Below are 115,343 nucleotides of genomic sequence, written 5' to 3'. Positions count from 1 at the left end.
GAAGAAAGAAACATTGCTACGTGCCCAGAATAAAGAAATCAAACTGAATGAACAGAATTTACGCCTGCAACGGCTGGTTACATGGACAACGATAATTCTGTTTCTGCTTGCTTCTGGGATTAGTGTCGTTTTTTTTCGGCTTTATCGTAAGAATCGACGTATCAGTCGGCAAAATCAGGAACTGGTTAAAGAACAGAATCATCGGGTTAAAAATAATCTGCAAATTGTGTCCAGCCTGCTTAATCTACAGGCTCAGCAACTTCCCGACCCAACCGCCCGCCGAGCCGTTGAAGAGAGCCAGATGCGTGTGCAGGCTATGGCTATTCTGCATCGTCGTTTGTATGATGGCGAACAACTGGCCAGAGTAGATCTCAATGACTTTGTCCGGGAGTTGGTCAGCAGTGTCCTGGAAACGTTTGGGTATGCGAACGTGGCCGTTGAACTGACTATCGAACCTATCTATTTATCAGCTGATAAAGCCATTCCGTTGGGCCTGATTCTAAATGAACTGATTACCAACTCCTGCAAATACGCTTTTCCTGACAATGACTCTCCGACCCTATGTATCAGTTGCCGCCAAAAGGGACGTAACGTTCATCTGGAAGTGGCCGATAATGGTCCGGGTTTAGCCAAAACTCAGGTACCCGTTTTACAGGGAGAGGATTGGAATGTAGGGGCGCAAGGTTCGTTTGGTATGTCGTTGATTCAGGCGCAGGTGGCTCAATTAAACGGAGTTGGCCATTTTGAAGAAGTTGCGGAAAATGCTACGTCAGGCACGGTGTTTGTCATGGACTTTAACGTGTAAACTCAGATATGACTTCCTTAAAGATTCTGATTGTAGAAGATGAAATTATTACGGCGATGGACCTTCGCCTGATACTGGAGAAAGCTGGGCACACTGTAACTGCTATTGCCCGTACGTTTGAAGCGGCTCAGAAATCAGTCAAAGCGAATCCGCCGGATCTGGCTCTTATTGATATCAAACTGGAAGAGAGTTCGACAGGTAACGGTATCGATACTGCGAAAGAACTAGTAGCCTACCATCCGATTCCGATCATTTACCTGACTGCTAATTCGGAACCTGCTACGTTTGAACAGGCTAAAGCTACACAGCCTGCTGCCTATTTACTTAAGCCTTTCAAAGCCAGCGAGATACTCTTCAACGTTGAGTTGGCTTACCACGATTTTCAGAAGAAGCAGCTTGTGCAAAACGGTGCAGCCACGACAGACTATCTGATGCTACCCGTCGGCAAAGGTCTGGAAAAGATTGATTTAGATGACGTTATGTATCTGGAGGCCGATGGCGCTTATGCAAAAGTGGTTATGGTCGACAAAGTAGTTTATACCGTTAGTACGCACCTCGGGCAACTGGAACCGTATTTTCGGGGGGGATATTTTTGCCGGCTCTCTCGTTCTCATGTTGTCAACCTGGATTTTATCCGGCGTTTGAAAGACAATGAAGTGTTATTGACAGATAATCAAACGGTTCTGCCAATTGCGTCGACCTATCGAAAAGATTTACTGAAACGACTAACCGTAGTACGTACCAAACCCAGGAGCGATAATCGGTGAAGTTTGAAACAATGAAAATCAAAAACGACAACGTAGCATTACGTTGTCGTTTTTGATTGGGTTGATACGTTAATTACCTAATCCGAAATCACTAGATACAGTCATCACCATTAGTTAATTCGTTTGACCTAATGAGTAAGACAAACGAATAAAGTCTCTTGAAATGATGAGGATAGAAGCGTGTATCTATCAAAGATGATGACTTCTGCCAGGATGCACAACCCAGGTTTGGCCTGACTGGCGACTTTTCTTATGAACCAGGCCTTTTTTCTTCTTAACAAAAAAAGTCGGCCTTAACCTGAAAAAAATAACCCCTTCATGAGGGGCAGATGTGAAAACGTATTACCGTTGTTTCGGGGCAGATTGCTCCGGCTCGGGCGAAATCCGGCTGGGGCGGTTGAACCCATCGCGATATCGGTTTCGAAGTTGCTGAATGGTATTTATAAGATCGTAATCTTCCGACTTGAGTAGGAAATCATCATCCAGATCACAAAACTCATAAAATCGGTCAATCTCGTCAGCTTTCAAATTCGTCGATTGCTCAACCAGCAGCCGGAACCGTTCCTGCGCAAGTGCATGCCGCCGGTCCTGCTGAATAATGTAATAGGCTTTCCGGTCTGATTTAGGGCGCTTGCCAAACATTTCGTAGAGTAACGTAACACCAGCTCCATCGGCTAATCGGTCGAACGCCTGATCGCCCGTTACTTTTTTCGACGCCACCGGCTCGTCAAGAAGCTGCTGAATTTCCCGCTTTACTTCTTCGTACCGTTTCCCGGTTACAGTCACTTCATCCAGATCAACAACGCGATAGGGCATCGGCGGTAACGAACGCGCTACGATGGTTGGGTTATCCGAACCGTCATAACGGATGCCTGTGCGCGCGTAAAGCTGACTGGTCACAATCAGTGAATCGCCGGGCAAAAGCGTCATAAAAAAGCGGCCAGTAGTGTTCGTACGGGCTCGCTGACGAGTACGTTGGTTAACAATCGTTACTTTGTCAACAGCTTGTTTGGTCGTTTGGTCGATCACAGTACCAACCATATACTTCCCCTGCGCCCACGCGCTGTTCGCTCCCCCCAGCAAACTGGTGAGAAAAAGAACGAAGAGGAGTTTATAGCACGTCGTAAGCAAACGTAGTGTGAGTTTATTTTATAACTACTATTAAATAAACCTGGTTGGGCAACCGTGTTTTACAAAAATACGGTTTATGTGAATCAAAACCTGTTAAAAAACCTTAACCAGTTTTCGAAGTCGTTCGAGTGTCATATCCGTGAAATCGACAGCAACATCATCCACGAACGCCCGCAGTTCATCTGGTGACTGCGTAGTTGCCATACCAACCACCAAAGCGCCAGAAGCTTTTGCCGCCTGAATACCCGTCATAGAATCTTCAAAAATGACGCTCTCAGATGGGTCAACACCGAGCAGAGCCATGGCTTTCTCATAAATTTCAGGGTCAGGCTTGGGGTGACTTACCATGCTTTCGTTCAACAATACGTCGAAATACGAACGTAGTCCCAACGTATCAATCACAAAATCAAGGTTTTCGACAGGGGCCGACGTAGCGACGGCAGTACGTATACCAGCTGCTTTTAATGATTTTAAAAATTCAGGCAAACCCGCTACGGGTGTTACGTGTGGTGCATAAATTTCCCGAAAAAGCTGCTCTTTTTCATGACCAAGACGAGCCACTACGTCGGGGACGAGCGTCTGTCCGGTGAATAAGTGCGCGATGATATCGTTATTGTGTTTGCCCGATACGTATTGTACAAAATCGCTGTCGTCGAGCGTCTTGCCGTTACGTTGGTAATAGTCGCGCCAGGCGGTCCGGTGGTGCGGATTGGTATCAACAATCACCCCGTCCATGTCAAAAATAACTGCTTTCATCTATGTAGTTTACTGTGAATAATGGATTGATCTATAATATAACTGCCTATTTTATAGTGACATTGCTGACGCTAGAGGCTTCGACAGGCTCAGCCTGACAAACCAGCTTGAGTTAGCAATTTTAATTACACTGTCAGGCTGAGCCTGTCGAAGCCTCTAGCGTCAGCAATACTGGTAATTAATCCATTATTCAGGTTAGTTTACTGTGCCAAGTTTCAGGTTGGCTGACGCAGAGTTGCTTTCGCGTCAGCCAACCTGAAACTTGGCACAACATTCGTTATTTCATTTTCACAATCGTAACCCCCGCACCTCCTCGGTCGGCGTGTTCGTCTTCCATACGAGCCACCTGTTTGTAGCCGCGTAAGTGGTTACGTATCAGCATCCTTAAAATACCATCGCCTTTGCCGTGAACGATACGTACTTCGGGATAACCCAGCACCAGAGCATCATCGACAAATCGGTCGACTTCCCCGAGAGCTTCTTCGCCACGCTTACCCCGAATGTCCAGGTTGAAGCTGAAATTCTGCATTTTCTCGTTGATGTCCATCCCCTGACTGCGAGGGCGGTCGTCGCGGACTTCGGTGGCCTCCCGGAACGTTTTCTTGCTGACTTTTTCAAGCCGGTTCAATTTTATGTTCGATTTGAGGTCACCAATTCGGATTTCGGCATCTTTACCACGTAGCGACAGCACTTCGCCGATGGCGTTTTGCCCCTGAATCCGAACGTAGCTACCTACTCCAATGGCCCCTCCATCTTTCTCAAACTCTTCTTCAACGGGTTTGGTCGGCTCAATAGCAAGGGTTTCAGGAACGAGTTCTTTTTGGGTGAAACGCTCCAATTCCTGACGAACCTGTTTGGTGGTATCGCGTTCGGCTTTGTTCTCTTTTATGGCATGAATCGTACTTTCGATACGTTGGTTGGCTTCCTGCACCAGCGTTTTCGCCTTCTGTTTCGCATCGTTGATGAGCTTCTTCTGCTCGTTGTCCAGGCGAGTTTTCAAAGCGGTATATTCGGCGAGCTGCTGGGCCAGCTTACGTTGATTGATGCTTATCTCCAGATTTTTCTCCGAGAAAACACGCTTCTCAATATCAAGTTCTTTCAGAAGTTTCTCGAAATTAACCTGCTGATTACCAAGCTTCTCTTTGGCTCTGTCAATAACGCCTTTGGGTAGCCCGATTTTCTGGGCAATCTCAAACGCAAAAGACGAACCCGGTCGCCCGATTTCTAACTGATAAAGCGGCTCCAGATGCTCACCATCGAAACGCATGGCTCCATTCACAAGCCCCGACGTTTTATCAGCCATGATTTTCAGATTCGTATAGTGCGTATTGACCACGCCATAAGCGCCCGATTTGTTCAGGTCTTCCAGAATCGCTTCGGCAATCGCGCCACCCAGACCGGGCTCCGTTCCCGTTCCGAATTCGTCGATGAGAAAGAGTGTTCGTTTATTGGCACCAATCAGAAACTGCTTCATGGCCGTCAGGTGCGAAGAATACGTACTGAGGTCATTTTCAAGAGATTGTTCGTCTCCAATGTCGATAAACAAATTCTGGAAAACGCCCATTTCAGCATAATCGTCCATCGGGACCAGCAAGCCACATTGTAGCATATATTGCAGCAGGCCAATTGTTTTCAAAGCTACCGATTTACCACCTGCGTTTGGCCCTGAAATAACCAGTATACGGGCTTTCTCATCCAGCCGTACACTGAGCGGTACTACGAGTTTGTTTTGTTTGGCGAACGAAAGAAATAGCAGCGGGTGCCGCGCGTTGGTCCAGTTGACAAACGGCCGGTCATGCAGTTTAGGCATAATGGCCTCCAACTGAACGGCAAAACGCGCTTTTGCCCGTATGAAGTCGATCTGAGCCAGAAAGTTGACGGCCTTTTTCAGATCTTCCAAATGCGGGCGAATCTGGTCGGTGAGAGCCAGCAGGATTCGGTAAATTTCGCGCCGTTCTTCGTATTCCAACTCCCGAATTTCGTTGTTGGCGTCGAATACTTCGGCGGGTTCCAGAAACACCGTTTGCCCTGTCTGCGACTCATCGTGAACAAAGCCTTTTATTTTACGCTTATGTTCGGCCGCAATAGGTATCACCAAACGGCCACCACGTACCGTCAGCGATAAATCGTCGGGAATCCAGCCGTTTTGCCGAGCCTGTCGAAGGATACTATCGAGTCGTTTCCGAAGGTTGGCTTGTTCGCTGATGATCCGTCGGCGAATACTGGCTAGTTCAGGTGAGGCAGAATCTCTAACATTGCCCCGATCATCAATGACACGTTCGAGCGCGTCGGTCAACTTTTTGTCAACAGCCACCGGACCTGCCAATTCACGTAGAAACGGAAATGTTACGTCCTCATCGCCCGAGCGGCCATCTTTTTGGCGCGAGAGGAAACGGAGACATTCCTGAATGGTACGTAACGCCAGTTTCAAGTCGAAAAATTCGGTTTCGGTCAACGCCAATCCCTCCACCCGTATACGAGTCAGGTGCGGGCGAACATCGATGTAATTACTGTTGGGAAAATCGGGCTCGTACTGAACAATCTGTTTAAATTCAGTGGTTTGCCGAAGAAGTTTGTCGATAAGTGTTACGTTGTCCGTGAACCGGATTTTCTCTACGTAGTCCTGACCTAGCGGACTTACGCAGGCTTCCTTGAGTCGCTCTCGGATTGTATCGAAACCTAATTTATTTTCTAAGGTATTTGGGTAAAGCATTCGATTAAATTGCTCCTTTGACTAATTGGCGTTACATCGCCCAAAGGCACTACTAACGTAACAGCGTGCAGGGGCGCAGGGTTCGTTATAGCAACGTAATGAGGCTGTAACGTAGCATTCATTCCTTCGAGAAATCGTATACGTTACCGAAGATGCTCGATACGTTCCAGCATTTCGAGGCAGGCCCGACTGTTATGGTAGGGGCATTTCCACATACTGATTTTATCTTTTCCGAGTATTTTGTGGTCTTCGGTTACGCCGGAGTACCATTCGCCGTTTTTGAGATCGAGGAGGTATTTTTTGATGAACTCCCAACTCTGCATCGACTTGTCCAGGAACTGTTTTTCGTGCGTAAGCTGATACGCATTCATGAATCCGACCATCGCTTCGGCCATTACCCACCACGAACGTTCGCGATTGAGGTGACCATTACGTTCTAATTCATAATTCATTCCATTATCCGACGCATCAATTCCCGTAGTGGCTGCCCGCGCCATTTTTATCGCTACGTCACGTACTGTTTTCTGCAACGACTTATCGCCCGGATTTTTTGCCGCCAGTGCATCGGCTGCTTCGGGCAAAAGCCAGGAAGCCTCGATGTCGTGGCCGTACGAAATGGCGGTTCGGCGGATATTCCAGTCGTTATCCAGAAACATATTCATGCGATACGTTTTGAGATCAACGATGTGCTTCAGGAACATATCGAGCATACCGCGTATCTGTTCGGCCACCGATTTATCTGGCCAGACGCGGTACAGACTCGTGAAAGCTTCCAGAATGTGCAGGTGCGTGTTCATGGTCTTGCTTTCCTGATTATCATACTTGCTGATAATGTAGTCTGTAGCCGGTGACCAATCGCGGGCGAGTGCTTCTACGTATCCCCCTTTTTTAGGATCAAAGGCGTGCTTCACCATGTTCTGGAATTGCTCTTTGGCTAGTGCAAGAGCAGGAGCAGAGTGGGTAGCGAGCGCGTATTCGCTCAAGCCATAGAGCGCAAACGCCTGTCCATAGAGGTGTTTAAGAGGATATTTCGGCTGTCCGGTTGCATCGACTGACCAATAGACACCCCCGTATAGAGGATCAATAAAATATTTACGAATGTATTGAAACACCTGGTCGGCGGTGGGTCGATATTCTTCGTGATGGGTATGTCGGAGAGCAGCCGAAAACGTCCATAAAATACGGGCGTTCAATACGATACCTTTATCGGCTTTATTGTCAGGCTGGTTCTGATAATCGACCCGGCCGTAAAAACCGCCATGTTCTTTATCGGGAGCGTAGCGTTGCCAGTAGGCCAGAATGTCTTTGTGTTCCTGCCGGAGTTCGGCCTGAAATTGGGCGAGATCCATACAAAATGACTAATGGATAATGTACAATAGATAATGAAGCACAAGCGGGCAAAACATTACTCATTATCCATTAGTCATTACATATTTGTTCTATCTACTTCCGTTCCGGCTATTGCTGTGTCCGGAATGTCCATGACCACCGCGCTCATCCTCAAGCTGGTGTTTGGTTTTATCAGAACTCTGGTGATCGTCCTCAGGACCTTGTTTGGTCTTGTTTGCGTTTGTCATGGTACGTTCGCCATTTGGGCGTTGGCCACCTGTATCGTTTGCCTGTTGATTTCGGCTCCGTTCACGGCCGGGTTGCAAATCGTTGGAACCTGGCTGGTTTGTGGTTTTGTGATTAGACATAACGTTGTTTGGTTGTTAAGTATACTAATAACCGACGTAGTAGTTGATTGTTCATAAATGAAAAAGCCAGCTTCAAGTAGTGAAGCTGGCTTTTCGGCTATACTAAAACTCGATTAATACCCAGGATTCTGCTTAAGAACATCCTTACCCTGATAATCAATTTGCGTCTGTGGGATTGGCTGATATTCGTCTTTACCAGCCGTAAACTTACCTCCAGAATACGCTGTTGGGAGCAATTTGCTTTCGTATGCAAGGAAGGCATTCAGTACAGGTTCTGCTACACCCCAACGAACAAGGTCGTAGAAACGGTGACCCTCGCCCGACAATTCCAGTTTGCGTTCAAACCGAATGGCATTCTGAGCGGCTGTTTTGTCAGCAAACGATGCATAGTTGCTAATTACATAATTGGCTGCAGCTTTGCCGCCCTGCTGAACGAAACCAGCTGGATTAGCAGCCCGCGTACGAATCATGTTTACATATTTAAGCGCGTTAGCCAGGGTACCTACTTCGGCTTCAGCTTCAGCCGCCATCAGTAATACATCAGCGAAACGGATAATGTTGTAGTTGATAGCTGAATAACCATCCGTCCAGGAGCTACCATCGGTCAGGACTTTATCCTGTGCCTTATAGAACACAAATTTCTTTGGTGAATAAGGGCCTGCAAAACTCTGGTCACGAATCCAGTCAAGACCTGGGTGTGGCTGCCAATCTAGGTACTGAATACCCCGACGACCGACTGACCAGTCCAGACGAGGATCTACCGGGCCAGTGTCCAGCGTAAAGGCAGCACTTGATGCAATACCCTGGTCATTTTTCAACGCATTAGCAGCAGAGTTATAAGAACCATCCACCAGGGGTAAGCCATTGGCATTTACCCGGAACGAGTTGGCCAGATCAAAACTAGGCGCAAAGAATCCGCAGCAACCTGCTGGTCCATTCGAACCCGTGTTATAAGGGAAGTTCAGAACTAATTCGGGGTTAGCGTTATCTGAACTTCCTGCGTTGGCAGCGGCCTGAATCGCAAAGACAGATTCCGAACCGTTATCTTTAGCTGCATTGAAGTTATCCGAATAGCTAGCCAGCAGCGCATATTTTAGTCCGTTGCTTGTTACACCATTTGGAATGATCTGGTCATATAACGCTTTTGCCTCGGCGAATTTCTTCTCATACATGTACACTTTAGCCAGATACGCTGCGGCAGCCCACTTGTTAGCACGACCAACTGCTCCTTGCGTCTCTGGTAGACTGGTTTGAGCAAACTTGAAGTCGTCTTCGATTTTTGGCCATATATCCGTAGCATTTGTTACCTTTTCAATGCCTGCTCCATAATCGACGGTTTCGTCAATGAATGGAACCATGTTGAAATTGCGCTTTAATTCAAAATAGTAATGACCGCGTAGGAAGCGGGCTTCTGCCTGAAGTTGTGTTTTAGCAGCAGCCGTTACGTCGGCGCCCGCCCCTCCAAGCGCACGTAGCACGGAGTTGCAACGTGCAATGCCTTCATACATGGCATTCCACTTCGCATTCACCTCACCGCTTGATGGCAGCAATTGATACGTTTCGTAAGGCGTCAGCGCGTTAAAGTCACCGGAGTTTGATCCTTTGTTCGCTTCACCACCCGAAACACTACCCCGAACCCAGTTAAAAGAACTTGCCGACTGCGAAAAACCACGAGCGTTTAACTGGGAATAAGCGCCAATCAACAGCCCGTCAAGCCCGGCTTTTGAAGTAAGCTGTGCACTGGATAACTGGCCTGTGGCCGGTACCTCCAGAAATTTATCTTTACAGGCAAACGTAATCATGACCATCATAGCCGTGACCATTGTGCCCTTTATAATCAGTTTTTTCATAGTGCTTTAAGCCTAGAAAATGAATGAATATTAATTTTTATGGACCGGACGCCTTGTTTTATAAACGGGCGTCCGGTTTACAATGATTTTAGAAACCGAAGCTTAAGCCAACGTTATAGCCACGCTGTACGGGATAGTTACCAACATCAATACCGAAGTTGGTATCAGCCGAACCGCCTACGCCTGGATCTAAGCCCGTGTATTTCGTAATTGTGAAAAGATTTGTTCCCGAAACCGATAAACGTAAACGGCTCAAATTGACCTTGTTTAATAAGGTAGCTGGGAGCGTATAGCCTAATGTCAGGTACTGCATACGACCGTATGAACCATTTTCTACGTAGTACGAGTTCGGCTGTGTATTGGTGCTGAAGTTAGACGCACTTTCAAAAATGGGTACAGTTGTGTTCGTATGCGTTGGCAACCAAGAATCTTTCACCCGAGCCCCCATAGCAGCACCCGTGAACGACGGATAGAAATCTGTAAACCAGCGCTGGTTGTTAAAGATACTGTTGCCCAGGGATGCATACAATTGTGCATTCAGGTCAAAACCTTTATACTTCAATGTCAAAGTGATACTACCCGTAACTTTCGGAATTGGGCTTCCCAGGTACTGGCGGTCGCTGTCATTGATTCTGCCATTACCATCGGTATCAGCATAGCGGAAACGTCCTGGAGCAGCTCCGTCCTGCGTTGGAGCAGCAGCTACTTCTTCTTTGCTGTTGAACAGCCCAATTACTTTGTAACCATAGAAAGAGGATAGATCGTGACCTGGCTCGTTCCGTACTACGTTACCGCTCAGACGCGTACCACCGCCATAGAAATAAGGAACGAGTGGGTCAATGGAGATGATTTTATTGTCTAGGAAGCTAGCAATACCAGTTACTTCATAGCTTAAATCGCTATTGATATTTCCGCGATTGGTGACCAAGATGTCGAGTCCTTGGTTACGCATGCTGGCCAGGTTTTTGAACGGAGCGCCCGAACGTACACCTACTACCCCTGGAAGTGCCAACTGATAAAGCAGATCTTTGGTATCTCTTCTCCAGAAATCAAGAACGACTTCTAACTTGTTGTTGAAAAACGCTCCATCAATACCAATGTTGCTCGTTACGTTAGATTCCCATTTAGCTTCAGCGTTACCAATTTGGCTACGGAAAAAGCCTGCAGCAATGGAGTTATTCGTTCCGCTGATATCATACCCTTGTCCGGCACCACCACTATACAGGTTAAACTGGTTGGTTGCGTTCAGGAAGTTGGAGTTACCCATAATACCATAACCGCCCCGAACTTTTAAGTCTGATACCCAAGGCAGATTCTTCATGAAATCTTCCGATGAAAGACGCCAGGCCGCTGAGACAGCTGGAAAAACCCCATACCGTTGGCTAGGAGCGAATTGCGACGAACCGTCCTGACGAATTACGCCCGTCAGAATGTATTTATCATCGAAGGTATAGCGAACCTGGCCAAATAATGAGTAGAACTTATTACCTAATCCATAGCCGCTATTTACCTGACGAGTAGCTCCGGGAGTTGTCGTGCTAATTGTTACGTAGTTCGGATCAGTAGAGAAGGGATTCTGTCCCGAACCATTGATACTACGCCCAAGCCCTGTGTTGAGGGCTTCGATACCTGCCAGCGCAAAGATGTCATGAACACCAAACTTCTGTTTGTAAGTGGCTGTGTTGGTAAACGTCCAGGATAAACCATAGCCAGAACCTTCGCTGTAGGTATACGTCGTATTATTTTCCGAGTTTTCGTATTGTACCCGGCCGTAACTGTTGAAATAGTTACCGAAATAGTTACCCCCAATGCTGCTGCGTAAGGTCAGCGACGGAAGAACGTCATATTCTAAGTAAGCATTACCAAAACCAATAATGGTGAATGCGTTATCGTTTGCACGTGCCTGACGATCAGCAACTGGGTTGCGCGGGTTATTGAAACCTGGTGCTGCTGTGCCTGCATAACCTCCAAATGAATTATAAACAGGAATGATTGGAGGCATACGGAACGCAGACAGAACCTCGTTTTCGTCAGAAGATGACGACGAGTTGTTATTGGTTGAGTTACCTAATATGCTACCTACGCCACCCAGAATACCTTTAGTAGCTACATAAGCTATTTGGAAATTTTCGCCAAACCGAAGCTTCTTAGTAACGTCAAACTCCGTATTTGCCCGAAGTGTGTAACGAGAGAAGTCATTGTTGACAACAATACCAGCCTGTTGTTGCATACCCAGACTAATGTAAAAGCGACTGGATTCAGTACCTCCCGAGAAGCCAATGTTATGCCGCATCAGTGGGGCAACCCGAGTGATTTCTTTATACCAGTCGGTTCCAGCCTTGTTAGCTGGAATTACGTTGTAAATAGCACCGTTAGCTGGGTTAACGTTATAGTTAGCCTGCTCAGCAGTCAGATTAACAGCCGAAGCTGGTAATCCCGATTTGCTGCCTACCAAGATATAATCAGGTAAAACAGGGGTTGCTCCTTCGCCGTATTGACCACCGGCCAGACCTTTGAAATCATTGGTAGGATAGGTGCCTTGATAGATGTCGTTCTTACGAGCCTGCCAGGTCCAGTCAGCCTGTTCCTGTGGAGTCAAAATCGGTAGGCTTTTCCCTGGGTCGGTGGCACCAAACAGACCGTCGTAGCTAACACTTAACTTTTGAGACCGTCGCTGACCTTTTCTTGTCGTGATAACAATCACACCAGAAGCTGCACGAGCCCCGTAAATCGAGGCAGATGATGCGTCTTTAAGTACCGTAGTAGTTTCAATATCATCAGGAGCCAGATATTGAATATTTTGCGTAGGTACACCGTCGACAACATACAGGGGCTGGTTACCACCAAATGACCCAAAACCCCGAACCCGAATCTGGCTACTGGTACCAGGCTGGCCATTTGTGATAACGGTTACACCAGCAACCCGTCCCTGTAACTGCTGTTCAACGTTCGTTGATGGAACCACCTTGAGTTGTGCTGGTTTCACAGTTGAAACAGCACCAGTAACATCCCGACGGTTCTCTGTCGAATACCCCGTTACAACAACTTCACTTAGGGCTGTAGATTCGGAAGCAAGTTTTGCATCAACAACCGAACGATTGCCAACAGCAACTTCCTGTGTTGTAAAACCGATTCCAGAAATAACTAAAACAGGATCATTTCCACGAACATTAAGTGAATAATCACCATTCGCATCAGTGGCGGTACCCGTTTGAGTACCCTTCAGCACGACGTTGATACCTGGTAGAGGACCATCATCGCTGGTAATTTTACCCGTCACTCGACGGTCTTGGGCAGAAGCGCTCAAGCTCCATAGCAGTATGACTGCACCCATTAAAGCGGTCTGCAGATACCTGTAGAACAATGCTCTCATGAAAATTAGGTTGGTTTTGAAAAATGAGTAAACAGGACAATATTAGGTTAGTTAAATTATATTTCAAAGGGAAATTTTGATAAAAAAATATGCCCTACATTAATAAATGATTAATTATTATTGAAAAAATTATATTTTACATAATGAATAACTTATTGATTTTCAAATTGTTACTCATGTGTTATTTGTTATCAACATTGGAAAAATTACGGATTATACTCCCTCCTTAACCCGTAAATACTACTAATTATAATTATAATTTAATAAGTGAGGATTCGTTTATTTGTGCCATTATGCATACTAATTTCTATTTTCTCAGGCAGTTAGCACCAGTGCTCGAAACGCGCCTGAGCCGTAATTATACTCAGTTAATAGAACCCCAGTCAAGTCTTCGATTCATGGCATGTTTTAGCCAGGATCGAGACGAAGTTGTGTTGATTTTTGCGCAGGCAAAGGGCAAAATCAATTATTATAAGCCATTTTACATTAAGGCCACGTTACGTCCTGACTTTTCTGGATTGGCATTTCCTGAAACAGTAAAACGAGCCCGGCACAACAGCATCGATTTGTTCGAATCAGTTATTGGAGATGAGCGGGAAGGCAGAGTCGTCCTTGGCGTTAGGGTGTTTCAAAATGAGCGGTGTCTGGCCATTTTGCTTGAAGACGATTTCACGATTTTGTTCAAATTCTTCGGAAATCGTCCAAACCTGTTAGCCTTCCAGAATAACGTCGTTATTGACCAGTTTAACCGACAACTTATTACCGACCAAAACCTAAAATTAGATGCTTTCAACCGACCTATCGACCAGTCGTATGACGCCTTTGTGCGGGCTGTTTACGACCACCGGAAATTATTTCCAACCTTTGGTCGAATCGTAAACGACTGGCTTGCAAATCATGGAGTTGGAAACAAAGAATACAGCGATGAGAAGCAATGGTTGATTATTCAGGACGTAGTAAACCAACTTGAACATCCAACTTACTTCCTGACGGTTATCGATTATAGACCTACGTTGAGTCTGCTACCTGTTGGTGATATAAGGCAGATATTCACTGATCCGATTGAGGCCGCCAATCATTTTTATAGTGCCTATAATCGCTTAACTACGTTTGATCAAGAAAAGGCACAGTTGATACGTTTACTGGAGAAGCGCCGAAAAAGGGCCGAAGCGCGCATAGAAGCCAATCTGCAACGATTGACGCAACGCGAATTGGAGGTAAGCCATGAAGAAATGGGGCATATTTTGATGGCTAATCTACATGAGGTTCCTACGGTGCCTGGAGCTATGTCTCCTGAACGGTTAACCCTATACGATTTTTATCGAGATCAGCCAATAACGCTTAAGCTTAAGCCTGACCTCAGCCCGCAGAGGAACGCCGAAAATTTTTACCGAAAAGCAAAAAACGAAAAGCTTGAAGAGCAACATCTGATCGAACAAATGACTACCCGTGAGGAGGAACTATTAAAAATTGACACTAAAAAAGCCGATTTAGAAGCCATAACGACCCTAAAAGACCTACGTCGTTACGTTAAGCAGCACCAGTTATTAACCGAAGACGTAACAGGCCGAGCCGATGAATCGACACCACTTTTTAAGGAAGTAGTCATTGATACGTTTCGCATTTTGATTGGCCGAAACGCCAAAAATAATGATCTGCTAACGCAGAAATACGCCTATAAAGAAGACCTCTGGCTACATGCCCGCGACGTAGCAGGATCGCATGTAATCGTGAAATATCAGGCTGGAAAAACGTTCCCGAAAAACGTAATCGAGCGGGCCGCCGAACTGGCTGCCTGGTATTCCAAACGCCGGACCGATAGCTTATGCCCTGTGACTATAACACCCAGAAAATTCGTTCGTAAGCCCAAAGGACTGGCCGAAGGGCAGGTTATAGTCGATAAGGAAGACGTAATACTGGTCGTTCCGAAAGGCGACAATAAGTGAGAAAGTGGTTCGTGTTACGAGGAGGAATTAGCTACTTTTTCAGGCTATGCAAAGCCGCTAACGCACCAGAACTACCCGGCTTTCTAGCCCATCGGGAGTTTCAACTGTAAGTGTATAACGACCTCCCGACAAACCACGAAGATTTAGTATTCGGTGATACGTTCCCGGAGTTAATGTAGCTGGCGTTTCACTTCGAATTTTCTGGCCGAGCAATGACGTAAGCGAAAACGTAACGATACCCGTCGTGTAGGTTTTAAAGTCAATTTCCAGCTCTTCAGTAGTCGGATTTGGATAAACCTGTAAACTAATTGTTACAGGTTCGTTGATGGCTGTGACAATCGTTGAGGATTCAGCGGTCTTTATAATCCAGTTGTTAGGGTCAATTACTACGTTCGTAACTGCTCCCCGGCTGGGTACTGTAAATGTTTGATCGAGCTGGTCGTTGAAAACGGTTACGATTGTGTCGCCTGCTGCCGACTGTATGCGCAATTGAACTGGCATAGTAAACGACGATGGATTGCTGGAAACCGTGTTACGTTGGACTAATCTCACTTTTACCGACGTAGCAGAACTGCCCGGTGAAACCGTGGCACGATACGTTGGGTAGCCTTCGCCATAAATCCACTGCTTAAAGAAATACGTGAGGTCTTTGCCCGAAACCTGCTGTGCCACAGCTTGAAAATCTTCAGTAGTCGCACTTTTGTACGCGACCAACGGCGATGCTACGTAAGCACGTAACGACCGAAAGAAAGTACTGTCGCCTAAAACGCCACGTAACATGTGTACTACTGAACCACCTTTGGCGTACGTACGGTTACCGTTGAAAATATTGGCAAAGTTTGAAATATCCTGTACGTAAACGCTGCCCACGGAATTCTTGGCACGGGTCATGAAATTAGTCATTGTAGTCTTATAACCAGCCTGACCTCCCACTGACTCGGCATACACCGCTTCACCGTACGAAGCAAAACCTTCGTTCAGCCAGATATTTTGCCAGTCACGGCAGGTGATTTTGTCGCCAAACCATTGATGGGCCAGTTCATGCGCAATCACGGTCGGGTTAAAGGCGCCTGCTTCCATCGAACTCACAGTCTGGTGTTCCATACCGCCCGTTCCCTGACCGATCTGAGCATGACCGTACTTTTCACGTAGAAATGGATATGGGCCAAAACGCTCCGAAAAAAGTCGCATCATGATAGGCGTCAAATCGAGGTTGGCGCGTACCTGCGGCAGGATTTCGGGGTAAACGTAGTGCGTAATCGGAAGCGTCTGATTGCCGTAGGTGAAGGGCGTATCATAACGGTTGTAGTTGCTGATAGCCACCGAAATCAGGTATTGCGCAATCGGATAGCTGTTCTTCCATAAATACGTTCGGGTACCATCAGAATTGGTAGTTGTGCTGACCAACGTACCATTCGAAACCGACACAAACTGCGCGGGCGCTGTGATACGTACACTCGAGGAATCGGCTTTGTCGCCGGGGGTATCTTTGCACGGAAACCAGTCGGGCGCGCCATATGGCTCACTCAAACTCCAGATCACCGGGTCGGTCGTGTTCTCGTGACGGCTGAAACGAAAACTACCCAAATCCCGAAAATTGGGAACACCCTGATAAAAAACTGTCAACGTCAGCGCCTGTCCATTGTTGAGGGGTTGCGTTGGAGTAATGGTCAGCTTATTCTGTACGTGCTGGAAAGTTAGTTTCTGCTTGCCAACCTTTACCGAATCAACCTGAAGTCCTAAACCGCTTGTCGCCGTAGTCGAAGTGAGATCAAGAAAAAAACTACGTACTGAATTGGCCGTGCTTTTTAACGTAACAGTTGCTACTGCTCGCAAACTGGCGGGTGTATGCGTCAGGCGGAGGTCGAGACCGTAATAGGTTACGTCGACAGTGGCATCGCCCGGATATGCTTCCCGCGCTTTTGGGTTAGCCGTAAGGCGTCCAAAATAACTAACCTTACCCGCCTGACAGTAATCACAGCCATCCGACAGAAACTGTGCAGATGCGAAATAGGGAAGCAGTAGTAGTACGTATAGGTAACGCATATACGAAGGACGAGCTATGAATAAATATAGACGATGAACACCGTTAAGCGTAACAACAATCATCTATTCTGAACGCTCGAACCAAGGAAAAGTTATTGTCCTGATGGCAATTCCTTTGTTTTACCTGGTTTCCTATCGGCCTGTGCTTTCAAGGCTTCCAACTGACGCTGTTCGGCTTCGGGCAGTTGAAGATGCCAGCCCATCGACCCCGCCAACTGATACATCATGTATTGAATCTGGTTGTTGGCAATTTTGGGTAAATCGCTTTGCATGGCCCGCTCATTCATGACCTGTTTGGCCTCGTCCAGAATCTGCGTATAATCGTCCCCACTGAAGTGATTAAGGATACCTGCCTGAATGTCGTAGAATTTGTAATCGGTATCAATCGACAGGATTTCAGGTTCCGGAAACGATTCGATCACTAGCTTCTTTTCGCCCTCCACAGGCGTCCGAAACCTCACTTTTGCAAAATCGAAACCAACCAACACTTTCGACTTCGCAATGACCATCGCTTTTTTGGGATCGTTCAATACGTATAAAATCTTCTTCTGGTCCTGATAATTATAGATTTCCGAGAAATAGCCTTCGGCCATTACCACTTTGAACACCTTTTCGATACGTTCCAGCAGAAGCGTCGATTCGTATCTCGCGTCCGCTACGTCCCCCGTTCGCTTACGTAGCACATTGGCGAACGCAATGCCTCCACCAGCTCCAACCAGCAATAAAAGGAGTATTACAAAAAAATCCATTGGATCGCGTGTATACTAAGTAAGTTAGACGGACTTCGGGCGGAAAAGTAAGCAGAATTTAGCCATTTTTTACGCAACGAAATCCCGTATGCGAAAGACCCGTATCGGGACTGGATTTCATACGAGCGGAGTTTCGGTAGCTGCTGCAATACGAATCGTTACAGAGGAAAGACCCGCCCCGCTGTACGCGCTTAGGTACGGTTGGCTCTTCGGGGTCGAAGCTTTGGTTGGGCCCTTTCGGATTTCGAGTAGTGCCGTTTTGACTGATTTGCTGGTAATAATCGGCTCGATAGAAATCGCTGCACCATTCCCATACGTTTCCGGCCATGTCATACAGGCCATAACCGTTGGGTGGAAACGATTTCACCGGGGCTGAAGTAGAGTAACCATCCCGTTTTGTATTCAGATTCGGGAAACGTCCCTGCCACGTATTGGCTTTGGTTTTTCCAGCGTCAACGGCTTCGTTTCCCCAGGAATAAATGGCGTTTGACAAGCCACCGCGCGCGGCCCATTCCCACTCTGCCTCGGTAGGTAGGCGCTTCCCTGCCCATTGGGCATAAGCAATGGCATCGTCCCAGGAAACCTGCACTACCGGATAGTTATCTTTTCCTTTAATAGAACTACCTGGTCCTTCTGGATGCTGCCAGTCGGCTCCGGGAACCCAGCGCCACCACTGGCTGTAATCGTCTGTTGAAACCGAATGATCTGGGGCTGTAAAGACCAGGGAACTGGCCACCAATACGTTGTCGGGCGGTTTTGGTGTTCCCGGCGGAAGCTGCTTCTGCATCTCGGCCCAGTCGGGTTTGCGCTCGGCGGTCGTTACGTAGCCAGTAGCTTTTACAAAGGCACGGAACTGAGCGTTGGTCACTTCAGTAGCATCCATCCAGAACGGCTCGACTGTTACGTTATGCTTCGGAAATTCGTCTGGCCGGGCCTGATCATTATCAGCACCCATTTGAAAACTTCCGCCCGGAATACGTAGCATTCCCGTTCGATCATCGCTACCAGCCGCTAACGTAGCAGATGGCCCTTGGTTCACAGCAAAACGGCTGGGCGGTTTGGTATGGCAAAAAGGAGCTTTTGCAGAATCAGTGGCACTGGCGGTTTTTGTGGTATCATCAGATTTAGATTGGGTACAACTTTGCAGCAAACCGATAAATAGTCCCAGACAACCGCCTAATGCTACGTTGTAAATGTACTTTTTACGAAAAGTTATTTGTGCCGCAAAAGCCATCATACCCAACTATAAATTATCCATTGTAGACGTATTGTTCTTATGTTTTCTAGCTGAGGTACGAAGCATCTTAACTTATCCTGGATAACTAGTTAGGACTTTTTAAGATGCTTCGTACCTCAACATGACAAAAACGCTGAACATTTTCTATTTCGCGTAGGCAACTGAACGCATTTCCCGAATAACAGTCACTTTGATCTGGCCGGGGTATTGCATCTCTTTCTCAATTTTCTGGGAAATTTCGTACGACAATCCGCCGGCACGTTCATCTGAAACGTGGTCGGCATCGACCATGATACGTAGTTCACGACCAGCCTGAATAGCGTAGCATTTGGTAACACCGGGGAAACTGCCTGCCAGTTCCTCCAGTTCTTTCAGACGTTTGATGTACGATTCCATCATCTCGCGACGCGCACCCGGCCGTGAACCTGACACGGCGTCGCACACCTGAACGATGGGCGAAATCATACTCGTCATCTCAATTTCGTCGTGGTGGGCGCCGATGGCGTTGATGACTTCAGGATTTTCCTTGTACTTTTTCGCTAATTCCATGCCTAGAATAGCGTGTGGAAGTTCGGCTTCTTCGGGCCAGACTTTGCCAATGTCGTGGAGCAAACCGGCTCGTTTAGCCAGTTTTGCATTTAGACCTAACTCGGCAGCCATCGTTGCGCAGAGTTTAGCGACTTCGCGTGAGTGTTGCAGCAAATTTTGGCCGTAACTTGACCGGAAACGCATCCGTCCAACCATTTTGATAAGTTCAGGATGCAGCCCGTGAATACCGAGGTCGATGACGGTACGTTCGCCAATCTCTACAATCTCGTCTTCAATATTTTTGCGGGTTTTAGCTACGATTTCTTCAATACGCGCCGGGTGAATACGTCCATCCTGCACAAGCCGGTGTAATGACAGCCGGGCGATTTCCCTACGTACCGGATCGAAACCGGAAATGATGATGGCTTCGGGCGTATCGTCGACGATAATTTCGACGCCAGTAGCAGCTTCCAGTGCGCGGATGTTACGTCCCTCACGACCAATAACTTTACCCTTTACGTCGTCGGATTCGATGTTGAACACTGACACGCAGTTCTCAATGGCGTGTTCGGTTGCGGTACGTTGAATGGTTTCAATAACCACCTTTTTGGCTTCTTTGGTGGCCGTCAGTTTGGCTTCTTCAACAATATTTTTGATATAAGAACTGGCGCGGGATTCGGCTTCGGCCTTCAAATTTTCAATTAATTGCTCGCGCGCTTGTTCGGCTGATAAACCGGCGATTTTTTCGAGTTGGGCGAGCTGGTCGGCCAACATACGATCCGCTTCCTGCTGACGGCGGTCAACGTCTTCACGTCGCTTATTAAGGGACTCTATCTGTTGGGAGAGGTTATTTTTTTGCTGACCGATTTCGTTACGTTGTTGATTCAGTTCGTTCTCGCGGTTACGTTGCTGGTCGGCTTGCTGGTTAAGTTGTTGCTCGCGCTGTTTGAGTTTACTTTCGTTTTGTAGGAGTAGCGTACGTTTCTGGTTGGTCGATTCTTCGAATTCAGTTTTTAGCTTTAAGTACTTCTCTTTGGCTTCGAGTATTCTGTCTTTTTTTATCGTTTCGGCCTGTAATTCCGCGTTTTTTAGAATAGTACTTGCTTTTTCTTCGGCTTCTTTTTCCTGTTTGGCGAAGGTTCCTGCCATCATCTGGCGCCCCACCACTATACCTATACCTCCCCCAACGAGGGCGGCAAGAATTGTTAATAAAATGTCCATCGGACTATATCGTTAGAGGTGAACAAATAAACCATCAACCTGTCGCGATATGAGTGCCCTGAACCCCAACTCATACGGGGTACTAATTTACTACGTTGAAATGGCCGGCGTAACGGCCTCATCTAACTGAGTTATTTTGTCAAACACCATTTGTTGTAATCGTTGCATCTGTTTTTCTCCTCTGAGCTTATTGACTAAGCAGTCGAAGGCAATCATTGCCAGGGCTTCCTGTGTTTCCTTGAAGCCCATTTTCCGATATTTATTCAGATCCTCCTGAATCAGCTTGGCGGCTTGACGTACCACAGCCTCTGCTTCCGGTTCTACAAACAGGTTGTAAGACCGGTCGGCTATCTGTACGCGAATTGGCAGTTCTTCCATCGCTGCAGTCGGCCCAAATGGGATTGAACCCCAGGAGCCAATTTGGTTTTATGACAAACTACTCAAGTGAGCTATACACCGTTCCAGTTCCCGGATATATTCGTCGAGTTGTTGTTTTAATCGAGCATTCGTATCAGTATTAGACAAGTTGTCTTTTACAATTATACTACTATCTTTTGACTTTGGTGTATTTTTTTCTGAAACAGCAGGTTTTTTCTGTAATTCCCGAACCAGCTGCTGTTGGGCACGAAGATCCTTATTGAGCGATTTATTTTCGTCTTCAAGCTGCTTAATCTGCCACTTGGCATCTGCATACAAATTCTTGAGCCGCTCGAGCTTGTGCTCAAAACGCTCAACCAGCGCAATAATTTGATGTTCGCTTACCACGGGTGTACTGAGTGAATAGGTGAAAGAGCGAAAGAGCGAATGAGTGAAACCGGGCCGCCGGAGCGGAGCGAAAAAGCTTACGACAGCCTTTCGCTCTTTCACTCTTTCATTCTTTCACTCATTTATTTCCTGATAACAGCGCCTAATTCTTTCTCGAAAGCTGCCATAAGTCGCTGCATTGTTTTATCTATAGTCGTGTCAGTTAAAGTTTGACTTGAATCCTGGAGCATGAAGCTTACTGAATACGATTTTTTTTCAGCTCCCAGATTTTCACCTTCGTAGACGTCAAATACGTTGATGAAACGTAGCAACTTCCGTTCGGTTTGGCGGGCGAGTTTGCTGATTTGCTCAAACGTAACGGTCTTGTCGATCACCAGCGACAAATCGCGACGAACTTCGGGGAAGCGCGAAACTTCCTCGTAACGCGCTTTCTCAGAACGTGTCAGTTTCAGCAATGCCTGCCAATCGAAATCAGCGTAATAAACGGGCTGTTTCAGATCGACCAATTTCGTCAACTTTGGATGAACCAATCCCAGGCTGACGATGGGTTTCTTGTTCACTACGTAGGTGAGGCCGTACTGAAACAACGTAGCATCGGCAGGTTGCGTCTCGACGGACTTGATGCGAAACAGATTCAGTACGCGCTGCACTGCCGTGGCTAGGTCATGATACGCGACGGGCCGGCCTTTCTGAAGCCAGCTTTCTGACTCCTGGTTGCCCATAATGGCCAGGCTAAGGCGCATCTGCTCGACGTATTTTTTGCTGCCGTCCTCGGTTGTTGCCTGATGATAGACTTTGCCGAACTCGAACAGTTTCAAATCTTTCTGCCGGCGGTTCAAGTTGTAGACCAGCGTTTCGAGGGTTGAAAAGAGTAGTGTCTGGCGCATGACCGATAATTCATCACTGAGTGGATTCAGCAACGTAACATCGGTACCCGGTAGCGACGACCGAATAGCGTTGTGATACGTAGGACGAGTCAGCGATAACGTAAGCGTTTCGTAAAAACCATTAGCCGCCATGAGCTGCCCAATCCGGCCCTGCCATTGATCAGGGTCAGTTTTCGGGAACTCCGACAACGTATCAGCCGATAGATTTTTCGAAAGCGGTACGTTATCCAGTCCATAAATCCGCAGAATCTCTTCGATTACGTCAGCTTCCCGCGTTACGTCCACACGATAGGGCGGCACGATGGCGAGAAAACCATCTTCCGTCATCTCGGCTGCTTCAATATCCAGCGCATTTAGAATTCGTAGTATTTCACTACGTTCAATCTGAATACCGATGAGCCGATCGATGTTACGGAAACGTACTGGCACGCGGAATGGCTCGATTGGCGTCGGGTAGAGGTCTGTTACGTCGGAGCTAACCACACCACCTGCTACGTCCTGAATGAGTAAAGCGGCCCGTTTCAGGGCGAAAAGCGGCATATTCGGGTCCGTACCTCGCTCGAACCGGAACGACGAATCCGTTTTCAGGCCGTGATGCTGCGCCGTTTTCCGAACAGAAATAGGGGAGAAGTAAGCTGCTTCCAGAAAAATACGCGTCGTTTGCGCCGATACGCCGGATTGCTGACCGCCGAATACACCGGCAATACACATAGGTTTTTCGGCATCGCAAACCATCAGATCAGTGGCCGTCAGTTTCCGCTCGACCCCATCGAGCGTGACGAACGTAGTACCGGCGGGAAGTGTCTTTACAATAACCTGTTTCCCGGCAATTTTATCGGCATCGTAGGCATGTAACGGCTGACCCAAATCATGACAGACGTAGTTCGTTACGTCCACTACGTTGTTAATGGGGTTCAGGCCAATACTGATCAATCGTTGTTTGAGCCAGTCGGGTGATTCACCTATAGTCAGTCCCGAAATGGTGAGCCCAGTGTAACGTGGGCAGGCTTCCAGGTTGTCGATACGTACCTCTACGGTTAAATTAGTGTTGTCAACCGCAAATGTGTCTATCGACGGCAGGCGTAGCGGACGATTCAAAACGGCTTTTAAGTCGCGGGCAGTACCATAGTGCGAGGCCGCATCGATGCGGTTAGGAGTAAGCCCAATGGCAATTTGATAATCAGCTTCGAGGTTAAAATAGCGGGCGGCTGGCGTACCATTCGGCAGGTCGGTGTCGAGCATCATAATACCGGCGTGCGACGTACCCAGACCGATTTCGTCTTCAGCGCAAATCATACCTTCTGAGGCCGCTCCCCGAATTTTCGCTTTCTTGATTTGAAAAGGTTCGGCCGGTTTTTCGCCAGTTGAACTGGGATGCAACGTAGCGCCTACCAGTGCTACCACTACTTTCTGACCAGCCGCTACGTTAGGAGCGCCACACACGATGGGTAAGGGCTGATCTGCACCCACGTCAACCGTCGTCAGGCTTAATTTATCGGCGTCGGGATGTTTGGTACAGGTGAGCACTTCGCCAATGACGACTCCTTCCAGACCACCTGGTATAGCTTCAACTTTTTCAATTCCTTCAACTTCTAAACCCGTGGAGGTTAGCAATTTGCCTACTTCTTCGGGGGATTCAGACAAGTCAATGTATTCTTGCAACCATTTATAGGAAACTTCCATACGTCAGCAAAACAGAAAATTAAGCAAAGGTAGGGAGGAAAGGGAAGAGGGGACAAAATGGAAGTAGGAAAAATTTAATAATCGGATAATACCGACCTATTCTTTTCGGCTACTCTTTGTAGCGTTCGCCAGCCTTTATGGCTATTGGAAGCGTATTTTCGGCGGGAGGCAGCGGGCAAGAGTACGTATGATTATAGACGCAATAAGGATTATACGCTTTGTTAAAATCCAGAATGGCGTGCGTATCGGTCAGCGTAGCCGGGTCTAGCTCAAGGTAGCGACCACCCCCGTAGGTTTCCTTGTTCGATGTAGCGTCGCGGAAGAGAATCGAATACGTGTTGGCTAATTTAACAATAAGTAATCGGCACGGCTGATCGTTGAGGCTGAAAACGGCATGTGCAAACTTCGTGTATACTTCCTCACTGCCATCGCTCATTTTCACCACTAGCTTTTGGGTTTTATCGGCAAAAGGTTCCAGGCGGGCCGTTACCCGATAAGCTGGATCAGGGCCAAAGTATGTCAAGCCCGTGAATGCCTTTTTGTCAATAATGGGTGACTCGGCATCTGTTCGCAAAAATTTGTCTTTCTCGGCCCGACTAGCCACTACTTGTTGGCGGTACGTTTCCGGGTTTATTGTTTCTTCTGGGCCAACGGCCGATGTCATGTTACCGCTGTCGAAAAAAGTATAATAAATGACCGCTAATGCCACTAAAAAAAGCCCAATCAGAAAAAATTTGTTGCGAATCATATATGCACATTATTTGATGCAAATTAATAACCTTAAAGGCTGGATAGAATGAAATAAGGACACCAAAAATTAAAGTAAAGTTATTAATTCGTCTTATAGAAAGAAGTTTAACCGAAAAACAGAGATTATTCGGATTTTAACGATAATTTTCGTGCCGCTCTGCATAATGGTTTTTAAATCCACCAACTATCTGGATAGTACTAAACTGCTATTGTATAGCTTTTTAACTCCTTTTTAATACCTTTAAGACCTCTTTCTTCTTTAACTAATAATAGGTCCGTTTATGGCCAAACTCTACGAACTAAAAACATTTACGTCCGACAATGGAAATTTGACTGTTTTCGAACGGATGATTCCGGGCACAATTCAACGTGTTTTTTACATTTATAAGGCTGGACATTCGGCTCGGGCCGGTCACCGTCATATCAAAGCCTGGAATGCGCTTATTTGTTTGGGAGGTAGCTGTAGGGTTTATGCGCATGACGGAAATAAAGAAGACGTATTTCATCTGAAAGATCCAAGTCAGTGCCTGGTTTTAGAACCTGAAGACTGGCATGTAATGTATGATTTTTCAGAAGATGCCATTCTGCTTGTTGTTTCGAATGAGCCCTACGATAAAGACGATTATATTCAGGAGCCTTACCCCAATAGCCACTGGGATACTGTTTCGGCACTAGCCGGTTCATGATGATTCCGTTTCTGGATCTGAAACGCATAAACGAACCGCATGAGTCCGCCATACAGGCCGCTACAATGCGGGTCCTGAAATCTGGCTGGTACGTTCTGGGTCGTGAAGTTGATACGTTCGAACAGCAGTTTTTTCACTATTGCCAAACTCGTTTTTGCATTGGCGTTGCCAACGGACTGGAGGCCCTCACGCTGGTGCTGAAGGCCTGGGATTTTCCGGCAGGCAGCGAAGTGCTTGTGGCATCAAATGCCTACATCGCGTCGGTATTAAGCATTACCCAGGCAGGACTTACACCGGTACTAGTGGAACCAGATCCACAAACGTATCTGCTCGACCCAACCCGGCTCGAAGCGACCATATCGGAACGTACCAAAGCCATTCTGCCCGTTCATTTGTACGGTCGTTGCTGTGAAATGGACGCGATCCAGGCGGTGGCGCAGCAATATGGCCTGAAAGTACTTGAAGATGCGGCTCAGGCGCATGGGAGTGTTTATCCGGGCGATGGAACAAATATTCGTTTGGCTGGCAATCTGGGCGATGCTGCTGGCTGGAGTTTCTATCCTACTAAAAACCTGGGTGCGCTAGGCGATGCGGGTGCCATTACGACAAACGACGCTACGTTGGCTGAAAAGCTCAGAGCGTTACGTAATTATGGCTCATCGCAGAAGTATGTGAATGATTATCAAGGATATAATAGTCGTCTGGACGAAATGCAGGCCGCTATTTTGTCGGCGAAGCTGCCGTTGCTGGATGCTGAAAACACGCGACGCCGAACCCTGGCCCGAATGTACTTAACTGGTATTCGCCACCCCGACGTTACGTTGCCCCCTGCTGATCGGATTGATCTGGATGCCTGGCATTTGTTCGTGATACGGCATCCGCAGCGCGATATGTTACGGGCTTACCTACGGGAAAAAGGAATTGGTACGGATGTTCATTACCCGATTCCACCCCATCAGCAGGTGGCTTACACATCGTTGGCGCACCTGTCGATGCCTATTGCCGAACAACTGCACCGCGAGGTTATCAGTCTGCCCCTGAATCCGGTCATAACCGACGATGAAATTTCGTATATTATCGATACTATTAACCAGTTTAATGACTGAAAGAGCGAAAGAATGAAAGCCATCCGGCGGCTCTTTCGCTCTTTCACCCTTTCGCTCTTTCGCCATTATGTATCTCTCCGTCGTCATTCCCGTCTACAACAGTGAACGTACCATCGGTCCGTTGGTGGAGCGGTTGCAGGCGTGTCTGGCAGAAAGGGCGTTTGAGATTGTGCTTGTGAACGATGGGAGCGTGGATGGTTCGGAACGTATCGGCCAGCATTTGGCGAACCAGTATGATAATGTGCAGTTTATTTCACTACGTCGGAATTTTGGCGAATTCAATGCAGTACTGTGTGGACTCAATCATACGCGCGGCCAATACGTAGTGATTATCGATGACGATTTTCAAAATCCACCAGAATCCATTCTGACGCTGGTTTCAACCGCCGAAGCCGGTGGTTACGACGTAGTGTATAGCCGCTACGTTGAGAAACAGCACCATTGGTTTCGCAACCTCGGGAGCTGGCTCGTCAATATGTTGACAACCTATTCGATAGGTAAACCCCGCGATCTGTATCTGTCGAGTTTCAAGCTCATTCATCGGGAAGTTGTCGAGGAAATTATCAAGTATCGAGACCCTTATCCGTATATCGACGGGCTTATTTTTCGCGTAACACGCTACGTTGGTAGTGTCGACGTACCACACGATGCCCGCGCCGAAGGTCGCTCCAGTTATACGTTCCGAAAACTCGTTGGCTTATTCCTGAATGTATTTATTGGATACTCACTCTGGCCAATTCGCGTGTTTACCGTATTGGGTATTACCCTGTTTAGCTTAGGTTTGCTAGTAGGATTGGTATTACTTATTGGCTGGCTCACTCAACAGTTTGTCAATCCGGGTTGGGTTTTGGTGCTCTGGGGTATTGGAACGGGGCTGGGGCTTCAATTTCTTTTTTTAGGTATTCTGGGCGAGTACCTTGGTAAATTATTCATGGCCTACAGCGGTTTGCCGCCGTACGTAGAAAAAGAGCGAAAGAGTGAATGAGTGAAAGAGCGAAAACCTACCGGATGGCTTCGCTCTTTCACTCATTCACTCTTTCGCTCATATTCCTTATGATCGGTCGCTCGGAAGAATACGAGAAAATGTTTAAGCTGGAAGGCCAGCTTTGGTGGTATCGGAATCTGCACGAACGTGTGGTCGAAGCACTGGAAAAGCGCTTTGGCCAACGACGAGATATTGCTATTCTGGATGCTGGTTGTGGGACAGGTGGGATGCTCGATTTTCTGCGCCGGAAGGGATACAAGAACCTGCGCGGTATTGACGGCTCGGCTGACGCGGTGGCGTTCTGTCAGGAGCGAGGTTTTTCGGTGGCGCTTCTCGATATGAATCAACTGCCTTATTTCGAGGTCGATATACAATACGATGCCATCGTTTGCAATGACGTTTTCTGCTACTTCAACGATGCACAGCTTACCAACATTCTGTCGGCAATGGCGCATCTACTACGTACCGACGGCATTTTAATCAGCAATAACAACGCATTCGACCTGTTCTGGGGGGAACATGATCTGGCGGTGAAAAGCACACGCCGATTTACGCTTGCTACGTTCGAACGATTATTGCCTATGGTGGGGCTACGTATCACCTGGTCAACGTACTGGAGTTTCATTTTATCGTTTCTGATCCTACCGATACGTCAATGGCAGCAATTGCAGCTTAAACTCGGCTGGCGCAACGCCGATAATCCCGAATCTGACGTTTATCTCCCTAATTTCCTGGTGAACCAAACGCTGTATCGCATTGCCCGAACCGAACAGAAACTCTTTCGGCGAACCCCTTTCGGCAGTTCATTGTTCCTGATAGTCGAATTAAGTGATGAGTGATGAGTTTGCCGACGCCATAACGACTCATCATTCATCACTCATCACTCATAACTTCTCATGTTTACTGGAATTGTTGAAACGACTGGCCGAGTAACGGCCATCGAATCAGAAGGAACGAACCTGACTTTTCGTATTGAATCAGTGCTCGCTACCGAACTGAAAATAGACCAAAGTATAAGTCACAACGGTGTTTGCCTGACTGTTACAAGCGTGGCCGACGGAAGTTATACGGTAACGGCTGTCGATGAAACGCTCAAAAAAACCAATTTGGGCCAACTCAAAACAGGCGACCGGGTAAATCTCGAACGCTGTATGCCAGCCACCGGTCGCTTCGATGGTCACATTGTGCAGGGACACGTCGATCAGACGGGCGTTTGCACCTACGTAGCAGACATGGACGGAAGCTGGCTCTTCGATTTTCAATACGAACCACTTCCCGGCGACGCCACCGACCAGAACGTAACAGTCGAAAAAGGATCGATTTGTATCAATGGTGTGAGTTTAACCGTTTTTAATGCGCAGCCCAACCAATTTCGGGTCACCATTATTCCATATACCTACGAGCATACTACGTTCTCGGACCTGAAAGTAGGCGATTCGGTGAATCTGGAGTTCGATATTGTTGGGAAGTATATCAAAAAAATGCTGGCAGCCTATCGGTAGGAGACATTGTATTTCTGCTACTTTTGTAAAGAACGGATAAATTAACCCACCTGAATGACAAAAATCAGCACCCGCTCGTTGCCTGACTTGCTGGTTCAGATTGGTATAATTCTGGCCTTAGTGGCTGTCTTATTCCTCGCTTTTTTCTTTGTTTACCTGCCCTTCACCACCAATCACGGTCAGACCATTACGGTGCCCGACGTAACGAACATGAGTTATGACGAGATGACGAACGTACTGGAAGACCGCGACTTACGCTATGAAGTGTCAGACTGTACGTTTGTGGCGGGAAAAGAGCCATTAACCGTGATAACGCAATATCCACGGGCTAACTCGAAAGTAAAAGAGGACCGTAAAATATACATTACGCTCACCAAGCGCGTGGCTCCGATGGTGTCGATGCCCAAACTTGTTGACATGATCGACCGGAGTGCGGCCCTGCTGCTACGTTCATTGGGGCTGGAAGAAGGCGAACGTACCTACGTACCCGATGTTGGTAAAAATAAAGTGTTACGTCAACTTTATAACGGTAAGGAAATAGCCGCCGGAACGCCCGTGCCGAAAGGCGCCAAAATTGATTTGGAAATTGGCGACGGGCTGGGAAATACGATGTTTGAGGTTCCCGACGTTGTAGGTAAGCCGCTCGACGAAGCCAAACTAACCATTCAGGGATCGAGCCTGAAAGTCGGCACGATTATTTCTGTTGATGACCCCGAGAGGGAAGTCGGCACGGTGGTTCGGCAACGGCCCGAAGCCAAGTCCGGTGAACGAATTCGGGTGGGCGAAACAATGGATTTATGGATTGTAGGGCCCGTTGAATCCGACCAGTAAAATTGCTTCCGGCACCAACAGTACATGGAATTAACTTTTCTTCGCCAGTTTAATTTTCCCTTCATTAGCCGATTGTTGTGCGGTTTATGGCTGCTGTTATCTGGCCCCGTCGTTTTCGCACAATCCCCGCTGAGTTTACCTTTTTTTGACGATTTTTCAACGGCAACCGGTCGGCCCGGAATCGATCTGCCCGATCCGGCGCGCTGGCTTCCTGGCAGTGGTGTGTACATCAATAACACAATGGCGATCAATCAGCCGACCGTGAACGTTGCTACGTTCGATGGACTGGCGCAGAATGGACGCCCTTATCAAGTGAACAACCCGCTGGCGCAGGACTATACTGATACCTTAGCTTCACGCCCAATTAATCTGGCAGGTCTGACTGCCAGAGATTCAGTTTATTTAAGTTTCTACTGGCAAATCAGGGGATTGGGCGAATTGCCTGATGCGGGCGACTCCGCGAGCCGTCAGGCTGCCGATTCCTTAACATTACAATTTCTGGATAATACAGGAACCTGGCGAACTGCCTGGGCGAGAGCGGGCGGCACGATCAATAATAATTTTTTGCAGGCTTTCGTACCCATTCGCAGCCCGGCCTTTTTTCACGGAAATTTTGCGTTTCGATTTCGGTCATTTGGGCGGGCGTCGGGACCGTTTGATACGTGGCATATCGATTATATTTACCTGAATCGTGGACGCTCGGTAAACGATCAGTTTGTAAAAGACGTAGCAACTCGCCAACCGCTAACCCCTTTTCTGAAGCGATATACGGCTATGCCCTTATCGCAGTACGTAGCAAATCCCGCTGCCGAAACAGCTGATTCAGTTACGACCGACATCAATAATCTTTTCAATAACTTCAACTTTACCACGTTTCGATTTACCGTTCGGGATGAAGTTTCTGGACGTACCGTTCAGGACGACCCGCAGACAAGCTCAGTGCTGATTGCTGCCCTCAGTTCGCAGCGTAAATCAGCAAAACCCAGACCTGTAACTGATTTAGGCACGGCTACAAGAGCTGCATTACGTTATAAAGTCGACGTATTGACGACCGATGATCAGAACCCTTCGATTCCTGGAGTCAACCTCAGACGTAACGATACCATTTCCTCGGTCGCTGTTTTAGACGATTACTACGCCTATGATGATGGTACGTGGGAATATGCTCAACAAATCAGGCAGCGTGAGCAGATCGCCGTCCGGTTTATTCTGAACAAGTCTGATGCTATCGGTGGGGTGCGGGCTTGTATTGTGCCTTTTACTACCAACCAAACAGGGCAGGCATTCGTCATAAAAGTATTTACAAATAATGGTGGCCGACCCGGTACGGCTATTTACTCACAGTCGTTTCCGACACAGTATCCAACTACGCGAAATGGATTTGTCGAGTTTAAGTTTACGAAAACCGTTTCGGTAAAAGATACATTTTATCTTGGTTACCAGCAGATTAGTAGCACAGATACTACGTTGCTACGTATCGGATTCGATAAAAACAGCCCGTTTGGCGGACAGATTTTCTACAACGGCGGCACCAATTGGGAACAGAATTTAGCGTCGTCTTCGCTTAACGTACCGGGCGCATTTATGCTACGTCCCGTCATGGGCGCCCGACCCGACAATGTGATTACGGCGACACCGGAACCACTAACTCCGCTGCTAACGTATCCGAACCCAACCTCAGGCCTGTTACGTTGGGAACACCCAAGCCTGACTCGGTTGGAAATGCTGAACACCAGCGGCCGGGTTGTAGTTGCTGTCGAACCAAGTCGGGGGCAACAAACGTTAGATGTGAGTTATCTGCCCGACGGCCTGTATCTGGTACGTCTCTTTGCCGACCAACGAACCGCCGTGCAGAAAATAATTATTCAAAAATGAGTTAATAGTCATGAGTTATCAGTCGCTGGTAGCCTGCGTTAGCGACTGATAACTCATGACTATCGACTAACCACTATCGACTATTATGGATATTACCGTACAGGAACTGAAAGAGCGGCTCGATAAGGGCGAAAAACTGAATCTGTTTGACGTTCGCGAACAGAATGAATACGAAGAAGATAACATCGGTGCTACGTTGATTCCGCTGGGTGATCTGCCGTATCGGTTAGACGAACTCGACGGCTTGCAGGACGAAGAAGTAATCGTGCATTGTCGGTCAGGGAAACGTAGCGGCATGGCCCAGGAAATTCTGGAGCAAAACGGATTCAATAATGTCCGCAACGTAATAGGTGGCATGCTGGCGTATCGGGCTCAATAATTAAGCCAGTTACGAATGCCATTACTTTGAGTGATGGCATTCGTAAATCTTTCCAACAAACAGCTTTGACGGATTACTACGTAGTTAGTAGACGAATAATTGACTGTTCTGCTAGCTGCGGATTTTTTATCGTTATTGGGTGGTAATTTCCCTGATTACGAAACCAGGTCATCTGGCGTTTTGCGTAACGTCGAGAGTTTCGTTTCAGTAGTTTCACCATGTCATCGTAGCTGTATTCTCCATCCAGATACGGAAATACCTCCTGGTAGCCAACCGTCTGTAAAGCAGGTAAATTTCGATAAGGTAGAAGTGACCGCCCTTCATCGATAAGCCCGTTTTCCAGCATAGTATCGATCCGTTTTTCGATCCGTGTATAGAGTTCGTCGCGGGGGCGTTCGAGCGTCACCAGTACTGAGCGGAAAGGGCGTTTGGCGGGCTTCTTTCGGCGGTAGGAAGAATAAGGCTTCCCGGTGCTCAGGCACACTTCCAGCGCACGCGTTACGCGAATGGGATTCTGTAAATCGGCAGTTTCAGCATAAACGGGGTCCAATTGGCGTAGTTCTTGCTGGAGGGATGCCAGACCATCCTGTTGGAGCCGCTGTAACAGCCGCTCACGTAGCGCCGAATCAACGATGGGCATATCGTCGAGACCCTGGCAAACCGCATTGATATAAAGGCCGGTACCGCCCGACAGAATCACTACGTCATTTTTCTGGAATAATCCGTCTAATAAAGCGAGGCACTCACGTTCGTAGCGTCCGGCATTTACCGGATCAGTAATCGAGTGTGAGCCAATGAAATGATGCGGTACGTCCCCCATTTCCTCAACAGTGGGTTTGGCCGTTCCAATACTAAGCTCTTGATACAATTGACGCGAATCGGCCGATACAATCTCGGTTTGGAGTGTTCTGGCTAATTGAACACATAGCGTAGTTTTTCCAACGGCTGTGGGTCCAGCAACAACAAGTAATGTTTTCAAGAAAAAATCTAAATGATTGGTTTAATCGTTAAGTTTATTTAAAATAAATTTCAGGACCAATGTCACCAAAAGTGATTTGTCATTATAAACCTCGGTTCTTGTTTATTTTCCACGGCTGAAAAATTCGGAGAACGGATAATAAAAATGCTTCATTTTCTAATAATTTTTGAGTGTTGATTAGCAGGGAGTTATCTTTTTTTACAGACTTTTTGTACGGATACGAAACAGTAAGCTATGATATAAATTGATTACATATACCTATATTTAGGGTTGCAAGTGCCTTTTAATCAGTAACTTACCTACCTAAAAGTTAGTTATTTTTCCTCCTATGAACGAACAGATCAATCCGCAAATTCAGGCGGACTCCAGGCAATTAATTCTTAAGAAAACACTTGACATTATATGCGGTAAATGGCGGTTATACATCCTTTATCAACTAGGTACCGAGCCCCGGCGATATGGTGAATTACGTCGGCTGATTCCTGAAGTCAGCGAAAAGGTGTTGATTCAGGAATTGAAGGCACTAACTAACCTGGGCGTCATTGAAAAAAAGTCGTATAACGAAGTGCCACCCCGTGTCGAATACAGCCTGACGCAAAAAGGACGGCAGGTTTATCCTACACTGCTTAAACTTACATCGATTGGCGAGGTGTTTATGGATGCCTGAATGAATCAACTTTTTTTGATTTCGGCTCGTTATTTGTTAAGGAGTAGAGTATACGAAATCAATGAAGGCGAAATTAGGTTACTGGTTCATGAGTCTGCTATGGCTTGCCCTGTTGGCTCAGGACAACCTGCCCCCTGATGCCCGTACCCAATCGTCTATTGAAAAATTAGTGGTATCGGGAAGCCAATCGCCTTTATCGTTTCCGCAGTATAATAAGGTATTGACCTTTAATAGATTCAGATTTGCAATCGCTACGGCTGATACTGGAGCTGTTCGGGAACTCGTTGTGAAAGCTTATCATAGTGAATTATTGCTGACCAATTTCCGGGTTCGCATCGACGGGGCTGTTGCGGGGGCTGAAGTTGGGGATTTAGATGGCAATCGTTTTCCGGAGTTATACGTCTATACCGTCAGCAATGGAAGCGGGTCATTTGGTCGCGTATATGCCTGGCAGTTCTTAGCTGATCGCAAGGCGGATATTGTGCTGAATGGCTGGCAGCTTCCTGTGTCGGATGGTTATATGGGCCACGATAGCCTTTGGATCGAGCGGGATGTACTGTGCCGGAAATACCCCGTTTACCGGGCTGGTGATGCCAATGCCGAACCATCGGGGGGTATTGAGATGAAGCGTTACAAACTTCAACCAGCCGGTCAGGCGTTTGTCCTGAAAGCTGAGTAAGTACTACCGAACTCGCTACGTTGTAAGCAAAGAACGTAGTGAACATTGTTCCGCGACCTTTACGTACAACGTAGCGAGTTCGGTAGTTAAAATCAATAACCCAGCAGATTCTGCCGCTAGAAAATCTTATAATTTAACGTAACGGTGCCAATACCCAGAAATCCTTTGATTGTAGAGTCTTTGTAAACGCCACCAACCGGCAAAGCATAGCGCACATCTACATCCAGAAACTTCAGGAGGCTGTATCCAGCCCCTACCTCAAGCCCAAACGTAACGTCTTTAACTTCCAGATTCTGCGCTTCATATTTGTTCAGCAGATTAGTAGTACCTGTTGTAGCCGGGATTGGTGTCTCCGGAAAGGAAACGTTTGGATTGGCATTTAGTACACCACTCGTGGTACGTTTCGCTTTAGCCTGTTGAACAACAATTAACGTTGGGCCAGCATAGCTGCGCAGTTTTCCATCCATCCAGCGCTTCCCGATCAAAACCGGTACGTTAATACTTTCCAGGACTGGCTCAGATACTACGTTCAACGTAGCAGTCAATAGACCCGGCTGCACACTGACAGGAAGTGCATTAGCAAGGCTGGTGTTGGCATTTACATCGAGCGTTACGTTCGTTTTTTGTTTCAATACAAAACGGTTGTACGTTACTTCGGCCTGAATAAAAAATTTGCTGAAGTTTTTACGCGCCCACAACCCTCCCGAATAACCAATGCCAATGCCGTTGTTTTTATTATCGAACGTTGGTACCTGAACGGCCCCTACATTCTGCCCCGGAATAGTTGTGTAGCCGTGCGTAAACGTACCACCTCCTTTAATACCGAATTCAATGCTACGTGTATGGGGTGAATCTTGTGCCTTAACTACCGAACTGCTGACAAGCAGTAGGACGATGACTGAATAATGAAAAAACTTCATGTGAATGGGTTATTGTTGCAGGAGTACGCGACGGTAATTGGCTGAATTGAGTTCAGGAATAGTAGCGCTGTATTTTGTATTGATCGCTTTGATGATTTCGTTGGCCATCAGCGAGTAACCAGCAGGCGTCAGATGAATCCCGTCGAGGCTGAAAACGCCACCCTGAATGAACGTGGATGTGTAGGTGATTCCGTTCTTTACCAAGCCGTTTCCGGTAGAAACCTGACCCAAAATTATATTTGGATCAACAAACGCAACACCTTTTGAGTCGGCCTGCGACTTCATCGTTTGATTAAACTGAGAAATAGCCGTATTCAGTTGTGCAACTTCATCTGCATCCAGTACGTATTGAGTTGGCAACGGATTCGTCGTACTTAGTCCATAAGGCCCATTCTTTGTTCCAACAGTTGTGCTGCCAATGTTTGCGTACTCAGTAGTATTCGAAAGCATGAGTAAATCTCCATTCTGCGTAAGCCGTACGCCCTTCGCCGTCTGAATTACCAAACCGGTTATGGGTGCGGCAGGCTTTAGCAAAATGTTGAGCTGTAGAACAACCAGCGGGATGGCTAACGTAGCAAAATAGGGCGTACTGGTGATGGAAGGAATGCCAATCACCACGCCTTTACGTCCACTTTCCGTAAGTTTATTCAGCATGGTCGTAAAGTTGGTGGTAAACAGCGTTGAACTCGTTAAAGGCACCACTCCACCTGTAATGGCAAAGATGAGCGCGTCGTTATTGCCTAGCCAGCACGAGAAAAATGTGGCTCCAGTGAGATTATTGCTTACATAATCGAAATATGTAGTGGCTGGTTCGGCCACCAGCCGTTCGAAATATGGGTTTCCGGCTGAGGAACCGTATCCAACCGTGAGTATGTCAGCTACTTTAATGTTTGGTACGCCCAGATTCTGATTCGCATCGGTAAACTTGGTTAAGAGTTGACTACCGGTTGACGTAGTGCTACGTACCGCTCCCGGCGCAACCTGCCCAATCGACGTTAACAACGATACGGGGTTAGCCGGATCAGGAACGCGGATTAGCTTCAAATATCCAGAACCCGCTGCCTGGGCATCTGTAAACAAAGGCTGGACAAAATTACCTCCGCCCACTGTTTTAAACTGCCCGGCCAGCAGATTGGGATAGGAATTTAACTGACTATCCCGATAAAGGCCAGCATCAGCATAACCCGCTGTCAATGAATTGCCTACTGCTACGTATTTCGTGAAATCCGCACTACCTTTTGTGGGCGTAACATTGCCTGTTGCATTCGGGTCGATGTCATTATTTTGGCAGGCGCTCAGGCATACCATTACCATCAGGGGCAGCCTCCAATAGAGTGGGTTAAGACGTAGCATCGTAAACGTATTCATTTATAAAAAAATAATACAGCAATAACGTAAATATAAGCTTCATTCGCGTAACCTGTCGGGCTGCATTACGTCTTAGGCATGCTGACTCTTGAACAATCCAAACGTTCAGGTGTTGTTTAGTTTTAATGGGTTGGCGTAATTGCCAGTCATTTACTACATGTTTAATAAAACCATAACCAACTAATCCAATGGGTCTTTTATCATTTTTCAAAGGTGTAGGCGAAAAAATCTTTAACCATGACACACCGGCAGCGGCAGCTCCGGCAGAAGCTGAAAAAGTTGAACCAGTTCGGGCGCAGGCACTGCTTGATCACGTGAAGAAATTAGCTCTTTCGTATAATAGCCTGACTGTTAAGACAAAAGGCGATACAGTTACGCTGACTGGATCGGTGAAGACGCAGGAAGATGCCGAGAAAATCGCATTGGCAGTAGGTAACGTAGAAGGCGTATCGGCAGTAGATAACCAACTAGACGTTGATGATCCACAACCAGAAGGAAAATACTATACGGTGAAATCAGGCGATTCGCTGTCGAAAATCGCTAAGGAGGTTTACGGTGACCCGATGAAGTACGGTATTATTTTCGAAGCTAACAAGCCAATGTTAAGCGATCCTGATAAAATCTATCCCGATCAGGTTTTGCGGATTCCACAATTGTAGAGTTGTAGAGTTATAAAGTTGTAGGGTTATAGAGTTGTAAAGTTGGCTGACGCATGTCGAACCTTACAACTTTATAACCCTATAACTTTATAACTCTACAACTCCCAGATAGAACATTCACGGCGGTAAGCAGTTTAATTGAGCGCAACTCAACGATAAACTTATGGCCGTTCATTTAATTTCCTACCTGAAAGATCAGTTCACACCTGCCGTCGTTGATAAACTCGGCAGCGTACTGAACGAATCGCCAGTCGACACCTTAAAGGCAATCAACGGCGTTCTACCAACTTTATTAGGTGGTCTTACCCGACGTATTCAGGCAACTGGCGGAGCGTCTGCCATCATAAGCTTTTTAGACAAAGGCGATTATAGCAATGTCCCTTTAGAGATCAGCCAGACGCTGGATAACCATCCGCCTTTGTCGGAGACAGTCACCGCCAGCCGGGGTTTCCTCGACCATATTTTCGACGATAAACTGACGCGTGTTACTGAGCTTGTCGGTACGTATAGTGGTGTTAAACCGCAGTCGGCAATGACCCTTCTTGGGCTGGCTGGCACCATTCTGATGGGAGTACTGGGCCGCCAGGAACAGGAGAACGGGTTGACAGGCAGCGGTCTTAAAACACTTCTGTTGGGCCAAGCAACAGAGTTCCAAAAATCGGTGCCTGAGGGCCTGGGCAGTATTAACAGCCTGCTTGGTTTCGATGAACTTGTAACGCCTACTGGTCCACAAACCGAAGTACAGGGAACCGACAATTTTAGTGGTAATGCTGTTGATCCAAACATTCCGAAAAGTCCTGAAGGCGACCGGCGGCAGGAAAACGTGCGTTGGTTACGTTGGGCGATGATTGCAATAGCAATTCTGATAATCGCGCTGTTGATTCAAAAGTGCAGCCAGAATCAGAACGGAGTCGATGGTATCAGTACAGATTCGACGGCTCGGGTTGAATCGAACGAGGTGGAAGATACGTCGGCAGCTACAAAACAAAGCGTGGAGGAAGCTAATGGTCAAACTGCTGACTCAACGGCATCGGGGCCACTTGGCATCCGCGATTCAACCAAAGCAAAACCCTAACTGATAAGCGGGAAGAGAGTTATAAAGTTGTAGGGTTGTAAGGTTATTAAGTTGTAGGGTTCATGAGCGTGCCAGCCCACTTTGCAACTTTATAACCTTACAACCCTACAACTTTATAACTTTACAGATCTATTTGAATTATCAATCCGCTGACTAATTATGTTTGTTGACGCCATCGAACGCGTTGATTCGTTTACCCGATCATTACACTCCATTATTCGATTTTACGGACATGACGATATAGTGCCCGGTACGGCTACCCTGTTTTTTGTGAATCAGGAAGCCTGCGCCATTACGTGCCGACACGTGGCCGAACTAATCGCACAGAGCGACTCCATTTACCATAATTACCGTGAATTTCAGGGAGCCAGACGTGATGCGTTACGTGACAAAAACGCGACCCACCTGATCAGTAAACTGGAAGTGAAGTACAAACTCGATATCAATACTATTATTCGAATACGGAATAATTTTGTCGGTTGTGTTGATCAGTTTCAGCGATTGAATATTGATTTACATCCTTCAGAGGATTTGGCGTTGCTACGTTTCGAAGGCTATAATCGAATATTATATCGTTCGCATGCTACGTTCCTTGGCGATACGGGTCGTATAAAACCGGGAAGAACTCTCTGCCGCCTGGGATACCCTTTCCCCGAATTTACGAATTTTCGCTATAACCCAGCCGTCGATGATATTGAGTGGACGACGATAGGACGGCTCGTTTCGCCCAGCTTCCCAATTGATGGAATCGTAACAAGACTCACGGCTGGTAAAAACTCCATTGTAGGCATTGAAATGAGTACGCCCGGCCTACGTGGCCAGAGCGGTGGGCCTTTGTTCGACGCAAACGGTGTGATTTACGGAATGCAGTCAGCAACCAACCACCTGCATCTGGGATTCGATATCGAAAACCACGAAGTGCTTGTAAACGGTCGCCGAAGTCGCGTATCGAATTACCCATTTCTAAACGTAGGACGCTGTGTACACGTCGACGTAATCAAGGCTTTTTTGCGAGAAAAGGGCGTTAAGTTTGAAGAAGCGTAGTCATTTGATTATCAGAGTAAAAGGGCCGCAGGAGTCATTCGTATTAAATTGCCATTAAAATATTGCCATTAAATAAAAGCCAGGACGATTGCGAGTTGCTAGTTTATATTTTGCACTTAGATAAAACAACGTGGAACCCGCTGTCTCTCAATTATTTGGGCGACATCGATAGCCATGCGAGTCGTAAACTATAAACCATTAATACTATGCCTAAGTACGTGATCGAACGGGAAATTCCGGGAGCGGGCCAATTAACTCCCGAACAGTTAAAAAGCATTTCGCAAACTTCCTGTGGAGTGCTCACCAATACGGGGCCTCAAATTCAATGGCAGCATAGCTACGTAACAGGAGATAAAATTTATTGCGTTTACATTGCACCTAATGAAGAAATGGTTCGGGAGCACGCAAAGCAAGGGGGATTTCCTGCCAATTCTGTTAGTGAGGTAGCAACTATTATTGACCCGACAACGGCAGAGTAGGCTATATCTGACCAGTTATTACGTTAGATCGCTAACTGGCTACCATACTTTTAAGGCGTTGGCCGTATCTTTGGGCGACCAACGTTTTATGTATGAATCAACTGACCGCGTCAATTGCGTCGCAAACCGCCCTTTCGTCCCATGCGCTTGCTCTGCTGAAACGGCTGATTTCCACCCCCTCATTTAGTCGGGAGGAAGATAAAACGGCTGCCTTGATCGAAGCGTTTTTTTTAGAAAAGCAGATTCCTTTCGAGCGCTTGAAAAACAACGTATGGGCGCAAAATCTACACTTCGACGCTGCCAAACCAACCCTGTTGCTCAACTCGCACCACGATACCGTTAAACCCAATAAATCGTGGACGCTGGACCCGTTTGAGCCTCTGGAGCAGGATGGAAAATTGTTCGGGCTCGGTAGTAACGATGCTGGTGGATGTCTGGTGTCGCTACTTGCTACGTTCGCTTACTTCTATGAACGTAGCGACCTGGCTTATAATATCATAATGGCAGCTACGGCCGAAGAAGAAATATCGGGTCGTGATGGTCTGGAGCTGGTGTTGCCGCTGTTGCCTCCCATAAGCTTTGCCATTGTTGGCGAACCTACTGAAATGCAACTGGCTGTCTCCGAAAAAGGGCTGCTCGTGCTCGACTGCACGGCGCACGGCGTTAGTGGGCACGCGGCTCGTGACGAAGGCGATAACGCCATTTATAAAGCTATCCAGGACATTAACTGGCTCAGAACGTATCAGTTCCCCAACGTATCACCGACGCTTGGCCCCGTAAAAATGTCGGTGACTATCATCAATGCGGGCAGCCAGCACAACGTAGTACCCGATACGTGTACATTTACGGTCGATGTGCGCGCCACAGAGCAATACACACTGGAAGAAATCATAGACGTCATTCAGGCCAATATTCAGTCAGAGGTAAAACCCCGGTCAATTCGGCTGAAACCATCGAGCATTCCAATCGATCATCCTATTGTTCAGGCAGGTATTGCGTTGGGGCGCCACACCTACGGTTCGCCTACTACGTCCGACCAGGCCCTGTTAAACTGCCATTCTCTAAAGTGCGGCCCTGGTCATTCAGGCCGATCGCACTCGGCCAATGAGTTTATTTACCTGATAGAAATAGACGAAGGTGTTACGGGCTATATTCAAATGCTGGAGAAGGTTCTCTGACCTTTTTTCACGTACATTTAGGCCACAAAAACCTGTAGAAATCTTACTTTGAACTCCTCTGTATGCGTTTATGTATTTTGATAATCAGTATGTTATCGTTGAACGTACTGATTAGCTACGCTCAACCCAAACCTACACCCCGTCAGCTTACCTGGCAGCAGTACGAAACAACGGCGTTTCTGCATTTTACCGTCAATACGTTTACTGATAAAGAATGGGGTGATGGCACCGAAAGCCCATCTATTTTCAATCCGACAAAACTGGATACCCGCCAATGGGTAAAAGCCTTGAAAGATGCGGGCTTCAAAATGGCGATTATTACGGCCAAACACCACGATGGTTTCTGCCTGTGGCCGTCGAAAATGACAGAACATTCAGTTAAAAATAGTCCGTGGAAAAACGGCAAAGGCGACGTAGTGAAGGAAGTGGCCGATGCCTGCCGCGAATTTGGCCTGAAATTTGGCGTTTATCTGTCGCCCTGGGACAGACATGAGCCCCGCTATGGTACGTCCTCTTATAACGATTACTACAAAAGTCAGCTCCGCGAATTGTTGACCAATTACGGCCCAATTTCAGAAGTTTGGTTCGACGGAGCAAAGGGTGAAAATGCGAAGGACATGACCTACGATTTTGCGGGTTATTGGGCATTGGTTCGCCAATTGCAGCCCAATGCGGTCATGTTTTCCGATGCAGGTCCGGATGTGCGATGGGTGGGTAACGAAGCCGGCAATGCTGGTGAAACCTGCTGGTCGACAATAAATACAGATGGTCTGGCTCCCGGCAAGGCCGACTCAAAATACCTTAACCGGGGTGATGCCGCTGGAAAGGATTGGGTACCTGCCGAAACAGACGTATCGATACGTCCAGGCTGGTTTTATCACCCGACAGAAGACGCCAAAGTGCGTTCGGCGAAAAATCTTGTCAACTTATATTATCAGTCTGTCGGACGTAACAGCCTGCTGTTGCTTAACGTACCGCCCAATCGCGAAGGGCTATTTTCGGAACCTGACATCAAAAGTTTACAGGAATTTAGGAGCATTCTGAACGAAACGTTCAAAACCAATCTCGTAGCAAAACAGCCTAAATTGACAGATAAGCAACTTAATACGTTCGTGGACGTAACGGCCAACCAGCCCATCACGATTGACTTGAACGGTGAACAATCATTCGACCGGATTTCAATTCAGGAAAACATCGCCAACGGGCAGCGGGTGGCCAGCGGTCGGGTTGAGTATTGGGACGGTACTGAATGGAAACCCATTCAGAGCTTCACTACGGTTGGCTACAAACGGCTGCTACGTTTCCCAGCAGTGAAATCATCGAGAATCCGGCTTTTCATTACCAACGCTAGCGGCCCTGTCCAACTAGCCGAAATCGGCGCTTACAAAGCGTCGGCCCGCGAAACCGAGAACAATTAATGAACAATGCTACGTTGCAACGTATTACTAGTACAGACAGTCTACCGTACGGGCGGCCCTGATTAGTCAATATCAATTACTCATTGCATATTACCTGTATGAAGCTATATCCGCTGACGTTTGAGACCATTTTTAAAGATAAAATCTGGGGTGGTCAGAAAATCAAAACCATTCTGGAGAAAGATTTTTCGCCGTTGCCGAACTGTGGCGAAACCTGGGAAGTCTCCGATGTAGAAGGCAACGTGTCGATCGTGAAAGAAGGCAGTTTACAAGGCAAATCGCTGCGTGAGCTGGTCGAGGAATATAAAGGCGAGCTGGTCGGCAAGCACGTTTATGAGCAGTTTGGCAATCGGTTCCCGTTGCTGGTCAAATTCATCGACGCCAACGACGACCTGTCGATTCAGGTGCATCCGAATGATGAACTTGCGAAAAAACGCCATAGTGGTTTCGGCAAAACTGAAATGTGGTACATCATGCAGGCCGACGAAGGGGCTAAACTGAACTCGGGTTTTAACCGGGAAGTCACCAAAGATGAATACGTAAAAGCCGTTGCTGACAACACGATTCAGGACTTACTGAACATCGAAACAGCACAGCCCGGCGACGTATTTTTTCTGCCCGCTGGCCGTGTTCACTACATTGGCAAAGGCTTGTTGCTGGCCGAAATTCAGCAAACCTCCGACACTACGTACCGAATCTATGATTTCGACCGAGTGGATGCTACTACGGGCCAGAAACGTGAACTACATACTGAATTAGCTGTAGATGCGATTGATTATCAGCACTATGATCACTACAAATCGCAGTACGACAATAAACTAAATGAGAGTGTTAACGCTGTTAAGTCTGATTATTTCGTAACCAACGTATTGAATTTTGATCAGGAAGTGGCGCACGATTACTCACATATCGACTCGTTTGTCATTCTAATCTGCGTAGCGGGCGGGCTAACTGTCGAAACGTCTGGCGGCTACAACGTATCGCTCAAGATGGGTCAGTGTGTGCTTATTCCGGCCTCGGTCAACAACGTAACGCTCGTGCCAGATGGTGATATGACAGTGCTGGAGACGTATGTACCTTAATCTGAACCGGGATTTAGCAGATTGATGGATTTACAGGATTTTGTTTTCATCAGATTAATGCGCTTCAAAGAAGCGAAAACAAAATCCTGTAAATCCATCAATCTGCTAAATCCCGGTTCATACAATCTTGCTAAACCCTGCTATGCGCTATTGTTTTGCCCTCGATTTGAAAGACGACCCGGCCCTGATCGCCGATTACGAACGACAACACGAACGTATCTGGCCTGAAATTGAAGCCACTATTCGGGATGCGGGCATTACAGAAATGGAAATTTACCGGATCGGAAACCGATTGTTCATGATTATGGAAACCGATACTACGTTCTCGTTCGATGCTAAATCGGCTGCCGATGCTGCGAATCCGGTCGTGCAAAAATGGGAAGCGCTGATGTGGACGTATCAACAGGCATTACCAATGGCCAAGCCGGGCGAAAAATGGCTGATAATGGATCGAATATTCAAATTGTGAATTTTTGTCATGCCGACGAAGGAAGCATCTTAACGTATAATCAGACGCTAGTGAGGATGATTTAAGATGCTTCCTTCGTCAGCATGACAAAACATTGATTCCTCATTAAAAAACGTCTGGCTGTTACGTCGGGCGTTTTGTTTTTAGTAACTTCCGATCTTTTTATTGACTTTTCTTAACTCAACCTTATGGGACTTCGGCGTTTGCTGCTTTCCTGTTTTTGCTTCCTTCTTTTTCTTTCTGCTACGTTGGCCCAGCAACGCCTTCCGTTATCAGTTATTGTGCGCGATGCTGTTACGAAAAAGCCAATTCCCAGCGCCAGTCTGTATATTGCCGAAACCCGCGCGGGTGCCAGCGCAGATACTACGGGCCTAATTTCTATTCAGCAGCCACCCGGTGTGTTAACCCTTTACGTATCGGCGGTGGGGTATATCCGAGGGCGCGAAACCGTTGTGCTCAATGGCCCAAAACGAGTCGAATACTATTTACAGCCCCGTGCCACCGATCTGGATGAGGTAGACGTACGCGCTACCCGCGAAGACAAGAATATGAAAACCGTGCAGATGGGGCAAATTCAGTTGAGTATGCCCGAACTTAAACGGATGCCGGTCGTGCTGGGTGAGCCCGATATTCTGAAAGCCCTTTCACTTCAGGCAGGCGTAACCACAGCGGGCGAGGGTGCAGGAGGTTTTAACGTTCGGGGTGGGCGGGCTGACCAGAATCTGGTGCTCCTCGATGGGGCTCCGCTTTTCAATACGTCGCATTTGCTGGGTTTTTATTCGAACGTCAACGCTGATTTAGTGCAGGACGTAAGCCTGAATAAAGGTGCTTATTCGGCGCAGTACGGAGGGCGCGTATCGTCGTTGTTACTAATGAGTACCCGGAATGGTAATAAAGATGAATGGAGAGCGTCGGTTGGGTTGAGTCCGGTGAGTGTGCGGGCGGTTGCCGACGGCCCGATTGCCCGGAATCTGACGTTACTGGCTGGTGGCCGGATTGCTTTCCCGAATTATCTTCTGCAGGCCTTTCCTACAAAAAGCGTCAATCAGAGTAGAGCGTTTTTCTACGACGGTAACCTGAAACTAACCTATACACCAAACGAACGTAACACGATTTCGCTGTCTGGCTATCGCAGTCAGGATTCATTCCAGTTTCCGGGAGACACCCTCTACGGCTGGTCGACGAACGTAGTGACGGGGCGCTGGAGTTATCTGCTACGTCCGAATCTGCAACTGAATCTCACTGGTTTATACAGTGGTTATCACCTTAATGTCGATGGCGTGCGGCCTACGCTGACGTTCCGATTTTCATCCTTCATTGAGCAGCGGGAAGGCAAGGCTGATGTGTTTTATACGCTTAATAAAAAGCACCGAATTCAGGTTGGTTTGAATGGCATAACGTATCATATTCAGACGGGAGATGTTCAGCCAGCAGACCCGAATTCGAGTATTATTTCAAAGACGATTGCTCCTGAAAACGCCCGGGAACTTGGTACGTATGTGAATACGGAGTGGGAAATAACACCCAATGTTACGTTGCAGGCCGGACTTCGATTTTCCGCGTTCACGTTTCTGGGGCCACAAACGGTTTACAACTATGCTGAAAACGTACCAATCTCGCCCGAAACCGTTACTGATTCGACCCGTTACGGTAACCGACAGGTCATACAAACATATGCAGGTCTGGAACCCCGGCTGGCGTTACGTGTACAGGTAGCAAAAAACAGCGCCATTAAAGCCAGCCTCGGTCGGACGCGCCAGTATCTGAATCTGATTTCGAATACTACTGCCATTACTCCACTTGATTTCTGGAAGTTGAGCGACCGCTACGTTCCCCCACAAATTGCCGATCAGGTGTCGTTGGGATTGTTCCAGAATCTTCGCGATAATATGTACGAATTCAGTATTGAGACGTACTATAAACACCTTCAGAATCAGATAGAATATCGCTACGGCGCCGATCTGATTCTCAATCCGAAGCTGGAAACAGCTTTGTTGCAGGCTACCGGACGGGCGTATGGCGTTGAATTTGGGGTTAGTAAAAATAAAGGACGGCTCACGGGGCAGTTCAATTATACCTATGCCCGGTCGTTGATCGCGGTGCAGACGCCTTTTGACGAACTACGTATCAATGAAGGGCGCTACTATCCGGCTTACATCGACCGACCCCATACCCTGAACATGCAGGCGCGCTGGTCGATGTCGCACAACTGGATGTTCACTACCAACTTTGTGTATTATACCGGCGTACCCGCTACGTACCCCGATGGTCGTTATACCTACAATAACGAGCCTGTTCAGGATTATTCACAACGTAACGCCGACCGGATTCCCGACTATCACAGGCTCGACGTGGCGTTTTCGAAAGACACCCGCTCGGCAAAATCGCAGAAGCAATACGGCATCTGGACGCTGGGTATTTACAATCTGTACGCCCACAAGAATCCGTATTCAATCTATTTCACCCGTTTTAACCAGCGGATAGAATCATACCGGCTTTCGGTTTTTGGAACGCTAATTCCATCCATTGCCTACACACGTTATTTTTGATATGATTCGGCTCATCGTTATTCTATTCATAAGCAGCTACGTTGCAATTTCCTGCATCGACAGGGTCGAGTTGCCCATTCGGACCGAAGCGCCCCGGCTGGTCGTTGAAGGGCAGATTACGAACGAGGCTCCGCCGTATTCGGTGCGATTAACGTACACGGGGAATTATGGGGGCGAAAATGGGCAGAATCCCGCAGATCAATACGTAACTGGGGCGCAGGTTACGCTGGCCGATGATCAGGGCCGGTCGACGCGGATGCTGCAAAGAGGGCAGGGGATATACCTGACAGCAGACACTACGTTCCGGGGACAAATTGGTCGTACGTATAGCCTTTCAATTGTGCTCAATGATGGTAAACGCTACGTCAGTAAACCGGAAAAAATGCCCGCTGTACCCCTCATCGATAGTATTTCGAAGGTGATTACGCCCAAAGAAAACTTACCCATACCCTACTACTTTGAATACAGTGTGAACACGCAGGACCCAGTCAGCGAGAAAAATTATTACCGCTGGACAGGTTATGCGATTATCAACCGAATGTCGAAAGGGAGACCTTGTAACCTGGGAAGTCCGGCTATTTGTTACGACCGCTGCTGGGTAACGATTCCCAGTACTGACGTCAACATTTATAGCGACGATGCTATTAATGGTAAACCGCTACGTAACCGGTTTGTACTTCAGGCTCCTATTTACACAATTGGCCCTCAGTTAGTTGAGATAATACAATATGGTATTACACAGTCGAACTATCAGTTCTGGAAACTATACCAGCAGCAGAACGCTCGAACGGGCAGTATTTTCGATCCGCTTCCTGCTCCCGTAACGGGCAACGTCGTCAACGTGGCCAGTTCAACTGATTTGGCACGGGGCTATTTTGCTGCTACGTCCATCACGCGCAAACGGCTTCGTGTTCAGGATTATACGTCTCGATATTTTGGAGCTTTAAACTCGTATATCTTTAGTCAGACGGCGTTGTATTATCAGGGAGATTGTCGCGACGTGTACGGCCCTGTTCCAGTTGTCGAGCCAGATGGTTGGTAATCAGTCCGTAATTACAATTTCCACTGCACGATCCAGCCTGTTTTGATCACTTTCGGGCGGGGAATGCCCGCTAGACCAGTGGCTGGATTCATGGCAATCAACGAAAGTGGGATGGTCGTTTTTGTTTCTGACAAAACAGCTTTGGTAGCACGTAGAAACAAGTTGTTCTGGCCGTCTATATCGTCAACTACAGCGTAAAGAATATCGCCGGGTTTCAACTCATATTCATCAATTTGAATCGGCTCCGTCAGGGCGAACGTCCAACTCTGCCCAATTTTCGGCAGCCCCGCCCGAACCAGTTTGGCTACCGCATCGCTCGGAAAAACAAGCGGAGTAACCGGTCTATTTTTTAGTATGCCTACCAGTACACTGTCCATGATTGTGACTTCGCTTCGACTCGCGGGATTTTTCTCATCAACCGATTCAATTGGCGTACCGACCAATTCGGGTTCCTGGTCCTGGAGCCAGCCCATTCGGCGAGCCTGTTCACGTTCACGTTCATAAGCGTCTCCCGATGCGAGCATTAGCCCGACAGCACCGAGGCCATACGAAGGGTTTGTAAATAACTCCTTCATGGCCAGAATCCGGTAGAGGTAGTAGCCCGTTTCGGCATTCATCGGCATGGCGTAGTAGTCCCGATTTCCGGTCTTCGAAATCTTACGCTGAACCATACCTACTCCGCCATTATAAGCAGCTGCCACTAGCGTCCACGAGCCTAGTTTGCGGTACAAAAATTTCAGGTATTTGCAGGCAGCTTCGGTCGATTTAATCAGATCAGTACGTTCGTCGTTGCCGGGAGTGATGGAAAGGCCCATGTCCTGCGCTGTATCGTCCATAAACTGCCAGTAACCAACGGCACCTGCCGACGAGACGGCATCGGCTTTCCAGGCACTTTCGATAAGCGGTAGGTATTTGAAGTCGTTGGGAATATTATGCCGACGTAGCGCTGGTTCAATAATTGTAAAGTAAGGCGCAGACCGATTTTTCAGGCTGTTGACGTGACGAACGTAGCCCGAACTACCTGCTAGTGCCAGAGCGAGTTTTGCCGAAACATCGCCTTGTTCGGTCGGTACGATTTCACCGCAGAAATGCAGCCGTTGGGGAGTCAGACTAACCGGCTTCGGGGCAATCAAGCCCGGCTGCCGCTTCGGTTTGCCTGTCGAACGTAGCGATTTCTTCTGCGCTAACGTAGACGTAGCGATAGTTAACAGGCTCAGCATCAGCAGGAAAACGTATTTGCAATAAACTCCCAAAATAAGCATTTGTTGTTGAACCCATACAAAACGTACAAGCCTGTCATTTAGTTTGCTAAAATGCTTTCCAGGTCAGAATCCAGCCCGCCTTTATTTGCTCAATATCAGGGGTTTTGATACCAATACGTCCCGTTGACGCATCGACTGCTGAAAGCGTCAGCGAATACGTATGCTTTTCAGAAGTAGAATAAATCTTATCGGCTCGCAGGTAAATTTTGTCGGTTTTAGGATCGACATCTTCCACGACGGCGTAAAGTACATCGCCTTCTTCCACTTCGCGTCCATCGGCCATGCCGCTACGTGTCAGGTGAAAAACCCACACCTGCCCACGTGCTACACCCGCAGATTCGACCAGTCGGGCTTTGATGCCGCCCCGAAACACATCGGCCGCATTAGGTAAAGGTAACTCTTCTGCCTGATTTGGACGTGCCTTTGCTATTACGGACGTATTAATTGCCTTTCTAGTTGCCTCTTCCACAACTACTTCGGGTAGAATTACCTCATCCACATCGCGCTCATCGTCCGGCGAAACTGGCACTTGCAGAAAAGCCATCATTTGCTCAGGAATAAGGTGCTGATACGACCGCGAATTCGAAAACAACTCCTTGAACGCCAGAATCCGGTAAAGGTATTTCCCGGTTTCGGCGTTCAGCCGCAGAAAATAATAATCGCGTTGCTGTTGCCGACGAATATTTCCGAGAAGCGCGCCAATGCCGTTGTTATAGGCTGCGGCTGCCAGCGTCCACGAACCTAGTCGATTATGTAGATAGCGCAGATATCGACAGGCCGCATGCGTCGATTTAATTAGATTTCGGCGCTCATCAACTCCATTCCGAATATTCAGACCCAATTCGCGGGCGGTGGCCGGCATGAATTGCCAGTAGCCAACGGCACCGGCCGACGAGACGGCAGAGCCAGTTAAGGCACTCTCGACTAACGGCAGGTATTTAAAATCTAATGGAATGTCGTGGTAAGCCAGAATTGGTTCGATAACCGGAAAAAAAACAGCCGAACGCTGCCGGATACGTAGCAGAGCCTGATTATGAGCCGTATTACGTAGCAGAGCTGACACGAGTTGCCGGGCAACGGCCTCTTCATGCAAAGGTACCGACTCGCCACAGAAATACACCGGAGGAAGCATTCGGGTCAGTCCCGGATCGTATGTTACATCAACTGAATTGGTAAATACCGACTGGCTGGTCGGCGCATCCAACGGATGCATACGGGGAAACGTACAAAATACTATCAATCCAGTCGCTAACGCGAATGAAGTGAATAAATTCATTAAAGTTTAAAAAATATATGGGTTAGATATACACTCTTTAGACTCCATAATTAGGGTAAGTAACGGTACGTCGGTGTGAAATAATTTTACAATCTGACGTATATACATACAAAAAGCCGCTGTTTAGGCGGCTTTTTGCGTATTTGGTATACTATTTTATAAGGTTAAATCCAGTCCCAGAAGTGCAGAGGGCGGATACCTTCACCTTTTTTAAATTGCAGAAAACGGGGCCGCCGGAAACGTAATACCATGAGGCTCATCATTAATTGTTTGACAGGAAAACGAGGTTCCTGCTTCTCCAGAGCGGCCGTAGGTGCATCAGGTGAAGCTTTTGTTAAGGCCGCATCGGCAATAAGTTGCTCGGAATCAGACGGGGTGTGCGTCAGAGCCGTATTGGGGCGAGGGCCCCAGGTGCGCTCGACGTAATCCTCATCAACGAGTTCAACAATCGGCGCATCTTTAATTTTTTTCGGAAGCGCCAGTGGCTTATGCCAACTTGGTAGCGGTTTGGTCAGTTCGGCAATCGTTTCGCTACGTAGTAGCAGTGAGTATTGCCGTGGGTTACTCAGCAATTCCTTGAACGCCAGAATCCGGAACAGATAGTGACTGGTTTCTTTATGTAACCGAAGCCGGTAGTAATTTGAATGGCCCTGCTGATCCATTTTGTGCCGAACATGGGTGATACCCCCATTGTAGGCGGCTGCCACAAGTGTCCAGGAACCCAGGTCCCGATAAAGCTGGTGAAGGTGGCGACAAACAGCGATCGTCGATTTTTCGAGATTACGACGTTCATCTACATCACCATTTACTTTCAACCCCAAATCACGGGCTGTGCCGGGCATAATTTGCCAATAACCAACGGCTCCTTTGCGGGAAATACTGCGATTGTCGAGGGCGCTTTCTGCCAGCGGCATAAACCGAAAGTCGCGAGGGATTTTGTACTTCCTGAGAATGGGGTCAATGATGGTAAAAAATTCAGACGCTTTCGAGCGAAGGTCAATCAGAAACTCCGGCTCGGCTCCATAGGTACGTAGCGTTTGAACCCATCGACGGGCTACGCGAGGCTCACCAACGGGTACCTCTTCACCACAGAAATAAATAGGAAAAACCCGCCGACTGGAGTCAACAACCAATAGTTCGGGACTGTTCAGGCCATTTGATAACGGAAGCAGCCGGCTCGTATCAGCCGCCCAGAACGGGGGTGTTAGACCCGGTTTAAAGGCGGCCATCAGTAGTGAAAAACTTACCTCTTTAATCAAAATAACATTTGTTGTTTTAGTACATAAACATAATAAAACCCGTACTGACGTAACGGGTTTTACTAAAGACAAGAACACGAATATAAGGTATTATTGGCTATCTACCAACGATTTTTCTAAGAATTATCCAACGGTCCTGTATGAAAATGGATTTTTTCATTACAGAAGACCTGCTACAAGGGTTAGTTTTCCGTAGTCGTACCGACCGCCTAGATAGTCAAAAACGGGCTTTAAACGGCCTTCTTCCATGCCAACCGTCAGAATCGCCTTTTCGATTTCCTGCCGTTCGTTTGGATTAATCAAAGACGCCAAATCTATTGAATAACCCGATTTCGAGAGCTGTACTAAATGGGTAGCGACAGACCCAGTGGTGAGTTGTCGTTCGGTGGCAATCTCCTCAATACTCAGTCCCTGATTATACAATTCGAGCGTAGTCAATTGGGTCGAACCTTTGGGTTTTTCGCCAGCCTGTACCCGCCCCCGAACGTAACTCACAATTATATCCAGAAACTGCTTGCCGAAGAGCTGGAGTTTGCGTTCACCAACACCACTGACGTTACGTAGCGCATCGGGCGTTGTAGGTCGCTGACGGGCCATGTCTTCCAACGTAGTGTCGGTGAAAATAACGTAAGCCGGTACGTTTTGCTGATCGGCCACTTGCTTACGTAGCGCCCGAAGCTGCTCGAACAACTCGTCGCGTTGCGTTTCGGTTTTTGTCCGGGTTTTCTCGACAACTGGTTTCGGAGCATCGTCGGGACGTACCAGGTCGATTTTACGCCCACCATATAAAACCTGATCGGCCAGAATGCCCCGACGTAGCGCGTAGTGATTATCGTAAGCAACCTCTATAACGCCGATGTTAATGAGCTGATGCAGGTAATTCCGCCAATCTTCAAAACGAATGTCGCGCCCGGCTCCGTAGGTTTTCACCTGATCGTAGCCACCCTGAAGCACCTGTTGGCTGCGTGAGCCACGTAGTATATCGATAAGCAGATTCATGGGCACCCGTTCGCCCGTTCGAATCATAGCCGACAGTGCTTTTTGCGCCAGAATAGTTCCATCGAACGTAACACGCGGGTCGCGGCAGACATCGCAGTTACCGCAGGGTTCGGGCAATTCCTCCGAAAAATAGGAAAGCAGAATCTGGCGTCGGCAAGTGTGGGCATCGGCGTATTGCTGCATTCGTTCCAGCTTAGCCAGTTGCAAACCCAAATTAGCCGGACTGTTTTCGGCCAGCATCTCTTTGTAGGTTGCTACGTCGGCGAAGCTGTAGAAAAGCACTGTTTGGGCCGCAGCACCATCGCGTCCCGCTCGACCGATTTCCTGATAAAAGCCTTCGATGTTTTTGGGCATATTGTAATGAATCACCCAGCGAACATTCGATTTGTCGATGCCCATTCCGAACGCGATTGTCGCGCAGATGATACGTACGTCGTCGCGCAGGAAAGCTTCCTGCGTTCGGGACCGGTCGCCGGGGTCCATTTTGGCGTGGTAAAAAGCCGCGCTAAATCCTTTTTCCTGGAGTTTAGCCGCCAGTGATTCAGTCGATTTACGGCTCAGGCAATAAATAATACCCGACGTATCGGGTTTCTGTTGCAGCAGTTTCGTAATCTGCTGAATGCGATTCTGGCCCGGCAGCACCTGCAAACTCAGATTAGTCCGGTTGAACGATGCCACAAACACAGCCGGATCGTTCATGCCAAGCTGCGTGGCAATATCGTGCCGGGTGAGTTTGTCGGCGGTGGCTGTGAGGGCAATGGTTGGTACGTTCGGAAATTTCGATTTCAATACGTGCAACTGCGTGTATTCCGGACGGAAATCGTGCCCCCACGACGAAATACAGTGGGCTTCATCGATGGCGAAAAGTGATACGTTGGCCCGTTGCAGAAAATTAAAAAACGACTCCGTCAGTAGCTTCTCGGGCGATACGTAGAGGAGTTTCAATTTTCCTCTAAGGCAGTCGTCCTCAATATCCCGTTGTTCGCGGGCAGTCTGCGTACTATTGTAAAAAGCCGCAGGAATCCCGTTCATGTGCAGCGCTTCGACCTGGTCTTTCATCAGAGCAATCAAGGGCGACACCACGACGGTAACACCCGGCATCATTAAGGCCGGAATCTGAAAACAAACCGATTTGCCTCCTCCGGTTGGCATCAGAACAACCGTATCGCGCCCGCCTACTATCGATTGGATGATGGCTTCCTGCATGGGCCGGAAGCGGTCGTAACCGTAATAGCGTTTGAGGTAATCGGCTGGCGTTTGCGCACGTGACGAAGTTGCAATAGACATCGAGCAGGAGAAAGAAGTATCCGCAAAATAAAACAGACCTGAAAACAGTAAGACGTAATAGGCTGTTGATTAGTCAACAAGCGGTAAAAATTTCTTACTCAAATTTAAGCATTTTTTAAGTCATTTCCGCTGGTAGAATCGTGATTTTATACTCATCTTTCCAGCATAAATACCTTTTCCTAACTTTATAAATTCACTAAATCAAGCAATTATCATGAAAAAGACTCTTTCAGCGATGTGCCTCATGCTTAGTCTGCTCGTTGCGTTCAACGGCATGGCTCAGGATGCCGACGCGGGCAAAAAGAAAGCGAAGAAAGAAATGAAGGAAGCCGAGGCTTCGGCAAAAACGGCTGCGAAAGAAGAGAAAAAAGCAGCCAAGGATGCAGCCAAAGAAGCCAAAAAAGACGCAAAAGCGGCTGGTGACGACGTAGCAAAGGCAGAAGCGAAAGCGGAGAAAAAAGCGGCCAAAGAAACGGCTAAAGTCGACAGGAAAATAGACGATAAAGCTGCCAAAGCAGACGCCAAAATAGACAAAGCCGAGAAAAAGGTTGATGCGAAGGTGGATAAAGCGGAAAAGAAGGCCGATAAAATGGCTGATAACGCAGGTTTGAAAGACGACAAGGCATCCAAGTCGAAAGATAAGGCCGATAAAATGGCAAAGGCGTCGATAAAGGAAGAGAAAGCGAAGCCTGAAGATTACAAAGCACCTGTTGATGCGTCAATGAAAGGCCCGAACGGGGAGAAAGTAATGACGGGCCCGCGTGGTGGAAAATATTACATCAACAAGAACGGTAACAAGACGTATCTGAGCAGTTTGAAAGATTAACGAATTTTTGTCATGCTGACGCAGGAAGCATCTTAATGCATCCAAACTTAGGCGTAAGGACATTTTAAGATGCTTCGTACCTCAGCATAACAAAGGCGGCTTCAATTAAAAAAAACAGCCCGACTGCTACGTAGCAATCGGGCTGTTTTTATGGGCGTTACGTTCAAATTCGACGTAGCACGGAACGTAGTGTTAGCTTCCGAACTGCTTCACCAGACCTTCCAGCGTGTGCAATGGCTGAACGCCGGATTGCCGCCAGACAATCTTTCCGTTTTTAAACAGAATCATGGTCGGAATGCTACGTATCTGGTATTGATTGGCGGCAGCCTGCGCCCGGTCAACATCAATTTTAACGATACGTATCGCATCGCCGACGCGCTCGGTTAGTTGCTTAAGAATTGGCGTCTGCTGCTTGCAGGGCCCACACCAATCGGCGTAAAAATCGACCAGAACGGGTTTGTCGCCGTTTATCAGGTCATGGAAGGACGGCTTGCTCATCTGTTTTTGTTCCAGGTATCAGGTTCCAGATTGGCCACCGGAGCGGTTGAAACTTGAAACCTGATACTTGGAACTTTGTTTATTGTTCTTCGTTAACCGGCTCGTTCATAATGGTATGGCCCATTTTGTCGCGCTTGGTACGTAAGTAGGTTTCGTTGTGGGGATTAGATGGAATTTCAATCGGAACCGTGTCTACAATTTCCAGTCCGTATCCCATCAAACCGGCGCGCTTACGCGGATTGTTCGAGAGAAGTCGTAGCTTCCGTATACCTAAATCGCGCAGGATCTGTGCACCAACACCATAATCGCGGGCGTCCATTGGCAGGCCCAGATCGAGGTTTGCTTCGACCGTATCGCGACCCATTTCCTGAAGTTTGTAGGCTTTCAGTTTATTCATAAGCCCGATACCCCGGCCTTCCTGAAACATATAAACGACTACGCCTTTCCCCGCTTCTTCTACCATTTGCAACGATTTATGCAGTTGAGCACCACAATCGCAGCGGCAGGAACCAAATATATCGCCCGTGACGCAGGATGAGTGAACCCGTACCAGAATTGGCTCATTCGGCTCCCAGGTGCCTTTTACCAGCGCCAGGTGTGTGTCGCCGGTATTGCTTTGCTTGTAAGCGATCAGGTCGAAATGGCCCCATTCGGTGGGCAGATCGACACCAATTTCGCGTCGGATGAGCGTTTCGTTACGTAGCCGGTATTCAATCAAATCCTGAATACTGACAAGTTTCATCCCAAATCGGTCGGCCATAACGCGCAGTTCAGGCAGCCGGGCCATTGTGCCATCTTCGTTAAGTACTTCAATCAGGACGCCCGCCGGTTTAAGCCCCGCCAAACGGGCCAGATCGATAGCCGCTTCCGTATGCCCTGCCCGTCGGATAACGCCACCTTCTGCGGCACGTAGCGGAAAAATATGCCCCGGACGACCTAAATCTTCAGGTGTTGTATTCGGGTCGACCAATGCCTGAATGGTTTTGGCCCGATCAGAAGCCGAAATTCCTGTCGTGCAGCCGTTACCCAGTAAGTCGACGGAAACGGTAAACGGCGTAGTATGTACCGACGTATTACTACTCACCATCATATCAAGCCCAAGTTCCTGGCATCGGCTTTCGGTAATAGGCGCACACATCAGTCCACGCCCTTCGCGAACCATGAAATTAACCATCTCGGGAGTGGTCATTTCGGCAGCGCAAATCATATCGCCCTCGTTTTCACGATCTTCATCGTCGACCACAATGACAATTTTGCCAGCCCTGATATCGGCAATGGCATCTTCGATACGGTCGAGGTGAATAACGGGTGGTTCGATAGGCTGGGTACGTCCTGAGTTTTCGCTCTCCGACGCCCCCGTATTGGTACTATTATTGCTCATCTGTTTGGTTGATGCGTATCAATCGAATTATCTTTGATACTTTAATAGTTGTTTTCAGTCCAACATTACGATGTGCGGACCTCTGGCAGATTCTACCTGAAAACTGAATTTAGGAAAGATACGTTTCGCCAGATGCGAAAATGTCTGATTTGACGTTTTTTACGAAATAGAAACCAATATACCTGGGACGATAAAATTTTACTCTCTGTGCGACTATTACGACTGTGGCTGACTGATGTTAGGGTGAACTCCAACTCGTTGCGAAGGATTGCTACGTTCCTAGCCATCATTTTTGCGTATAGTTATACGACTCAGGCTCAAAATGTCTGTCAAAATCGAGGAGCAGCTTCTGAGGGAGCTTTTGAGCTGGATAAACCAAAAGTGTGCGCAGGAAAGCCTGTTAACATCATAAGCGTACCTCCGACAATAGTGGGTCCTAAGTATGTATTTCAGTATGACGGAAGTGCAATTACGAGCAGTACTACGTTTGCCAGCGGAACAAGTAATGTGTATACAAGGCCCGGTTCGTACACTGTACTTCAGGTAGGTAGCAATGGAGCGGGTTCTGTAGCTTGCAGAGAGGTAACTGTTGTTCCGGCTGAACCAGTCAAATTTACAGTTAAAGCTTGCGCTAACCGACGGGCTTCAGTGGCTCCCGATCTTACATCACTGGGTCAATACGACAGCTACATGATTAGTTGGGGGGATGGATCAACCCAGTATGTGGACCGTAGTCAATTGCAGCTTACTCCTTCACATACCTATAGCAATGCAGGACAAGTTTCCATATCCATAACGGGTATTTATGTAAATGGTAATACGAGTATTTGTGATGTCGTGAGTCCCAGTCAACCCATTACCGTATCTAATTCAACAGGAGCGGCCTCTATATCAACACTTTATACAAGTAACCCAACCACGATTGCGATAGGTTATCAGGCACCGGCAGGGACGAATGTGACCCTTCTTCGGAAAAACGGAACCAATTATACCGACACAGGTTTAAAATCCACAACTGGCCAATTTACCGTTCAGACGGATGCTACGCAGGTGCAGTGTTTTAAAGTACAGGTGCAGGACGAATGCAATAATTCGGCTGCCCAGTCGGAGGAAGTTTGCAGCCTGGTTATGAGTATACAAACGGCTAACCGGCAAAACACTGTGAGCTGGCAGCCGTATTCGGGTGGAGGGCAATTTGTAAGTTACCGGGTGCTACGTAACGGCGGCCAATCGGGGCCCACAATTACCAATAAAGCAACAGGATCTTATCAGGATAATGATAACATCATTTGCGGTCAGCAATATTGTTATCAAATACAGGCAACCATTCAGGGAACACCAAATGCTACTGTGACGTCGAATATAACCTGCGTAACGGGTACCAATACCGAACCCCCCGGCAGCGTAACAAATGCCACCGTGTCTATCGAAAATGGCCGCCCGAGACTTGTTACTACGCCACCTACCGGACTCAACACAACGACTTCTGCGTATACAATGGTAGTTAGCCGCGCTCAGGGCGCAACGGGAACCTTTGAGCCCATCGCTACGCTCGACCGACGTAGTACGTTTACGGATACATCGGCCAATGCATCAGCCAGTTCCTATTGCTATCAGGTAACGTATCGAAATAGCTGCGGCCTGACTTCGGAACCTTCAACGCCAGTTTGTACGGTGCATTTAAGTTCAGAATCGCCCACAGGAATAGATTGGACAGGTCAGTCGCCCTTTATAGGTAACGTTACCAGATATTCCGTTGAGGTCATTGACTCGGCAAATGGAACGCAACGCGAGGTGGAAGTTGCGCTGAATCGGCACTACGAACCGGACCAGAACGACCCGAATCTGCAATCGCAGCGTTACCGAATCGTGGCTGTATCGGATAGGGGAGTGCGGAGTTATTCCAACTTTTTTACGTTTGAACGGGAGGCCCGAATTCTGGTACCGGATGCCTTTACGCCCAACGGAGATGGCATCAATGACGTATTTATCGCTAAAGGTATTTACGTTGACAAGTTCAGCATGACCATCTACTCACGTTGGGGCGAAGTCATTTATAATACCGTTGACAAAACGAAAGGATGGGATGGTAACGCCAATGGGGAGATTGCGGGTTCGGGCCAATACATGTATCGGATTGAAATGACTGATTTACTGGGGACGAAAACTGTTCGTACGGGCGCGTTGTTGTTAGTCCGATAGGTCCGCAGGCTGTTCTGGCCTGTTTGCCCAATAAACATACCGAATTATCGGTCCTAATTACCCAAGCACATGGACATAATGAATATGTTCGGGAAAATGAAGGAGGTTCAGTCCCGAATGAAAGATGCTCAGGAAACACTCAGTACCGTTACCGAAACGGGTGAATCGGGCGCAGGGCTGGTTAAGGTAACCGTCAACGGCTTGAAGAACGTACTGAAAATCGAAATCGATTCGGAGTTAATTAAGCCCGACGATCGCGAAATGCTACAGGATCTGATCGTTGCAGCCATCAATAAGGCTATGGCCAACGTAGAGCCGAAAGCCCGTGAACACCTCCGTCAGGCTACCGAAGGTTTATTACCCAATATTCCCGGTCTGAATCTGGATGGGTTAATGTAGTAAACTGAATTGATACGTTTGTGGGTTGTTATGTACAGGTTATCCGACAAGATACACCGTACATGGCAACCCACAAACTGTAAAACTGTCTTGTGGATACCCTCGCCATTGTTATCCTGAATTATAACGGGAAACCGTTTCTGGAGAAATTCCTTCCTGACGTAGTAGCCAACGCCGATGGCCATCCAGTCTACGTAGCAGACAGTGCTTCACGCGATGATTCTGTTACGTTCCTTCGCGCTACGTTTCCTGCCGTTCGCGTAATTGAACTCCCTCAGAACGAGGGATATGCGGGAGGTTATAATCGAGCACTCGATCTTATCCGTACTACGTATGGCGGTGCTACGTACTACGTCCTGCTCAATTCCGATATTGAGGTAACGGCCAACTGGATTCAGCCGATTTTAACGTTGCTGGAAACAAATCCGAACGTAGTGGCTTGTCAGCCCAAAATACGGTCTTATCAGGAGCGGCAGTTATTTGAACACGCGGGCGCGGCTGGCGGATTTCTGGATTGGTTAGGTTACGTATTTTGCCGGGGGCGCGTTTTTGCTACGTTCGAAACCGACCACGGCCAGTACGACGATAACCGTCCGGTTTTCTGGGCGACGGGAGCCTGCCTATTTGTTCGCGCCGACGTATTTCATCAGCTCGGTGGTTTTGATGCTGACTTTTTTGCGCATATGGAGGAGATCGACTGGTGCTGGCGGGCACAGCGGCTGGGCTACGAAGTATGGACCTGCGGGCAATCGACTGTGTATCACGTTGGTGGTGGAACGCTCCATAAATCCAATCCACACAAAACGTATCTGAATTATCGGAACAGCCTCTTCATGCTGTATAAAAACTGGCCAGCTAACGTATGGCTCTGGCCAAAAGTCCTCCTACGACTAACGCTGGACGGGCTTTCTTCCATACTTTTTCTGAAAGCTGGTCAATGGCGTGATATTGTAGCAATTCTACGCGCCCACTTCGCATTCTACGGGCGATTACCGGCGCTGCACCGTCAGCGCAAAGCATTGCAGCAGACCCAACGAACTGAGGTCATCCTGTATCCACGCAGCCTGGTGTGGCAATATTTTGGCGAAGGGAAGAAAACGTTTGAAGAGGTGATTAAATGATGTATGAAGTAGGATGTATGATATGTGTGATGCACCTATTTTATCCGAATGGTACATCATATATCATATTTCACACATCATACGTAAATCACAGTTCCCAGATGGTTGGGTGGGCGTGTCGACGGAGGTGTTTGCTCATTTCCATCCAGAACGCCAGAATCAAATATAGAATAACGGGAGAGCCCATTGTCAGGCAGGACGTATAGATAAAATAGAGCCGAATACTGCTGGCCGAGATATTCATTTTCTCGCCAAGCCACGAGCAAACACCAAAGGCTTGACTTTCAAGGAAATATCGAATTTTATTCATCGGTTTTTGCTGCGAAGTGTCTACTAAATTCGATTCATGGGCGAAAAAAACTATAGGCCGATTTAATAGATTGTTTGCCGTTTACACAGAAAACGATGTAAATCTATCGAAAATCGCTAAAAAAAGGGCCTAATCTACTTGTAGTAGGAACATTTTTGTTTTCTTTGTGTTGCAACGACGGTTTTGGCCTATGGCCCCCCGCCGGGATACTAATACGCAACAAAGTTCGCTGATTCTCAACAATGTTTCCTGAACACTGAGATACCCTGTGGCTGTTCCGCGTTTTTTGTTAATAACTGACCCTTTAAGTGTTTAATTGTTTTAATTGTTTAAGTTTTATGCAAACAGGTGTAGTAAAATTCTTTAACGAAAGTAAGGGCTACGGATTCATTGTTGAAGACGATACCAATCGTGACATTTTCGTGCATATTACCGGCCTGAACGGTATCACGATTCGTGAGAAAGACCGCGTACAGTTCGAGGTAATCGATGGCAAAAAAGGCCTTAATGCCGTAAAGGTTAAAAAGATAGAAGATTAGGCTACGTAACCTGGCGGGCTCCCGGCGCAGGAAATCCTATAATCTGGACAGTTTATGAGCGTGAGCAGGGTTGTTTTTCAGCAACCCCGGCTTTTACGTACATAAACTGTCCAGTATTGTTGTTAGCTGTTTCCTGTCCAGTTCTTTACTTCGTCGAGCGCCGGCATTTTAACCTCCAATTTCAACTTCTTACGAACGCCCCCCAAATCGTTGAAAAGTTTGTTGGGATTGGCGGTACGTAGCTGTTCTACCGTCATGAAACCAAGTTTCTGAACGGCTGGAACCCATTCCGCGGGTACGCCCGCTGCCACGAAATCACTCTCGCTTGATTGCTCAAGCTTTTTCTCGGGGCGCATCTGCGGAAAGAAAAGTACATCCTGAATCGACGGCTGATTGGTCATGATCATGGTCAATCGATCTATACCCAGACCAACGCCCGCCGTTGGTGGCATACCGTATTCAAGTGCCCGCAAAAAATCTTCGTCCAGCGCCATCGCTTCTTCATCACCACGCTCGGCCAGACGAAGCTGTTCTTCGAAACGCTCGCGTTGGTCCAATGGGTCGTTTAGCTCTGAATACGCATTGGCAATCTCTTTTCCGTTACAAATGGCTTCAAAGCGTTCCACTAAACCTGGTTTGCTACGGTGTTTTTTGGTCAATGGTGACATCTCAACGGGGTAATCCGTAATGAATGTCGGTTGGATCAGGTTGGGTTCACAGGCATCACCGAACAGTTCGTCAATTAGTTTCGACTTGCCCATCGTACTATCGGTTTTGATCCCACGACTTTCGGCTACCTGACGTAGTGCCGCTTCATCCATCTCCGATACGTCGACGCCCGTATATTCCTGGATGGCTTCGAACATCGTCAGGCGTTTCCAGGGACGTTTAAAGTCGATTACGTTTTCGCCCACCGTTACTTTGGTCGTTCCTGCTACGTCGAGTGCCACTTTTTCAACCATCTCTTCAATGGTGTCCATCATCCAGACGTAGTCTTTGTACGCTACGTAGAATTCAACCTGCGTAAATTCCGGATTGTGGGTGCGGTCCATCCCTTCATTTCGGAAATCTTTCGCAAACTCGAAAACGCCATCATAACCACCTACAATCAACCGCTTTAGGTACAACTCGTTCGCGATACGCATGTACAGCGTCATGTCGAGTGAGTTGTGGTGCGTACTGAACGGTCGGGCCGTAGCGCCACCATGAATCGGCTGAAGAATGGGCGTTTCGACCTCCAGATATCCTTTGTTGCTAAGGTATTGCCGAATAGAATTGACCAGTTTGGTACGTTTCACGAAGACGTCACGTACCTGCGGATTCACGATTAGGTCAACGTAGCGTTGACGATACCGTTGCTCAGGATCGGTAAAGGCATCGTAGGTTTCTTTTTCGCCTTGTTCATTGACCACTTCTTTCACGACCGGCAGCGGACGTAGCGATTTGTTAAGAATCGTAAATTCTTTTACATACACCGATAATTCACCGGTTTTGGTCGAGAAGATATGACCCCGAACGCCAATGATGTCGCCAATGTCCAGCAACTTCTTAAATACAGTATTATACAAGGTTTTGTCCTCGCCAGGGCAGATGTCGTCGCGCCGGAAATAAACCTGAATACGTCCGGTCGAATCCTGTAATTCGGCAAACGATGCGCTCCCACTAACGCGGATAATCATCAGTCGACCAGCCAGTTGTACATGGCCCCAACGTTTATCTCCCGATAAATCCTGTTCGGGCTCTATGGTGTGAAAAGCCGTTCGGATGTCGGCCACGGTCGTATTTACGTCAAAAAGCGCGGCAGGGTAGGGGTCGATACCCATCCGCATCAGTTCTTCTCGCTTTTGTCGGCGATTTATTTCCTGTTCGCTAAGCTGCATGGTAGTCAATACGTTGGTCGGTTTCTCTATCGACCACTCTTTGAGGGCGCAAAAATAACGAAAAGGATTGGCGTTTACAGCCATAAGTCAAAAGAAGCCGTTGCCAGATCATCAGAACCGCTTATACAATTTTGGAAGAACTCCCCCAAAAACTATCTATCATTGTGCTATTATTTTGATATCATACTTTTGGACTAAACTTTACCGTCATGCAAGAGAAAAAGCTTACTTCTGCGTCAGGATATATTTTCCTGTTGATTGGCCTGGCCAGCTTTATTCTGGCAGCTCTGGTTATTATTAATTACGCCAGTAATCCACTTTGGGGGATACTTCTGTCCTTCACCGGCATATTCATTCTGAAAGGAATCATTGTAATTTATCCAAACGAAGGCATTGCTGCTACGTTCTTTGGCGACTACGTAGGAACGATGAAAGAGACAGGCTTGCGGTGGGTTAATCCGTTATATAGTAAAACACGTATCAGTCTACGAGCCCGAAACCTGAATGGCCAACAACTGAAAGTGAACGATAAAATGGGGAACCCCATCGAAATTGCAGCTGTGGTTGTCTGGCAGGTTTCGGATACGGCCAAAGCCCTTTTCGACGTCGATAACTACGCGAATTTCGTGCAGATTCAGTCGGAGGCAGCCGTGCGGTTTCTGGCCAGTTCTCATGCCTACGACAACATGGAAGATGAACACGAAACCGTTACGTTGCGCGACAATACTGGCCAAATCAATAAATTTCTGGAGCAGGAACTCGACGAACGGCTCGGTCAGGCAGGGGTTCGGGTAATGGAGGCACGTATCAGTCACCTGGCCTACTCCCCCGAAATTGCCGGAGCCATGTTGCAGCGTCAGCAGGCAACGGCTGTCGTATCGGCCCGGAAACAGATTGTGGAAGGAGCCGTTGGTATGGTTGAAATGGCCCTCGCCCGACTCGCCGAAAAAGGCGTAGTACAACTGGATGAAGAACGTAAAGCTGCCATGGTCAGCAATTTGCTGGTCGTATTGTGTGGTGAAAAATCCGTAAGCCCTGTTGTGAATGCGGGAACACTGTATAATTAGTTGAAAAGTTATAGGGTTGTAGGGTTATAAAGTTGTGCAGTTATAGCGCTAGTCGCTGTTAACTCTACAGCTTTATACCCCTACAACTCTACAACCTTATAACCTTACAACTCACGAATGGCTGCTGAGAAAAAAGCATTTGTGTTGAGGATTCAACCCGAAACGCTGAAAGAACTGGAGCGATGGGCACAGGAGGAGTTTCGAAGCGTAAATGGTCAGATTGAATACCTGCTGAACGATGCACTTCGAAAGCGAAAAAAACGACAGAATTCAATGCCTGACGACGAACCTCCTCTACTTCCCGAAACGTAGCATTTTATTCCCGCGCCTGAATCAGGTTGCGGGCCGAAGCCGTTGAAGACGACTGCTCAACCAACGTATTATAATGGCTTATCAAAATAAGTCGGCCCATCAAGGTTCGGTCGTTGATATTGTGTGTCTCAGTATACGTATCAATCTGTTTGGCATATGATGTCATGAGGGGCTCATAGATATCTTTGTAATAGCGATCAAGCGCGAGTAATCGACCAGCATCGTGAACGTAGTAATCAAAGAAATCAGGATTCTGTGCCAGCGTAGCCTTATCGTTAAAATGAACAGGACTACCTATCGTTCGTTTCCAGAGTCCGCGTGGACGCTTCAGTCGCCGAACAACAGCTAAGGGTCCATCCATACAAACTTCATAAATTCGGTACGTTTCCGGATGGGATACTACGTCAGTAAGCGCCATGAAATCCCGTTGTCTATTTTGATGCGTATCGAACCAACCAAACTGGCGAATCTGATCAGCCGGAAACAGACGAATACGCCCGTCTTCCTGACGAAACTGAACGGTTTCAACTAGCCAATTGTAGACGAGCTCTCCTTCAAGAACTTCATTATTCCATAACACTATTTTTCCTGCCTGCCAGGATGGTTTGGGAACATTTGCCTGAACAAAAGAAACACTAAAAAGTACAATTGTGATAACGTTGAGTAAAAGTTTGCCTGTTTTCATGATAGCAGATCGTTTATGGGAATTGAATGCGAAACGCTTCACTCAGGTCTATTTTTTTACTATTGAGTTAATACGTTTAATCCAAATTAATACTATTATAAATACCTTATTTGCCGTATAAAATAGTGATATTTTCTCCTTTGTAACTATAAACGGATGTAATAGAAGTGATAGAAGAAAAAGCATGGAATGTTCTATTTTTCAGAAGAAAGGTCAAATCCGTGATAGATGAAAATTTATTAGACGGTCAGGATAAATATGTATGATAAATTCTTTATATTCATATAATACAAAAAGCGACTCTTAACTTAAGAGTCGCTTTTTGTATTACAGTAGACTTGTGATTATCGAAAACTTCTGAATTATTTTCTGGCGAATTCACCAATCAGGCGAACGCCTTCCAGCGTTAGAGAGGGAATGATGTCGGTAAAAACGCTACGTAATGAAGGAATCCGGCTCGACAGACCACCGGTAGCCACGGCAATACAGTCGCCATTGAGTTCGGTTTGAATACGTTCGACCAGGGAACGAACAAGCCCCTCGTAGCCCAATAATACGCCAGCCTGGATCGCGTGTGTTGTGCTGGTACCCAGCGCCGACGCAGGAACTTCGATAGGTACTTCAGGAAGTTGGGCGGTATTGGAAAATAAAGAACGGATGGCTGTTCTTAAACCTGGCGCAATGGCGACTCCCAGAATTTTACCTTCGCCCGAAACCGTTGTGAACGTAAGCGCCGTCCCAAAATCGACTACTACGCAATTTCGCTGGTAGCGTGTATAGGCAGCCAGCGCGTTGGCTACCAGATCAGCCCCGATTTCGTGAGGACGTAACACTTCGATCGGCAGAAGCGGATAAACGCCAGGCCCTACCACAACCGGCTCAAAACCAAACAAATTGGTCAGCATTGTACGTAGCGTTGGTGTTAAATCAGGTACTACGCTGCTAATGACCGTATGCTGGATAGCACTCAGCGGAATAGAGGCTTCGAGTAGCCAAAGCCGTAAACGTCGTTCGTAAGCGTCTGGTGATTCTTCCCGTCGGGCAGGTGTTCGCCAGATGTGTGGCCAGGTAGTTTGGACGTAAAGACCGAAAACAGCGTCGGTATTGCCGATATCAACGATAATCTGCACGGAAGCGGGAGATAGACGGTTGCGGGGCGAAATAAGGACAAAAACCGCAGAATCCCGCACAATTTGGTACGTAGTACGAACCGAAACCCTAAAAGCTGTTTTAAAAAAGAGTACTGAACTGTTAATTAATCAATTTGATAATTGAGACTACTGAGGAGTCAGGTGGATACGTCAACGTTCAAAAAGTTTTGCTAAACGTTCAATTTAACGTATCATTATAAGTCTGGCGCCATACGTCAATAACGGCCTAGGGCGAGTTGTCGACCTTTCTCCGCCGATTGAATCGGTCAATGACTAGTTGCCGGAAAGAACTAATTTTTTAGAACATTATAATTATACACCCTTCATTTAATGCACACCCTCTTACCATTTCTGCTCGCCATGATTGCGGCCATCGTGCTGCTGAATATGTGGGCTAACCAACTAAAAATCGCTTATCCGATTCTGCTGGTTGTGGCAGGACTGCTCGTTAGTTTTATGCCGGGTTTGCCAAGAGTACGGATTAATCCCGACCTCATCTTTTTTATTTTTCTGCCGCCACTTTTGTTTGAGGCTTCCTGGACGATTTCATTCAAAGAGATGAAAAAATGGTGGCGGATCATTGGTAGTTTTGCCTTTCTGGTTGTGTTTTTCACCGCCTTATCGGTTGCGATAGCCGCTAATCATTTCATTCCAGGGTTCACCATTGCGTTAGGGTTTTTATTGGGTGGAATCGTCTCCCCGCCCGATGCAGTGAGTACGGGAGCCATTACCAAATTTGTGAAAATCCCCAAATCCACGTCGGCAATTCTGGAAGGAGAAAGCCTGCTCAACGATGCTTCCTCGCTGATCATTTTCCGGTTTGCATTGGTCGCTGTCGGTACGGGGCAGTTCGTCTGGCAGCAGGCCGCGTTGAGCTTTTTATGGATGGTAATCGGTGGGGCAGGCGCAGGCTTACTACTGGCCTGGATTTTTGTTCAGGGGCACAAACGCCTTCCGCTCGATGCCCAATCGCATATTGCGCTGACGCTTATTGAGCCTTATTTTATGTATTGGGTGGCAGAAGAGTTTCATTGCTCGGGCGTGCTGGCTATTGTTAGCGGTGGCCTGTTTATGTCGGGCAAACGGCTTGTTTTTCTGAACAGCGCCAGTCGTATTCAGAGCTTTAGTGTCTGGGAAAGCTTTGTGTTTATCCTGAATGGTGTTGTCTTTCTCATCATCGGACTGGAACTTCCCGAAATTGTCGAAGGATTACGCGCTGAAGGCATTCCCTTGCGTACTGCCATTGGCTATGGAGTATTAGTGACAGGCGTATTGATTGCTGCCAGAATGATTAGTGCTTATGCGGCATTATTGGCTACAATAATCTTTCGTCCCAGCGTAGTGCCTCAGGCTCGTTCTAATAGAAGGCGTTGGCTGATGCCTATGCTTCTCGGTTGGACGGGTATGCGTGGTGTGGTGTCGCTGGCTGCGGCATTAGCCATACCCATTACGTTAGAAAATGGCACCGCTTTCCCACAAAGGAATCTCATTCTTGTTATTACGTTTGTTGCGATCCTGCTTACTCTTCTGGTACAAGGGCTTACACTTCCTTATCTCATAAGAAGGACAAAACTGTTTGATGGCTTAGTAGAAGAAGGAGCAGAAGAGTTAGTCCGGCAGCAAATGAAGCAAGGCCTGAAACAGCATGTCTACCAGTTTCTGAAGGTTAAATATGAAAACGAGTTGAATGGTCACACTGGCCTTGAGAAATTCCTGAAGCAATGGGAAGAGCGGTCAAAAGCGACCGACGATAGCTGGATGAATGAGAAGACTAAGGTGATTTTTGTAGAATTGCTTGAAACCCAACGGCAGTTTCTTACCGAACTTAACAAAGATCCGACGATTGACGAAGAAATTATCCGTCAGCAGTTGTATCAAATCGATCTGGAAGAAGAGCGGTTGAAGATCATCTAACCCTAACGAAAACTCGGAACTAAACGACCGGTTTTCGAGGCTGGGTAGTCATGAAATCTTTCAAATAGAACGGCTCGAACGTACTAATATCCTCAAATTGACCGCTGTTAAAAGCCAACGTAGCAAGCGCGCCCACTGTCCGGGCCGAAGGCTGAACCACTACGTCCGGAAACATCGCCTTTGGAGATTTATCCAATAGGTGTTTGCATTTGGCAGCCCCATCACCGAAAAACACGACTGGTCCTGATGTGAGCCAATTGTGAAACGAATTTTCGTCGATAATCTGGGCCGATGTTACGTCTAATTCCTGCCCTTGTTGATTGTAAAAGGCACAGTAAACCTCCATTCGACGGGCGTCGAGCATGGGGCAAAGTGTGTAATCGACTGGGAAAAAATCACGAACCTGCTCCGTCATAGCGGCCAACGTATTGATCGCAACCAACGGTTTGTCGAGCGCAAAACACAGCCCTTTCGCGGTGGAAACGCCGATACGTAGACCCGTATAAGAACCCGGCCCTTTGGCAACGGCGATGGCATCCAGTTGATGAAGTTCGTTTCCAGTTTGCTGTACTACGTTGTTAATGAGCGTAGTAAGCATCGCAGCCGAAGTCCGCTCCGTAAACAATTCATAGCTTCCTAGTAACGTACCATCGCGATGCAAAGCCACCGAACAAACCGTTGTCGACGTATCGAGGGAAAGAAGTAAAGACATACGTATTGAGTGATGAGCGATAAACGATGAGTGATGAGTTTGCTGACGCCAGCGGTTATTAGGTGCGTCAGCAAACTCATCACTCATCGTTTATCGCTCATCACTTCTTATTTTCCTTTCAGAATAGAATTATACCGGCCCATGTCTTTGAAGAGGTCGAGGGCGGCTTTCATTTCGGGATCGGTAGAAAAAGAGGACTCTTTCAGACCACGTTGCAGATAGTAATTACCGGCAATTTCCTGTTCGAGCAGCGTCTTGATTTCCGACTTGAACGTATTGAGGTCGGCGTCTTTGCTATGCGACATCTTCGTTTTCAGCGACTTCAACTGATCCTGAATTTGGTCGAAGTATTTTTCTTTCTTTGCCGAAGCTTCCAACGTACCAAGGTCTTTTTCTACCTGGGTCGTATAATCGTATTCTTTATCGGCTACCCATTTCGTAAAGTCTTGATACTCTGCGTCGGTCAGGCGAAATTCGCGAGCTGGTTTAATAGTAGGATGTTCGTAACGATACTTCACGGCGTAATCGAAAATGTGGCCTTTATTGGTCAGACTCAACGCAATCGGCGTGGGCGTCTGGGCTTCAATCACTACGTCGGGTAACACACCACCACCGTCATAAACCACCCGACCGGCTTTGGTTTTGAAGGCTGTTTTCAGTGAATCGGGAATTTTGCCAACGCTGCCGTCAGGATTCCGGTGGCTGTAATCGATGGCCTGAATGCAGCGACCGCTCGGAATGTAATATTTCGCCGTCGTGATTTTCAGTTTCGTATTGAACGACAACTCACGGGTGGTCTGTACCAGCCCTTTGCCGTAGGTTCGCTGACCGATCAGAACGCCCCGATCGTAATCCTGAATAACACCCGAAACGATTTCGGCTGCCGACGCACTATGGTTATTCGTCAGGACAACAATTGGCATTTCCAGTTCAAGCGGAGGATTAAGTGCCGTGTATGTCTTATTCCACTCCGTCACTTTACCTTTCGTCGTAACAACTTCCGAATCTTTCGGGATGAAAATGTTGGAGATGTCGATGGCCATGTTCAGCAGCCCACCCGGATTTTCACGAACATCGAGAATGAGTTTTTTCATCCCTTTTCCCTTCAATTCCTGAAATGCCGTGCGTACTTCGCGCGAAGCTGTAGCCGTAAAATCTTTCAGATCGATATAGCCAACGTCTTCCGTAATCATGCCGTAATACGGTACGTTGGTCATTTTCACTACGTCGCGCGTGACGCTCAGTTCAACCGGCGCTTTCTGGCCATAACGCTGAACGGTCAGTTTTACCGCCGTATTATTCTGCCCTTTCAGCAGTTTACCGGGATCGGCTTCTTTCACGTTTTTCAACGTAACACCGTCAATTTTAATGACTTCATCGCCAATTTGTAAGCCTGATTTTTCGGCGGGTGTACCTTCATACACCATCAGCACGATGCTTTTGCCCTGCCGCTGACCGATGAGCGCCCCGATACCGTTGTAACGGCCGGTGGTCATTGTCATGTAATCCTCGATTTCGTCTTCGGCGAAAAAGTTGGTATACGGATCAAGCGCTTTCAGCATGGCGTCAATGCTGGTCTTCACCATGCGGTTCGGATTTACTTCATCGACGTAGTACAGGTTCAATTCCTTGAACAACGTAGCGTAGATGTCGAGGTTACGGGCGATTTCGAAAAACCGGTCGTCGTTTTTGAACGAAAAGAGCCCAATGCCACCCGCTATGAGGGCAGACGAGGCCAGGAGTGTAAAACGTTTAGGGAAGCGCATAGATGAGTCGATAGATAGTCAAGAGTCGATAGTCGTCAGGAAATGAAACGGCCGCAGTAGCACTAACGACTGTTGACTGTCGACTGACGACTTTTCTGTATCACTAATTTCATACCTTTTTCTATCTCTTCAAACGAAATAATTTGTTTGGCGGTATACAAAAAGGCAATGTAGGCCGGACCAGCCGAAGTAGGTGTTGCTAAATCCTGGCTAAACAACTGTTTATTAAGTCGATAAGCCTCACGAACGCGTCGACGAATTAGGTTTCGGTCTACGGCTCGTTTAAACGTTCGCTTCGGTACGGTAATGACAATGGAAGGGAGCGAAACGTTGCTTTCGGGAGATAATTCAGGCTGAGGAAGATAAAGTACCCGAAATGGAAAAAGGTAGAACGTCTTAACAGACGAACTACCTTTCTTAAATAATTCTCCGATGATTTTTTTGCTGCAAAGCCGTTCGGATTTGGGGAAGGGGTGCAGCATAAAAAAGTCGTTAGTCAGCAGTTAATAGTCAATAGTCGTTGGTATAATCAACCACTACGACTGTTGACTAACCGCAACGGCGGACCGTGACTATCGACTAGATTTTAAATCTTTCGCCTTTTTTCTCGTCTGAAACGGTTAGTTTCCAGCGACCTTTAGCCCGACGACGAGCTATTACTTTACGGCCATTAGCGGTTGACATACGCTCACGGAATCCGTGTTTGTTTTTCCGCTTCCGGTTCGATGGTTGGAACGTTCTTTTCATGATATATCTCTGCCTAAAATCGTTATTTCCGAAATGAGTCCGCAAAGATAGCTGAATCGAAGCAGTTTACCAAGCCTGCGTTTATAAAAACCATTTGGTATCTTCGGCATCTCTTTACCAGAACTACGATTCCCTCTTTCTATGCATTATCGCCTGTCTGCTGATCCTTTTTTACCGAATTATATTGCCGTCGAAGCTCAACTATCAGACATTACTACGTCGGAAGTTGAGTTGCAACTACCCGCCTGGCGACCGGGACGTTATGAGCTACAGCAGTTTGCGAAAAATATTCAGCGGTTCGAGGTTTTCGATGGCGAAGGGAAGCCGCTACGTTACCAGAAAATCACGAAAGATCGCTGGCGGGTGCAGACGAACGATAACACTACGTTGTCGGTTCGTTATAATTACTACGCTATTTTGCCCACAGTCTATCCACTCAATGCGGGCAGCAGTTACATAGATGATACGTTGCTGTACGTAAATCCGGTAAATCTGTGCCTATATGCCGAGGGACGTATCGATGAATCCTGTACACTTGAACTTGCTATTCCCGATGGCTGGACAATCGCTTGCGGCCTTGAACAAGTAGACGCTAAAACGTTACGTGCCCATGATTTTTATGAACTGGTCGATTGCCCGCTAATTGCGTCTTCCGCGTTACAGCACATTCAATACGTAGTAAACGAAACCCCCTTTAACGTCTGGATTTATGGCGGTTGGCGCAGTGATGATACGCCGGTTTATGACGCCGAACGACTGGTTCAGGATTTCAGCCGGTTTACCGAAAAACAATTAGAACTCTTCGGCGAATTTCCTGAGCAGACGTATCATTTTCTGACATTGATATTGACGGTACCCTATTATCATGGAGTTGAGCACCGTAATTCAACAGTGCTGGTGCTTGGTCCGAACGACGAAGGGGAGGGGCTTTATCAGGATTTGCTGGGTGTATCGTCGCACGAATTATTTCATGCCTGGAATATTATTCGGATTCGACCAGTGGAGTTACTTCCTTATGATTTCACGAAGGAAAATTATTTCCCAACCTGTTTTGTGGCCGAAGGCGTGACAACGTATTACGGCGATTTGATGCTTCGGCAATCAGGTGTTTTTACGGACGAAGCGTATCTGAAAGAGTTGCAGGTGCTTTTTAAACGACATTTTGAAAACAATGGCGGAGCGTTTCAGTCGCTGGTCGAATCGTCGTGGGATTTGTGGCTTGATGGTTATGACAAGGGCGTTCCCGACCGGAAAGTTTCGGTCTACCATAAGGGATCGATTGCTGCCCTTATCCTGGATTTACACCTCCGTAAGTTAACGAACCACGCCCGTTCGCTGGACGACGTAATGCGGCAAATGTGGCAGCGTTTCGGAAAACCTTTTGTCGGTTATACGCTGGATGATTATCGGGTAATCACCGAGGACGTAGCAGGCGAATCCCTCGATTGGTATTATGACTTATGTATTTTTGGTAACCAGCCACTCGAAACTAAACTGAACGAATACCTGGCCTGGGTCGGCTTACAGATCGTTTATGAAGAACCTACGCCCGATCATCCGGGTGGTATCCGGCTGCTGGAACTGGAAGAATCCCAAGACAACGTAACGGACACGCGGAAGCAGCGGGCACAGTGGTTTGGCGCTACGTTGACGGAACCACCGGTTGACGAACAGGCCAAACTGGTGCCGGAAGAAAAAGCAGGAAAGACCGTAGTGGCTAAATAGAAGGAACCAATACGTTTATTAAGAGCTATTTGTGTTAGCTAAACTCCGTCGCGTAGCGACCAAACCATTTGGCAGAGTTTTGTTTAGTCGCGACGGGACTTGATCTAATCTCGTTCTATAGCTGCAAACATTTGGTCGCTACGCGACGAAAAATAACTCAAAGTACTTCTCAAACAATTGGTTTTCGTTTATGCAAAAAGCGCTGTTTTGCGGTAAAAACGAGCAGGCAGGAAACGATAATAAACGCTACGTCAAGAAAAAATCGTTCGGCACCTTCGAGAGCCAGTTCCCACTGACCACAGGCTAATGCCGCGCCAATCATAGCGGCTGCGGAGATAATGACCATCGCAATCAGTGCGCCCGCAATAATGCTACGTCGATACGAAGCGACGATCAGCGCGCCGGATAACGTACCGCAAATCGATACGATAATATCTTTTGCAGAAGGGTCTGACATCATTTTTATAGACTGATTCTGAGTGAGTTCCGTTACGTTGGTTACGCCCGCCCATCGTAATAGAGCAAAGCTTAGTGCAGCCGCCAGAATTAACACGCCATAACCCGACACAAACGACCATAGACCACGTTTTATGGTGTGCAGATTCCGTAGCACCAGCCCCAGTGGTATTTTGGCGATGGGTTCAAAACCGGGCGCAACAATCGACGCGGCTATAAACGCCACTACCTGCGGAACCGGTTCTGACACCAAACCCACCGCCGACATCACCCCGCCAAGGGCCATTAACGCCAGATAATTACTGGTAACCCTCGACTGATGACGCAGCCCGGTTTCCATTTCTTCCCAGATGGCCTCGTCAACGTCATTTCCGATGATTTTATCTTGTTGCGGGTCAATGAAACTGGCTTGTTCAGCCGTAGCAATGGAGTACGTTTCTCCTGCGCAAACAGCTGCAATTTGACGTAGCGACTCGTCGACGCCTTTGTTGAGAACCTGGAGGATTAATACGTTGCCGGGAGGTTTAACCGATCCGCCCCATTGAACGGATATACTGATAACAGCGTCCAGAGGCTTGAGTTGCTCGATAAGTGGGTTGGTACGTTCTGAAGGTAACGAAATCGTTAGGGTACGATGCATGCTACGTTGTTTATAGGACTTCCTGTAGCGTAACAACCTCAGCAAGCGGCATTGGTTATAATTTGTGCCATAAAATCACTACGTATTACGGTTTTATTTCAAATTACCTTTGGGTGGATTATAGCAAAGTGTAGTTAACATCCAGTGACATTTTGCTTTACCTGCAATAGCATTTGTTTCGTCAATCATGCCCAAACGATTACTGTTACTCATTCTGCTTCCAAACCTCCTTTGGGTACAGCCGAAACCTGAAAAGCCCTGGATGTTAGGCCCTTTCCAAAAAGAAAATGCACACAACCCGATTCTGGATGCGAAGGCCAGTACTACGTTCAATTGTCCGGTTCGTAAAGAGACGGTGCGGTGGGAAGAGAAAGACGTGTATAATCCAACGGCAGTGATACGTAACAATAAAGTTTACATGCTGTATCGGGCCGAAGATACGGTTCGTCGGGTCGGTGGAACGTCACGATTAGGATTGGCAATCAGCGATGATGGAATTCATTTCAAACGGTTACCTCAGCCTGTTTTTTACCCCAACAACGATCCCATGAAAACCTATGAATGGGAGGGCGGTTGCGAAGATCCGCGAGTTATAGAAAGCCCAAATGGGGTTTACGTTTTGACGTATACAGCATACGATGGCAAGATTGCCCGGCTTTGCGTAGCTACATCAACTAACCTTACTGACTGGAAAAAGCAGGGGTTGGCTTTTGGCGAATCAGTGAATGGGAAATACCGAAATAGTTGGTCGAAATCGGGAGCCGTCGTTTGCAAACGGGTTGGAAATCGGTTTATCGCGCAGAAAATAAAGGGGAAATACTGGATGTATTGGGGCGATAAACCGCAGCTTCGTCTGGCCACTTCTGACGATTTATTGCATTGGAATCCGGTAGAAACCCAGGACGGTAACTTGCTGCCAGCGGCTGAATCCCGTAAAGGAAAACACGATTACCGATTGCTCGAACCGGGGCCGATGGCAATGCTGACACCAAAAGGTATTCTGTTGATTTACAACGGAATGAACGACGCCAAAAATGGTGATGTGCATCTGCCTGAAGGAGCCTATAGCGGCGGACAACTGCTATTCGATGCGCAGGACCCAACCAAACTGATCGATCGCTCAGAAACCTATTTCATCAAGCCTGACCAGCCGTATGAGATTCATGGGCAAGTTAATCAGGTTTGTTTTCTGGAGGGACTTGTGCCTTTTCGGGGGCGCTGGTTTCTTTATTATGGTACCGCAGATTCTAAAATTGGCGTGGCTGTAGCGCCCCAATAAACGATAACTTTTTAACGTATTGATTGTATGCAAACCGCCAATTCTAAAACGTTGTCTTTCGACGAATACGTTAAACACGATGCTACCGCACTGGCCGAACTGGTTCGGAAAGGCGACGTAACACCTGACGAATTGCTGGAAACAGCCATTTCCCGTGCAGAAGCCGTCAATCCACAACTAAATGCGATTGTTACACTTTTGTACGATAAAGGCCGAGACATGGCGAAGCATCTTCCCAAAACAGGCCCATTTCGGGGTGTACCGTTTCTGCTGAAAGATTTAGAAATGGAGTGGGAGGGGACGCCAATGAAGTCGGGGAGTTTCGCTTATCAACACTACGTTTCTTCGTCTGATAGTGAAGTTGTTAAGCGATTAAAAGCCGCTGGACTTGTTTTCTTCGGCAAGACCAATACGCCTGAGTTTGGCTTAACGCCTTATACGGAATCAAAACTGTACGGACCGGCTCGCAATCCCTGGAACGTAGCACATTCGCCGGGCGGGTCGAGTGGAGGGTCAGCGGCAGCGGTGGCGGCTGGCATTGTTCCGGCGGCTACGGCTACCGATGGGGGAGGTTCCATTCGGATTCCGGCGGCTTGTTGTGGATTGTTTGGACTAAAACCATCGCGCGGCCGTGTTACGTTAGGCCCGCGTTATGGTGAACTTTGGAACGGAGCCGTTACTGGCCTCGCTGTTACACGTAGCGTGCGCGATAGTGCAAACTTGCTGGATGTGATTGCTGGCCCTTTGGCTGGCGACCCATACGGCATTGCTGCACCTGAACGACCTTTCAAAGAGGAAGTCGGCCGGGAACCGGGTAAACTACGTATCGCATTCTCCACGCAGGCACTGATTGAATCGCAACCGACTCATCCTGACTGTGTAAAAGCTGTTCAGGAAGCCGTCAAGTTGCTCGAAAAATTAGGGCATACGGTAGAGGAAGTACCTTTACCCTACGAGAAAACCATCGTCACCGAAGCGTTTTTCCTGAACGTATTGAGTGAAACGGCGGGTGTGCTACGTGAAATGGGGCAATATTTAGGACGCCCTGTCCGACGTAGCGACGTAGAACTGAATACGTGGGCGCAGGCTCGTTTGGCAGAAGGTTTTTCGGCGGCTGACGTAGCGTTTCAGAAACGTCGCTGGAATACGCTTAATCGCGCTATGGGACAGCTTCACGAAACCTGTGATGTGTTTCTAACGCCGACATTACCTCGTCCGCCCATTGCGATTGGTACGTTCCAGAATACGACTTCCGAACAGCGTTTGCTGAAACTAGTTGATTCGCTCGGTGGACTGAAATACTTAAATGGAAGTAAAACCGTAACCGATTTGGCGGAGCGGTCGCTGGGGTATATTTCGTTTACAGTAATTACCAATATGACCGGTCAACCCTCTATGTCTGTGCCGTTACATTGGTCGGAGGATGGGTTGCCAATTGGCGTCATGTTCGCAGCCAAACTCGGCGACGAAGCTACGTTATTCCGTTTGGCGGGGCAATTGGAGCAAGAGCGACCCTGGTTCGATAAACGCCCGAAATTGTGATTTTTTTGTCATGCTGAGGTACGAAGCATCTTAAACTTTCCTGATTTTAGTGTCCGTATGCTTTAAGATGCTTCGTACTTCAGCATGACAAAAAAATCAGCACAAAAGAAAAATACCAAAACCGGGCAACAGCCGAACAGACTTCACTCTGGTGTTCTAGATTGAACTATCGCTGCATTGCAGTGAGATGGATTTGATCATCACCTCCAGACGGGGCACGAAGTATTTCTGTTCTACGACACCGGTTTTGGTACGTAAAGATAGCAAGGCAACAAGCGAAAAGAGTACGTTTTGGTGCTCTACCCACTGAGCTACATTGGGAAGTGATTTCCCGATGGCTGGATTCGAACCAGCGACCGCCAGGTTATGATCCGAAGTAACTCTATTCTACGGCACTTGCTAAGGCTAAAAAACAGGAGTAACAGCCGAAATGGGAACGGGGCATTGCTAGCTGGAGTCGAACCAGATGGCCGACCGTCAGATGGCCTTGTATAATGGCCATTCCTCCCCTTTGATGGTGCGAAGTATCCCACTTCTACGACATCCTGTTTTAATTTCTTGTCATTAGTAGTCATTGATGGTCAGGCATCGTCATTTATTGGTATTGTTTTTAATAAATGACGATGCCTGACCATCAATGACTACGTTTTTATCAAAGCACAATTTGTTCAATGGCGCTTAGCGTCGTTTGGCCTTCTTCGAGGGCCTGTAATACGTCGAATAGTTTATCTGACCATCCTGCAATCAGATACACATCGTCTTTCTCGACACATAATGGCGTGTTGCCGTATCCAGCCAGATCGAACAAGTACAGGCGGGCGTCAGGAAACAGTGTTTTGTACTGTAGCCATTTTGCCGAAATATTTACGGCCGAATTCTCATGTGCTGCGTAGCTGTTCCACAGTTGTGTATCAGTAAACAGCATCACTTTGTCGGCTTTGTGCCGGCGTCGAATCAGGTCATCGATTACCAGGTAACCGTTAGTTGAATACCCCACTTCGCCTTCGCGACGGTAAAATTCATCTACGTTCGCCAATACCGACCGAGATGGTAACGTAACGGTTTGCCAGCGATCACCAAACATACCGCTCACTACGTTCCGGCATTTGGATTGCAACAGCATTCCCAGCAACAGCCCAATATCGTACAGCAATACTTTGCTTCTCGGCGAAACCGGTTTCTGCATTGAACCCGATACGTCGCAGGCAATTACTACGTTGGTGTCAGCGTCAAATCCCCGCAGATTTGCCACGCTTGCGGAAACAGCATTTTCCAGCGCGTCGATTAGTATCGGAACATGGCCAAAGGGCAGTTCCTTGAGTTCTCGATAAGCCGATAGAAACCTGAAAGGCAATTGTTTTGCCTTCTGAACAGCTTTATCGCTGGCTAGTAAAGTGCATATTTTCTCTACATGCGCTCCGCTAATACCTGCTTCCAGCATATTCCGCAGATTACGTAGTATGGCCATATATCCCAACCGTCCGCTATCGATCAGTTCTTCCCATTTGGTGCGTATAGCCGCTTCTTTCGCTGTTACGTCTTCAAACGGCATCTGCCCCAGCGCACTTAGTTCCGTTTCCCAGGTGTAGGGCGTTTCCAGCGTACCAGTCACCATTTTGTTGAAGATAGCCTGCTGGTTTTCGTCTTTTGCCTTTGGGTGCACCAGAAACAAAGCATCGCGAAGTTTAACGGCGGCATTGCGGTTGTATTTGGCAAATTGGTATTCGTCAAACTTGTTGAACGCCGTAGATAACCCCCGTTGCAACTGCTTCGAAATACGGTTGAGTTTCTTTGCGCCAGTACGTTGGTTCGTTAACTGATAGTACGCCAGCAACTCCGTAATTTCGTCAGGACGCTGGATGGTACGTCCAACAGCTTTCCCAACCAGACCATCGCCGTTGTGAACTTTCGCAAGTTCGCCCAGAAGCATGACCGGCGCCGAACGCAGATACATGCGTTCCCGAACATAGATTGCCAGTTTAGCTACAAACACCGGATCAACCTTTCCAATTAACGCCTGAATTCGTATCAACCGATCATCAGCTTTCTCATAGAACGTATCGCTCAGCATGGTAGTAACCACGGCTGCGTATAATTCAACTTCAGGAGTTAGCGTATAGGCTTTGGCTCCTTCATGGTTGACAGTTTTCGTTACGTTGCGGTTGAAGATATTGAATTTCATGGCCGTCGGTGTTTTAGTAAACTTGACGATACAAAGATTTAGGGTTCCTGCGCAGTCTTTTTGCGCAGGAGAAAATTTTTGAGAAAAAGTTAAAAAAAATTTTGCTGGCCTAGTATACGCAGCCGACCGGCCTGATTATCGATTTAGCTGACTAGGTAACAGACCGCATTTCTTTTTGCTGAAATCACTATTTTCAGGCCATGAACCGCAGAAAATTTCTTGCCCTGGCTGCGGGCGCTTCTGTGACAGCCCCGTTACTAAGCTGGAAAGAAGAGTTCGCCATCCCGATCATTGACACGCACATTCATTTGTTCGATACGTCTCGTTCGCAGGGCGTACCCTGGCCAACACCCAAAGATACTATTCTCTACAAGCCAGCACTTCCAGATCGTTATCACAAGATTGTGATGCCTCTCGGAGTTGTAGGCGCAATTGTCGTAGAGGCAAGTCCCTGGATTGAAGACAACCAATGGGTACTCGACGTAGCAGAAAAAGACAAGATTATCGTTGGAACGGTAGGCAATCTTGAACCGGGCAAGCCAGACTTCCGCCGACAGCTCGAACGTTTCCAGCGTAATCCTTTGTTTCGCGGTATTCGCTACGGAAACCTTTGGGAGGGCCATGATCTTTCTCGCCAATTGACAAATCCCGATTTTATCCCGGATCTTAAATTCCTTGCTCAGTTGGGGCTGGTGCTGGATACGGCAAACCCGAATCCGGCATTACTTGCTGCCGTGGTACGTATCACCGATCAAGTGCCAGCGTTACGGGTAGTCATCGATCATCTCCCGCAAATGGCTATTCCTGAAGTGGCCGACGTACGGAAAAACTACGAAGCGGACTTACAGGAACTAGGCAAGCGGCCCCAGATTTATCTGAAGATTTCAGAAGTGCTACGTCGGGTGGACGGGAAAATTCCTCAGAATCTGAGTTTCTATCGGGAACGGCTGGATGCGCTTTATGCTACGTTTGGTGAAGATAGGTTGCTGTATGGAAGCGATTGGCCCAACAGTGATCAGTGGCTACCTTTCGACAGCGGATTGAATCTGGTCAAACAATACTTCAACGCGAAAAGTCGGGCCGTGGCCGAAAAGTATTTCTGGAAGAACTCAATTGCTGCTTATCATTGGCAAAAGCGCGACGCTTCGCAACCTGGATAGAACCAATTACTCACTGTAATCCAACTCTTTCCCAAACGTCTCTTCCATCGTAACTAAGGCCCAATAGCCCAGCGCGAAACAAATTAGCGCAACGATAGCCGCTGACTGAATTACCCCCAGTGACGGTTTCATCGCCTGAAAAGCAGGAATGGTAAGCAACGTAGTGGCCCGCACGTTATTAGCAACCGACGTAGTGGCCGTGGCCCGGAGGTTGGTTCCGAAACTTTCGGCGGTGATGGTCAGGAACATAGCGATGTAGCCGATGCCGAAACCCAGCGCCAGACAGAGTGCGTAGAACGAATCAGCCGACGTAATGCCGCCAAACAGATAAATTAGGACGAGTACTAACGTAACACTCATCATAATGCCAATCGCTTTCCGACGCGACCGCAGCCATTGACTCAGAAAACCACTGAATAAATCACCCGCAACGGTTCCTACGTAGGTGAACATAACAGCGCGTCCTGGCTGGATAGGCTCCGAAACACCAATGGCTTTTCCGAACTCATTGCTGAACGTAGCGAGAATGCCGATGACCAGATACGTAGGAATAGCAATACCCATACAGCGCAGGTAACGTAGCGTTTGCTCTTTTCCGCGAAATAGGGCCCAGAAATTTCCGCGTGATACATTCGTCTGCTGCACCCGCTTGAACATACCCGATTCGAGCACGCTGACGCGCATCAGGAGTAGGATTAAACCGAGCCCTCCGCCGATGAAATACGTAGTGCGCCAGTCGAACAACGTAACGGTGAAATAAGCAACCACCGCCCCCAGCAAGCCCACACTGGCAACCAGCGATGAACCATAACCCCGCAAGTTGGGTGGCAGAATCTCACTGACCAACGTAATACCCGCGCCCAACTCACCGGCTAGCCCTAATCCGGCCACAAATCGAAGGATAGCGTAAAGTTGTGGGTCGTGCACGAAACCACAGGCGATGTTTGCCAATGAATACGTAATGATTGAGCCGAATAAGACGGAAAGCCGACCGCGCTTATCGCCTAAAATACCCCAGAGAATGCCGCCAGCCAGTAACCCGGCTTGTTGATAATTCAGGATTTTTCCGCCCACCAGAGAAATATCTGCTTCAGACAAACCCAGGTCTTTCAGACTCGGAACGCGCACAATATTGAAGAGCAGCAGATCATACACATCGACGAAATAACCCAGAGCTGCTACAATAACAGGTAGAGCGAAAAGCGGACGTAGTGAATTAGAGGACGTAACGGTAGGATGCATATACGGCAAGAGATAATCAATTGCCGAAGGTACATTAAAAAATAGAACGCAGATAAATCCGCAATTTGTCCTCAGAATGACAAATTGCGGATTTGTATCTTATTCGCTTTTCAGAACTTCCACTGGATTAGTCTTTGCGGCCTTCATCGTCTGCGATCCGATCATTAGGAAGGCGATCAGCAAGACCGCCAGTAAGCCGACGAATAATTCGCCGATCTGCACGGGTGTGTGATACGGAAATCGGATGAGAACCACTTTTTCGAAGAAAAGATACGTTACTGGCAGCGCGATGAGTGCCGATATAGACAACTGTACGAGAAAGCCGCGGCTTAATAAGTAGATAAGGCTGCCTGAGCTGGCCCCCATCACTTTGCGGATGCCGATTTCCTTTAATCTGGTTTCGGTCGTGTACGCTACCATGCCGAACAAGCCCATCGATGCGATCGAAATGGCAAGGAATGAAAGAAAACCAATGATCTTGATTAGGGTAGAAAATTCGCTGTATGCCTCTTCGATGGCTTCGTCGTAGAATTCAGCCTGAAAGGGATGAACACGGTCGATTTCTTTCCAGGCGGACTCGATTTTTTCTCTGGTTGCCAGCAGGTCCGTACTTTGTATTTTGGCATTAATGACCGCTCTGTCTTCGGGTGTCCAGTGCATGAAGGCAACCGGGCCGACGAGATTGTCGACCTTGCCATAGTGAAAGTCTTTCATGACGCCAACAATGGTCATTTTGCGTGTTCCATTGAAATTACGGAAGGTGATTTCCTTACCAATTGCTTTCTCAGGATCATTATTACCAATGTTAAATCGTTTTAAGACTTGCTGATTAACAATCACTTCTGTGGCGGCCTTGGCCGTAGTAGGTCGCGCCATAAAGTTTCCTCCGGCAATGAGTTTGTAGTTATGCAGCCGCAAGTAATTTTCGTCGACGTGGTTGGTCATGACCAGTACTGAGTCACGCGAATCGTTATATTTCATATAGCCACCCCAGGCATTCCCAACGCTGGTAACGATCAGCGATCGAGAAAGAGTCGTCACTTCGGGCATCTCGCTCAGTTTCTTGAAAAACGCATCCGGTTTATTACCCTGCATATTGATGTTCAGGATGTTTTCGGTGTTGAATCCCAGATCGAACGCCAGTATGTTTTTGTACTGCACATAGCCGATGGCGGTTGTCGTAATAAAGAGTAGGGTAAGCGTGTATTGAACCACCACTAGGGCGCGTCGGAGTGTCAGGTATTTAAATACTTTCACCGTCCGGTACGCCGGAGCGGACACATTCCTGAGCGCACTGATCGCGTTGACTTTCGAAAAGAATAGGGCTGGCATGAAGCCGGCAATCACACCAACAGTGACCGAAAAGATGATAAAAGCTGCGACCATTGACGGGGTTAGTTCGAGCTTCACCGTTTGCTGCATCTCCGGAGCCAGATTGATTAGCAGCGGGCGCAATACAAGAAAGATCAAAAATGAAAGAACCAGGGCTGACAGCGAAATCATGATCGACTCGGCCAGGAATTGTTGCTGTATCTGGCCCTTTTCGGCGCCGATTGCCTTGCGAATACCGACTTCCTTAAAGCGACGTAGGGCGCGCGCCATCGAAAGATTAGTATAGTTAAAACAGGCCGACAAAATCACAACGAGTGCTAGCCCGCCGAGCATCCAAAGTACACGAGGAGACATGTGAGGACCCACAGAGCCAGGACCGCCCTCGGAGGGACGGAATCCTTCCCCAACTACGATCTTATATAAAGGGTGAAGTTCAAGCTGAATTTTCGTGGCCCCTTCAGCAAGATTTTCCTGCCTGGCAATGACGTCGAGCTGCGATTGAATTGATGCTACGTCGGCATTTTCTGGCAGCCGGAGGTATACGAAGTTCGACGACATATTTGTCCATTTCTCGAAGTCCGTGTCGTTCTTGTTGAGCTGCTCGGCCGTTGACAGCGATACCAACGCTTCGAAATGGATGTGCGAAAAGAAGGGAACATCCTTCATGACACCGGTCACCTGGTAAGCGAGTGTATCGAACCTGATTGCCTTCCCAAGCGCAGGTTGGTTGCCAAATAGCTTTTTCGCTGCCGTCTCAGTCAAAACAATCGAGTAAGGATCTTTCAGCGCCGTTTCGGGATTGCCTTCCAGCATCGGGAATGTAAATATTCTGAACAGCGACGGCTCCGCCCAGAAGCCCTTTATCGGGATAATATCGTCGCCGACCTTCGCATCCTGCGAAAAATCGTTGCGCATAGTCGCTACGTCTTGGATACCAGATACTTTCTCCCGAATAAGCTTTCCGGTTTTTATGGACGTAGTGGCAAACTTGCCGCCCTGTTCACCATTGAACGTTGCTACGTTGGTGATGCGATAGATTCGGTCACCATTTTCATGGAACCTATCGTACGAACGCAGGTCTAGTACGAACGCGATTAGCAGTAACCCGACGGACATACTGATAGCAAGGCCAATAATATTGATAGCTGAGAACAGCTTATTATGCAGCAGGTTGCGTCTGGCTGTTTTGATGTAGCTCCCAATCATGATCCGATTATTAATTTATATTCCAAATTTACGCAGGTTGTACACAAAGCTCACGAGCAGATACCGACGTAGTATCCGGCTTTGCACGTCGTCGATATACGTATCGGTGGTGTTACGTACCAGACTGCGATTCTGGTTCATTACGTCGAAAACCTGTAGCCGCAATTCACCTGTGTTGCCTTTAAAAAACTGCTTCGCCAGTGCTACGTTCCAGAGCATAAACTGCTGATTATAACCCGCAGCCCTACCCGTTGTGCCTGTATACGTCAAATCGCTGCTGAGTACGAAACGGAAGGGAAGCTTCCAGAATAAGTCGGCGGTGGCGTATTGCGACCAGAAGGATGTGTTCTGTTTCGAGGTTAGTGAATACGCAGCCGTTTGATACGTTAGATTACCACTGATGCCGTATTCCAGGCTATTGTTGAAATTAGATTGTAGATGAAATCCCTGCCCCACGCTGGCTGTTTTTGCAACATTTTGTTGGTCATTAATGAAACTCACCGCCCGACTTAGACCAATGTTGGTAGTGAAGGTAAGCCCCAGGTTCGACGGTTGCAGCGTTCGCCCGATAGACATTGACCCGTTGACCGACCAAAAACCACCTACGTTGAGGGGTTGCGTCGTCTGCACACCCGACGAACTGATTGTCGTTGACGTAGCAATCCGATTGTGGCTCTGATTCAGGCTGGCAAACGCCGATAAACTTTTGCTACCCTGATCTTTCGACACATTATAACCAAGGGTAATTGTATTATAAAACTCGGGGGCAAGTTGTGGATTTCCGATTCGAACATTGAGTGGATTTGTATTATCGACAACAGGCTGCAATTGAGAAAGCGAAGGTGCATTCAGGCGGGTTCGATATTGCAGGCGCAGGTTTCGATTACCCGAAAATGTGTAATTGAACAAGGCATTTGGCAACAGATTAAGGTACTGACGTCGCTGACTGGTATCGGCTGAACGATTATCGAGTTGCAACTGCGACTGCTGAACGTCCATTCCGAGGGCAAATCGATACCGTAGTCGTTGATTCTGAAACGTAGCACCCGCCCGATGAAAAGTAAATGAATTACTAAAATTGTTCGATAACGAATAATTGACGCGGTCATATTGGTCAGTCGCTTCATTTCGGTCCGTAACCAATCGGTCGGCACGATTGCTATTGACCGAATAGGTGTACCGAAATTCTAGTTTTTGCGTGAATGATAACGGTTCGGTATAGGACAACGTCAGCGTGTTTTGCAGGTTGTAATTCGCCTGTCGGTTCTGCTGGTTCAATAGGTTCGAAACTGGATTACTACCTGTGGAGTCGTAAAACGTATTGACCGACTGATTCAACGCCTTTGTTTCACCATCGCCCAACACCGTATTTAGGTTGAACGACAGGGTACGTCCTTCGAGTCGGAATTTACGCATGAGCAGCAGGTTGTTGTAGCCATTTAAACCTTTACCTGTATATCCATAGCCCGTTTCGCCGGTATTCACTAATTGAGCCGTTTGCCCCGGCAGACCCGGTCCCTCCAGACCGGGTAACGTAGAGCGGCTGGATAGTCGGCTGGTGTAATCGGTCGATTGCCACGAGAAACTGGGTGTTAGCCGAAGACTGGTCATCGAATCAAGTACCCAATCGAGACGGGCGTTGAATCGATTCGTCAATTGCTGATTCTGCGAGTAATTCTGCTGATCGGTAGTCAGGGAACGTCCCGGCAAAATACTGGCGCGCCGACTCTGTTGATCGGTGGTCGTGATGGCCTGATTCAGAAAATAGCTCGTTGCGATTTCTGCACGCTGGCCCACTTTATCCCGATAGTTTAATCCGCCAGCGCGTACTTCGATTACATTTGTGGGCGTCTGGCTACCCGGAGGTCCACCCCCTTCCTGGCCTCCAACAAATACTGGCCCTTGTGCTGGCCCAGCGCCTAGCGTGAAATTTTGCTGATTGAGGTTGTTGGCCTGACCAATCAGGGAAATTTGGCGCCCGTTATTAAAGCGGTGCAGATTCAATTGAGCCTGATACCGATTGGCCTCCCCGTCGCGCGCTGTGCCAAGCCCCAATTCATTCTTCCCGAAATACCCTTTCCGTTTATCCCGCTTGAGGGTTATATTGATGGTTCGTTCGCGATTCCCATCGTCGATACCTGAAAACTGCGACTGATCTGACGACTGATCGTATAACTGAACCTTATCGACAATATCGGCGGGCAGATTTCGGGTCGCCATTTTAGGATCATTGCCGAAAAACGGCTTTCCATCCACCAATATTCGGCTGACCGTTTGCCCCTGTGCTTTAACCGTCCCGTCGCGACTCACTTGCATACCGGGCAATTTGCGGAGTAATTCCTCCACTGCGGCATTCTGCTGCGTCTTGAACGATCCTGCGTTGAATTCCAACGTATCCTGTTTAACCATTACGGGCGCGCTTTCCTGCCGAACAATCACTTCCTGAAGCTGATTGCTCTGCTCAACCATCCGCAGTATGCCTACTCTATTCGCTGGCTCGCCTGACGTAACCGTAATCGATTGGGAGACATTCCGATAGCCCAGAAACGTAACGAGCAGCCGATAGACCCCTGGTGCTACGTTGCGTATCTGAAACATTCCATCGCCATCGGTAATCGTACCCATCACGTAGCTCGAATCGCGGTCTGTCATCAGCGAGATAGATGCTTGCCGCAGAGGTTTGCCACTAGATGAATCAACGACCATCCCCCCAATCTCCGATTTCGATCCGTTACGTTGGGCAAACAGGCTAGTTGTCAGGGAAAGACAGAAAAGTAAGAAAAACGCTTTCATAAGGTTGTAAATGGCAGGGATGGCAGGGAGAAAGGATGGCAGAGAAGCAGAATTAGGCAATTCCATGCGCTCTCTGCTATTCCCTGCAATCCATGCTTTAGTTCCGCTCGTTCAGTTGAAGTTGTTGCTGGAAATCGGTAATGGCTTTCTGACGTAGATCCGCTAATTGTTCCGGAGTAACGGTCTGTGCCTGTGCGTTCGGTTTGACCGCCGAAGCATCGGGGGACGTAGTATCGACTTTGGTTGCCTTGAATTGCTCCTTGCTCCCTTCGATGAGCAGTACGGTGCCCGTTTCGGGCGTAAGTTCGTGGATGGGTGAGTAAGTGACAGGAATTTCGGTAGTTACCCAAACTGTATAGGTTTCCTTTTTGTAAGGGACTGTCGCTTTTCGGCAGGTGTAGCCGGCTATTTTCTTGGTTTGGTCGGTTAGTTGCCAGCCACTTACCCGCTGAAGGGGCACTTCGGCCTGATACGTTTTAGCCTCCGCATCTTTACCGACTGTAAGTAGCGTTACTTTCTTCTGGCCTTGCAGATCCACAAAAATCTGCTCAGTAAATGGTCGCGGAAGGTTTCTGGTCTGAGGCACCCCACCGTCGCCCCTTACCCGAACAACAGTTGCCTGGTCATCGCGGCTTTCTTTCGCAAACGTACCGTTAATTAGCGTCTTCTGGCCAAACGAGCGCGTATCAGGAATGTCGGTTGGGAAGTTCGGATCGCCGGGTTTTACCTGTTCGCCATTAATGACGATACGCATTTGGGATGGGTCAACTTTACGGACACCTTCGTACGAAATCTGCCCAGACCACGTAGTGGCGGCTGTTTGAGCTACGATGGGATGAGTTATTAGAAGGGCTACCAGACAGTTAGCAACTACGCAAAGGATAGTTTTCATGAAAAATTGATAGTTTAATTGGATGTTTTACTAGTCAGATGGAATTGTAACGTTGTGATACACAGAGCTGAACTCTCTTAACCCCCTTGCCCTACGCGTCTGTTCTTTTCCAGAAAATCGGTGATAGCTTTCTGGCGTAGCTCGGTCAATTGTTCTGGCGCAACAGTCTGCGCCTGTACACTGGGTTTAAGCACGGACGGATCGAGCGCGGTTTTAGCCACTTTTCTGGCTTTGAATTGCTCTTTGCTCCCTTCAATGAGCAAGACCGTACCGGTGTCGGGGGTAAGTTCCTGAATAGGTGAGTAGGTGATGGGCAGCTCGGTGGTTATCCAGACTGCGTAGGTTTCCTTTTTGTACGGCACAGTGGCCTTTCGGCAGGTATACCCAGCTATTTTCCTGGTTTGATCGGTTAATTGCCAGCCACTTACTCGCTGAAGGGGCACCTCGGCCTGATACGTTTTTGCATCCTCATCATTGCCGACCGTAAGGATCGTCACTTTTTTCAGGGATTTCAGATCAACAAAAAACTGCTCAGTAAATGGGCGCTTACCTCCGGCTGTCGGCATCACCTGATAATTGTTGCCGGTTACTTTCGCATAGGTACCGTTAATGAATACCTTTTGCTCCGACATTCGGTTATCAGGAATGTCTTTTGGCCAGTTCGGATCGCCAGGTTTCATTAGCTCGCCATTGTTATCGAGGAATTTCAGACTCGCCGGATCGATTTTGTGGATGCCTTCGTAGGTAATCTGCCCAGACCACGTAGCAGAGGCCGTTTGAGCAATAATTGGATGCGTTGCCAGACCGACTACTAAAAAGCTAACAACTACGCAAAGGAGCGTTTTCATGAAAATTGCTGGTTTGATTTGACGGTTCAAAGGTCAGGCGGAGTTTTGTAACGCACTGCTACATAGTGTTAAACAGTGTTAACAACCATCCAAAGCCCGCCCAGACGATGTAGATTTGTGTATGAACCGACGCATTCGTTCCATATTCTGGCTGATGGCGCTATGCATCATTGGCATCAATGCGTTTCAGGGCTATTGGCTCTGGACAACGTATCATCTTAAAAGCCAGCAGTTTAATCAAACGATGCGGGATGCGCTATTTTCGGTTTTGCAGAATCGTCAGATGGTCGAGGCTAACCGCTTATTTGCCAGGCAGGGTAATGAGAAGTCACTGAAACCGACACGAATGATTATTCGCCAGTTTGACGGTACTACCAATCGGGAGCAGATTCGAGTTATTGTAAGACAACCCGGGCCTCCATTAAGCGCAAAGAGAACTCGTAGGCCTGGTAAACGTGCGGTGTCTGTTGGGTTTTATCAGCAGCTGTCGCCAGGTCCGCCAGGAACAGAAACAGAACTATTCGAATCACCTGATACGCTTGCTCACCGAATTTCGACTCTATTGCTGCTCGACTGGGCTGAAGGGACACGTATCAATCTGGCTAAGTTAGCAGATGCGTACCGTGCTGAACTTTTTCAGCGAGGTATAAATCCTACGTTTAAACTGGATACGGTGAGCGTTCAACCTCAAAAGATGTCCAAAAATGTACTTGTACGTCAATTGGGTGCTCCCTCAAGGCCAAATGATAAGCCGAACGTAATGAACAGGTTGGTTGTGCCCATCAACCCAATTCGGAATTTGTTTGCGCAAGTGACCTTTGAAACGCCAACGTTCTACTTGCTACGTCGAATGGGTTGGTTGCTGGGCGGTTCGGTGTTTCTAGTATTGTTGACGACAGGTAGTTTTCTGTTCATGCTGAGTACGATTCTGCGTCAGAAAAAACTATCGGAAGTGAAAAACGACTTCATCAATAACATGACGCACGAACTGAAAACGCCCATTGCTACCGTAACGGCAGCTGTGGAAGCTTTACAGCATTTTGGCGCACTGGATGATCCGAAGAAAACGCAGATGTATCTGGCGATTTCACAAAATAACCTGCAACGCCTTTCTGATCTGGTCGAAAAAGTGCTGAATCTGGCCGTCGAAGAGAAGAAGGAGCTGGTTCTTAATCCAGAATGGGTGAAACCGTCGGAAATAATCAGCCAGGCCATAGGGAATTATCACCCGAAATCCGACAAGTTGGTTGATTTCGAGGTAGCTGTAGAAACTACCGATGAACCGGTTTTGATTGACAGATTCCACATGACTAATGTGCTCAATAATCTAATTGAAAACGCTATCAAATATTCAGGCGAGTCGGTTAATATTCGGATTGCGAGTCAGCAACGGGAGCATGTCTGGCGATTGTCGGTCAAAGATAATGGCATTGGCATTCCCAGGGCCTATCAGGCAGCGATCTTTGATCGCTTCTTCCGTGTACCAACCGGCAACTTGCATCCGGTCAAAGGTTTTGGCCTAGGGCTGTCGTATGTGCGGCAGGTAGTCGAAAAACACGGTGGTCTTGCCGAGGTGATCAGCGAACCCGGTCAGGGCAGTGAATTTACCTTGCTCGTCCCCATGCAGGGCGGTACTGGACAGGTAAGCATCAGGCGACTCCGTATCAACTTCAACCCGCTCCAATCTGCTTCCTAACTGATGGCAACCGTACTATTGATAGAAGATGAAGTCGCCCTTGGCATGATTGTGAAGGATAGCCTTGAAGTGCGTGGTTTTACGGTACGTTACGCAGCCGATGGTGACGTAGCTTTGGCTGATTTTCGACAGGAGCGCCCCGATATTGTCGTGGCCGATGTAATGATGCCGAATATGGACGGATTTTCGGTGGCCCAGCAGATTCGTCAGACTGATCCGGACGTACCAATTCTGTTTCTGACGGCCCGTTCGCAAACCGCCGACGTAGTACGTGGATTTGAGTTGGGCGGGAATGATTACCTCAAAAAACCATTTAGTCTGGATGAACTGATTGTACGTATCAACGCGCTTCTCCGACGTAACGTAGCAGTTGGACCCGCTGCTACGTCAGATTCGGTACGTATCGGTCGGTATCAATTTGATGCGCCCAAGCAAAAATTATCGTTCAACGGGCAAGATACGTTGTTGTCGCATCGCGAAGCCGAGTTGCTACGTCATTTATATGAGCAGCGGAACCAGGTACTGGAACGTAATGCCGTATTGATCGAACTATGGGGCGACGACAGCTTTTTCAACGGACGAAGTTTAGACGTATTTATTACCAAACTCCGTCGTCATCTCCGTGACGACCCGCAGATCCAAATTATCAACGTCCGAGGTATTGGTTATAAGTTGATTGTATAAAAAAACGGTTGTAAGTGCTTACAACCGTTTTTTTATACAATCATTGGATTTTCTCTACCAGAATCGAATATAAAGAACCGTCAGAATCAGCATAATAACGGTAACCATTGCTGTCGCTGATGGAGCAAGTTTAAACATTGTGGAATCAACCTCAAACGATTTTGGGTTAATAGCGGGTCCTGCAAGACTAATTAACACCATAGCCAGTAGCGTGAAAACAAAGGCCCAACCCATTGCTACAAGAAACGGAATTTCATAAACACCTTCGGCATTTTTAAACGCTGTGTAGAGAATTGTTTCGTGTCCAAACAGAGCAGGAGCGAAGTTGTTGAATAGGGTCGTTAAGGCAAAGCCCAACAATATTCCGACAACTGCAGCTGCTCCTGTTGTACGTTTCCAGAAAAAACCCAGCAGGAATACAGCAAAAATACCAGGGCTCAAATAGCCTGTATATTTCTGAATGAACGTAAAGCCTCCTTCACTACCCACTCCTAGTGTATCCTTCCAGGTCAGAGCAATAGAAAGGAGCATAGCCACAAAAATAGTGATACGTCCAGCCCAGACCAATTGCTTTTCGCTGGCGTCTTTTTTAATGTATTTGTGGTAAATATCAAGCGTGAAAATAGTGGAGATCGAGTTGGCTTTACCGGCCAGCGAAGCCACGATAGCAGCCGTTAATGCTGCCATCGACAAGCCTTTAAGACCATTCGGCAGGAAAGACAGAATTGCAGAATAGGCATTGTCGGCAAGCAGTTTACCGCCTGGAGCCATCTCGTTTTGTAGACCGCCATTTTTATACAACACATAAGCAGCAATCCCTGGAAGCATCACAATCAGTGGCATGAACAGCTTGATCATGGCCGCAAACAGAATACCCGTACGTGCCGTTTTTAAGTCGGCACCAAGAGCCCGCTGGGTAATATACTGATTACAACCCCAGTAATTGAGGTTCACAATCCATTGTCCAGCGAAATACATAGTAATACCCGGTACGGTCAGGTACTTATTGACTTCAACCTGGGGCGTATCAGGGCCTGGTTTTGGGAAAATCAGGTGGAAATGATCTTCAGCATCGTTCATCATAGCCCCGAAACCAGCTATAACGTCGTTACCTAATCCGAATTTCTGACTAACTAACGTAAGGGCAATATAACTCGTAACAAGGCCGCCGATAATCAATACAACAACCTGAATAACATCAGTGTAGCCAATTACTTTCATACCCCCCAACGTAATAATCAGAGCAAAAATGCTCAGACCGATGACAATTGGATGAAAGTAGTCGGCACCAACTAAAGTGCTGATTGCCAGTGCTCCTAGAAACAGGATAGAGGTTAGGTTAACAAATACGTAAAGAAATAGCCAGAAAACAGCCATTATTAAACTTACTGTCTCATTATACCGCGTCTTCAAGAACTGCGGCATAGTATAGATATGGTTTTTTAAATAAATAGGAATAAACCATATGGCTACTATAATAAGTGCAACAGCCGCTAACCACTCATAAGCCGCAACGGCAATACCAAACGTGAAACCATTTCCTGACATACCGATAAACTGTTCGGCGGAAATATTGGAAGCGATCAGCGAAGCACCGATAGCCCACCAGGTCAGCGAACCTTCGGCCAGGAAAAAGTCTTTTGTATCGAGTTTGGTTTTCTGCTTTTGTTTGTAAATCCAGTACCCGTAGGAAGAAACACCAATAAAATACAGGAAGAAGATGATGTAATCGGTCTGGTTAAGCTGGTTCATGTTAACAACACGGAAATAGAGTTCGGAATCAGCCTGTAAAAAAGCAATTATTTCTTTAATTCAGCTTACTTTCCAATGAAATCATTTGCAAATAAATGCTATTAATGTTGCTCTAATCAAGACAAATGACAAAATCTGTTTTTATATAAGTAGAGTTAGATTAAATTAATGATTTTGACAACAGAAGTTTAAATGGCAAGTACAATTTACTTTTTTTTCAATATTGCATAAAATTCGTTCGAAGCAAAAGCAGTCGGATACAGGCGTTCAATCTGTAGATTAATATAGTTTAGTTCGTTCAGTTGGGTAATTATTTCCCTAAATGATTCAGGTGTAAAACGCCAGGCATGCGTATCAACATAGGCTCCTTTTGCTTCCTTGAATTGATTAAGCGCTTGCCGCGTATGCGATACTATCGCATTTGAATTACCTGGGGTTCCATGCATAGAAAGCCAATGGCGAATTGGGCTATTATGGACGACCAAAGCCTGATGGCGAATAAGATTGGCAAGCTGATGCACTTTACGTTTCTCCTCATAAGCTTCAACGACCGAACCTAAATCGAGTGTCGGCAGCAATGCATCAAATGAATAGCGTTTATCAGGAATTGTTATATAATATTTCCCCCCCGAGTTGAACAGCTTTTCTACGTCAATAAGATGTTTAATTAAGTCAGGCTGGTGTTCAATGCAATGAGCTGAATAAACTACGTCGAAAGTGTCTTCAATAATTGAAAGATCGCCTGTAGGTGATACGTAGTGTATATCTGGGAGGTTGTCAGCGATGACATAATTTACGGCGATGGCTCGTTTGATAATATCTTCTTTATTATCTACGTCAAAATAATAAACATTAGGGCCACGTAGGTGAGGATTTGAAAAAGGACCAATTTCTAATGACTTAGCATTAGTAGGTATAAGTGATAAAAAAGTACTTCGACTGATAGCATTTTGCCCTGAAAAGATATTGTAAAGAAATCGAAAGCAGTTACGCAGGAAATCTTTCATAGTAGCTCGCAAATATAGCAATGGTGAGAATTTGAAAAAGGGCCAATTTCTAACGACTTACCATTATAGTAGGTATAAGTGATAGAAAAGTACTTCGACTAATAGTTTTTTGCCCTGAAAAGATATGTAAAGAAATCGAATGTAATTACGCAGTAAATTTTTCATAGTAGCCCGCAAATATAGCAATTCACTTCCATAGATGCACTTACCCGTACAAATATGTCTTTGCTCAATGAAGAATGAAGCTATCCTTACTGGTGGTCCAATCCCACTTATTATATACCTATCCTCAACTACATACATAAAAAACGCCAGCCCTGAAAAGGGCTGGCGTTTTTTATGTATTGATTTCCTTATTTCTTCTCTACCAATTGCTTAACCAGTTGCTTTAACTGATCGATTTCTTTTTGCTGTTGAATGCTATACAGCGTTAGTTCTTCGATTTTTTCCAGCAGTTTAGCATCAGTTTTGTGAAGATCGTTGCCTTTCTCTACCATCTCCTGAGCCGAAGGGACGCCTGGCAGGTGCTTGTTAGCCTGGATGAAGCTTTCTACTTCAGAAAGTGATTTCAGCTTATAATCAGACTGAAACACATAGTCACTCCAATCAGATGTGTTCTTCAGAGCCACTTTCACTTTTTCAGTCAGGATACCCTGTTCAACGAACAGTTTGTAACCAACTGGCGTACGTGTGTTAGCGCCGATAATAACGGCGTCATCCTGAGTGCTTTGCAGGAACGAGCCTTTCCGTTGCCAGAACGCTTCCGTTACACCTTCACGAGTCGAAGCATTTGTACTGACCAGAATCACATCTCCGGAAGCATTGACAGACAAAACTTTTGTTTGGTTCGTCATTGAAGCAGCGTCAGTGCTTTTCAAGTTTGTGAACCGAAGGCCTGAGGTAGCTGCAACGCCCGCAGTAATCTCCACTTTATTTTGAGGAGCAGTGTTACCGATACCTACTTTCCAGGCAGCGTTAGCAGCACCTATGATGATCGAATTGTCCGCAGTAACCACTGCATTCACGCCGATAGCTGTAGAGTTGTTTACATTAGGGCCGTTGGTGCCGGCTCCGTAGCCAATGAATGTATTGGCTTGACCAGTGGCATTCCCGGTAAAGCCAGCGGAATTTCCGATATAGGTGTTATTTTGTCCGCTGGTATTCGCATAGCCAGAACCATTTCCGATGAACGTATTACCAGCTCCGCCAGTGGTTTGTTGGCCTGAGGAGTTGCCGAGGAACAGGTTATAGGAACCCGTAGTGCTTAGACCAGCCAATTGGCCGATGAACATGTTACCTGTGCCAGTCAGATTACTTAAACCGGCATTTGCACCGATAAAAACGTTCGCTGTACCAGTGGTATTGCTAGCACCTGCTCCAGATCCTAGGAAAACGTTATTATTGCCACCGGCAGTAATGGCAGGGCCAGCATTAGTACCTATAGCTAGGTTGTTGGTACCTCCGCCAGAGGTTCCTGCATTCAGGCCCATATAGACGTTCGAAGAACCGGCAGTAGGTTGTTTAATGTATGTCTGATTATTGACCAGGACGTTAAAGCCTGTGGGCAGGTTCAGGTTACCCTGAACGGTTAATGGAGTACCAACCGGTACCTCAATTGTTTGAGCCGTAGCGGTCAGGCTGGCAGAGAGAGCAAGGCAACCGACGTAGAGAAAGTGTTTCATTTGTGGTAGATTTTTATTATCAAGTCGAAAAGTTAGTGTTCTGGGTTCAATCGGCAAAGTATTTTGTGATACTTTTATTATAAGGTACTTTTTTGAACAGATACAGCTTACTCGTATGAGTAATTGTAATTCATACTCGTAATACGCTTAAAGGTAACTAAGTGTTTTCAAACTTACTAAATTTATTTTTGGAAATTATAATTTTAGTACAACAATAGATTGAAGCTGTTTAAACTTTTATGATAGAGCCGTTTTTGTCATGCTGAGGAACGAAGCATTTTAAAATCTCACAAGCGAATTAGTATGATTTGAGATGCCTCGTTCCTCAGCATGACAAAAACGCTCATTTCTATGCTTTTGTCGGAAGTTTAAACAGCTTTAGTATATAGGATAAATAAGTATGTCATCGTCCCTGAATGTCGGCTTGAGGCTAACCTTCCAGGGGCGATGACATACTTGGCTCGTATGAGCTATTTAATGGCAATATGCCGCGACGGTGCAGGCTTTACTTCCTGTGGCGTCGAAAGTTTGAATGTGTATTCTTCGACTTGCGTACCTGCTGTGATACGGAAGGTATAGTTTCCATCGGTCAATTGGCTCATGTCGAACTGCTGACGGCACGTATTACGTTTGCTGTTTTTACCAAGCACAGTTTCCTGATAAAGTACTTCCCCTCGCTGACCAATCAATTCCAGGCTGACTTTATTCTCGGACTTATACTTTTCCAGATAGAACCACATCTTGGTCATGTCGGCGGCTGGAAATACGGCTGCAGCAAATACTTTCTTCTGCGATTGACCATCGTCAGCTAATGTAGGTGACGATACGGATACGGTTAGTGCCAACAAAAGGACACTGGCGAGCATTTTGAAGGTGGTTTTCATTGAGCTGTATGATTAAAAGAGAACCTTTAATTGTCAACTCAATGATGGACAGAAACAGGTGCATCGCCGTCGTTTAGGAGCAACGGCCAAAAAAAGGGATAAGCGGTTTAAGCTATTCTACAAAATCTAAATCCTTGCCGAACGTATCGTCCATGCGGCTTAACGACCAGAATGATAAGCCGTAAACGATGACTCCCAACAACCCGGCTGCGAGCAGGGCACCCACGGATGGTTTCAGCGCCTGAAAAAGCAATGTCATCGGAATAAGCGTTCCCCGAACCACACTGGGTACCGACGTAGTAGCCGTATTACGGAGGTTGGTGCCGTAAAGCTCGGCTACCATTGTCAGGTACATGGCGATATACCCTGTACAGAAACCTGCCAGCAGACAGATCGTATAAAGGCCTTTGGCGCTACGTATGCCACCAAACAGATAAATGCTGCTCAACAAAGCGCTAGCTATCAATAGACCAGTTATAGTACGAATACGGGATTGCAGCCACTGACTCAATGGGCCACTAAGCAAATCGCCCCCGGCCAGTCCGACGTAAATCATCATTACGCAGCGCCCAGGCTTTACTACGTCTGGTATGGCAAGGGCTTCACCAAACTCATTCGCGAACGTAGCCAGAATACCCACTATAAACCAGGTAGGCATGCCCACCGTTACGCAACGTAAATATTTGATTGTTTTAGTCTTGCTACTAAAAAGTTGAAGGAAATTCCCGCGACTGACGTGCTGATGCTCGGCTTTCATACGACTGAATAAGCCTGACTCGAATATACTTACCCGCAACAGTAACAGTGCCAGACCCATACCGCCACCCACCCAGAAGGCCATGCGCCAGTTAAAGTATTCGACGGTGAGGTAAGCGGCTCCCGCGCCCAGATAACCGATACCCGCTACTACTGAAGAACCATAGCTGCGGATTTCTTTAGGGAGAATTTCGGAAACTAATACAATAGCCGCCCCAATCTCTCCCGACAGCCCGACTCCAGCGATAAAGCGAAGTATAGCATACGTATTGACATCCTGCACAAAACCACAGGCGATGTTCGTAAGCGAATACGTTAGAATACTGCCGAACAACACCGACATGCGCCCTCGCTTGTCGCCCAGCACACCCCATAGAAATCCGCCCAGTACCAGTCCGGCCTGCTGGAAATTCAGGATAAACGTACCAGCCTTCGATACTTCAGCTGGCGACAATCCCAGCGATTGTAAACTCGGCACGCGCACGATGCTGAAAATAAGCATGTCGTACACATCCACGAAAAAGCCCAGCGCCGATACAATCACCGGTAAGGTAAGCAGTGGACGTAGTGAAGGACGTAGTGATGGTGGCGAGAGAGTCTCCATCTGAACCAGTATTTAGCTGATTTAAGGATTTACAGGATTGTTTCTGAACCAGGATTTTCAGGATTGAAAGGATTTACGGGATTGTCTGAACCTAGATTTTCAGGATTGAAAGGATTCACAGGATTTTGTTTTCTGCTTGACTGGATTCAATCTTGTTAAAATCTTGGTTCAGACAATTCTGAAAATCCTTACAATCCCAATTCAGACTACTCCTCAAGGTAATTCAAATCCTTCCCGTGGGTTTCAGGAATGGTCAGAATAGAATAGAAGCCAATAATAAACGAAATCAGTCCCACTGCGGCACCGGCATCGATAATTCCGAGCGAAGGTTTCAGAGAACCATACAGACTTGTCATCAGAATAACCGTTCCACGAACCATGTTCGGAACGGTAGTAGCCGCCGTAGCACGAAGGTTTGTTCCGAACTGCTCCGCGCCAATCGTAACGAACATGGCCCAGTAACCAATTCCGAAACCCATCGCCAGACATAGACCATATAATAACGTAGCACTTTTAACACCGAAGTACAGATAGATCAGCCCGAAAACCAGCGATACGATCATGAGCAACGTAACGGCTTTCTTGCGCGATGCCATTGCCTGACTAATGAACCCACTCGCCAGGTCGCCGACGGCCAGACCAACGTAGCACCACATGATCGCCAAACCCGGCTGAATTTCTTCGGTAATACCTAACGCCTTTCCAAATTCGTTACTGAACGTAGCAAGAATACCAATAACGAACCAGGTCGGTAAGCCAATGCCGATGCATTTGAGGTAGCGGCTAAATCGGTTTTTATTCGTGAAAAAAGACAGGAAATTGCCCCGGCTGACGTGCTCCTGCGATGATACGTTGGTGAACATGCCCGACTCTACTACGCCGACACGTAGCAGCAGCAGCCCGACGCCAAGTCCACCACCGACGAAGAAAGCCATCTGCCAGTCGAACAATTTGACGGTAAAATAGGCTACTACGGCCCCAAACAGGCCAATTCCCGCCACCAGCGACGTACCAATTGCCCGTTTTTCTTTGGGTAATACCTCACTCACCAACGTAATACCGGCCCCAAGCTCACCGGCCAGCCCAATGCCGGCAATAAAACGCATCAGTGCGTAGTAGGTAATCGGGTCCATGAACGTAATGTTCGTAATAAATCCGCAGGCAATGTTGGCAATGGAGTACGTAATGATAGAGCCGAACAGTACCGAGAGTCGCCCCCGTTTATCACCCAGCACGCCCCAAAGAATACCTCCCAGCAGTAGCCCGCCCATTTGCCAGTTCAGGATGCTGGCGCCTACTGTCGAAATCTGTTCGGGAGACAGGCCGAGGTCTTTCAGGCTGGGTACACGCACAATGCCGAACAGCAGCAGGTCGTAAATATCAACGAAGTAACCCAGAGCCGCTACGATAACAGGCAGACTAAACAGACCAACGGTCGGAGATTCGGTTTTAGAAGAAACGGTGGAAACAGCCATGCGGCAAAATCAAGGGCTAAGAGAGCGAAATAATTCTGCAATATTACGAAACCGCCAAAGAAGATTAGGGCTTCTCCTTTATCATTTTCTTCTGAATGAACACATCGGCATAGCGCTCACCAAGGGTTCGGGCCGAGCGGGTGTCGAAATGGGTCGAGTCACCTTTGTCAGTCAGACCCGATGAAAGGACGTAGTATGAATTGGAAATGTGCTGTGTTGCATTCTTAAGCGCGTCATTGACTGTTTTCGCGTTTGGATTGCGCTTCACGACAAAATCGCCTAACGTAGCAACCAAAAAAGGTACATTCGGCGCATTCAAATCTTTCCGAAAACGGGTCACCAACTCTTCTAGTTTGGCTTCATAGACCGGGGCTTTTTCTGGCGTAGAATCTGACTCGCCCTGATGCCAGATGAAACCCACTAATTGGCCGTTTTCCAGTGCTTTTTTTGCTCGACGTAGTGCATCATCGTAAGGGTACGATTTGGTCGGATCGTAATACGCTCCCGTTTTCCAGTCGTCAATCCCCGAACCACCAACGGCGCAGGGAACCAGCCCAATATTCATGGTCGGGTACGTACCGGCCAGTTTTTTGGCAAAAGCAAAACCCGGCCCTACGCCGATAACGGCTGGTTTATCAAAATGCATCGGGTCGCGGGCTGGCACCCAACTTTCAGCTTTATCAAGCATCCAGATACGCGGATGAGGTTGTTGATCTTCGGCTTCTGGAACACCCCGCCCCGCCATGTTCGACTGCCCGATGAGCAGAAACAGTTGCAACCGGGGCGGAACGTCCTGTTTGAATGCAAGCATGATGAAAAGAAGTGCGACAATAATAGGACTTACGCTGGTTTTCATGGCAAGAGGTCATAAGTAATTAACGAGTCACTTGATTCAATAGCTCGTCGCGTAGCGACCAAATGGTTGTATGTAGCAAATGAAGCAGATTTAATCTCTTTCTCGTCGTGTAGTGACCTCAATATAGAATGAGTTGTTAGGTCGCTACGTAACGAATTACCTAATTGAAATTCTAAACCGTTACTACGTTCTTCTTTACATAGCTCATGGTTTCGCGCTGGCGTTGCTCCACAAATTTTCGCGCTTTAGCCGCTTTGGCTTTAGCTGCCTTTGGATCTTTGGCCATTGTCAGCACTGTCGGAACGTAACGCGCTACGTCCGCTGCGTTGTCCATGTCGAAGAGCCAGTCGCCCAGTCCAATATCTTTCCACATCACCCCCTTACTCGTTTGTTCGGCAAATCGACCCACAACGGCTGGAATACCATTGCCGACGCACATAATAGGCGAATGCATTTCCAGCCCGAACAATCCCGCCGAACGAATATACGTACTGACAGCCTCGTCGGTGAGCCAGTATCGATCCCGCCACACTACCTTGGACTTTACATCGTCGGGCAGTTTATCGAACAGGATTTCTTTTCCCAATTTCACCTGGGTTTCGTCTTCGGGACAAATCAGAATTTTCAGGGGAGTCTGTCGAACAATAGCGATCATGGCTTCCCGAAGTGGTGCATGGTCGTGTTCTTTCATGGCCTGATTTCGGGCATCGCGCGTGGCATCGAACGGCGTGTTTTTAGCCGGAATTTCCCAATAAGGCGTAAAGCGCTGACGAGGAATGACGCACATAAATTTGCTTTCTTCCAGACCGTGTTCTTTCAGGAGCGTAGTGGCTGCCTGTTCGTTACGTAAATCCACACCAAACGCGCCATCAGGACAGAACTCCATAATCGGGCACGTAACACCGTTCTTTCTGGCAAAATCCAGCGAAATCGAATCGCGGAACAGGGCGAAACGGGCTTTAGTCAGCAGTTCTACGTCGAGTGGTTTGGCGGTAACCATGGCTTTAGGGTCGGGACTGTACACACCGGGGAACGTAATGCCATAGACGCCATACGGTTTGCCGGTTTCAGTGCGCCAGCGGTCTACGTCTTTTGCCGCCACCAACGACGGCCCTGAACCATGCAATAGAAACGCGCACTCCTTCAGCGCCTGAGCAATTTCGTCGGGTTTTTGAATAATCGGTACATTCGGAAATCGCCGACGCATCAAATCCTCTACGCCATTGGTAAGGCTGGATGGCCACAAACGCACTTCTACATCGGGCAGGTATTTTTCAAGTAAGGCCAGCACGCCAGGTGTATGACCAATATCACCAATGTTGACCGTTTGCCAGGACGAACGTAGTATAATTGATTTTTTAGCGGCTGACTGGGCAAGTGCCGGAAAACTCATCAACAGGCTGACGAGAGAAGGGGTTTGTTTGAGAAAAGTTCTGCGGGTGGTCATACGACATTATCTTTGGCTAATTGCGTTAAAAAGCCAGGAGATATTTTCCATAAGGCAATGAAAGCTCTCTATTACCCTTGCTGATGCTAACGAATGTCTTTTATCAGACACTTACTCAACAGGCGATTCAGGATTGTCAGAGACAGTAGCGGTTGCCTGAACAGGAGTAACGATTGGTTGGGAACGTAGCACGGGTTCCGGTTTAGGCAGCGAACCATATACATGATAAGCCGTACCTAACGCCCAAACCTTCAGCCCGACGCGAGCGAAAACCAGCGTTTGCTGAATAATAAACATGAGTAAAATGGTAAGCCATCCACTCATCAGAATCACTGAATCGATTAGAAAATAAAGTCCAAACAATCCGGTACCTATTAATATAAGCAGTAGGTAAAGGCCATAGGTTTTACCCGGATGACGTAGCACTAGCCGGAGGGCGAGGCCAAAAGCCCGTAGCGCGCTATGCTGGTCTTCCCGAAACAAAATGACTTTGGCGTAATCGCCGATGCAGAATACCAACGTAACAGTAAGAGCAAAGAATCCGAAAAAGATACTGCCAATCCAAAGCTGCCCCCGCTCCGTTACGTCGTCGCTCAGGCCGAAGCCTACCAGCGAACCGGCTATCAGCCAGATGCTTCCACTAATAACGGCGAACAACAACGTAGCGCCCAGTAACCGCATAAACCGACCAACGTAGTGCGTGCATCCTTGCCAAAACGTACCGACATCGAATCGTGTATTGGGCTGAGCGAAACGTAGTAAAATACCTCCCGCTAAGAATACGCTCAGAAATAAATACAAAAGCCCCAACCAACGTCCCACACTTATAAGCGGACGAATGGCTGGCTTACTTCGGTGCCAAAAGTCTGAAAAAACGGTATAATCGAACCCATTTAGTAACTCCTGAAAAGCAAGCGAATGCTGAGTCTCAACGCTGAAGGTTGAGTAAAATGGTAAAGCAACCACGAGTCCCAACACCAACGTAATACCGTAAATGAGCCAGAGCAGTCGGAAACTGCCAAGCGTCTGTCGAAGGGAGGTAAGGAGAGGAGCCATTTTTAAAGAGCGAAAGAGCGAAAGAATGAAAGAGCGAAATCCATCCGGCAGATACTTTCACTCTTTCACTCTTTCATTCTTTCGCTCTTTTCACTTAATGGATGTTCAGTTCTGATTTTCTCCTGCAATTTCAGAAAGCCGTCGATCAGTGCTTCGGGGCGCGGGGGGCAGCCGGGAACGTATACATCAACCGGAATAATTCGGTCGACGCCTTTTACTACGTGGTAGCCGTGCTGCCAGTAAGGTCCGCCACAGTTTGAACAAGAACCCATCGAAATCACGTAGCGCGGTTCGGCCATCTGCTCATAAAGTCGCCGGATGCGGTCGGCCATTTTATATGTTACTGTTCCCGACACAATCATAATATCGGACTGACGGGGGGAAGGGCGCGGAAAAATACCGAATCGCTCCAAGTCATAGTTGGAGGCCATAGCACCCATCATTTCGATGGCGCAGCACGCCAGCCCAAACGTGAGCGGCCAAAGTGATTTCTCCCGCGACCAGTTGAGTAAATCCTCGGAATGCATCAGCAAAACGCTGGCCTCGCCCGATTTGTCACCTATTGAGTGAGACGTCATAATTTTCAGATTCGTAGTAGAGACAAGGTATGAATTAACTCTACAATTGATCAGTGTTTGTAGCGTTCGTTTACCTGTTGATACAACTGCCTGGGCACTTTGGTTTCTACCGTCGGAATTTTAGGCGTTGGTTTCACCCAATCAAGATAGCCTTTTGCCCAGACGTAGGCCAGACCGAGCGCCAGAATAACTACAAACAGGATGGCTTCGGTCAAGGCAAACCAGCCCCAGAGTCCGTTGGTGGATTTAATAAGTTGAGCTTGCCCAAATACGGTTGCCCAGGGAAACAGAAAAACTAGTTCGACATCGAACAGCACAAAGACCAGCGCTACAACGTAGTAGCGAATATTGAACTGCACATTGGCATTACCGACTGGCTCCTCCCCCGACTCATACGTACTGTTTTTCTCAATGTTTGGTCGGTCAGGACGTAGCAATCGCGCTGCAAAAAGCACAATCGCAATGAACGCAAACGCGGCCAGAATAAAGAGCAATATGATACCGAAATCGGAAAGCATTAATAAATGATAATGAAGAATGCTCTGTGGGCTGCCAGTTAATTATTTATTTTTCTTCTTTTTCGGATATAGATTATACACAATCGCTATCTGTAGATTGCGATTGTAGTAACTGGCGCCGGCTTCAGGTGATACGTTGACGAGTCCGTGAACGTAGCGAATGTGCAGGCTGAATTTGTCGAGCATGTCCAGAAAATCGTAATGGGCACCCACAACTACGCCAACGTCGTTTTTAGAACCGGGCCCACCAGTGCGTCCGCCATTCAATGCATAACTAAATTCAGGACCGGCCTGTATTGTAATACCTTCGGTCGGAATAAAACCTGCCAAAATAGGGAGGCTGGCGTAATAATACGATACACCGGTTGTTGACCGGCCACCTGTAGTAAGTTCCTGTTGAAACGTGCCTCCCCGAACACCTACCAACGCTTCGGGCTGTATAACCACCTTATGATACCGATACCGATACATGACACCGGCAAGAGGTTCCATAGCCCGGTGGGGAATATTTGGGCTAACCCCTGTAATGGCTAATTGAGTAAACGATACGCCAACTTTTACACCAAAATGGCCACCAACAGGGTTATTACTTTGTGCCCAGACGAAATGGGGAAGACTAATTGAAACAAGAAAAAAGAGTAAGCGATACGTATGCATACACGAGTTTAAAATGAGCGTTTACCTTTCGATAACGTAATATTACCGAAACGCTGCTCCTCAAGGATGCACAAAGTTGGTTAAAAAAACTTAAAGAAGCGGTTGCTACGTTCTCGATTGGCCGGAACATACTGCTTAATTGAGCCGTGGATCGACCGGGTAATGAGCAATGGCTTTGTATTCGCCACCCATACGTTTTAACACGCCCCGCCAGAACTCTTTCGTTGGCGTCTCGAACAAAAATTCAGCACTGGTACGGTTACTGTGACTCACAATCCACGATTTCTGACCTAGTTCAGCATCTAACTGGCCTTCGCTCCAGCCCGAATAACCGATGAAAAACCGCACATCCCGTTCGGTGAGCGTACCCAGATTCACGTATTTTTTAATCTGCTCAAAATCACCGCTCCAGTATAAACCATCTAACACCCGAATCGAGCTATCGATAAGATCGGGCCGACGGTGAATAAAGTGCAGAGTATTTTGCTGGACCGGCCCACCGATGAAAAGCGGTAAGTCGGTATGTACTTCTTCGATTACGTCACTCAGATGGATGTCTGTCAATTGATTGAGGACGAGGCCAAACGTACCAGACGCGCCGTGTTCGCAAACCAGCACAACGCTACGTTCGAAGTTATTATCGCCCATGTATGGCTCGGCAATTAGTAGGTCACCGTTCATTACGGTTGTTGAGTTCGTGTCCATAAACATCAGGTTGCTTTAAGCTGTTCGTAGCTAATTAACGACTTTTTTGGTCTGATATTGATACAAACTATTTTCTGAATACAGGTCAATGTTTTGGGATACCATTTCCTTTTTCTTAGCCTGTAAATCGTGTACTAAAGCCTCAAATCGTATATATGAAATAACAAAAATAGGCAACCTGCTGGTCGCTTACTTTTGTTTACGACTAAGGCAATGGTACGGATTTATAAAGCAGATGCCTACAATTGAAATGCCAATTTGATTTTTCGGCCCGAAATCCGTTCGAGAAGGGGACGTAGCATCTGGTCGGCGTTACGGCTCGTTTGATCTAAAATTCCGCTATTGAGTGCTGACTCACGAACCTGATGTTCGGCCTTGCGATACGCATCGCTTACTAATTGCGACTCATTCAGAAACGAAAACCGGGTATCGTAAACCCGCGAACGGTCGTGGTTGATTTTCCAGGTGCAGAGTTCAGGTTTAGGCAGTAGCACGGTGATTGAATCGCCATGGACGGCAATATCAGTTGGTACGATTTTCGTAAGATCCAGGCAGCCAGTAGCTTCTCCTTCGACCAGCAAAATAGCGTTGGCATTCGGCAGGAACGTATTGGCTTGTTCATGTTCAACAATATCTTTGAACGTATAACGTACCAGTTCCAGCTTTCCCATCGCCTTAACTTCTTTTAACACAATGCTTTGGGTAACACTGTCGCCCCGCCGAAACCGGCTCATCAAGTCGTTGCTACGTACCTGTTCCCAAATGGCGATCAGACCAACTACCAGCACGGCAATCAGAAACAAACGAAACAGGGCACTTATCAGTCGGGTCATGGATGAAAACCGTTGGAAGTACTACGTTCAAGTTAACACTGAATGAAGATAATTGAATGAACAATTTAAAATGAATAATGGATTTTCGTGGGATCAGATTTGAGTATCTGACCCACGAAACTTGTTAACACAAAAAGGCCCTGCAACCAGTCGGTTACAGGGCCTTTTACGTAAAATAACAGAGATCAGTACGTATGTCTGGTTTCTGAAGCGGGTTGTTTCTCCAGATCGAAGAGGTCATTCAGTACGTCGATTAGCGTTTCGGCTTCACCGCGTTTGCAGGCAGCTTTCAGTTGCAAGACTGGCAACTTGATGATTTTCTGCATAATACCCCGCGTGATTTTGTCGATTTTTTCCGACTCGTCGGAGGTAAGGTGCTTCATGTGCCGGGCAATCTCGTCGCGACGAATCTGCTCCAGCGCATTTTTGAGTTTATTAATCGTTGGCGATACCACCATTTCTTTCGACCAGTCGCCAAATTCAGCGATGGCTTGCGTAATAATGGCTTCGACCTGCGGAATAGACGCCATTCGCTGATTCAAAGCTTCGTCGGCCCGATTGCGAATATGGTCGATGTTGTACACCAATACGCCCGGAATCTGTTCAACCGACGTATCGACGCTACGTGGCACCGAGAGGTCGATGAAGTATTTAAAACTCAGAATTTTAACATTCTTCAGAAGCTGTGGCGTAATGAGTGCATCATCGAGCATAACCGACGAAATAATGACGTCGGCTCGGTAAATTTCGTCAGTCAGATTGGCAAAGTCAGCTACCCGGAAACCATATTCCTGAGCCAGTGCTTCGGCCTTCGATTGGGTGCGGTTGCACAACGTAATGTGGCTGACATCGCCACCCGAGCGGGCTTCAAGGTTTTTACAAACGTCGGTGCCAATCTCGCCCAGACCAACTACCAGAATATTCGGTTTTTGCCGTTCGCCAACCAGTTCTTCGATTAACTCTACGGCGGCATACGAAACCGAAGCCGCTCCATCGCGGAATGAGGTTTCCTGTGCTACCCGTTTGTTGGTGAAGAAAATCGTGTGCATCAATCGATGCAGAAACGGACCCGCCATATCGAGGTCGGCCGACCATTGGTACGACTGTTTCACCTGGTTCGGTATTTGCATATCGCCAATTACCTGCGAATGCAACCCTACACAAACTTCAAACAGATGCCGAACTGCATCGTCGTGGGCATCGAAAAACTGGAAATAAGGTAAATAATCGTCGGTATCGGTCAACCCTTTCTCAATGAGTAACAACCGGGCAATATCAGCGTTTACATCAGAGGACGTAGTTCCGGGTTCGAGGGCGTAATAAACTTCGGTACGGTTGCAGGTTGAGATGACGAGCAAATCCGTCAGCCCGAAAAAATCACGAAGCCGTAGCATAAAACCCTTGGCTTCGTCTTCGTTAAGTGCAATTAGTTCACGAACGCGAAGTGGCGCCGTTTTATGGGATAAACTAATTGCTTTGAACGTATCTAACATTTCCGATAAACTCACTAAATGGTCATAGACCTGCACAAATTTACAACACAATCATGGACGTAAAAACATCCAGCGAAACCATGCATTCTATTTAGAAGACATCTAAATAATCTCGAATTGTCTTCCTACAATCCTATTTACAAAATAAACACTTAAGACAGGCGCTACGTTCTCTCTGATACCACAAAGCGTATTTTTTGACAGGTGAAACAAGCATTTTATACCTTAGAATGCGTTATATACCCGGTTGAACCAAACACAAAATCAACGAAACCGCTTTTCAGATACTAAATCGATAAGCTGACGAGCGGTACTACACCATGCTGAAGTCATTTGACATTTACAGCCAGAATAATATTCTGAAAATTATTGTCGCCCTAAACCTGCTTCTGGTCGGAACGGGTTCGCTGTTGTATACGAATCGACTGATTAATCAACTGGAAACGCGTGAAGAGCATTACGTTCAGTTATACGCTAATTCGATAGCTTTTGTGGCTGATACCAGCCACTCCAACTCAGGTGATTTGACGTTTGTGACCAGTGAAATTCTGGAAGCAAACGAAAGCGTACCAGCTATTTACGTCAACCCGGATGGCCATATTGCCATGTATCGCAATTTTGAAGTTCCACTCGAATATGACACTATCCCAGAGGCTAAACAGAAGTATTTGCAACAAAAAAGAGAGGAAATGCGGAAAAACCATCCACCATTGATGGTTGAGGTCGGCAATGGAGTACGGGGTCTGGTTTACTACAATAACTCAAGCTTACTAAGGCAGTTAAACTATTTCCCGTTCTTGCTATTCGCTATTCTGGCTGTATTGAGCGTGCTGGCGTACATATCGTTCAGTTCATCGCGCCGGGCCGAGCAGAACCGGGTTTGGGTGGGACTGGCGAAAGAAACGGCACACCAGTTAGGTACACCAATGTCGTCGCTGATGGCCTGGGTTGAGTATATGCGTTCGGACCCAGACCAGTACGATGCCAGTATTACCGATGAAATTGAGAAGGACGTACAACGTCTGGAAACGATTACAGCCCGTTTTTCGAGCATCGGTTCGATTCCGACACTAAAGGAGGAGAATATAAACGACGTAGTGAAACAGTTCACCAATTACCTGGCCCGCCGGATTTCAACAAAAGTTAAAATGAGTCTGGAAAGTCAACTTCCAGCTACGCAGGAGGTGAAAATCAATAAGTTACTGTTCGAATGGGTTATCGAAAACATTTGCAAAAATGCCGTCGATGCCATGAAAGGAACGGGCGAGTTACGATTAAACATGTTAGCTCTGCCGCATCAGCAGGTAGCCATCGACATCACGGATACGGGGAAAGGCATATCGAAGGCCAATATGCAGAAGGTTTTCTCGCCGGGTTTTAGTACCAAAAAACGGGGTTGGGGATTGGGACTAACGCTGGCCAAACGTATCGTGGAAGAATACCATAGCGGAAAACTCTTCGTAAAAAGTTCAGAAGTCGGAAAAGGAACCACCTTCCGAATTGTTCTGAATGCTAACTGACGTAGCGCGCTTACTCGCCGTTTGGGAACGGCACGGTTACCGTATCGGTTTCGATGACGTTGCTTTCGTTGAGGTCGCGATCCCGGATTTTAATCTGGAATTTAGTTGGGTAGAGTGTAAAACTAGTTCCGTATTGAAACGTCTGGTTAAAATCCAGCGTCCCTTCAATGGCGCCTTTGGGTTTGCCGGGAGTGAATTCCGGGAAAATAAGCGTTGTGTTAACGGATAGAGGAAGCTCTTCAAATTTCTTATTGATTAGTCGAAACGTGCGAATCTGGTAATTACCCCACTTTCCATTCGAAGCGTATTTTGTCGAATCGGCTTTGGATGGTGGCAATGAGTTACCCAGGTTACCATCGCCATCGCGGAAGCCAATGGTAATCACGACCGAATCGCGTTTCGATTGGCCGACCCCTTTACCCGGCGCAATAGGATATTTAAATATCCCTTTGAAGTCGATTTCGGGCGTGTTCGAATAATTTGGTTCGTTGAAACAGGACGAAAGGAGCCAGGCAGCTCCAATAATGAAGAGATACGGGTGAATTTGTTGCCGTCGCATACTGTTGTACTTGTTACCCAATAAACGCTTAAATCTATTGTCTTTTCCACTTATTCGCTCAACCGAGGCCGAACCGATTCGACAGGCACTCCGGCGGAAAATTCTGGCAATAAGCAGCCAGTCGCCCGATGTTGCTCAATTTGACGAATTGGCCTTGTCTGTCTTTCATTATCAATCAACCTACAATCCGCTGTATCGTGACTACCTGAAGTATCTGAATGTACGTCCGGAACAAGTCACGGAAGTCCGCCAAATACCTTTTCTACCCATCGGTTTTTTTAAAAGACATACCGTGCAGACGGGCATCAGTAATCAATTCACTACGTTGCCTCCTGATACGTTGATGTTCGCCAGTAGTGGTACCACCGGAGACCAGACCAGCCGACATTACGTTCCGGATTCGGCACTTTACGAAGCCATCAGCGTCCAGATTTTTGAGCAACTTTATGGGCCGCTTCAGAATGTGAATGTCTTGGCGCTCCTGCCTTCTTACCTTGAACGAAATAACTCCTCGCTGGTGTATATGGTTCAGCGATTTATAGACCGAAGTAAACGTGTTTCGGTTGGAATGAACGTAACGCCTGAACCAACGAGTGGCTTTTTCCTTAACAACTACGACGAACTGACCAGTCAGCTACGTTCGCTGAGCCAACGTAACGTTCAGAAAAAGATTCTCCTGATTGGCGTAACATTCGCCCTGCTCGATTGGGCCGAATCGTCACCAGACCTGTCGTTTCTGGGTAACCTATCCAGCCTGATTATTATGGAAACGGGCGGTATGAAAGGCCGTCGGCGAGAGTTGCTGCGTGAAGAAGTGCATACACTTCTGAAAGATCGGCTGGGCGTACAGGCGATTCATTCTGAGTACGGAATGACTGAACTTCTGTCGCAGGCATATTCAACAGGAGAGGGCGTGTTCCGGCCAAGTCCGACGCTACGTGTATTACTGCGTGACATAAACGATCCGTTTCACCTGTATCCAAATGATTTTTCCCGTTCGGGCGGTGTCAACGTAGTGGATTTAGCCAATCTGGATTCCTGCTCATTTATTGAGACTCAGGATCTTGGCCAATACGTTGGTAATGAAGGCAATTTTCGCGTCATCGGCCGCTTCGATAACTCGGATGTTAGGGGGTGCAATTTGATGATACAATTGTGAAAGAGTGAAAGAGCGCACTTGCTGGAAATTCGCTCTTTCGCTCTTTCAAAATTGTATTACGCGTACGCTTTCACGTCTTCCAGCGATATCTCTTCGCCACACATGATGACCAGACGCTCGATGACGTTACGTAGTTCGCGTACGTTACCGGTCCAGGGGAGCGATTGCAGGTAGGCAATTGCATCGTTTGAGAGTTCCTTTGGGGGAGCGCCGTATTCGGTGGCAATGTCGTGAAGGAATTTGTCAGCCAGCAGCGGAATATCGACACGTCGTTCGGCCAGGGGCGGTACGTGAATCATAATTACACTGAGCCGGTGAAATAAATCCTCCCGGAAATTGCCATTTACAATTTCCTGCCGAAGGTCTTTGTTCGTGGCCGCAATGACCCGAACGTTTACCTTGATTTCTTTATCGCCACCTACGCGGGTAATTTTGTTTTCCTGCAACGCACGTAGCACTTTAGCCTGAGCCGACAGACTCATGTCGCCGATCTCGTCGAGAAATAACGTACCACCATCGGCCTGTTCAAACTTGCCAACCCGCCGGATTGCGGCTCCGGTGAAGGCCCCTTTTTCGTGGCCAAACAATTCGCTCTCAATGAGTTCGCTGGGTATGGCAGCGCAGTTAACTTCGATTAGAGGTTGGTTGGCCCGGCTTCCTTTTTCGTGAATCTGCTTGGCTACCATCTCTTTCCCCGACCCGTTGGCTCCTGTAACCAGCACTCTGGCTTCGGTAGCGGCCACCCGGTTGATCGTATCTTTGACTTTCTTAATCGGCTCCGATTCGCCGACAATTTCGTTCAGTTTGTAGATACGTTTCTTGAGGGTCTTTGTTTCCTGCAACAGCTTGGCCCGCTCGATGGCGTTGCGTACTGTTATCAACAGGCGGTTCAGATCAGGAGGTTTCATGATGAAATCATAAGCTCCCTGCTTCGTGGCTTCAACGGCAGTTTCGACAGTGCCGTGTGCCGAAATCATGATGAGTTGAGTGGCTTTACTGGCTTCGGTGACTTTCAGAAGAACTTCCATGCCAGTCAGTTTGGGCATTCTAACGTCGCACAACGCTACGTCGTAGTTATTGCGCAAGATCATCTCCAGCCCCTCTTCACCATCTTTTGCTTCATCGACCTCGTAGCCTTCATACTCCAGGATATCGCGTAGGGCTGCCCGGATTTTCCACTCATCATCTACGATAATCAGTTTGGCCATAGAACTGGATATTTTTTAAAAATAAAATTAGATCAGATTCTGGATGAATGTATAATGTAAAATGCACAATACCTTTTTTCCTGATTACCAGACCGGTAATTGTTCATTATTCATTATTCATTGTCAATTCTTAGTCGTATAAGCCCGAAAATAGGAAATTTATACCGCATCCGATGAACCACAGGGCAAATTTACTAAAATCCTTTGGTGGTTACTGGCTACCGTGGGAGTTGTAAACTTACCACTTCTGCTACGTTGGTACGTTGATCGATGGGGCGCATTCGAAACGAATACGTGTACGGTTTGGTCGCCGGCAACTGATATTCTTTATGAACGCGGGGTGACCAACTATCATCGCCCCCCAGCCCCATCTGAGCCATATCGATGTTCACGACCGTTACGTTACCTCGTTCAACTTCCTGATGATCTGGCCTTTTGGCCTCCAGCAACGCACTGTCCGTATAATCACGCGCGTTAACATGTAGGAACGTATCAGCATTTGCATCGGCAATAATGAGAAAGCCATTGCCCATAGTGTCAGTAAGTTTGGCCCAGCGAACGTCAGTTTTATTCCCATTTTCCTGCGCCATGCTGTAGGGGAAAAACTGGTCGGCAATTTTTGCATCATAAACACCAATTTTGGCCGCATCCTTCCGGTCGGTGTAGCTCTCGAATGGCCCACGACCGTACCAATTCATATTCGTAAAGGCGGGCAGTAAATCGACCTGCATACCCACGCGGGCTAGCGGAGGCAACGTACCAGATGGCGTATACGTAGTAGTCATCTGAACATCGCCTGTACCATATACAATGTAGTCTGTTTGCTGCGTGATAGTGCCGCCGGTGGCAGTCAACTCGTTCGTACAGCTCACTTTTATCATTTGCGGATGAGGCTCCATTTTGAAATCGACAGAATGAGCTTTGAACGTGTCGTAACCAGCCTGACGCCAACGGGTCGCAAACGAGTTTTTACCACCGCCTTCATCATTGTCAGTAGGAACGCGCCAGAGACTGGGCCGAAATCCCTTGTCTGATACGTCCGACGCCAGCATATTTTTTCCTCTGAAAAACCACTGACTCAAAGTGCCCATCGCTTTATCGAATACTACAGCGAAATCGCGCCCGCGAATCGTTACGTTGGTTGCCGTTGACGTAGCTTTCACGGGCTGAAGTCGGTTCATTCCAACGACAGTAGGCTCGGGCGAATTGATTTTTACCGGAAATTGCCCGCTGGCGACCTCATGCCCTGCTGATGCCCAAGTGTTTGCCTGTTTTAATCGAATGCTCACATTCAGGAAATATTCGCCTGATTGCGCCAACCGATTCACCGGATTTGGGCGAGCGTTCCCGTCAATCTGTCTCGAATCGAAGTATTCATCCAGCTTTACAGGAAGCGTAAGCACTTGCGTTTGACCGGGTTTGGCTACTAAATTATTTTCGCCACCGCGTTGTACTACCTCCCCGTTACGTATCAGTTCCCACTCCAGTCGAAAGAAGTCGAGCGGTAAAAATTCGTAGGTATTTCGTACGTTCAATTTGAAAGGCTGTCCTGCCGAAAGTGCCGTTGGGGGCGTTAATTTAACGTATTGATAGACAAGCTTTACTTCGTTCAGTTCGGGTTGGGGCGTTCGGTCGGGATTCACCAGGCCATCACAAGCGTTGGCACCATCAATGTAATTGATATGCGCTGTGTACTCTTTTCCCTCGCTGTTTTTCAGGCGTAACCCCTGGTCAACCCAATCCCAGATAAACCCACCCTGCATCCTTGGATACCGGTCAATGGCGGCCCAATAATCCTTCAGATTACCGACACTATTACCCATCGCATGGCCGTATTCGCACACGATAACAGGCCGATTTGGATCTTTTTCCATGAGTTTAACCATGTCATCGACAGACGGATACATCGTCGAAATGATGTCAAAACTGGTTAACGACGTAGCATTATAAGGATTTCTTCCTTCGTAGTGAATAGGCCGAGTGGCATCCATGAGTCGTATAATATCGGCCATATCGCGGAAGTTCTGTCCCATGCCGGTTTCGTTTCCCAGCGACCATATGACGATGCAGGGGTGGTTTTTGTCACGTTCGACCATCGCCCGACCACGCGCGACGAAGGCATCACGCCATTCCGGTTTGTCGGCCGGCGACTGGCCTTTTCCCCATAATTCATGACTTTCAATATTGGCTTCGTCGATAACGTAGAGGCCGTATTCATCACAGAGGTCGTACCAATCTGTTACGTTCGGGTAGTGCGAGGTACGTACCGCATTGATGTTGTATTGCTTCATCAACTTGATGTCCTGAATCATCGATTCCCGACCCATAACACGCCCGGTGTTCGGATCGAATTCATGACGATTGACGCCTTTATACGTAACAGGTTTGCCGTTAAGCAAAAGTAGACCATCACCCAGTTTCATCTCGCGAAAACCGATACGTTGGCTGATGGCTTCCGTAGCCTGTCCGTCGGAACCGAGCAATTGAGCGGTGAGTGTGTACAGCGTAGGCGATTCGGCATTCCATAAAGTGGGGGCCTTTACATCTTTAGTCAGCCGAAACAGCATTTCCTGCCCAGTATCCGTAGCATTGTCAGAGGGCAATGTTTCAGTAAAAACAATCTCTTTTTTCGGGCTGTACAACGTAACACGCAGTCGATAAGGAGGAGTTGTTCCAACGGCGTTCAGCGTGCGAACATTGGCGCTGATTTTCAACGTAGCATTCAGATACTGATCATCGAGATCGGTAACGATGGTTAAATCGCGCAGGTAGGTTCTGGGGCGAGATACCAGAAATACATCCCGGAAAATTCCGGAAATACGCCAGAAATCCTGATCCTCCAAATAACTCCCATCCGACCAGTTGATAACCTCAACAGCCAATAGATTTTCGCCAGTCTTGAGCTTGTCCGTAATCTGAAATTCGGCGGGTGTCATACCATCTTCGTGATAACCAATTGGTTGTCCGTTCAGGAAAACTCGACAGGTCGATTGAACACCGGCAAAGTGCAGAAATACGTTGTGGTTCTGAAAATTGGCTGGAACCGTAAACTTGAGCCGGTATAAACCCACAGCATTAGTATCGGAGGTAATACGTGGCGGAGTAGCCGGAAACGGATGTTTGATGTTGGTGAAAATAGGCCGGTCGTAAGGACGACCTTCGCGGGCGCCCACAACCTGCCAGTTCGACGGTACGGGCAGATTATCCCAGTTCTGATCGTTCAGCGTTGGCTGGTAGAATTCCCCGGGTACCAGCCGGGGATGTTTCACCCATCGGAATTTCCACGTACCATTCAGCAGCTTGATATTGGGAGATGTTCGCCAGTCGGTTGTGTTAAGTACTTGTTGTTCCGTTTCGAAAGGAACCAGATTGGCGTGCGGTTTTTCGGTGTTGAGACTGATAACCTGCGGATTTTCCCAGTCAGGCAGATTTTGGGCCTGGCAGATTG

General features: G+C 47.5%; 96 protein-coding genes (2 of these 96 cut by a window edge). 39 read left to right on the top strand and 57 right to left on the bottom strand.

Going from position 1 to position 115,343, the window contains the following annotated elements:
• Positions 1–805 carry the 3' portion of a histidine kinase dimerization/phosphoacceptor domain -containing protein gene (locus tag IC229_RS08385; RefSeq protein WP_190886505.1) on the top strand. The gene continues 962 nt to the left of window position 1, outside the view, so 805 of the gene's 1,767 nt are visible here — the last part of the coding sequence; its start codon lies beyond the left edge, outside the window; the stop codon is at positions 803–805.
• A gap of 8 nt (positions 806–813) precedes the next feature.
• Positions 814–1,572 (top strand): LytR/AlgR family response regulator transcription factor, encoded by a 759-nt coding sequence (locus tag IC229_RS08380; protein WP_190886504.1) that lies wholly within the window; start codon positions 814–816, stop codon positions 1,570–1,572.
• Between the two features lie 342 nt (positions 1,573–1,914).
• Here the strand turns inward: IC229_RS08380 and IC229_RS08375 are convergent, their stop codons facing one another.
• The 7 genes from IC229_RS08375 to IC229_RS08345 form a co-directional block, all read right to left on the bottom strand.
• Positions 1,915–2,703: a peptidase associated/transthyretin-like domain-containing protein gene (locus IC229_RS08375; protein WP_190886503.1), complete on the bottom strand. Its 789-nt coding sequence runs from the start codon at positions 2,701–2,703 to the stop codon at positions 1,915–1,917.
• Between the two features lie 93 nt (positions 2,704–2,796).
• Entirely contained in the window at positions 2,797–3,459 is a 663-nt protein-coding gene (locus tag IC229_RS08370) for an HAD family hydrolase (RefSeq protein WP_190886502.1), read from the bottom strand.
• Positions 3,460–3,736: 277 nt separating this feature from the next.
• A complete protein-coding gene (locus IC229_RS08365) occupies positions 3,737–6,172 on the bottom strand; it encodes an endonuclease MutS2 (protein ID WP_190886501.1) in 2,436 nt (811 codons plus the stop codon).
• Between the two features lie 143 nt (positions 6,173–6,315).
• Entirely contained in the window at positions 6,316–7,521 is a 1,206-nt protein-coding gene (locus IC229_RS08360; RefSeq protein ID WP_190886500.1) for an AGE family epimerase/isomerase, read from the bottom strand.
• Positions 7,522–7,611: 90 nt separating this feature from the next.
• Positions 7,612–7,869: a hypothetical protein gene (locus tag IC229_RS08355; protein ID WP_190886499.1), complete on the bottom strand. Its 258-nt coding sequence runs from the start codon at positions 7,867–7,869 to the stop codon at positions 7,612–7,614.
• A 113-nt stretch (positions 7,870–7,982) separates the two neighbouring features.
• A complete protein-coding gene (locus IC229_RS08350) occupies positions 7,983–9,719 on the bottom strand; it encodes a RagB/SusD family nutrient uptake outer membrane protein (RefSeq protein ID WP_190886498.1) in 1,737 nt (578 codons plus the stop codon).
• 88 nt (positions 9,720–9,807) lie between these two features.
• On the bottom strand, positions 9,808–13,092 hold the full coding sequence (locus IC229_RS08345) for a SusC/RagA family TonB-linked outer membrane protein (protein ID WP_190886497.1): 3,285 nt from the start codon (positions 13,090–13,092) through the stop codon (positions 9,808–9,810).
• A 293-nt stretch (positions 13,093–13,385) separates the two neighbouring features.
• Between IC229_RS08345 and IC229_RS08340 the strand changes: the two genes are divergently transcribed.
• A complete protein-coding gene (locus IC229_RS08340; RefSeq protein WP_190886496.1) occupies positions 13,386–15,038 on the top strand; it encodes an NFACT RNA binding domain-containing protein in 1,653 nt (550 codons plus the stop codon).
• Between the two features lie 57 nt (positions 15,039–15,095).
• Here IC229_RS08340 and IC229_RS08335 read toward each other — a convergent pair whose 3' ends face one another.
• The 8 genes from IC229_RS08335 to IC229_RS08300 form a co-directional block, all read right to left on the bottom strand.
• Positions 15,096–17,084, bottom strand: coding sequence for a M1 family aminopeptidase (locus IC229_RS08335; protein ID WP_190886495.1), 1,989 nt, complete (start codon positions 17,082–17,084; stop codon positions 15,096–15,098).
• A gap of 92 nt (positions 17,085–17,176) precedes the next feature.
• Positions 17,177–17,833: a DUF4230 domain-containing protein gene (locus IC229_RS08330; protein WP_190886494.1), complete on the bottom strand. Its 657-nt coding sequence runs from the start codon at positions 17,831–17,833 to the stop codon at positions 17,177–17,179.
• Positions 17,834–17,891: 58 nt separating this feature from the next.
• Entirely contained in the window at positions 17,892–19,070 is a 1,179-nt protein-coding gene (locus IC229_RS08325; protein WP_223833920.1) for a formylglycine-generating enzyme family protein, read from the bottom strand.
• A gap of 144 nt (positions 19,071–19,214) precedes the next feature.
• Positions 19,215–20,819, bottom strand: coding sequence for a ribonuclease Y (gene rny, locus IC229_RS08320; protein ID WP_190886493.1), 1,605 nt, complete (start codon positions 20,817–20,819; stop codon positions 19,215–19,217).
• Between the two features lie 90 nt (positions 20,820–20,909).
• A complete protein-coding gene (locus tag IC229_RS08315; RefSeq protein ID WP_190886492.1) occupies positions 20,910–21,197 on the bottom strand; it encodes a cell division protein ZapA in 288 nt (95 codons plus the stop codon).
• Between the two features lie 48 nt (positions 21,198–21,245).
• On the bottom strand, positions 21,246–21,584 hold the full coding sequence (locus IC229_RS08310; RefSeq protein ID WP_190886491.1) for a hypothetical protein: 339 nt from the start codon (positions 21,582–21,584) through the stop codon (positions 21,246–21,248).
• Positions 21,585–21,706: 122 nt separating this feature from the next.
• Positions 21,707–24,154 carry a phenylalanine--tRNA ligase subunit beta gene (gene pheT, locus IC229_RS08305; protein WP_190886490.1) on the bottom strand — a complete coding sequence of 816 codons (2,448 nt, stop codon included), beginning with the start codon at positions 24,152–24,154 and terminating at the stop codon, positions 21,707–21,709.
• 109 nt (positions 24,155–24,263) lie between these two features.
• Complete coding sequence (locus IC229_RS08300) at positions 24,264–24,902, bottom strand: DUF1684 domain-containing protein (RefSeq protein WP_190886489.1); 639 nt, start codon at positions 24,900–24,902, stop codon at positions 24,264–24,266.
• Positions 24,903–25,185: 283 nt separating this feature from the next.
• On the opposite strand from IC229_RS08300, the gene IC229_RS08295 reads away from it, so the two are divergent.
• From IC229_RS08295 to IC229_RS08260, 8 genes are all read left to right on the top strand, one after another.
• Complete coding sequence (locus IC229_RS08295; RefSeq protein ID WP_190886488.1) at positions 25,186–25,590, top strand: sugar 3,4-ketoisomerase; 405 nt, start codon at positions 25,186–25,188, stop codon at positions 25,588–25,590.
• A complete protein-coding gene (locus IC229_RS08290; protein ID WP_190886629.1) occupies positions 25,590–26,696 on the top strand; it encodes a DegT/DnrJ/EryC1/StrS family aminotransferase in 1,107 nt (368 codons plus the stop codon). The genes IC229_RS08295 and IC229_RS08290 overlap by 1 nt, the downstream gene beginning before the upstream one ends.
• A 67-nt stretch (positions 26,697–26,763) precedes the next feature.
• Entirely contained in the window at positions 26,764–27,681 is a 918-nt protein-coding gene (locus IC229_RS08285; RefSeq protein WP_190886487.1) for a glycosyltransferase family 2 protein, read from the top strand.
• A 68-nt stretch (positions 27,682–27,749) separates the two neighbouring features.
• Positions 27,750–28,520: a class I SAM-dependent DNA methyltransferase gene (locus IC229_RS08280; RefSeq protein WP_190886486.1), complete on the top strand. Its 771-nt coding sequence runs from the start codon at positions 27,750–27,752 to the stop codon at positions 28,518–28,520.
• A gap of 57 nt (positions 28,521–28,577) precedes the next feature.
• Positions 28,578–29,183: a riboflavin synthase gene (locus tag IC229_RS08275; RefSeq protein ID WP_190886485.1), complete on the top strand. Its 606-nt coding sequence runs from the start codon at positions 28,578–28,580 to the stop codon at positions 29,181–29,183.
• Positions 29,184–29,237: 54 nt separating this feature from the next.
• Entirely contained in the window at positions 29,238–30,014 is a 777-nt protein-coding gene (locus IC229_RS08270; protein WP_190886484.1) for a PASTA domain-containing protein, read from the top strand.
• A 24-nt stretch (positions 30,015–30,038) separates the two neighbouring features.
• Entirely contained in the window at positions 30,039–31,889 is a 1,851-nt protein-coding gene (locus tag IC229_RS08265) for a T9SS type A sorting domain-containing protein (protein ID WP_190886483.1), read from the top strand.
• An 85-nt stretch (positions 31,890–31,974) separates the two neighbouring features.
• Positions 31,975–32,268 carry a rhodanese-like domain-containing protein gene (locus IC229_RS08260; protein WP_190886482.1) on the top strand — a complete coding sequence of 98 codons (294 nt, stop codon included), beginning with the start codon at positions 31,975–31,977 and terminating at the stop codon, positions 32,266–32,268.
• A gap of 76 nt (positions 32,269–32,344) precedes the next feature.
• Here IC229_RS08260 and miaA read toward each other — a convergent pair whose 3' ends face one another.
• Complete coding sequence (gene miaA, locus IC229_RS08255) at positions 32,345–33,247, bottom strand: tRNA (adenosine(37)-N6)-dimethylallyltransferase MiaA (RefSeq protein ID WP_190886481.1); 903 nt, start codon at positions 33,245–33,247, stop codon at positions 32,345–32,347.
• Between the two features lie 328 nt (positions 33,248–33,575).
• On the opposite strand from miaA, the gene IC229_RS08250 reads away from it, so the two are divergent.
• Positions 33,576–33,914 carry a winged helix-turn-helix transcriptional regulator gene (locus IC229_RS08250; protein WP_190886480.1) on the top strand — a complete coding sequence of 113 codons (339 nt, stop codon included), beginning with the start codon at positions 33,576–33,578 and terminating at the stop codon, positions 33,912–33,914.
• A 61-nt stretch (positions 33,915–33,975) separates the two neighbouring features.
• The gene (locus IC229_RS08245; RefSeq protein ID WP_190886479.1) at positions 33,976–34,593 is read left to right on the top strand and encodes a hypothetical protein; all 618 of its coding nucleotides are present in this window, start codon (positions 33,976–33,978) and stop codon (positions 34,591–34,593) included.
• A gap of 116 nt (positions 34,594–34,709) precedes the next feature.
• Here the strand turns inward: IC229_RS08245 and IC229_RS08240 are convergent, their stop codons facing one another.
• Together IC229_RS08240 and IC229_RS08235 are read right to left on the bottom strand one after the other, a co-directional pair.
• On the bottom strand, positions 34,710–35,513 hold the full coding sequence (locus IC229_RS08240) for an outer membrane beta-barrel protein (protein ID WP_190886478.1): 804 nt from the start codon (positions 35,511–35,513) through the stop codon (positions 34,710–34,712).
• A gap of 9 nt (positions 35,514–35,522) precedes the next feature.
• Positions 35,523–36,881 (bottom strand): SGNH/GDSL hydrolase family protein, encoded by a 1,359-nt coding sequence (locus IC229_RS08235; protein WP_223833919.1) that lies wholly within the window; start codon positions 36,879–36,881, stop codon positions 35,523–35,525.
• Positions 36,882–37,069: 188 nt separating this feature from the next.
• Here IC229_RS08235 and lysM point away from each other — a divergent pair, with 188 nt between their 5' ends.
• The 10 genes from lysM to IC229_RS08185 all read left to right on the top strand — a co-directional run bounded on the left by lysM (position 37,070) and on the right by IC229_RS08185 (position 47,876).
• Positions 37,070–37,540, top strand: coding sequence for a peptidoglycan-binding protein LysM (gene lysM / locus IC229_RS08230; protein WP_190886477.1), 471 nt, complete (start codon positions 37,070–37,072; stop codon positions 37,538–37,540).
• A 163-nt stretch (positions 37,541–37,703) separates the two neighbouring features.
• On the top strand, positions 37,704–38,615 hold the full coding sequence (locus IC229_RS08225; RefSeq protein ID WP_190886476.1) for a DUF937 domain-containing protein: 912 nt from the start codon (positions 37,704–37,706) through the stop codon (positions 38,613–38,615).
• Between the two features lie 159 nt (positions 38,616–38,774).
• Positions 38,775–39,659: a S1 family peptidase gene (locus tag IC229_RS08220; protein ID WP_190886475.1), complete on the top strand. Its 885-nt coding sequence runs from the start codon at positions 38,775–38,777 to the stop codon at positions 39,657–39,659.
• A 206-nt stretch (positions 39,660–39,865) separates the two neighbouring features.
• Entirely contained in the window at positions 39,866–40,138 is a 273-nt protein-coding gene (locus tag IC229_RS08215; protein WP_190886474.1) for a DUF4242 domain-containing protein, read from the top strand.
• 92 nt (positions 40,139–40,230) lie between these two features.
• Positions 40,231–41,316, top strand: coding sequence for a M20 family metallo-hydrolase (locus IC229_RS08210; RefSeq protein WP_190886473.1), 1,086 nt, complete (start codon positions 40,231–40,233; stop codon positions 41,314–41,316).
• 62 nt (positions 41,317–41,378) lie between these two features.
• Positions 41,379–42,734, top strand: a complete 1,356-nt coding sequence (locus IC229_RS08205) for an alpha-L-fucosidase (RefSeq protein ID WP_190886472.1) — start codon at positions 41,379–41,381, stop codon at positions 42,732–42,734.
• A 98-nt stretch (positions 42,735–42,832) separates the two neighbouring features.
• On the top strand, positions 42,833–43,816 hold the full coding sequence (locus tag IC229_RS08200; RefSeq protein WP_190886471.1) for a type I phosphomannose isomerase catalytic subunit: 984 nt from the start codon (positions 42,833–42,835) through the stop codon (positions 43,814–43,816).
• Between the two features lie 142 nt (positions 43,817–43,958).
• Positions 43,959–44,285, top strand: a complete 327-nt coding sequence (locus IC229_RS08195; protein ID WP_190886470.1) for an L-rhamnose mutarotase — start codon at positions 43,959–43,961, stop codon at positions 44,283–44,285.
• 188 nt (positions 44,286–44,473) lie between these two features.
• Positions 44,474–46,834 (top strand): TonB-dependent receptor, encoded by a 2,361-nt coding sequence (locus tag IC229_RS08190; RefSeq protein ID WP_190886469.1) that lies wholly within the window; start codon positions 44,474–44,476, stop codon positions 46,832–46,834.
• Entirely contained in the window at positions 46,812–47,876 is a 1,065-nt protein-coding gene (locus IC229_RS08185; protein WP_223833918.1) for a DUF4249 domain-containing protein, read from the top strand. Before IC229_RS08190 ends, IC229_RS08185 begins: the two co-directional genes overlap by 23 nt.
• A gap of 11 nt (positions 47,877–47,887) precedes the next feature.
• On the opposite strand, the gene IC229_RS08180 is transcribed toward IC229_RS08185, so the two are convergent.
• The 4 genes from IC229_RS08180 to recQ all read right to left on the bottom strand — a co-directional run bounded on the left by IC229_RS08180 (position 47,888) and on the right by recQ (position 53,959).
• The gene (locus IC229_RS08180) at positions 47,888–49,138 is read right to left on the bottom strand and encodes a lytic transglycosylase domain-containing protein (protein ID WP_223833917.1); all 1,251 of its coding nucleotides are present in this window, start codon (positions 49,136–49,138) and stop codon (positions 47,888–47,890) included.
• A gap of 46 nt (positions 49,139–49,184) precedes the next feature.
• Positions 49,185–50,351, bottom strand: coding sequence for a lytic transglycosylase domain-containing protein (locus IC229_RS08175; RefSeq protein WP_317171546.1), 1,167 nt, complete (start codon positions 50,349–50,351; stop codon positions 49,185–49,187).
• Positions 50,352–50,578: 227 nt separating this feature from the next.
• The gene (locus IC229_RS08170) at positions 50,579–51,643 is read right to left on the bottom strand and encodes a lytic transglycosylase domain-containing protein (protein WP_190886467.1); all 1,065 of its coding nucleotides are present in this window, start codon (positions 51,641–51,643) and stop codon (positions 50,579–50,581) included.
• A 189-nt stretch (positions 51,644–51,832) separates the two neighbouring features.
• Positions 51,833–53,959 (bottom strand): DNA helicase RecQ, encoded by a 2,127-nt coding sequence (recQ, locus tag IC229_RS08165; protein WP_190886466.1) that lies wholly within the window; start codon positions 53,957–53,959, stop codon positions 51,833–51,835.
• Between the two features lie 214 nt (positions 53,960–54,173).
• On the opposite strand from recQ, the gene IC229_RS08160 reads away from it, so the two are divergent.
• Positions 54,174–54,785, top strand: coding sequence for a hypothetical protein (locus IC229_RS08160; RefSeq protein WP_190886465.1), 612 nt, complete (start codon positions 54,174–54,176; stop codon positions 54,783–54,785).
• 192 nt (positions 54,786–54,977) lie between these two features.
• Here the strand turns inward: IC229_RS08160 and trxA are convergent, their stop codons facing one another.
• Both trxA and IC229_RS08150 read right to left on the bottom strand, forming a co-directional pair.
• Positions 54,978–55,283 (bottom strand): thioredoxin, encoded by a 306-nt coding sequence (gene trxA / locus IC229_RS08155; RefSeq protein WP_190886464.1) that lies wholly within the window; start codon positions 55,281–55,283, stop codon positions 54,978–54,980.
• A gap of 79 nt (positions 55,284–55,362) precedes the next feature.
• Positions 55,363–56,664 (bottom strand): bifunctional 3,4-dihydroxy-2-butanone-4-phosphate synthase/GTP cyclohydrolase II, encoded by a 1,302-nt coding sequence (locus IC229_RS08150; protein WP_190886463.1) that lies wholly within the window; start codon positions 56,662–56,664, stop codon positions 55,363–55,365.
• 207 nt (positions 56,665–56,871) lie between these two features.
• Here IC229_RS08150 and IC229_RS08145 point away from each other — a divergent pair, with 207 nt between their 5' ends.
• From IC229_RS08145 to IC229_RS08135, 3 genes are all read left to right on the top strand, one after another.
• Positions 56,872–58,866: a T9SS type B sorting domain-containing protein gene (locus IC229_RS08145; protein ID WP_190886462.1), complete on the top strand. Its 1,995-nt coding sequence runs from the start codon at positions 56,872–56,874 to the stop codon at positions 58,864–58,866.
• Between the two features lie 69 nt (positions 58,867–58,935).
• Positions 58,936–59,265 (top strand): YbaB/EbfC family nucleoid-associated protein, encoded by a 330-nt coding sequence (locus tag IC229_RS08140; RefSeq protein ID WP_190886461.1) that lies wholly within the window; start codon positions 58,936–58,938, stop codon positions 59,263–59,265.
• Between the two features lie 92 nt (positions 59,266–59,357).
• Entirely contained in the window at positions 59,358–60,386 is a 1,029-nt protein-coding gene (locus tag IC229_RS08135) for a glycosyltransferase family 2 protein (RefSeq protein ID WP_190886460.1), read from the top strand.
• 88 nt (positions 60,387–60,474) lie between these two features.
• Here the strand turns inward: IC229_RS08135 and IC229_RS08130 are convergent, their stop codons facing one another.
• The gene (locus IC229_RS08130) at positions 60,475–60,696 is read right to left on the bottom strand and encodes a PspC domain-containing protein (protein ID WP_190886459.1); all 222 of its coding nucleotides are present in this window, start codon (positions 60,694–60,696) and stop codon (positions 60,475–60,477) included.
• 338 nt (positions 60,697–61,034) lie between these two features.
• Here IC229_RS08130 and IC229_RS08125 point away from each other — a divergent pair, with 338 nt between their 5' ends.
• Complete coding sequence (locus tag IC229_RS08125; RefSeq protein WP_190886458.1) at positions 61,035–61,235, top strand: cold-shock protein; 201 nt, start codon at positions 61,035–61,037, stop codon at positions 61,233–61,235.
• 122 nt (positions 61,236–61,357) lie between these two features.
• On the opposite strand, the gene lysS is transcribed toward IC229_RS08125, so the two are convergent.
• Positions 61,358–63,115, bottom strand: a complete 1,758-nt coding sequence (gene lysS, locus IC229_RS08120; protein ID WP_190886625.1) for a lysine--tRNA ligase — start codon at positions 63,113–63,115, stop codon at positions 61,358–61,360.
• 209 nt (positions 63,116–63,324) lie between these two features.
• Here lysS and IC229_RS08115 point away from each other — a divergent pair, with 209 nt between their 5' ends.
• On the top strand, positions 63,325–64,182 hold the full coding sequence (locus IC229_RS08115; RefSeq protein ID WP_190886457.1) for an SPFH domain-containing protein: 858 nt from the start codon (positions 63,325–63,327) through the stop codon (positions 64,180–64,182).
• A 117-nt stretch (positions 64,183–64,299) separates the two neighbouring features.
• Entirely contained in the window at positions 64,300–64,494 is a 195-nt protein-coding gene (locus tag IC229_RS08110) for a ribbon-helix-helix domain-containing protein (RefSeq protein ID WP_190886456.1), read from the top strand.
• 4 nt (positions 64,495–64,498) lie between these two features.
• Here the strand turns inward: IC229_RS08110 and IC229_RS08105 are convergent, their stop codons facing one another.
• A complete protein-coding gene (locus IC229_RS08105; RefSeq protein ID WP_190886455.1) occupies positions 64,499–65,179 on the bottom strand; it encodes a hypothetical protein in 681 nt (226 codons plus the stop codon).
• A 362-nt stretch (positions 65,180–65,541) separates the two neighbouring features.
• Entirely contained in the window at positions 65,542–66,309 is a 768-nt protein-coding gene (locus IC229_RS08100) for a type III pantothenate kinase (protein WP_190886624.1), read from the bottom strand.
• A 351-nt stretch (positions 66,310–66,660) separates the two neighbouring features.
• On the opposite strand from IC229_RS08100, the gene IC229_RS08095 reads away from it, so the two are divergent.
• Positions 66,661–68,244: a Na+/H+ antiporter gene (locus IC229_RS08095; RefSeq protein WP_190886454.1), complete on the top strand. Its 1,584-nt coding sequence runs from the start codon at positions 66,661–66,663 to the stop codon at positions 68,242–68,244.
• A gap of 19 nt (positions 68,245–68,263) precedes the next feature.
• Here the strand turns inward: IC229_RS08095 and tsaB are convergent, their stop codons facing one another.
• The 4 genes from tsaB to rpmH all read right to left on the bottom strand — a co-directional run bounded on the left by tsaB (position 68,264) and on the right by rpmH (position 71,469).
• On the bottom strand, positions 68,264–68,956 hold the full coding sequence (gene tsaB / locus IC229_RS08090; protein ID WP_190886453.1) for a tRNA (adenosine(37)-N6)-threonylcarbamoyltransferase complex dimerization subunit type 1 TsaB: 693 nt from the start codon (positions 68,954–68,956) through the stop codon (positions 68,264–68,266).
• A gap of 107 nt (positions 68,957–69,063) precedes the next feature.
• Positions 69,064–70,722 carry a S41 family peptidase gene (locus tag IC229_RS08085; RefSeq protein WP_190886452.1) on the bottom strand — a complete coding sequence of 553 codons (1,659 nt, stop codon included), beginning with the start codon at positions 70,720–70,722 and terminating at the stop codon, positions 69,064–69,066.
• Between the two features lie 62 nt (positions 70,723–70,784).
• Positions 70,785–71,204, bottom strand: coding sequence for a ribonuclease P protein component (locus IC229_RS08080; RefSeq protein WP_190886451.1), 420 nt, complete (start codon positions 71,202–71,204; stop codon positions 70,785–70,787).
• Positions 71,205–71,301: 97 nt separating this feature from the next.
• Positions 71,302–71,469: a 50S ribosomal protein L34 gene (rpmH, locus tag IC229_RS08075; RefSeq protein WP_190886450.1), complete on the bottom strand. Its 168-nt coding sequence runs from the start codon at positions 71,467–71,469 to the stop codon at positions 71,302–71,304.
• Between the two features lie 141 nt (positions 71,470–71,610).
• On the opposite strand from rpmH, the gene IC229_RS08070 reads away from it, so the two are divergent.
• Positions 71,611–73,194, top strand: a complete 1,584-nt coding sequence (locus tag IC229_RS08070) for a M61 family metallopeptidase (RefSeq protein WP_190886449.1) — start codon at positions 71,611–71,613, stop codon at positions 73,192–73,194.
• 169 nt (positions 73,195–73,363) lie between these two features.
• Here the strand turns inward: IC229_RS08070 and IC229_RS08065 are convergent, their stop codons facing one another.
• Entirely contained in the window at positions 73,364–74,290 is a 927-nt protein-coding gene (locus tag IC229_RS08065; RefSeq protein ID WP_190886448.1) for a DUF389 domain-containing protein, read from the bottom strand.
• Between the two features lie 187 nt (positions 74,291–74,477).
• Here IC229_RS08065 and IC229_RS08060 point away from each other — a divergent pair, with 187 nt between their 5' ends.
• Positions 74,478–75,569, top strand: coding sequence for a glycoside hydrolase family 130 protein (locus IC229_RS08060; RefSeq protein ID WP_190886447.1), 1,092 nt, complete (start codon positions 74,478–74,480; stop codon positions 75,567–75,569).
• Positions 75,570–75,596: 27 nt separating this feature from the next.
• Complete coding sequence (locus IC229_RS08055) at positions 75,597–77,111, top strand: amidase (protein ID WP_190886446.1); 1,515 nt, start codon at positions 75,597–75,599, stop codon at positions 77,109–77,111.
• Between the two features lie 652 nt (positions 77,112–77,763).
• Here the strand turns inward: IC229_RS08055 and IC229_RS08050 are convergent.
• Positions 77,764–79,293 carry a TROVE domain-containing protein gene (locus tag IC229_RS08050; protein WP_190886445.1) on the bottom strand — a complete coding sequence of 510 codons (1,530 nt, stop codon included), beginning with the start codon at positions 79,291–79,293 and terminating at the stop codon, positions 77,764–77,766.
• Positions 79,294–79,493: 200 nt separating this feature from the next.
• Here IC229_RS08050 and IC229_RS08045 point away from each other — a divergent pair, with 200 nt between their 5' ends.
• The gene (locus IC229_RS08045; protein WP_190886444.1) at positions 79,494–80,453 is read left to right on the top strand and encodes an amidohydrolase family protein; all 960 of its coding nucleotides are present in this window, start codon (positions 79,494–79,496) and stop codon (positions 80,451–80,453) included.
• 6 nt (positions 80,454–80,459) lie between these two features.
• Here IC229_RS08045 and IC229_RS08040 read toward each other — a convergent pair whose 3' ends face one another.
• The 5 genes from IC229_RS08040 to IC229_RS08020 all read right to left on the bottom strand — a co-directional run bounded on the left by IC229_RS08040 (position 80,460) and on the right by IC229_RS08020 (position 88,766).
• Entirely contained in the window at positions 80,460–81,695 is a 1,236-nt protein-coding gene (locus IC229_RS08040; RefSeq protein WP_190886443.1) for an MFS transporter, read from the bottom strand.
• A 99-nt stretch (positions 81,696–81,794) separates the two neighbouring features.
• Positions 81,795–84,233: an ABC transporter permease gene (locus IC229_RS08035; protein WP_190886442.1), complete on the bottom strand. Its 2,439-nt coding sequence runs from the start codon at positions 84,231–84,233 to the stop codon at positions 81,795–81,797.
• Between the two features lie 15 nt (positions 84,234–84,248).
• Positions 84,249–87,026, bottom strand: coding sequence for an outer membrane beta-barrel protein (locus tag IC229_RS08030; RefSeq protein WP_190886441.1), 2,778 nt, complete (start codon positions 87,024–87,026; stop codon positions 84,249–84,251).
• Positions 87,027–87,123: 97 nt separating this feature from the next.
• Complete coding sequence (locus IC229_RS08025; protein WP_190886440.1) at positions 87,124–87,918, bottom strand: GLPGLI family protein; 795 nt, start codon at positions 87,916–87,918, stop codon at positions 87,124–87,126.
• Between the two features lie 77 nt (positions 87,919–87,995).
• The gene (locus tag IC229_RS08020; protein ID WP_190886439.1) at positions 87,996–88,766 is read right to left on the bottom strand and encodes a GLPGLI family protein; all 771 of its coding nucleotides are present in this window, start codon (positions 88,764–88,766) and stop codon (positions 87,996–87,998) included.
• A 121-nt stretch (positions 88,767–88,887) separates the two neighbouring features.
• Here IC229_RS08020 and IC229_RS08015 point away from each other — a divergent pair, with 121 nt between their 5' ends.
• Entirely contained in the window at positions 88,888–90,462 is a 1,575-nt protein-coding gene (locus IC229_RS08015; RefSeq protein WP_190886438.1) for a sensor histidine kinase, read from the top strand.
• A gap of 3 nt (positions 90,463–90,465) precedes the next feature.
• Positions 90,466–91,146 carry a response regulator transcription factor gene (locus IC229_RS08010; protein ID WP_190886437.1) on the top strand — a complete coding sequence of 227 codons (681 nt, stop codon included), beginning with the start codon at positions 90,466–90,468 and terminating at the stop codon, positions 91,144–91,146.
• A gap of 54 nt (positions 91,147–91,200) precedes the next feature.
• On the opposite strand, the gene IC229_RS08005 is transcribed toward IC229_RS08010, so the two are convergent.
• The 15 genes from IC229_RS08005 to hemA form a co-directional block, all read right to left on the bottom strand.
• Positions 91,201–92,898, bottom strand: coding sequence for a sodium:solute symporter family transporter (locus IC229_RS08005; RefSeq protein ID WP_190886436.1), 1,698 nt, complete (start codon positions 92,896–92,898; stop codon positions 91,201–91,203).
• Between the two features lie 206 nt (positions 92,899–93,104).
• Positions 93,105–93,905: a class I SAM-dependent methyltransferase gene (locus IC229_RS08000; protein ID WP_190886435.1), complete on the bottom strand. Its 801-nt coding sequence runs from the start codon at positions 93,903–93,905 to the stop codon at positions 93,105–93,107.
• A gap of 353 nt (positions 93,906–94,258) precedes the next feature.
• The gene (locus IC229_RS07995; protein ID WP_223833916.1) at positions 94,259–95,587 is read right to left on the bottom strand and encodes a bZIP transcription factor; all 1,329 of its coding nucleotides are present in this window, start codon (positions 95,585–95,587) and stop codon (positions 94,259–94,261) included.
• Between the two features lie 470 nt (positions 95,588–96,057).
• Complete coding sequence (locus IC229_RS07990) at positions 96,058–96,471, bottom strand: hypothetical protein (RefSeq protein ID WP_190886434.1); 414 nt, start codon at positions 96,469–96,471, stop codon at positions 96,058–96,060.
• Between the two features lie 112 nt (positions 96,472–96,583).
• The gene (locus tag IC229_RS07985; protein ID WP_190886433.1) at positions 96,584–97,831 is read right to left on the bottom strand and encodes an MFS transporter; all 1,248 of its coding nucleotides are present in this window, start codon (positions 97,829–97,831) and stop codon (positions 96,584–96,586) included.
• A 206-nt stretch (positions 97,832–98,037) separates the two neighbouring features.
• A complete protein-coding gene (locus IC229_RS07980) occupies positions 98,038–99,306 on the bottom strand; it encodes an MFS transporter (protein ID WP_190886432.1) in 1,269 nt (422 codons plus the stop codon).
• A gap of 64 nt (positions 99,307–99,370) precedes the next feature.
• Positions 99,371–100,117: a sialate O-acetylesterase gene (locus IC229_RS07975; protein WP_223833915.1), complete on the bottom strand. Its 747-nt coding sequence runs from the start codon at positions 100,115–100,117 to the stop codon at positions 99,371–99,373.
• Between the two features lie 217 nt (positions 100,118–100,334).
• Positions 100,335–101,609, bottom strand: a complete 1,275-nt coding sequence (locus tag IC229_RS07970; RefSeq protein WP_190886430.1) for a polysaccharide pyruvyl transferase family protein — start codon at positions 101,607–101,609, stop codon at positions 100,335–100,337.
• 111 nt (positions 101,610–101,720) lie between these two features.
• The gene (locus IC229_RS07965) at positions 101,721–102,665 is read right to left on the bottom strand and encodes a hypothetical protein (RefSeq protein WP_190886429.1); all 945 of its coding nucleotides are present in this window, start codon (positions 102,663–102,665) and stop codon (positions 101,721–101,723) included.
• 65 nt (positions 102,666–102,730) lie between these two features.
• Positions 102,731–103,243: an NADH-quinone oxidoreductase subunit B gene (locus tag IC229_RS07960; protein WP_190886428.1), complete on the bottom strand. Its 513-nt coding sequence runs from the start codon at positions 103,241–103,243 to the stop codon at positions 102,731–102,733.
• Positions 103,244–103,293: 50 nt separating this feature from the next.
• Positions 103,294–103,761, bottom strand: coding sequence for an NADH-quinone oxidoreductase subunit A (locus tag IC229_RS07955; RefSeq protein ID WP_190886427.1), 468 nt, complete (start codon positions 103,759–103,761; stop codon positions 103,294–103,296).
• Positions 103,762–103,803: 42 nt separating this feature from the next.
• Positions 103,804–104,418 (bottom strand): outer membrane beta-barrel protein, encoded by a 615-nt coding sequence (locus IC229_RS07950; RefSeq protein WP_190886426.1) that lies wholly within the window; start codon positions 104,416–104,418, stop codon positions 103,804–103,806.
• 135 nt (positions 104,419–104,553) lie between these two features.
• Complete coding sequence (locus IC229_RS07945) at positions 104,554–105,123, bottom strand: YqgE/AlgH family protein (protein WP_190886425.1); 570 nt, start codon at positions 105,121–105,123, stop codon at positions 104,554–104,556.
• Positions 105,124–105,362: 239 nt separating this feature from the next.
• On the bottom strand, positions 105,363–105,956 hold the full coding sequence (locus IC229_RS07940) for a DUF4230 domain-containing protein (RefSeq protein WP_190886424.1): 594 nt from the start codon (positions 105,954–105,956) through the stop codon (positions 105,363–105,365).
• 185 nt (positions 105,957–106,141) lie between these two features.
• Positions 106,142–107,449 carry a glutamyl-tRNA reductase gene (gene hemA, locus IC229_RS07935; protein ID WP_190886423.1) on the bottom strand — a complete coding sequence of 436 codons (1,308 nt, stop codon included), beginning with the start codon at positions 107,447–107,449 and terminating at the stop codon, positions 106,142–106,144.
• 320 nt (positions 107,450–107,769) lie between these two features.
• On the opposite strand from hemA, the gene IC229_RS07930 reads away from it, so the two are divergent.
• A complete protein-coding gene (locus tag IC229_RS07930) occupies positions 107,770–108,969 on the top strand; it encodes a sensor histidine kinase (protein ID WP_190886422.1) in 1,200 nt (399 codons plus the stop codon).
• A 10-nt stretch (positions 108,970–108,979) separates the two neighbouring features.
• On the opposite strand, the gene IC229_RS07925 is transcribed toward IC229_RS07930, so the two are convergent.
• The gene (locus IC229_RS07925; RefSeq protein ID WP_190886421.1) at positions 108,980–109,528 is read right to left on the bottom strand and encodes a hypothetical protein; all 549 of its coding nucleotides are present in this window, start codon (positions 109,526–109,528) and stop codon (positions 108,980–108,982) included.
• 37 nt (positions 109,529–109,565) lie between these two features.
• Here IC229_RS07925 and IC229_RS07920 point away from each other — a divergent pair, with 37 nt between their 5' ends.
• On the top strand, positions 109,566–110,687 hold the full coding sequence (locus IC229_RS07920) for a LuxE/PaaK family acyltransferase (RefSeq protein ID WP_190886420.1): 1,122 nt from the start codon (positions 109,566–109,568) through the stop codon (positions 110,685–110,687).
• A 56-nt stretch (positions 110,688–110,743) separates the two neighbouring features.
• On the opposite strand, the gene IC229_RS07915 is transcribed toward IC229_RS07920, so the two are convergent.
• Together IC229_RS07915 and IC229_RS07910 are read right to left on the bottom strand one after the other, a co-directional pair.
• Positions 110,744–111,895 carry a sigma-54-dependent transcriptional regulator gene (locus IC229_RS07915; RefSeq protein ID WP_190886419.1) on the bottom strand — a complete coding sequence of 384 codons (1,152 nt, stop codon included), beginning with the start codon at positions 111,893–111,895 and terminating at the stop codon, positions 110,744–110,746.
• A gap of 218 nt (positions 111,896–112,113) precedes the next feature.
• A protein-coding gene (locus IC229_RS07910) for a glycoside hydrolase family 2 TIM barrel-domain containing protein (RefSeq protein ID WP_190886418.1) crosses the window boundary here: on the bottom strand, positions 112,114–115,343 show its 3' portion. Its footprint extends 49 nt past the window's final position; the window shows 3,230 of its 3,279 coding nt (coding positions 50–3,279); its start codon lies off the right edge, out of view; it ends in the stop codon at positions 112,114–112,116.

It is taken from the genome of Spirosoma profusum (assembly GCF_014699005.1).
Taxonomy (GTDB): Bacteria; Bacteroidota; Bacteroidia; order Cytophagales; family Spirosomataceae; genus Spirosoma; species Spirosoma profusum.
The sequence above is the reverse complement of the archived record's forward strand: the minus strand, read 5'-3'. Positions and strand labels throughout refer to the sequence as shown.

Coding starts and splice junctions, on each gene's coding strand:
- recQ (WP_190886466.1), bottom strand. CDS start 53,959: ATGTCTATTGCAACTTCGTCACGTGCGCAAACGCCAGCCGATTACCTC.
- IC229_RS08045 (WP_190886444.1), top strand. CDS start 79,494: ATGAACCGCAGAAAATTTCTTGCCCTGGCTGCGGGCGCTTCTGTGACA.
- IC229_RS08280 (WP_190886486.1), top strand. CDS start 27,750: ATGATCGGTCGCTCGGAAGAATACGAGAAAATGTTTAAGCTGGAAGGC.
- IC229_RS07930 (WP_190886422.1), top strand. CDS start 107,770: ATGCTGAAGTCATTTGACATTTACAGCCAGAATAATATTCTGAAAATT.
- IC229_RS08115 (WP_190886457.1), top strand. CDS start 63,325: ATGCAAGAGAAAAAGCTTACTTCTGCGTCAGGATATATTTTCCTGTTG.
- IC229_RS07985 (WP_190886433.1), bottom strand. CDS start 97,831: ATGGAGACTCTCTCGCCACCATCACTACGTCCTTCACTACGTCCACTG.
- IC229_RS08335 (WP_190886495.1), bottom strand. CDS start 17,084: ATGCGTTACCTATACGTACTACTACTGCTTCCCTATTTCGCATCTGCA.
- IC229_RS08035 (WP_190886442.1), bottom strand. CDS start 84,233: ATGATTGGGAGCTACATCAAAACAGCCAGACGCAACCTGCTGCATAAT.
- IC229_RS08245 (WP_190886479.1), top strand. CDS start 33,976: ATGAAGGCGAAATTAGGTTACTGGTTCATGAGTCTGCTATGGCTTGCC.
- IC229_RS07970 (WP_190886430.1), bottom strand. CDS start 101,609: ATGACCACCCGCAGAACTTTTCTCAAACAAACCCCTTCTCTCGTCAGC.
- IC229_RS08210 (WP_190886473.1), top strand. CDS start 40,231: ATGAATCAACTGACCGCGTCAATTGCGTCGCAAACCGCCCTTTCGTCC.
- IC229_RS07925 (WP_190886421.1), bottom strand. CDS start 109,528: ATGCGACGGCAACAAATTCACCCGTATCTCTTCATTATTGGAGCTGCC.
- IC229_RS08265 (WP_190886483.1), top strand. CDS start 30,039: ATGGAATTAACTTTTCTTCGCCAGTTTAATTTTCCCTTCATTAGCCGA.
- IC229_RS08190 (WP_190886469.1), top strand. CDS start 44,474: ATGGGACTTCGGCGTTTGCTGCTTTCCTGTTTTTGCTTCCTTCTTTTT.
- IC229_RS07960 (WP_190886428.1), bottom strand. CDS start 103,243: ATGACGTCTCACTCAATAGGTGACAAATCGGGCGAGGCCAGCGTTTTG.
- IC229_RS08050 (WP_190886445.1), bottom strand. CDS start 79,293: ATGAAATTCAATATCTTCAACCGCAACGTAACGAAAACTGTCAACCAT.
- IC229_RS08195 (WP_190886470.1), top strand. CDS start 43,959: ATGCGCTATTGTTTTGCCCTCGATTTGAAAGACGACCCGGCCCTGATC.
- IC229_RS07945 (WP_190886425.1), bottom strand. CDS start 105,123: ATGGACACGAACTCAACAACCGTAATGAACGGTGACCTACTAATTGCC.
- IC229_RS07940 (WP_190886424.1), bottom strand. CDS start 105,956: ATGACCCGACTGATAAGTGCCCTGTTTCGTTTGTTTCTGATTGCCGTG.
- IC229_RS08025 (WP_190886440.1), bottom strand. CDS start 87,918: ATGAAAACTATCCTTTGCGTAGTTGCTAACTGTCTGGTAGCCCTTCTA.
- IC229_RS08345 (WP_190886497.1), bottom strand. CDS start 13,092: ATGAGAGCATTGTTCTACAGGTATCTGCAGACCGCTTTAATGGGTGCA.
- IC229_RS08360 (WP_190886500.1), bottom strand. CDS start 7,521: ATGGATCTCGCCCAATTTCAGGCCGAACTCCGGCAGGAACACAAAGAC.
- IC229_RS08340 (WP_190886496.1), top strand. CDS start 13,386: ATGCATACTAATTTCTATTTTCTCAGGCAGTTAGCACCAGTGCTCGAA.
- rpmH (WP_190886450.1), bottom strand. CDS start 71,469: ATGAAAAGAACGTTCCAACCATCGAACCGGAAGCGGAAAAACAAACAC.
- IC229_RS07990 (WP_190886434.1), bottom strand. CDS start 96,471: ATGAAAACCACCTTCAAAATGCTCGCCAGTGTCCTTTTGTTGGCACTA.
- IC229_RS08380 (WP_190886504.1), top strand. CDS start 814: ATGACTTCCTTAAAGATTCTGATTGTAGAAGATGAAATTATTACGGCG.
- IC229_RS08225 (WP_190886476.1), top strand. CDS start 37,704: ATGGCCGTTCATTTAATTTCCTACCTGAAAGATCAGTTCACACCTGCC.
- IC229_RS08175 (WP_317171546.1), bottom strand. CDS start 50,351: ATGCATCCGTTGGATGCGCCGACCAGCCAGTCGGTATTTACCAATTCA.
- IC229_RS08000 (WP_190886435.1), bottom strand. CDS start 93,905: ATGAAAGATTTCCTGCGTAACTGCTTTCGATTTCTTTACAATATCTTT.
- IC229_RS08285 (WP_190886487.1), top strand. CDS start 26,764: ATGTATCTCTCCGTCGTCATTCCCGTCTACAACAGTGAACGTACCATC.
- IC229_RS08180 (WP_223833917.1), bottom strand. CDS start 49,138: ATGCTTATTTTGGGAGTTTATTGCAAATACGTTTTCCTGCTGATGCTG.
- IC229_RS08030 (WP_190886441.1), bottom strand. CDS start 87,026: ATGAAAGCGTTTTTCTTACTTTTCTGTCTTTCCCTGACAACTAGCCTG.
- IC229_RS08330 (WP_190886494.1), bottom strand. CDS start 17,833: ATGGATTTTTTTGTAATACTCCTTTTATTGCTGGTTGGAGCTGGTGGA.
- IC229_RS07975 (WP_223833915.1), bottom strand. CDS start 100,117: ATGCTTGCATTCAAACAGGACGTTCCGCCCCGGTTGCAACTGTTTCTG.
- IC229_RS08170 (WP_190886467.1), bottom strand. CDS start 51,643: ATGGCCGCCTTTAAACCGGGTCTAACACCCCCGTTCTGGGCGGCTGAT.
- IC229_RS08060 (WP_190886447.1), top strand. CDS start 74,478: ATGCCCAAACGATTACTGTTACTCATTCTGCTTCCAAACCTCCTTTGG.
- IC229_RS08295 (WP_190886488.1), top strand. CDS start 25,186: ATGGCCAAACTCTACGAACTAAAAACATTTACGTCCGACAATGGAAAT.
- IC229_RS08240 (WP_190886478.1), bottom strand. CDS start 35,513: ATGAAGTTTTTTCATTATTCAGTCATCGTCCTACTGCTTGTCAGCAGT.
- IC229_RS08370 (WP_190886502.1), bottom strand. CDS start 3,459: ATGAAAGCAGTTATTTTTGACATGGACGGGGTGATTGTTGATACCAAT.
- IC229_RS07915 (WP_190886419.1), bottom strand. CDS start 111,895: ATGGCCAAACTGATTATCGTAGATGATGAGTGGAAAATCCGGGCAGCC.
- IC229_RS08315 (WP_190886492.1), bottom strand. CDS start 21,197: ATGGAAGAACTGCCAATTCGCGTACAGATAGCCGACCGGTCTTACAAC.
- IC229_RS08005 (WP_190886436.1), bottom strand. CDS start 92,898: ATGAACCAGCTTAACCAGACCGATTACATCATCTTCTTCCTGTATTTT.
- IC229_RS08095 (WP_190886454.1), top strand. CDS start 66,661: ATGCACACCCTCTTACCATTTCTGCTCGCCATGATTGCGGCCATCGTG.
- IC229_RS08125 (WP_190886458.1), top strand. CDS start 61,035: ATGCAAACAGGTGTAGTAAAATTCTTTAACGAAAGTAAGGGCTACGGA.
- IC229_RS08205 (WP_190886472.1), top strand. CDS start 41,379: ATGCGTTTATGTATTTTGATAATCAGTATGTTATCGTTGAACGTACTG.
- IC229_RS08275 (WP_190886485.1), top strand. CDS start 28,578: ATGTTTACTGGAATTGTTGAAACGACTGGCCGAGTAACGGCCATCGAA.
- pheT (WP_190886490.1), bottom strand. CDS start 24,154: ATGGAAGTTTCCTATAAATGGTTGCAAGAATACATTGACTTGTCTGAA.
- lysM (WP_190886477.1), top strand. CDS start 37,070: ATGGGTCTTTTATCATTTTTCAAAGGTGTAGGCGAAAAAATCTTTAAC.
- IC229_RS08365 (WP_190886501.1), bottom strand. CDS start 6,172: ATGCTTTACCCAAATACCTTAGAAAATAAATTAGGTTTCGATACAATC.
- IC229_RS08085 (WP_190886452.1), bottom strand. CDS start 70,722: ATGCGCTTCCCTAAACGTTTTACACTCCTGGCCTCGTCTGCCCTCATA.
- IC229_RS08220 (WP_190886475.1), top strand. CDS start 38,775: ATGTTTGTTGACGCCATCGAACGCGTTGATTCGTTTACCCGATCATTA.
- IC229_RS08350 (WP_190886498.1), bottom strand. CDS start 9,719: ATGAAAAAACTGATTATAAAGGGCACAATGGTCACGGCTATGATGGTC.
- IC229_RS08055 (WP_190886446.1), top strand. CDS start 75,597: ATGCAAACCGCCAATTCTAAAACGTTGTCTTTCGACGAATACGTTAAA.
- IC229_RS08300 (WP_190886489.1), bottom strand. CDS start 24,902: ATGATTCGCAACAAATTTTTTCTGATTGGGCTTTTTTTAGTGGCATTA.
- IC229_RS08235 (WP_223833919.1), bottom strand. CDS start 36,881: ATGAATACGTTTACGATGCTACGTCTTAACCCACTCTATTGGAGGCTG.
- tsaB (WP_190886453.1), bottom strand. CDS start 68,956: ATGTCTTTACTTCTTTCCCTCGATACGTCGACAACGGTTTGTTCGGTG.
- hemA (WP_190886423.1), bottom strand. CDS start 107,449: ATGTTAGATACGTTCAAAGCAATTAGTTTATCCCATAAAACGGCGCCA.
- lysS (WP_190886625.1), bottom strand. CDS start 63,115: ATGCAGCTTAGCGAACAGGAAATAAATCGCCGACAAAAGCGAGAAGAA.
- IC229_RS08260 (WP_190886482.1), top strand. CDS start 31,975: ATGGATATTACCGTACAGGAACTGAAAGAGCGGCTCGATAAGGGCGAA.
- IC229_RS08270 (WP_190886484.1), top strand. CDS start 29,238: ATGACAAAAATCAGCACCCGCTCGTTGCCTGACTTGCTGGTTCAGATT.
- IC229_RS08215 (WP_190886474.1), top strand. CDS start 39,866: ATGCCTAAGTACGTGATCGAACGGGAAATTCCGGGAGCGGGCCAATTA.
- IC229_RS08065 (WP_190886448.1), bottom strand. CDS start 74,290: ATGCATCGTACCCTAACGATTTCGTTACCTTCAGAACGTACCAACCCA.
- IC229_RS07965 (WP_190886429.1), bottom strand. CDS start 102,665: ATGGCTCCTCTCCTTACCTCCCTTCGACAGACGCTTGGCAGTTTCCGA.
- IC229_RS08200 (WP_190886471.1), top strand. CDS start 42,833: ATGAAGCTATATCCGCTGACGTTTGAGACCATTTTTAAAGATAAAATC.
- trxA (WP_190886464.1), bottom strand. CDS start 55,283: ATGAGCAAGCCGTCCTTCCATGACCTGATAAACGGCGACAAACCCGTT.
- IC229_RS08020 (WP_190886439.1), bottom strand. CDS start 88,766: ATGAAAACGCTCCTTTGCGTAGTTGTTAGCTTTTTAGTAGTCGGTCTG.
- IC229_RS07995 (WP_223833916.1), bottom strand. CDS start 95,587: ATGAAACACTTTCTCTACGTCGGTTGCCTTGCTCTCTCTGCCAGCCTG.
- IC229_RS08325 (WP_223833920.1), bottom strand. CDS start 19,070: ATGATGGCTTTTGCGGCACAAATAACTTTTCGTAAAAAGTACATTTAC.
- IC229_RS08140 (WP_190886461.1), top strand. CDS start 58,936: ATGGACATAATGAATATGTTCGGGAAAATGAAGGAGGTTCAGTCCCGA.
- rny (WP_190886493.1), bottom strand. CDS start 20,819: ATGGACATTTTATTAACAATTCTTGCCGCCCTCGTTGGGGGAGGTATA.
- IC229_RS08105 (WP_190886455.1), bottom strand. CDS start 65,179: ATGAAAACAGGCAAACTTTTACTCAACGTTATCACAATTGTACTTTTT.
- IC229_RS07955 (WP_190886427.1), bottom strand. CDS start 103,761: ATGCTTTCCGATTTCGGTATCATATTGCTCTTTATTCTGGCCGCGTTT.
- IC229_RS08150 (WP_190886463.1), bottom strand. CDS start 56,664: ATGAGCAATAATAGTACCAATACGGGGGCGTCGGAGAGCGAAAACTCA.
- IC229_RS08080 (WP_190886451.1), bottom strand. CDS start 71,204: ATGCTGCACCCCTTCCCCAAATCCGAACGGCTTTGCAGCAAAAAAATC.
- IC229_RS07980 (WP_190886432.1), bottom strand. CDS start 99,306: ATGGCTGTTTCCACCGTTTCTTCTAAAACCGAATCTCCGACCGTTGGT.
- IC229_RS08010 (WP_190886437.1), top strand. CDS start 90,466: ATGGCAACCGTACTATTGATAGAAGATGAAGTCGCCCTTGGCATGATT.
- IC229_RS08015 (WP_190886438.1), top strand. CDS start 88,888: ATGAACCGACGCATTCGTTCCATATTCTGGCTGATGGCGCTATGCATC.
- IC229_RS08355 (WP_190886499.1), bottom strand. CDS start 7,869: ATGTCTAATCACAAAACCACAAACCAGCCAGGTTCCAACGATTTGCAA.
- IC229_RS08290 (WP_190886629.1), top strand. CDS start 25,590: ATGATTCCGTTTCTGGATCTGAAACGCATAAACGAACCGCATGAGTCC.
- IC229_RS08110 (WP_190886456.1), top strand. CDS start 64,300: ATGGCTGCTGAGAAAAAAGCATTTGTGTTGAGGATTCAACCCGAAACG.
- IC229_RS08130 (WP_190886459.1), bottom strand. CDS start 60,696: ATGAATAAAATTCGATATTTCCTTGAAAGTCAAGCCTTTGGTGTTTGC.
- IC229_RS07950 (WP_190886426.1), bottom strand. CDS start 104,418: ATGCATACGTATCGCTTACTCTTTTTTCTTGTTTCAATTAGTCTTCCC.
- IC229_RS08070 (WP_190886449.1), top strand. CDS start 71,611: ATGCATTATCGCCTGTCTGCTGATCCTTTTTTACCGAATTATATTGCC.
- IC229_RS08250 (WP_190886480.1), top strand. CDS start 33,576: ATGAACGAACAGATCAATCCGCAAATTCAGGCGGACTCCAGGCAATTA.
- IC229_RS08160 (WP_190886465.1), top strand. CDS start 54,174: ATGAAAAAGACTCTTTCAGCGATGTGCCTCATGCTTAGTCTGCTCGTT.
- IC229_RS08040 (WP_190886443.1), bottom strand. CDS start 81,695: ATGCATCCTACCGTTACGTCCTCTAATTCACTACGTCCGCTTTTCGCT.